At 58.8% G+C, this 103,303-nt stretch carries 107 protein-coding genes, 1 tRNA gene, 1 pseudogene and 2 riboswitches (1 of these 111 running past the window's edge); of the genes and pseudogenes, 68 read left to right on the plus strand and 41 right to left on the minus strand.

The genetic code is table 11. The features are described from left to right. The 4 genes from ACR0B0_RS07470 to ACR0B0_RS07485 all read left to right on the plus strand — a co-directional run. Positions 1-72: the end of a BufA1 family periplasmic bufferin-type metallophore gene (locus ACR0B0_RS07470; RefSeq protein ID WP_170349161.1), read on the plus strand. Its footprint begins 231 nt before the window's first position; 72 of the gene's 303 nt are visible here — the last part of the coding sequence; the start codon falls outside the window, past its left edge; its stop codon occupies positions 70-72. A gap of 70 nt (positions 73-142) precedes the next feature. Further along, complete coding sequence (bufB, locus tag ACR0B0_RS07475; protein WP_480647123.1) at positions 143-1,000, plus strand: MNIO family bufferin maturase; 858 nt, start codon at positions 143-145, stop codon at positions 998-1,000. Continuing rightward, positions 997-1,758: an HvfC/BufC N-terminal domain-containing protein gene (locus ACR0B0_RS07480; RefSeq protein ID WP_170349163.1), complete on the plus strand. Its 762-nt coding sequence runs from the start codon at positions 997-999 to the stop codon at positions 1,756-1,758. Before bufB ends, ACR0B0_RS07480 begins: the two co-directional genes overlap by 4 nt. Further along, positions 1,755-2,282 carry a DoxX family protein gene (locus tag ACR0B0_RS07485; protein ID WP_170349164.1) on the plus strand — a complete coding sequence of 176 codons (528 nt, stop codon included), beginning with the start codon at positions 1,755-1,757 and terminating at the stop codon, positions 2,280-2,282. The genes ACR0B0_RS07480 and ACR0B0_RS07485 overlap by 4 nt, the downstream gene beginning before the upstream one ends. A gap of 1 nt (position 2,283) precedes the next feature. On the opposite strand, the gene ACR0B0_RS07490 is transcribed toward ACR0B0_RS07485, so the two are convergent. From ACR0B0_RS07490 to ACR0B0_RS07500, 3 genes are read right to left on the minus strand one after another with little or no spacing between them, the layout of a single operon-like run. Continuing rightward, positions 2,284-2,652, minus strand: a complete 369-nt coding sequence (locus tag ACR0B0_RS07490; RefSeq protein WP_170349165.1) for a hypothetical protein — start codon at positions 2,650-2,652, stop codon at positions 2,284-2,286. 41 nt (positions 2,653-2,693) lie between these two features. Further along, entirely contained in the window at positions 2,694-3,011 is a 318-nt protein-coding gene (locus ACR0B0_RS07495) for an ArsC/Spx/MgsR family protein (protein ID WP_170410399.1), read from the minus strand. A gap of 23 nt (positions 3,012-3,034) precedes the next feature. Next, on the minus strand, positions 3,035-3,175 hold the full coding sequence (locus ACR0B0_RS07500; RefSeq protein ID WP_170410402.1) for a hypothetical protein: 141 nt from the start codon (positions 3,173-3,175) through the stop codon (positions 3,035-3,037). A 51-nt stretch (positions 3,176-3,226) separates the two neighbouring features. Here ACR0B0_RS07500 and ACR0B0_RS07505 point away from each other — a divergent pair, with 51 nt between their 5' ends. Beyond that, the gene (locus tag ACR0B0_RS07505) at positions 3,227-3,433 is read left to right on the plus strand and encodes a cold-shock protein (protein ID WP_010439113.1); all 207 of its coding nucleotides are present in this window, start codon (positions 3,227-3,229) and stop codon (positions 3,431-3,433) included. 156 nt (positions 3,434-3,589) lie between these two features. Here the strand turns inward: ACR0B0_RS07505 and thyX are convergent, their stop codons facing one another. Then, a complete protein-coding gene (thyX, locus tag ACR0B0_RS07510; RefSeq protein WP_170349168.1) occupies positions 3,590-4,501 on the minus strand; it encodes an FAD-dependent thymidylate synthase in 912 nt (303 codons plus the stop codon). Between the two features lie 175 nt (positions 4,502-4,676). On the opposite strand from thyX, the gene ACR0B0_RS07515 reads away from it, so the two are divergent. Genes ACR0B0_RS07515 through ACR0B0_RS07525 form a run of 3 tightly spaced genes read left to right on the plus strand, consistent with a single transcriptional unit; the run spans position 4,677 to position 6,513 of the window. After that, on the plus strand, positions 4,677-5,105 hold the full coding sequence (locus tag ACR0B0_RS07515; RefSeq protein WP_170349169.1) for a VOC family protein: 429 nt from the start codon (positions 4,677-4,679) through the stop codon (positions 5,103-5,105). After that, positions 5,102-5,806, plus strand: coding sequence for a DUF1194 domain-containing protein (locus ACR0B0_RS07520; protein WP_480647124.1), 705 nt, complete (start codon positions 5,102-5,104; stop codon positions 5,804-5,806). Before ACR0B0_RS07515 ends, ACR0B0_RS07520 begins: the two co-directional genes overlap by 4 nt. Further along, positions 5,803-6,513: a DUF1194 domain-containing protein gene (locus tag ACR0B0_RS07525; RefSeq protein WP_480647125.1), complete on the plus strand. Its 711-nt coding sequence runs from the start codon at positions 5,803-5,805 to the stop codon at positions 6,511-6,513. Before ACR0B0_RS07520 ends, ACR0B0_RS07525 begins: the two co-directional genes overlap by 4 nt. On the opposite strand, the gene ACR0B0_RS07530 is transcribed toward ACR0B0_RS07525, so the two are convergent. The 3 genes from ACR0B0_RS07530 to ACR0B0_RS07540 all read right to left on the minus strand — a co-directional run bounded on the left by ACR0B0_RS07530 (position 6,514) and on the right by ACR0B0_RS07540 (position 7,735). After that, positions 6,514-7,011 carry a MarR family winged helix-turn-helix transcriptional regulator gene (locus ACR0B0_RS07530; protein WP_480647126.1) on the minus strand — a complete coding sequence of 166 codons (498 nt, stop codon included), beginning with the start codon at positions 7,009-7,011 and terminating at the stop codon, positions 6,514-6,516. A gap of 77 nt (positions 7,012-7,088) precedes the next feature. Beyond that, on the minus strand, positions 7,089-7,313 hold the full coding sequence (locus ACR0B0_RS07535; protein WP_170359163.1) for a succinate dehydrogenase assembly factor 2: 225 nt from the start codon (positions 7,311-7,313) through the stop codon (positions 7,089-7,091). A gap of 29 nt (positions 7,314-7,342) precedes the next feature. Further along, on the minus strand, positions 7,343-7,735 hold the full coding sequence (locus ACR0B0_RS07540; RefSeq protein WP_170359165.1) for a helix-turn-helix domain-containing protein: 393 nt from the start codon (positions 7,733-7,735) through the stop codon (positions 7,343-7,345). Between the two features lie 90 nt (positions 7,736-7,825). Here ACR0B0_RS07540 and ACR0B0_RS07545 point away from each other — a divergent pair, with 90 nt between their 5' ends. After that, positions 7,826-9,028: a pyridoxal phosphate-dependent aminotransferase gene (locus tag ACR0B0_RS07545; protein WP_170577614.1), complete on the plus strand. Its 1,203-nt coding sequence runs from the start codon at positions 7,826-7,828 to the stop codon at positions 9,026-9,028. Between the two features lie 14 nt (positions 9,029-9,042). Beyond that, positions 9,043-9,444, plus strand: coding sequence for a hypothetical protein (locus ACR0B0_RS07550; protein ID WP_170349175.1), 402 nt, complete (start codon positions 9,043-9,045; stop codon positions 9,442-9,444). A gap of 8 nt (positions 9,445-9,452) precedes the next feature. Here ACR0B0_RS07550 and ACR0B0_RS07555 read toward each other — a convergent pair whose 3' ends face one another. The 3 genes from ACR0B0_RS07555 to ACR0B0_RS07565 form a co-directional block, all read right to left on the minus strand. After that, positions 9,453-10,805, minus strand: coding sequence for an MATE family efflux transporter (locus tag ACR0B0_RS07555; RefSeq protein ID WP_480647128.1), 1,353 nt, complete (start codon positions 10,803-10,805; stop codon positions 9,453-9,455). Positions 10,806-10,911: 106 nt separating this feature from the next. Continuing rightward, complete coding sequence (gene ppk2 / locus ACR0B0_RS07560; protein ID WP_480647130.1) at positions 10,912-11,835, minus strand: polyphosphate kinase 2; 924 nt, start codon at positions 11,833-11,835, stop codon at positions 10,912-10,914. Between the two features lie 135 nt (positions 11,836-11,970). After that, the gene (locus tag ACR0B0_RS07565) at positions 11,971-12,579 is read right to left on the minus strand and encodes a carboxymuconolactone decarboxylase family protein (protein WP_425080393.1); all 609 of its coding nucleotides are present in this window, start codon (positions 12,577-12,579) and stop codon (positions 11,971-11,973) included. A 134-nt stretch (positions 12,580-12,713) separates the two neighbouring features. On the opposite strand from ACR0B0_RS07565, the gene ACR0B0_RS07570 reads away from it, so the two are divergent. The 3 genes from ACR0B0_RS07570 (at position 12,714) to ACR0B0_RS07580 (ending at position 16,732) form a co-directional block, all read left to right on the plus strand. Next, a complete protein-coding gene (locus ACR0B0_RS07570; RefSeq protein WP_170349179.1) occupies positions 12,714-13,544 on the plus strand; it encodes a class I SAM-dependent methyltransferase in 831 nt (276 codons plus the stop codon). A 132-nt stretch (positions 13,545-13,676) separates the two neighbouring features. After that, complete coding sequence (gene parE, locus ACR0B0_RS07575; protein WP_480647132.1) at positions 13,677-15,635, plus strand: DNA topoisomerase IV subunit B; 1,959 nt, start codon at positions 13,677-13,679, stop codon at positions 15,633-15,635. Positions 15,636-15,676: 41 nt separating this feature from the next. Next, positions 15,677-16,732 (plus strand): serine hydrolase domain-containing protein, encoded by a 1,056-nt coding sequence (locus ACR0B0_RS07580; RefSeq protein WP_425080391.1) that lies wholly within the window; start codon positions 15,677-15,679, stop codon positions 16,730-16,732. A gap of 172 nt (positions 16,733-16,904) precedes the next feature. Here ACR0B0_RS07580 and ACR0B0_RS07585 read toward each other — a convergent pair whose 3' ends face one another. After that, positions 16,905-17,555: a hypothetical protein gene (locus ACR0B0_RS07585; protein WP_170349182.1), complete on the minus strand. Its 651-nt coding sequence runs from the start codon at positions 17,553-17,555 to the stop codon at positions 16,905-16,907. 386 nt (positions 17,556-17,941) lie between these two features. Between ACR0B0_RS07585 and ACR0B0_RS07590 the strand changes: the two genes are divergently transcribed. After that, entirely contained in the window at positions 17,942-18,223 is a 282-nt protein-coding gene (locus ACR0B0_RS07590) for a hypothetical protein (protein WP_170505424.1), read from the plus strand. Positions 18,224-18,241: 18 nt separating this feature from the next. Here the strand turns inward: ACR0B0_RS07590 and ACR0B0_RS07595 are convergent, their stop codons facing one another. The 3 genes from ACR0B0_RS07595 to ACR0B0_RS07605 form a co-directional block, all read right to left on the minus strand. After that, positions 18,242-19,012, minus strand: coding sequence for an alpha/beta hydrolase (locus tag ACR0B0_RS07595; RefSeq protein WP_480647134.1), 771 nt, complete (start codon positions 19,010-19,012; stop codon positions 18,242-18,244). 72 nt (positions 19,013-19,084) lie between these two features. After that, entirely contained in the window at positions 19,085-19,924 is an 840-nt protein-coding gene (locus ACR0B0_RS07600) for an EamA family transporter (RefSeq protein ID WP_480647135.1), read from the minus strand. 1,037 nt (positions 19,925-20,961) lie between these two features. Beyond that, the gene (locus ACR0B0_RS07605; protein ID WP_480647137.1) at positions 20,962-21,636 is read right to left on the minus strand and encodes a TIGR04283 family arsenosugar biosynthesis glycosyltransferase; all 675 of its coding nucleotides are present in this window, start codon (positions 21,634-21,636) and stop codon (positions 20,962-20,964) included. Between the two features lie 73 nt (positions 21,637-21,709). Here ACR0B0_RS07605 and ygfZ point away from each other — a divergent pair, with 73 nt between their 5' ends. Next, complete coding sequence (gene ygfZ, locus ACR0B0_RS07610) at positions 21,710-22,447, plus strand: CAF17-like 4Fe-4S cluster assembly/insertion protein YgfZ (RefSeq protein ID WP_170349187.1); 738 nt, start codon at positions 21,710-21,712, stop codon at positions 22,445-22,447. Positions 22,448-22,551: 104 nt separating this feature from the next. Beyond that, positions 22,552-23,496, plus strand: coding sequence for an ABC transporter transmembrane domain-containing protein (locus ACR0B0_RS07615; RefSeq protein ID WP_170349188.1), 945 nt, complete (start codon positions 22,552-22,554; stop codon positions 23,494-23,496). 58 nt (positions 23,497-23,554) lie between these two features. Here the strand turns inward: ACR0B0_RS07615 and efp are convergent, their stop codons facing one another. After that, positions 23,555-24,118 carry an elongation factor P gene (gene efp, locus ACR0B0_RS07620; RefSeq protein WP_170349189.1) on the minus strand — a complete coding sequence of 188 codons (564 nt, stop codon included), beginning with the start codon at positions 24,116-24,118 and terminating at the stop codon, positions 23,555-23,557. Positions 24,119-24,336: 218 nt separating this feature from the next. Between efp and ACR0B0_RS07625 the strand changes: the two genes are divergently transcribed. Then, on the plus strand, positions 24,337-24,657 hold the full coding sequence (locus tag ACR0B0_RS07625) for a DUF6280 family protein (protein WP_008757056.1): 321 nt from the start codon (positions 24,337-24,339) through the stop codon (positions 24,655-24,657). Between the two features lie 63 nt (positions 24,658-24,720). Here ACR0B0_RS07625 and ACR0B0_RS07630 read toward each other — a convergent pair whose 3' ends face one another. Continuing rightward, positions 24,721-25,290 carry a cobalamin biosynthesis protein CobQ gene (locus ACR0B0_RS07630; protein ID WP_480637137.1) on the minus strand — a complete coding sequence of 190 codons (570 nt, stop codon included), beginning with the start codon at positions 25,288-25,290 and terminating at the stop codon, positions 24,721-24,723. Between the two features lie 61 nt (positions 25,291-25,351). On the opposite strand from ACR0B0_RS07630, the gene ACR0B0_RS07635 reads away from it, so the two are divergent. Further along, on the plus strand, positions 25,352-26,809 hold the full coding sequence (locus ACR0B0_RS07635; protein WP_480647139.1) for a cobyric acid synthase: 1,458 nt from the start codon (positions 25,352-25,354) through the stop codon (positions 26,807-26,809). 3 nt (positions 26,810-26,812) lie between these two features. Here ACR0B0_RS07635 and ACR0B0_RS07640 read toward each other — a convergent pair whose 3' ends face one another. The 3 genes from ACR0B0_RS07640 to ACR0B0_RS07650 form a co-directional block, all read right to left on the minus strand. Further along, a complete protein-coding gene (locus ACR0B0_RS07640) occupies positions 26,813-27,691 on the minus strand; it encodes a hypothetical protein (RefSeq protein ID WP_480647141.1) in 879 nt (292 codons plus the stop codon). A 74-nt stretch (positions 27,692-27,765) separates the two neighbouring features. Beyond that, the gene (locus tag ACR0B0_RS07645) at positions 27,766-29,184 is read right to left on the minus strand and encodes a TolC family outer membrane protein (protein ID WP_480647143.1); all 1,419 of its coding nucleotides are present in this window, start codon (positions 29,182-29,184) and stop codon (positions 27,766-27,768) included. 96 nt (positions 29,185-29,280) lie between these two features. Next, a complete protein-coding gene (locus ACR0B0_RS07650) occupies positions 29,281-29,934 on the minus strand; it encodes a protein-L-isoaspartate O-methyltransferase family protein (protein ID WP_170349438.1) in 654 nt (217 codons plus the stop codon). A 228-nt stretch (positions 29,935-30,162) separates the two neighbouring features. On the opposite strand from ACR0B0_RS07650, the gene ACR0B0_RS07655 reads away from it, so the two are divergent. Then, positions 30,163-30,236 (plus strand) — tRNA-Cys (locus ACR0B0_RS07655). A 44-nt stretch (positions 30,237-30,280) separates the two neighbouring features. Here ACR0B0_RS07655 and ACR0B0_RS07660 read toward each other — a convergent pair. Further along, positions 30,281-31,237: an NAD(P)-dependent oxidoreductase gene (locus tag ACR0B0_RS07660; protein ID WP_480647145.1), complete on the minus strand. Its 957-nt coding sequence runs from the start codon at positions 31,235-31,237 to the stop codon at positions 30,281-30,283. Positions 31,238-31,339: 102 nt separating this feature from the next. Here ACR0B0_RS07660 and ACR0B0_RS07665 point away from each other — a divergent pair, with 102 nt between their 5' ends. From ACR0B0_RS07665 to cobJ, 8 genes are all read left to right on the plus strand, one after another. Then, the gene (locus ACR0B0_RS07665; protein WP_170349243.1) at positions 31,340-32,224 is read left to right on the plus strand and encodes a LysR substrate-binding domain-containing protein; all 885 of its coding nucleotides are present in this window, start codon (positions 31,340-31,342) and stop codon (positions 32,222-32,224) included. 72 nt (positions 32,225-32,296) lie between these two features. Further along, positions 32,297-32,505, plus strand: a riboswitch (cobalamin riboswitch). An 83-nt stretch (positions 32,506-32,588) separates the two neighbouring features. Then, positions 32,589-32,978, plus strand: coding sequence for a DUF1636 family protein (locus tag ACR0B0_RS07670; protein WP_170349244.1), 390 nt, complete (start codon positions 32,589-32,591; stop codon positions 32,976-32,978). Further along, complete coding sequence (cobW, locus tag ACR0B0_RS07675; RefSeq protein ID WP_480647147.1) at positions 32,975-34,030, plus strand: cobalamin biosynthesis protein CobW; 1,056 nt, start codon at positions 32,975-32,977, stop codon at positions 34,028-34,030. The genes ACR0B0_RS07670 and cobW overlap by 4 nt, the downstream gene beginning before the upstream one ends. 3 nt (positions 34,031-34,033) lie before the next feature. After that, complete coding sequence (gene cobN, locus ACR0B0_RS07680; protein WP_480647150.1) at positions 34,034-37,327, plus strand: cobaltochelatase subunit CobN; 3,294 nt, start codon at positions 34,034-34,036, stop codon at positions 37,325-37,327. Further along, entirely contained in the window at positions 37,324-38,463 is a 1,140-nt protein-coding gene (gene cobG / locus ACR0B0_RS07685) for a precorrin-3B synthase (protein ID WP_480647152.1), read from the plus strand. Before cobN ends, cobG begins: the two co-directional genes overlap by 4 nt. Further along, positions 38,463-39,092: a precorrin-8X methylmutase gene (locus ACR0B0_RS07690; protein ID WP_170349248.1), complete on the plus strand. Its 630-nt coding sequence runs from the start codon at positions 38,463-38,465 to the stop codon at positions 39,090-39,092. The genes cobG and ACR0B0_RS07690 overlap by 1 nt, the downstream gene beginning before the upstream one ends. Next, the gene (locus ACR0B0_RS07695) at positions 39,089-39,817 is read left to right on the plus strand and encodes a precorrin-2 C(20)-methyltransferase (RefSeq protein ID WP_480647155.1); all 729 of its coding nucleotides are present in this window, start codon (positions 39,089-39,091) and stop codon (positions 39,815-39,817) included. The genes ACR0B0_RS07690 and ACR0B0_RS07695 overlap by 4 nt, the downstream gene beginning before the upstream one ends. Next, entirely contained in the window at positions 39,814-40,566 is a 753-nt protein-coding gene (gene cobJ / locus ACR0B0_RS07700; RefSeq protein ID WP_480647157.1) for a precorrin-3B C(17)-methyltransferase, read from the plus strand. Before ACR0B0_RS07695 ends, cobJ begins: the two co-directional genes overlap by 4 nt. Here the strand turns inward: cobJ and ACR0B0_RS07705 are convergent. Then, positions 40,539-41,288: a cobalt-precorrin-6A reductase gene (locus ACR0B0_RS07705; protein WP_480647159.1), complete on the minus strand. Its 750-nt coding sequence runs from the start codon at positions 41,286-41,288 to the stop codon at positions 40,539-40,541. The genes cobJ and ACR0B0_RS07705 overlap by 28 nt on opposite strands. Here ACR0B0_RS07705 and cbiE point away from each other — a divergent pair. The 9 genes from cbiE to ACR0B0_RS07750 all read left to right on the plus strand — a co-directional run bounded on the left by cbiE (position 41,287) and on the right by ACR0B0_RS07750 (position 48,133). Beyond that, the gene (gene cbiE / locus ACR0B0_RS07710) at positions 41,287-42,486 is read left to right on the plus strand and encodes a precorrin-6y C5,15-methyltransferase (decarboxylating) subunit CbiE (RefSeq protein WP_480647161.1); all 1,200 of its coding nucleotides are present in this window, start codon (positions 41,287-41,289) and stop codon (positions 42,484-42,486) included. The genes ACR0B0_RS07705 and cbiE overlap by 2 nt on opposite strands. Next, positions 42,483-42,851, plus strand: coding sequence for a cobalamin biosynthesis protein (locus ACR0B0_RS07715; protein ID WP_170349253.1), 369 nt, complete (start codon positions 42,483-42,485; stop codon positions 42,849-42,851). Before cbiE ends, ACR0B0_RS07715 begins: the two co-directional genes overlap by 4 nt. Beyond that, positions 42,848-43,642, plus strand: a complete 795-nt coding sequence (gene cobM / locus ACR0B0_RS07720) for a precorrin-4 C(11)-methyltransferase (RefSeq protein ID WP_170349254.1) — start codon at positions 42,848-42,850, stop codon at positions 43,640-43,642. Before ACR0B0_RS07715 ends, cobM begins: the two co-directional genes overlap by 4 nt. Then, positions 43,635-44,951, plus strand: a complete 1,317-nt coding sequence (locus tag ACR0B0_RS07725; RefSeq protein WP_170349255.1) for a cobyrinic acid a,c-diamide synthase CobB — start codon at positions 43,635-43,637, stop codon at positions 44,949-44,951. Before cobM ends, ACR0B0_RS07725 begins: the two co-directional genes overlap by 8 nt. Beyond that, positions 44,948-45,676: a uroporphyrinogen-III C-methyltransferase gene (gene cobA / locus ACR0B0_RS07730; protein ID WP_170349256.1), complete on the plus strand. Its 729-nt coding sequence runs from the start codon at positions 44,948-44,950 to the stop codon at positions 45,674-45,676. Before ACR0B0_RS07725 ends, cobA begins: the two co-directional genes overlap by 4 nt. Next, the gene (gene cobF / locus ACR0B0_RS07735; RefSeq protein ID WP_170349257.1) at positions 45,669-46,412 is read left to right on the plus strand and encodes a precorrin-6A synthase (deacetylating); all 744 of its coding nucleotides are present in this window, start codon (positions 45,669-45,671) and stop codon (positions 46,410-46,412) included. Before cobA ends, cobF begins: the two co-directional genes overlap by 8 nt. Positions 46,413-46,455: 43 nt before the next feature. Beyond that, positions 46,456-46,662: riboswitch (cobalamin riboswitch) on the plus strand. 36 nt (positions 46,663-46,698) lie between these two features. Next, a complete protein-coding gene (locus ACR0B0_RS07740; RefSeq protein WP_170349258.1) occupies positions 46,699-46,869 on the plus strand; it encodes a CbtB domain-containing protein in 171 nt (56 codons plus the stop codon). A gap of 4 nt (positions 46,870-46,873) precedes the next feature. Next, positions 46,874-47,572 carry a CbtA family protein gene (locus tag ACR0B0_RS07745; RefSeq protein ID WP_170349259.1) on the plus strand — a complete coding sequence of 233 codons (699 nt, stop codon included), beginning with the start codon at positions 46,874-46,876 and terminating at the stop codon, positions 47,570-47,572. A 66-nt stretch (positions 47,573-47,638) separates the two neighbouring features. After that, the gene (locus tag ACR0B0_RS07750) at positions 47,639-48,133 is read left to right on the plus strand and encodes a hypothetical protein (RefSeq protein WP_480644024.1); all 495 of its coding nucleotides are present in this window, start codon (positions 47,639-47,641) and stop codon (positions 48,131-48,133) included. Here the strand turns inward: ACR0B0_RS07750 and ACR0B0_RS07755 are convergent. Beyond that, positions 48,130-48,474: a DUF1636 family protein gene (locus tag ACR0B0_RS07755; RefSeq protein WP_480647163.1), complete on the minus strand. Its 345-nt coding sequence runs from the start codon at positions 48,472-48,474 to the stop codon at positions 48,130-48,132. The genes ACR0B0_RS07750 and ACR0B0_RS07755 overlap by 4 nt on opposite strands. Before the next feature lie 141 nt (positions 48,475-48,615). On the opposite strand from ACR0B0_RS07755, the gene ACR0B0_RS07760 reads away from it, so the two are divergent. From ACR0B0_RS07760 to mdoH, 7 genes are all read left to right on the plus strand, one after another. Next, positions 48,616-49,074 carry a DUF302 domain-containing protein gene (locus ACR0B0_RS07760; protein WP_170349262.1) on the plus strand — a complete coding sequence of 153 codons (459 nt, stop codon included), beginning with the start codon at positions 48,616-48,618 and terminating at the stop codon, positions 49,072-49,074. A gap of 79 nt (positions 49,075-49,153) precedes the next feature. Continuing rightward, positions 49,154-50,773 carry a thiamine pyrophosphate-binding protein gene (locus ACR0B0_RS07765; protein ID WP_480647165.1) on the plus strand — a complete coding sequence of 540 codons (1,620 nt, stop codon included), beginning with the start codon at positions 49,154-49,156 and terminating at the stop codon, positions 50,771-50,773. Next, entirely contained in the window at positions 50,760-51,944 is a 1,185-nt protein-coding gene (locus tag ACR0B0_RS07770; protein WP_480647167.1) for a CaiB/BaiF CoA transferase family protein, read from the plus strand. Before ACR0B0_RS07765 ends, ACR0B0_RS07770 begins: the two co-directional genes overlap by 14 nt. 181 nt (positions 51,945-52,125) lie before the next feature. Continuing rightward, positions 52,126-53,496 (plus strand): tetratricopeptide repeat protein, encoded by a 1,371-nt coding sequence (locus ACR0B0_RS07775; protein ID WP_170349265.1) that lies wholly within the window; start codon positions 52,126-52,128, stop codon positions 53,494-53,496. 32 nt (positions 53,497-53,528) lie between these two features. Further along, on the plus strand, positions 53,529-54,746 hold the full coding sequence (locus ACR0B0_RS07780; RefSeq protein WP_170376005.1) for an OpgC family protein: 1,218 nt from the start codon (positions 53,529-53,531) through the stop codon (positions 54,744-54,746). Next, entirely contained in the window at positions 54,743-56,242 is a 1,500-nt protein-coding gene (locus ACR0B0_RS07785; protein WP_226688252.1) for an OpgD/OpgG family glucan biosynthesis protein, read from the plus strand. Before ACR0B0_RS07780 ends, ACR0B0_RS07785 begins: the two co-directional genes overlap by 4 nt. After that, positions 56,239-58,107, plus strand: a complete 1,869-nt coding sequence (gene mdoH / locus ACR0B0_RS07790) for a glucans biosynthesis glucosyltransferase MdoH (RefSeq protein ID WP_480647169.1) — start codon at positions 56,239-56,241, stop codon at positions 58,105-58,107. The genes ACR0B0_RS07785 and mdoH overlap by 4 nt, the downstream gene beginning before the upstream one ends. On the opposite strand, the gene ACR0B0_RS07795 is transcribed toward mdoH, so the two are convergent. Then, a complete protein-coding gene (locus tag ACR0B0_RS07795; protein WP_170349269.1) occupies positions 58,108-58,923 on the minus strand; it encodes a CE1 family esterase in 816 nt (271 codons plus the stop codon). It lies immediately after the preceding gene. Further along, positions 58,920-59,393 carry a rhodanese-like domain-containing protein gene (locus ACR0B0_RS07800; RefSeq protein ID WP_170359236.1) on the minus strand — a complete coding sequence of 158 codons (474 nt, stop codon included), beginning with the start codon at positions 59,391-59,393 and terminating at the stop codon, positions 58,920-58,922. The genes ACR0B0_RS07795 and ACR0B0_RS07800 overlap by 4 nt, the downstream gene beginning before the upstream one ends. Positions 59,394-59,605: 212 nt before the next feature. On the opposite strand from ACR0B0_RS07800, the gene ACR0B0_RS07805 reads away from it, so the two are divergent. The 7 genes from ACR0B0_RS07805 to selD are packed head-to-tail and all read left to right on the plus strand — an operon-like array spanning position 59,606 to position 67,695. Then, a complete protein-coding gene (locus ACR0B0_RS07805) occupies positions 59,606-62,473 on the plus strand; it encodes a monovalent cation/H+ antiporter subunit A (RefSeq protein WP_480647171.1) in 2,868 nt (955 codons plus the stop codon). Continuing rightward, entirely contained in the window at positions 62,473-62,832 is a 360-nt protein-coding gene (locus ACR0B0_RS07810; protein ID WP_170517312.1) for a Na+/H+ antiporter subunit C, read from the plus strand. The genes ACR0B0_RS07805 and ACR0B0_RS07810 overlap by 1 nt, the downstream gene beginning before the upstream one ends. Next, positions 62,829-64,373: a monovalent cation/H+ antiporter subunit D gene (locus ACR0B0_RS07815; RefSeq protein WP_170549680.1), complete on the plus strand. Its 1,545-nt coding sequence runs from the start codon at positions 62,829-62,831 to the stop codon at positions 64,371-64,373. The genes ACR0B0_RS07810 and ACR0B0_RS07815 overlap by 4 nt, the downstream gene beginning before the upstream one ends. Then, positions 64,373-64,870 (plus strand): Na+/H+ antiporter subunit E, encoded by a 498-nt coding sequence (locus ACR0B0_RS07820; RefSeq protein WP_170349274.1) that lies wholly within the window; start codon positions 64,373-64,375, stop codon positions 64,868-64,870. Before ACR0B0_RS07815 ends, ACR0B0_RS07820 begins: the two co-directional genes overlap by 1 nt. Then, entirely contained in the window at positions 64,867-65,136 is a 270-nt protein-coding gene (locus tag ACR0B0_RS07825) for a K+/H+ antiporter subunit F (RefSeq protein WP_058282485.1), read from the plus strand. Before ACR0B0_RS07820 ends, ACR0B0_RS07825 begins: the two co-directional genes overlap by 4 nt. A gap of 10 nt (positions 65,137-65,146) precedes the next feature. Next, complete coding sequence (locus tag ACR0B0_RS07830; protein WP_170549683.1) at positions 65,147-65,530, plus strand: Na+/H+ antiporter subunit G; 384 nt, start codon at positions 65,147-65,149, stop codon at positions 65,528-65,530. A gap of 5 nt (positions 65,531-65,535) precedes the next feature. Continuing rightward, entirely contained in the window at positions 65,536-67,695 is a 2,160-nt protein-coding gene (gene selD, locus ACR0B0_RS07835) for a selenide, water dikinase SelD (RefSeq protein WP_480647174.1), read from the plus strand. On the opposite strand, the gene mnmH is transcribed toward selD, so the two are convergent. Continuing rightward, positions 67,686-68,738 carry a tRNA 2-selenouridine(34) synthase MnmH gene (gene mnmH / locus ACR0B0_RS07840; RefSeq protein WP_480647176.1) on the minus strand — a complete coding sequence of 351 codons (1,053 nt, stop codon included), beginning with the start codon at positions 68,736-68,738 and terminating at the stop codon, positions 67,686-67,688. The genes selD and mnmH overlap by 10 nt on opposite strands. A 44-nt stretch (positions 68,739-68,782) precedes the next feature. Continuing rightward, on the minus strand, positions 68,783-69,448 hold the full coding sequence (locus ACR0B0_RS07845; protein ID WP_480647178.1) for an SOS response-associated peptidase: 666 nt from the start codon (positions 69,446-69,448) through the stop codon (positions 68,783-68,785). A 55-nt stretch (positions 69,449-69,503) separates the two neighbouring features. Here ACR0B0_RS07845 and ACR0B0_RS07850 point away from each other — a divergent pair, with 55 nt between their 5' ends. Beyond that, positions 69,504-71,156, plus strand: coding sequence for a tetratricopeptide repeat-containing sulfotransferase family protein (locus ACR0B0_RS07850; protein ID WP_170410505.1), 1,653 nt, complete (start codon positions 69,504-69,506; stop codon positions 71,154-71,156). A gap of 63 nt (positions 71,157-71,219) precedes the next feature. On the opposite strand, the gene ACR0B0_RS07855 is transcribed toward ACR0B0_RS07850, so the two are convergent. After that, complete coding sequence (locus ACR0B0_RS07855) at positions 71,220-72,797, minus strand: bifunctional metallophosphatase/5'-nucleotidase (protein ID WP_170349281.1); 1,578 nt, start codon at positions 72,795-72,797, stop codon at positions 71,220-71,222. 109 nt (positions 72,798-72,906) lie between these two features. Here ACR0B0_RS07855 and ACR0B0_RS07860 point away from each other — a divergent pair, with 109 nt between their 5' ends. From ACR0B0_RS07860 to arsC, 4 genes are read left to right on the plus strand one after another with little or no spacing between them, the layout of a single operon-like run. Then, the gene (locus ACR0B0_RS07860; protein ID WP_170349283.1) at positions 72,907-73,245 is read left to right on the plus strand and encodes a DUF952 domain-containing protein; all 339 of its coding nucleotides are present in this window, start codon (positions 72,907-72,909) and stop codon (positions 73,243-73,245) included. Then, positions 73,242-73,673, plus strand: a complete 432-nt coding sequence (locus tag ACR0B0_RS07865) for a DUF1330 domain-containing protein (RefSeq protein WP_170349285.1) — start codon at positions 73,242-73,244, stop codon at positions 73,671-73,673. The genes ACR0B0_RS07860 and ACR0B0_RS07865 overlap by 4 nt, the downstream gene beginning before the upstream one ends. Next, positions 73,670-74,728 (plus strand): quinone-dependent dihydroorotate dehydrogenase, encoded by a 1,059-nt coding sequence (locus ACR0B0_RS07870; protein ID WP_480647180.1) that lies wholly within the window; start codon positions 73,670-73,672, stop codon positions 74,726-74,728. The genes ACR0B0_RS07865 and ACR0B0_RS07870 overlap by 4 nt, the downstream gene beginning before the upstream one ends. Next, positions 74,725-75,093, plus strand: a complete 369-nt coding sequence (gene arsC / locus ACR0B0_RS07875; protein ID WP_170349289.1) for an arsenate reductase (glutaredoxin) — start codon at positions 74,725-74,727, stop codon at positions 75,091-75,093. Before ACR0B0_RS07870 ends, arsC begins: the two co-directional genes overlap by 4 nt. Here the strand turns inward: arsC and ACR0B0_RS07880 are convergent. From ACR0B0_RS07880 to ACR0B0_RS07890, 3 genes are read right to left on the minus strand one after another with little or no spacing between them, the layout of a single operon-like run. After that, the gene (locus ACR0B0_RS07880) at positions 75,063-76,382 is read right to left on the minus strand and encodes an MATE family efflux transporter (protein WP_170349291.1); all 1,320 of its coding nucleotides are present in this window, start codon (positions 76,380-76,382) and stop codon (positions 75,063-75,065) included. The two genes, arsC and ACR0B0_RS07880, sit on opposite strands and share 31 nt — an antisense overlap. Positions 76,383-76,385: 3 nt before the next feature. After that, the gene (locus ACR0B0_RS07885; RefSeq protein WP_170349293.1) at positions 76,386-76,904 is read right to left on the minus strand and encodes a PaaI family thioesterase; all 519 of its coding nucleotides are present in this window, start codon (positions 76,902-76,904) and stop codon (positions 76,386-76,388) included. Further along, positions 76,904-77,323 (minus strand): PaaI family thioesterase, encoded by a 420-nt coding sequence (locus ACR0B0_RS07890; RefSeq protein ID WP_170349295.1) that lies wholly within the window; start codon positions 77,321-77,323, stop codon positions 76,904-76,906. Before ACR0B0_RS07890 ends, ACR0B0_RS07885 begins: the two co-directional genes overlap by 1 nt. Positions 77,324-77,436: 113 nt before the next feature. Between ACR0B0_RS07890 and ACR0B0_RS07895 the strand changes: the two genes are divergently transcribed. The 8 genes from ACR0B0_RS07895 to ACR0B0_RS07930 all read left to right on the plus strand — a co-directional run bounded on the left by ACR0B0_RS07895 (position 77,437) and on the right by ACR0B0_RS07930 (position 85,413). Then, positions 77,437-77,805, plus strand: coding sequence for a MerR family transcriptional regulator (locus tag ACR0B0_RS07895; protein WP_170349296.1), 369 nt, complete (start codon positions 77,437-77,439; stop codon positions 77,803-77,805). A gap of 289 nt (positions 77,806-78,094) precedes the next feature. Beyond that, positions 78,095-78,496: a MerR family transcriptional regulator gene (locus ACR0B0_RS07900; RefSeq protein WP_170349298.1), complete on the plus strand. Its 402-nt coding sequence runs from the start codon at positions 78,095-78,097 to the stop codon at positions 78,494-78,496. 46 nt (positions 78,497-78,542) lie between these two features. Then, complete coding sequence (locus tag ACR0B0_RS07905; RefSeq protein ID WP_480647182.1) at positions 78,543-80,324, plus strand: acyl-CoA dehydrogenase C-terminal domain-containing protein; 1,782 nt, start codon at positions 78,543-78,545, stop codon at positions 80,322-80,324. Positions 80,325-80,379: 55 nt separating this feature from the next. Then, a complete protein-coding gene (locus tag ACR0B0_RS07910) occupies positions 80,380-80,592 on the plus strand; it encodes a hypothetical protein (protein WP_170349301.1) in 213 nt (70 codons plus the stop codon). Between the two features lie 277 nt (positions 80,593-80,869). Further along, positions 80,870-81,508: a glutathione S-transferase family protein gene (locus tag ACR0B0_RS07915; RefSeq protein WP_170410522.1), complete on the plus strand. Its 639-nt coding sequence runs from the start codon at positions 80,870-80,872 to the stop codon at positions 81,506-81,508. Positions 81,509-81,519: 11 nt separating this feature from the next. Further along, positions 81,520-82,731 (plus strand): acetyl-CoA C-acetyltransferase, encoded by a 1,212-nt coding sequence (locus ACR0B0_RS07920; RefSeq protein ID WP_170549710.1) that lies wholly within the window; start codon positions 81,520-81,522, stop codon positions 82,729-82,731. Further along, on the plus strand, positions 82,731-83,219 hold the full coding sequence (locus ACR0B0_RS07925; RefSeq protein WP_480647185.1) for a cupin domain-containing protein: 489 nt from the start codon (positions 82,731-82,733) through the stop codon (positions 83,217-83,219). Before ACR0B0_RS07920 ends, ACR0B0_RS07925 begins: the two co-directional genes overlap by 1 nt. Further along, positions 83,212-85,413, plus strand: a complete 2,202-nt coding sequence (locus ACR0B0_RS07930) for a 3-hydroxyacyl-CoA dehydrogenase NAD-binding domain-containing protein (RefSeq protein ID WP_480647187.1) — start codon at positions 83,212-83,214, stop codon at positions 85,411-85,413. Before ACR0B0_RS07925 ends, ACR0B0_RS07930 begins: the two co-directional genes overlap by 8 nt. A gap of 66 nt (positions 85,414-85,479) precedes the next feature. Here the strand turns inward: ACR0B0_RS07930 and ACR0B0_RS07935 are convergent, their stop codons facing one another. The 3 genes from ACR0B0_RS07935 to ACR0B0_RS07945 all read right to left on the minus strand — a co-directional run bounded on the left by ACR0B0_RS07935 (position 85,480) and on the right by ACR0B0_RS07945 (position 87,997). After that, positions 85,480-86,238 (minus strand): Hint domain-containing protein, encoded by a 759-nt coding sequence (locus tag ACR0B0_RS07935; RefSeq protein WP_254437403.1) that lies wholly within the window; start codon positions 86,236-86,238, stop codon positions 85,480-85,482. Positions 86,239-86,411: 173 nt separating this feature from the next. Then, positions 86,412-87,074 carry a sulfotransferase family 2 domain-containing protein gene (locus ACR0B0_RS07940; protein WP_480647189.1) on the minus strand — a complete coding sequence of 221 codons (663 nt, stop codon included), beginning with the start codon at positions 87,072-87,074 and terminating at the stop codon, positions 86,412-86,414. Next, on the minus strand, positions 87,071-87,997 hold the full coding sequence (locus ACR0B0_RS07945; RefSeq protein ID WP_480647191.1) for a DMT family transporter: 927 nt from the start codon (positions 87,995-87,997) through the stop codon (positions 87,071-87,073). The genes ACR0B0_RS07940 and ACR0B0_RS07945 overlap by 4 nt, the downstream gene beginning before the upstream one ends. Positions 87,998-88,147: 150 nt before the next feature. On the opposite strand from ACR0B0_RS07945, the gene ACR0B0_RS07950 reads away from it, so the two are divergent. After that, on the plus strand, positions 88,148-89,164 hold the full coding sequence (locus tag ACR0B0_RS07950; protein WP_170349313.1) for a hypothetical protein: 1,017 nt from the start codon (positions 88,148-88,150) through the stop codon (positions 89,162-89,164). A gap of 1 nt (position 89,165) precedes the next feature. Here the strand turns inward: ACR0B0_RS07950 and upp are convergent, their stop codons facing one another. The 7 genes from upp to ACR0B0_RS07985 all read right to left on the minus strand — a co-directional run bounded on the left by upp (position 89,166) and on the right by ACR0B0_RS07985 (position 95,559). Beyond that, complete coding sequence (upp, locus tag ACR0B0_RS07955; protein WP_170349314.1) at positions 89,166-89,798, minus strand: uracil phosphoribosyltransferase; 633 nt, start codon at positions 89,796-89,798, stop codon at positions 89,166-89,168. After that, positions 89,795-90,781 (minus strand): adenosine deaminase, encoded by a 987-nt coding sequence (locus tag ACR0B0_RS07960; RefSeq protein WP_480647193.1) that lies wholly within the window; start codon positions 90,779-90,781, stop codon positions 89,795-89,797. Before ACR0B0_RS07960 ends, upp begins: the two co-directional genes overlap by 4 nt. Beyond that, a complete protein-coding gene (locus ACR0B0_RS07965; protein ID WP_480647195.1) occupies positions 90,778-91,989 on the minus strand; it encodes a phosphopentomutase in 1,212 nt (403 codons plus the stop codon). Before ACR0B0_RS07965 ends, ACR0B0_RS07960 begins: the two co-directional genes overlap by 4 nt. After that, on the minus strand, positions 91,986-93,293 hold the full coding sequence (locus ACR0B0_RS07970) for a thymidine phosphorylase (RefSeq protein ID WP_480647209.1): 1,308 nt from the start codon (positions 93,291-93,293) through the stop codon (positions 91,986-91,988). The genes ACR0B0_RS07965 and ACR0B0_RS07970 overlap by 4 nt, the downstream gene beginning before the upstream one ends. A 4-nt stretch (positions 93,294-93,297) precedes the next feature. After that, positions 93,298-93,690, minus strand: a complete 393-nt coding sequence (locus ACR0B0_RS07975) for a cytidine deaminase (RefSeq protein WP_425080329.1) — start codon at positions 93,688-93,690, stop codon at positions 93,298-93,300. A gap of 104 nt (positions 93,691-93,794) precedes the next feature. Beyond that, positions 93,795-94,892 carry a cupin domain-containing protein gene (locus ACR0B0_RS07980; RefSeq protein WP_480647198.1) on the minus strand — a complete coding sequence of 366 codons (1,098 nt, stop codon included), beginning with the start codon at positions 94,890-94,892 and terminating at the stop codon, positions 93,795-93,797. Beyond that, entirely contained in the window at positions 94,861-95,559 is a 699-nt protein-coding gene (locus ACR0B0_RS07985; RefSeq protein ID WP_170349320.1) for a hypothetical protein, read from the minus strand. The genes ACR0B0_RS07980 and ACR0B0_RS07985 overlap by 32 nt, the downstream gene beginning before the upstream one ends. Positions 95,560-95,739: 180 nt before the next feature. Between ACR0B0_RS07985 and ACR0B0_RS07990 the strand changes: the two genes are divergently transcribed. The 3 genes from ACR0B0_RS07990 to ACR0B0_RS08000 all read left to right on the plus strand — a co-directional run bounded on the left by ACR0B0_RS07990 (position 95,740) and on the right by ACR0B0_RS08000 (position 101,868). Continuing rightward, positions 95,740-98,013 (plus strand): NADP-dependent malic enzyme, encoded by a 2,274-nt coding sequence (locus ACR0B0_RS07990; RefSeq protein ID WP_480647200.1) that lies wholly within the window; start codon positions 95,740-95,742, stop codon positions 98,011-98,013. 431 nt (positions 98,014-98,444) lie between these two features. Then, positions 98,445-100,334 (plus strand): propionate-CoA ligase PrpE, encoded by a 1,890-nt coding sequence (gene prpE / locus ACR0B0_RS07995; protein ID WP_480647202.1) that lies wholly within the window; start codon positions 98,445-98,447, stop codon positions 100,332-100,334. Positions 100,335-100,428: 94 nt separating this feature from the next. Continuing rightward, positions 100,429-101,868 (plus strand): amidase family protein, encoded by a 1,440-nt coding sequence (locus ACR0B0_RS08000; RefSeq protein WP_480647204.1) that lies wholly within the window; start codon positions 100,429-100,431, stop codon positions 101,866-101,868. A gap of 258 nt (positions 101,869-102,126) precedes the next feature. Here ACR0B0_RS08000 and ACR0B0_RS08005 read toward each other — a convergent pair whose 3' ends face one another. Beyond that, positions 102,127-102,888, minus strand: coding sequence for an NAD kinase (locus tag ACR0B0_RS08005; RefSeq protein WP_254438711.1), 762 nt, complete (start codon positions 102,886-102,888; stop codon positions 102,127-102,129). Between the two features lie 168 nt (positions 102,889-103,056). Between ACR0B0_RS08005 and glyA the strand changes: the two are divergent. Continuing rightward, a pseudogene (gene glyA, locus ACR0B0_RS08010) lies at positions 103,057-103,303 on the plus strand (serine hydroxymethyltransferase); the annotation flags it as partial.

Here is a 103,303-nt window from a genome sequence, read left to right on the forward strand (position 1 = left end):
CTGCCGGCCGAGGCTGACGGCACACCGCGCAAAGGCTCGCTGGAAGCTCAGGACCGCGATCTGCCGGCATAAGTCTGGCCTAAGCTAGTCAGGGGGCGGGCGACTTCGCCCGCCCCTTACTTCTAGAACAAGGAGCTGCCAAATGTTGGATGACACACTCCGTTCGAACCGCCTGCCTCTGGCACCGGGCGTCGGGTACAAGCCGCAGCATTTCGCACAGATCCTTGAACACGCACAGCCAGTTGCCTGGCTGGAAATTCACGCCGAGAACTACATGGGTGACGGTGGTCGTCCGCTGGCGCAATTGCGCCATCTCTCGGAAAAGTTTCCGATCTCGGTCCATGGGGTTGGCCTGTCCATCGGCAGCGAAGGCCCATTGGATGCCGACCATCTGGCACGATTGAAACACCTGGTTGGCTGGCTGAAACCGGCCAGTTTCTCGGAACATCTGGCATGGTCGACCCATGACAGCCATTTTCTGAACGACCTACTGCCCCTGCCCTATACCAATGCCTCGCTTGCACGCATTTGCGAGCATATCGATCAGGTACAGGAAACCGTCGGTCGCCAAATGCTGTTGGAGAATCCGTCCAGCTATCTGGCGTTCGAAGAAAGCACCTGGTCCGAACCCGATTTTCTGCGCGAAGTTGCACGTCGCACTGGGTGCGGCCTGCTGCTGGATGTGAACAACGTCTTTGTCTCAGCCACCAATCTGGAATTCTCACCGCAGGGCTATATCGATGCCTACCCTCTTGAGAAGGTGGGGGAAATCCATCTAGGCGGGCATGATGAGGATGAGGATGACCATGGTCGCCCCCTACTGATTGACAGCCATGGGCGCAAAGTCGTTGATCCGGTTTGGGCGCTGCTGGACTACGTGCTAGAGCGATCTGGTCCCAAACCCGTGTTGGTCGAGTGGGACACGGACGTTCCAGAATGGCCCGTGCTGCGGGCCGAAGCAGACCGTGCGCAAGCGGCCCTGGACCGCGTCCCGGCATGAGCGTTTCGCAAGAAAGTTTTCACGCCGCGCTGATGAACCCGTCAGCCGCCATCCCTAAAGGACTGCTGGACGCGGTCGCACAACCTGCCGGGCGGCGGTTCAGTGTGTATCGCAACAACGTGGCGGTGTCGCTGACCGAAGCGATGCATCAGGCATTTCCGGTCATCACCAAATTGCTGGGGGCTCAGAACATGGATGGGCTGTCGGGTATTTTCCTGCGCAAACATCCCCCCTCATCGCCGTTGATGATGTTTTACGGTGAAGAATTCCCCGAATTTCTTGCCGGAATGGAGCAGCTCTCGCATATTGGATACCTGCCTGACGTGGCGCAATTGGAGCTTGCCTTGCGCCGTTCCTACCACGCCGCTGACAGCGAACCAGCCCCGGCGGACGCACTGGCTGTTCCGCCCGAAGACATCATGCGGGCACAGCTGGGATTTGCCCCGTCGATGCGGGTTCTGCACTCGGACTGGCCGATTTATTCGATCTGGCGTTTCAACACCGAAGTCGACGCCCCCAAACCCGATCCCACCGCCCAAGACGTTCTGATCACCCGGGCCGAGTATGACCCGGTTCCACATCTGCTGCCCGAAGGCGGCGCGCACTGGATTGCGGGCCTTCAGGCCGGGCAAACCATTGGTGGCGCGTTTGAAGATACTGTAAACCATTTCCCCGAATTTGACCTTGGGGCCACTCTGGCGCTGCTTTTACAAGGCGGCGCAATAACCTCTGTGACTATCGAAAGGCTGGCAACATGACTGCCCTGATCTCATTGCACAACAACACCCTGGGACGGTTAGAGATGACCTCTGGCTGGTTGACACCGACCTTGGCCAGGCTGGTCTTTGCGGCAACATTGCTGGTGTATTATTGGAATTCGGCGACCACCAAACTGGGTAGCGGATTCTTTGGGTTCCTGTTCCCGTCCGACGGTGCCTATGTGCAGATTTTCCCCAAAGCCATGGAAGCCGTCAGCTATGACAGCTCGCAATTGGGGATCATGCATTGGGCCATTGCTGTTGCGGGGACCTGGGCTGAGTTTCTTCTACCTACGCTGATCGTGATCGGCCTTCTGTCGCGGTTCGCAGCATTGGGTATGCTGGCATTTGTCTGGGTTCAGACGATCGTAGATGTCACGGGCCACGGTACGGAATTGGGCAGCTACTTCACCAACGCCGTAAGCCTGCTGGATGATCGGACACTCTGGTCCTTCCTGCTGGCAGTGATCGTGATCAACGGCGCAGGGCCGCTGTCCGTTGATCGCATCCTGCACATCAAGTGATCTAGAAATGCGCCTTGGGCTCGTCCGGTTTACCCGCGGCCAGTCCAAGGAGGCCCGCAACACCCGCAAATGCCACCGGGAACATAGTGAACACGTTAAAGCCAAAGGCGTAATACATCCCGGCCGCTGAGATCAGCAACAAGACCCCTCCGATCAGGGCCCGTGCATGGGCCATTGCACCTCCAGCAATCGCCAATAGCGGCGCAATGATCGACGCGAACTGTATGAGTTGCGCGTTGTCCACCTGCTCGGCCAGCCCGTCGATCTCACCAAACCGATCAATCAGTTCGACATAGCCATAGCCGAAAAAGCCAACAATCATCCCGATCAAACCGGCGATGACACCCAAAATCATAGCAGCGTTACGCATTCAAAATCCTCTAACTTGCGTCAATTCAGATAGTCATCCGGTCACGCAACGCCAAGCCCTGCCTTCGTTTCCGCCGTCCATCCCAGATACAGGGTTCCGTCTTGCTCGATCAGGGGGCGCTTCATCAGGGTCGGGTGATCTGTCAGCAGTTCCAGCGGAGGCCGCGCGCGTTGTGCATCGTCTAATCCACGCCAGGTTGTCGAACGGGTATTGAGCAAAGCCTCGCCGAAGCGATCCAGCGCCTGCGTCAGCATCGCTTTGGGTACGCCATCGGTCCGAACGTCGACAAACTCAGTATCTGGAAGTGATTTCAAAGCCTTGCGGCACGTGTCACAGTTTTTCAGACCATAAAGGCGCATTTCGGGTGTCTCCTGTATCTGGTTCAATTTTCAGCAAATTTGCCTGCACGTTTCAGAAATTCTTGATTTTTTACTTCACCATGCAATGTTGAAAAAGACGAAACTCGCAATTCGCGCTGTATCGTTACGGCGATACGGTAATCAATTGCGGCGACGTCAATCACTGCCCCCACCAATTATGTGGGACAACGCGTAAGTAGAAGGAGACACGGGAAATGCCAACTGGCACCGTGAAATGGTTTAATACCACGAAAGGCTACGGGTTTATTGCCCCTGATGAGGGCGGCAAGGACGTATTTGTTCATATCTCGGCCGTTGAACGGTCCGGTCTGACCGGGCTCGCTGACAATCAGAAAGTCTCGTATGAGTTGGAAGACGGACGCGACGGCCGACAAATGGCATCTGATTTAAAGCCACTGTAAAACAGTCCCGCATGCTGCGGGTGATCAAAACAGGCCAACGGCCAATTTCCGGCCGTTGACCAATATTCAAAGGTTAGAAACCTTACCCTCGCGCCGGGTCGGCTTAGGCGCGAGAGGATTAGCTTTTTCCATCACTATAATGCGCAATGCGCGAGATCAGCTTTTGCGAATGACCGCTTCGAACTCGCGCCATTCCCGAGCGGTCATGCCCGAGTTTTCCTGCGTGACATTTTCCCCGACCAGCATTCGGCGCAGGCTGTCGACCATCTGAGCCGAAAGGTTCACCGCACCCAGCCGATAATCCTCGAACGCTTTGTAGGCGAAGGGCACCCAGTCGGCGACGATCTTGCACATGGTATCCGCATAGACCCGGATCTCGTACTGCGCATGCGGGTCGGCACGCAGGCGCAAGAAGTGGAACAGGTTGTGCAGATCAACCTTCCAATACCACTGCGTATAGATATTCGCGGGCAGGTTCATCCGCGCCAGTTCACGCGCCAGACCCTGTTGGCCGTCTTGGTTGATCATCGATTCATAGTTGTCATAGCACCGGGCGCTATCGGCCTTGAGGATATCCAGAACTCGCGCGGCCTCTTCCCCTTGCAGCGCATCACCCCGGCCTTGGTTGTTTACCTCGGACTGCGCGGCAACGTGATCGGGTGCGGGGATATAGAACTCGCGGTCCAGAATCGAATAGCGCGCGGAATACTCGTTCACATTTGCCGTGCGGTGACGAATCCACTGCCGGGCGACAAAGACAGGTAGCTTGACGTGCAGCTTGATCTCGCACATCTCGAACGGGGTCGAGTGCCAGTGACGCATCAGATAGCGGATCAGACCCTCATCGTTCTGCACCGATTTTGTGCCTTTGCCATACGACACCCGCGCCGCCTGACAGATCGCCGCATCGTCACCCATATAGTCGATCACGCGCACAAAGCCGTGGTCCAGCACCTGATGAGCGGTATAAAGGTGATCTTCCATACCCGCAGCCACAACGCGGCGTGTTGGATGCGATTGCGCCCGTTGCGCTTCGATCTCGGCCAGTTGGTCAGAGGACAGCGGCATAAAAGTTCCTTTCCAGCAATGAGTCGCCCACCACTATATATCGGCAATTCCCCGACCGGAACCGCGACATGTACACCCAGCGGCGCATTTTCAAAATTGTGTCCGCCCTGCCCCTCGACACGCATTTTCCGCGCGCTAAGCTGCAGCCCATCACCTGAACGGAAAGGAAGCCACAATGGGGCTGAGATATCTTCACACCATGATCCGCGTGAAGGATCTGGAAAAGTCGATGGCGTTTTTTGAGTTGCTGGGCCTGAAGGAAACCCGCCGCTATGACAGCGAGGCGGGGCGGTTTTCGCTGATCTTCATGGCGCCCCCGGGGCAAGAGGATCGCCCAATTGAGCTGACCCACAATTGGGATGGTGACGATGCGCTGCCCAGCGACAGTCGGCATTTCGGGCATTTGGCCTATGGCGTCGACAATATTTACGAGGTCTGCCAGCACTTGCAGGACAATGGTGTGGTGATCAACCGCCCGCCCCGCGACGGCCGTATGGCGTTTGTACGGTCGCCCGACAATATCTCGGTCGAGTTGCTACAGAACGGTGACGCGCTGGAAGCCGCCGAACCCTGGGTCAGCATGGAAAGCACCGGACACTGGTGATCCGCTGGCTGACAGCACTGGGACTGGCCGGACTGGCCAGCCCGCTTCGGGCCGAAACCTGTCGCCTGGCCCTGGCGTTGGCTATGGATATCTCAAGCTCAGTGGATGCAACCGAGGATACCCTGCAGCGGCAGGGCCTGGCCGCTGCCCTGATCGCCCCTGAGGTGACCGAGGCGTTCTTTTCCTCTCCTTTGCCCGTGGCATTGGCTGTGTATGAGTGGGGCAGCCGCTCGACCCAGCGCATGATCCTGAACTGGACGATGATCAACACGCAAGCTGATTTGCTAACGGCGGCAGAGACCATACAACGTTCAGTCCGATCTGACGGTGACTCGGCCACTGCCATGGGGCAAGCTTTGGCTTTTGGTGCGACCCTGATGCAGCAAGCACCACCATGTTTGTTTCAGACCATCGACCTGTCTGGGGACGGCGCAAATAATGACGGTTTCCAACCTGCATCCGCTTATCGCCACTTTCCGTTCGAGGGCATTGTGGTCAACGGGCTGGTTATCAATGCTGCCGATTTCGAGGGCGAAGTTCATCTGATTCCCTACTTCGAAAACAATGTTCTGTACGGGCCTGGCGCATTTCTAGAAGTCGCACAGGGGTTCGAGGATTTCGAACGCGCCATGCGGCGGAAGCTGGAACGTGAACTGACAAGCTTGCAAATCGGCGTGCTGCAGGACATCGCGCCCAGATGACGCGGCTATTGGCATTTGTCATTAGTTTGATCGCTGGTTCGGCCACGGCAGAGTGCCGACAAGCTCTGGCGCTGGGGCTGGATGTTTCTGGTTCGGTGGACAGTCACGAATACCGGCTGCAACTTGACGGTGTGGCAGCTGCTTTGCAGCGTCCTGAAGTGGTGCAGCTATTGCTGTCAAACCCTGCTGCCCCTGTGCGGCTGGCGATTTTCGAGTGGAGCGAGCCGGGCCATCAACGTCTGTTGCAAGACTGGATCGCCATACGTTCTGTCAGCGATCTTGAACAGATCGCCTTTCTACTGAACCGAACCAAGCGCAGTGCCGCCCCGCAAGGTACGGCTGTTGGCTCAGCGATGCTGTTCGGGGCTGACCTGCTGTCCGACCAAACAAGTTGCTGGAAACGAACACTCGATCTGTCCGGCGACGGCAAACACAATCTGGGCACTCACCCGCGCGAAGCCAAAAGCACGCTTGAAGCTTCGGGCATCACCATCAACGGCCTGGTCATCGGCGCGGATGATCCCAGCCACGGCGACAAACGCTATGTGCAGGTTGGAGAGCTGTCTGCCTATTACACCGCTTGGGTCATCCTGGGGCCAGATGCCTTTGTCGAGGTTGCCCTTGGGTTTGACGCCTACGAGGACGCCATGACCCGAAAGCTGATCCGAGAACTCGAAGGGTTGATCCTGTCAGACCTGCACCCCTGATCAGTAGATATAGCGGATCTGATCCGTCCAGTACCGCTCAACCCGGCGCAGAGAGGTTGTGATGTCGTCTATCCCCTCCAGTCCAAGCACGCCACGGGTCTGCAGCCCTTCGGCATGGCGCAAGAATAGTTCGGTCACGATATCCCGAATCTCGCGTCCTCGTGGCGTTAACCGAACCCGGACCGAGCGTCTGTCGATCTCACACCTTTGGTGGTGCATATAGCCCATTTCGACCAACTTCTTGAGGTTGTAGCTGACGTTGCTGCCCTGATAATAGCCACGGCTTTTCAACTCGCCCGCCGTCACCTCATGATCGCCGATATTGAACAGAAGCAGGGCCTGAACGGCGTTGATTTCCAACACGCCCACGCGCTCGAACTCATCCTTGATAACGTCCAGTAGCAGACGGTGCAGCCGCTCGACCAAAGCGAGCGCTTCAAGATAGCTGGTCATGAAACCCTTGGTTTCCGGCGCGGAGACCTGCATTTCCATACTCATCCGATCCTCCGATTCAGTCGCGCTGTTTCAGGCAGCATGAATCGAAATCCCCAAGAATCGGTTAAGCTGGATTTTCTTTATTTTTGAAAGGTCTGCGCGATATCCGAAACCAGATGGACAAACCCCTCGGGCGGCTGGGCCTGCCCGGTGACCCACTGATACAGATCCTGATCATTTTCGTGTAGCAGCGCGTCGAACTGATCCAGACCCGCTGTATCCATCGCGTCGAGATTACGTTCGGCATAGGCCGAAAGGATCAAATCCATCTCTTTGATCCCGCGTCGCATGGACCGCATTTTCATGCGTTTGATCCTGACTTCCCGTGTTTCGGTCACTTTCCCTGCTCCGACATCAAGCGCAGCTTCTTTTCAAGCCGCGCGGCCCGTTCGGCGCTGGCGCGCATCTCGCCCCGGATTGCGCGTAGCTCGGCCACCGCATCTGCCAGCTCGATATTGGCCTCGCCGTCTTCGACGGGGGCGTCCATACCTTCGCCTTCGCCGGTCAGCAACCACATGATCGAAACGTTGATCATACCCGCCATCATCGACAAACGGTTGGCACGCGGTTCGGACAGATCGTTTTCCCAGGCCACAATAGTCGCTTTTTTGACACCCAGCCGACGCGCCAGTTGGGTCTGAGTCATACCAGCGGCCTCGCGCGCGCCTGCCAGCCGGTCCCCGAATGTCGCTGCCTCTGGGCTATACCAGTCATTTTCGTCGGTCATCAGGGTCTCCATGTCTCGGCCTCATATCGCTTGATCGTCATTCGGGCGCACCCTATGACAGACAGGTTGAACATACAAACTGAGGCCATCATGACTTTCCTGTCTGCGACACTGTCACGCGTAAAACCATCACCAACCATCGCGATGACCGCCAAAGCAGCCGAGTTGAAGGCGGCGGGACGTGATGTGATCGGCCTGAGCGCGGGTGAACCCGATTTCGACACCCCCCAGAACATCAAGGACGCCGCCGTTGCAGCCATTGCTGCCGGCAAGACCAAATACACCGCGCCCGACGGCATCCCCGAACTGAAGCAGGCCGCCTGCGCCAAGATGAAGCGTGATCACGGGCTGGACTACACGCCCGCACAGATCTCGGTCGGGACAGGCGGTAAGCAGACGCTGTATAACGCGTTGATGGCGACAATGAACGACGGGGACGAGGTTGTTATCCCCGCGCCATACTGGGTCAGCTACCCGGACATGGTTCTGCTGGCCGGAGGTACGCCAGTCGTGGTCGAGACGACGCTGGAAAACAGCTTCAAACTGACCGCCGAACAGCTTGAGGCGGCGATCACGCCCAAGACCAAGTGGTTCATCTTCAACTCGCCGTCAAACCCTACGGGGGCGGGCTATAGCCGTTCGGAATTGAAGGCCCTGACAGATGTACTGATGCGCCACCCACATGTGTGGATCATGTCCGACGACATGTACGAGCATCTGGCCTATGACGGGTTCGAATTCTGCACTCCGGCCGAGATCGAACCGGGCCTCTATGACCGTACCTTGACCTGCAACGGCGTATCGAAAGCCTATGCTATGACCGGCTGGCGCATTGGCTATGCGGCGGGACCGGTCGAGATCATCGCCGCCATGCGCAAGATTCAATCACAGTCGACCTCGAACCCCTGCTCGGTCAGCCAATGGGCGGCGGTCGAGGCGCTGAACGGAACGCAAGCGTTCCTGGCCCCGAACAACGAGACGTTCAAACGTCGCCGCAATCTGGTGGTTGACATGCTGAACCAGATCGACGGTATCACCTGCCCCACGCCCGAGGGCGCGTTCTATGTCTACCCGTCGATCGCAGGACTGATCGGCAAGTCCACTCCGGCCGGCACCAGAATTGACTCGGATGAGGCCTTCGCCACCGCTCTGCTGGAAGAGGCCGACGTGGCCGTTGTATTTGGCGCGGCCTTTGGCCTGTCACCGAATTTCCGGGTCAGCTATGCGACCTCGGACGAGGCGCTGACCGAGGCCTGCACCCGCATCCAGCGCTTTTGCGCGTCCCTGACCTGATCCGGAGGCCTCTGATGACCGCAGAACTGCCTGAATACTACTTTCGTGTCCGCGAGAATGGCGCGGCGGTTTTTCGGATCGATACCGAAAACCGTCAACGGCGGATCGAGATGGATCAGATCGCGGTCATCAACATCCGTAATGGCGAGGTCAAGCCACAGGGCCAGCGCACCCTGACAGCGGCGGATCAGGCGGAAATCGCACGATGGATGGACGCGCGCAAAGCCCTGCTGGCGCAACGGGATATCGACGACATACACCGCGCGGTCGACTATCTGAATCTGACCACGCAATGGGCACAATCCAAGGCGTCGGACGAACAGCTTGAGGATGTCACCGACCGGTTGTTGCTGGCGATGCACGACCTGCGTAGCGTTCTGGTGCGCAAAAAGGCAGATCGCCTAAGCAAAGGCTGAAGCCGCGGCTATTCCGCAGGCACCCCTACGGTCTGAACCGAGCGCATCCAGAAACGGGCCATCAGCAAGACGGCCGCGCAGGCAAGCCCAAGTACAAGACCCATCCAGATGCCGATCCCGTCCATCCCCTGCACAAAGCCAAAGTAGTACGACGCCGGTATCCCAATCACCCAATAGCTGAGCCCGGCCATTACCATCGGCACCTTGGCATCTTGCAATCCGCGCAACAGGCCCAGTGCAATCACCTGTGCCCCGTCGACCAACTGGAACAAAGCGGCCATGGCCAGCAGGCCCGTTCCGATGGCCAGGATTTGCGGGCGCTGCGGATCGTCGGGTTCGACAAACACAGAAATCAGCGGCTCGGCGCAGGTCACAAACAAGATAATCGTCAGAACAGACACCAGCAGAGACATCACGGTCACCGCCTTCGCACCTTTTTCCAGATGTGGTCGATCCTTGCGCCCAAGGGCGTTCCCCGCACGGATCGTGGCCGCGTTAGACAGCCCCAGATGCACCATGAACGTGGCCGAGGCCAGATTCAGCGCAATCCCATGCGCCGCCAGCGGCACCGGCCCGATCCAACCCATCATGAAGGCGGACATGGCGAACAGCGACACCTCGGCAAGCAATGTAAATCCAATGGGAATGCCAAGACGCAGCACGCTGTACAGCATCTCCCAATCCGGGCGCCAGAACCGTTGGAACAGGTTATGTTCGGGCAATACGCGCACGGCGTAGACCACAACCGCGACCAGCGACACCATCTGCGTCACCACCGAGGCAATTGCCGCCCCCATAACGCCCAGTTCGGGCGCACCCCAATTGCCGAAGATCAGCGCATAGTTGGTTAGTGCGTTGACGACAGCGGCCGTAACAGTGATCCACAAAACGATCTGAGTGCGCTCCAAAGCGGCCAGATAAGATTTCAGCACCATAACCACCAGCGCCGGGAACAGGCCCCATCCTGCGACACGTAGATATTGCGACGCGGTCTCGGCCACTTGCGGGTCCTGCCCTGCAGCAATCAAAATCGGGTGGGACCACCACAGCAAAGGCATAACCAGCACCGCGTATAACAAGGACAGCCACACCCCCATACGGGTCGAGCGGCGAATGCTGGTCTCATCCTCTTCGGCGGCCGCAGTCGCCACCATGGGCATCACCGCCAGTCCGAAACCGCCGCCAAACAGGAACAGCACGAAATAAAAGCTACTGGCCAGCGTCACTGCGGCCAATGCTTCCACCCCGTACCAGCCCAGCATGATCGTGTCGGTCAAACCAATGGCAAACTGCGCCAGATGCCCGCCGACCAGCGGCAGGCCCAGAACTGCAATGGCCCGGAAGTGGGCGCGATATGTCATTACCTTATTCATTTCACCAGCCTTATGCCCGGCCAGAGGCCGGGACAAGAGGTGATCAGTGAAATTTCAAGGTGAGACTAGTTCTGCCGGCAATTGGTCGCTTGATTCATCGCGCGTCAGGATGCAGGGAAGTGCCCAGAATATGCTCGGACTGATGAATGACGTGATGCGCCTGCCCTACGATCATGGGATCGGGCTGGCCCACGAAATTGTGGTCCTTGTCCGGGTAATCCAGCGTCGACAAAAAGTGGCGCATACAGTTCAGACGGGCACGTTTCTTGTCGTTCGACTTGACGATGGTCCAAGGCGCGTCGGCGGTGTCGGTATAAAAGAACATCGCCTCTTTCGCTTCGGTATAGTCGTCCCATTTATCCAGGCTCGCCTTGTCGATGGGCGACAGCTTCCATTGCTTCAACGGGTCGGTTTCCCGGCTTTTGAAGCGGCGCTGTTGTTCCGGCTGCGTGACCGAGAACCAATATTTGTAGAGCTGAATACCCGAGCGGACCAACATCCGCTCCAACTCGGGCGTCTGTCGCATGAACTCAAGGTACTCGTTGGGCGAACAAAAGCCCATGACCCTCTCAACGCCCGCACGGTTGTACCAAGAGCGGTCGTAGAACACCATTTCACCGACCGTAGGTAGTTCCTGAACATAGCGCTGATAATACCACTGGCCTTTCTCTTCCCAGGTCGGCTTGTTCAAGGCCACGACGCGGGCTTGCCTTGGGTTCAGGTGTTCCATAAACCGCTTGATCGTACCGCCTTTGCCTGCTGCATCACGCCCTTCGAACAGCAGAACAAAGCGTTGCCCCGTCTCTTGCGCCCAAAGCTGCACCTTAAGCAATTCGGCCTGCAATTGCGCCTTTTGCGCCTCGTACTTGCCCCGCGCCATCTTGCGATCATAGGGATACTTGCCGCTTTCGAACGCCTGCCGAATTCGCTCGGGGCTGGGTTGCGATGGCTCAGGATTGGGTGTTGGGACAATTTTGACAGAGGATTGTTTTTGTTCAATTTGCGCCGCTGCTTCCATTCAATTTTTCCTTTTTCACTATCCGCAGGAACGTCTAGCAAAAGGCGCAGATTTTCGCTTTGACACGGGTCAAATTTTTGAGCCGTAGCGTAGGAAATTTTCCACTAATGAAGTTCAACACGCTGCGGCAGATTTCTAGCTATGCCCCCAATCCGCCGGATCATCCGAGTTGTTGGGTGAAAGACCCAGAACGTCGCCTGTGGTAGAACATCCAAGCCCAAGAACCGTTCTGTTCGCGTATGAGAAATACGCGCAGACCTGATTGATCTCGAGGATCTCGCCATCGTCCCACCCGGCGTCCCGCAGGGCGCGAACATCAGCCTGAACCATCTGCGCAGGTGCTTCGGTTAGCTTGCGCGCATAGCACATAGCAGCGATCTGGGCGTTGTCCAGCGGTGCGGAATCCGGCGTTCCGGCCTCAATCGCGGCGCGGATGGCATCGCCCCGCTCCGCGTCTGCCAACAACCGCTGCAACCCGCTAAAGTGATGCTCGACGCAATAGCTGCACTGGTTCAGGGAACTGACCCAAACCCCCAGCACCTCAAGAAACCACTTCGGGACTTTATTGGCCGAGTGATGCAGGACGTTCTTGTACAGCGCCATGTGACCTTCCATCGAATGCGGCCGCAAAGAATGCACCATCATTATGTTGTCCACGTTGTTGTCAGGCCCGGTTACCCGCTCGTAAAGCTTTCTCAGCTTGCCGGTGGCTTCGTCAAATGGAACAGTCTTAATCCAGCTCATATGGTCCTCGCCCTGTTGTCGTGTCGCGTCTTCGCCTCCCAGTTTCGCACTCGTATCCTTCTGAGACAAAACTGGATCGCCCCACCATGTCAGGCTAAGCTGACGAAACGCAAGTAAGGGAGTATCTCATGGAAATGGCGGAGAAAACTGTCACTGAGTTCTATGCCAACCACCCAATTTCTGCGCCGCATATTCTGACCAAGCTGACAAGCCTTCGCGGATCGCTTGAGGATGTGACCCCGCAAGAGCTCTACCCTTATGATCAGGATCACTATGACGGCCTGAATGCCAACGCCCGACTGGCGGACAAGGTCCGGATGAAATCTGGTGATCGCGTTCTGGATGTTTGTGCCGGGCTTTGTGGACCTGCGCGATGGTACGCCTCTGAGCATGACGTTGACGTCACTGGCCTCGATATCAGCCCCAACCGCGTCGACGGTGCCAAGGAACTGAACGCGCTTGTCGGACTACAGGATCAGGTGCATCCAATTCTGGGCAGTGCGATGGATATACCCTTTGACGATGCGCATTTCGATGCGGCGGTCAGTCAGGAATCCTTCTTGCATATCCCCGACAAGCTCAAAGCCCTATCCGAAGTGTTCCGCGTTCTGCGCACTGGCGGACGGTTCGCCTTTACCGATTGGGTGATGCATGAGCCCCTGCCCGATGATGAGATGGAATTGTACCACCAACGTTTTGCCTGCCAGTCCCTGCTGAGCATTCCCGAGTACGAAACTGTGTTGAAAAAAACTGGATTTTCGGTTGCCTCAGCCAACGATGTAACGGCGTCCTGGGGCGAAATTCTGGCGCGTCGGCTTAGCATGTATCAAACCTTGGATGCCGAGGCCGAACGCGCTGGCAACCCGTCCAAGGGGGATACTTTCCTAAAAATGTACGCGCAATTTGTCAGCGACGTGAAACAAAGAAGGATCGGCGGGGTACGATTGACAGCGGAAAAACCTTAATAACTTCGGCTTCGTGCAGGGGTGTCACTCATCAAGATCACAGCCAATCGCCCACAACACCTCGCGCCCCTCTTCCCCCGGACCACATCACCTGCCATAATGGGTCTCAACCTAAAAACAAGAGCAGCCCCGATGCCCGACGATCTGTTGACGCCAAGCGCGACCACCACTTACGACGCCTCTTCGATTGAGGTACTGGAAGGTCTTGAGCCGGTCCGAAAACGCCCCGGTATGTATATCGGCGGCACTGATGAGCGCGCTTTGCACCATATGGTGGCCGAAATCCTCGACAACTCGATGGACGAAGCCGTCGCGGGCCATGCCAACCGGATCGAAGTTGAACTGCACGCCGACTACGCCCTGACCGTACGCGACAACGGGCGTGGCATTCCGATCGACCCGCATCCGAAATTTCCCGACAAATCAGCGTTGGAGGTGATCCTCTGCACCCTGCACGCGGGCGGCAAATTCTCGGGCAAGGCGTACCAGACCTCGGGCGGTCTGCATGGCGTGGGCGCATCTGTGGTAAACGCATTGTCGGATTCGATGGTCGTGCAGGTGGCGCGAGATAAAACGCTGTTCGAACAACGGTTCTCACGCGGCATTCCTTTAGGCCCGGTGGAAAAGGTCGGCGCGGCCCCGAACCGACGCGGCACCACAGTCACTTTCCACGCCGATGCCGAGATCTTTGGCCATCACAAATTCAAACCGGCGCGGCTGTTCAAATCCATCCGCTCCAAGGCCTATCTGTTCTCGGGCGTCGAAATCCGTTGGAAGTCCGCCATCGACGATGGCGAGACCCCGACCGAAGCGACCTTCCACTTCCCCGGTGGCCTGTCCGATTACCTGAAAGAGACGATGAATGGCTCGTCCACCTATGCTGAGCAACCCTTTGCCGGTACCGTGGACTTTAACGAGAAATTCGGCACTCCCGGCAAGGTCGAATGGGCGATCAACTGGACGCCTTCACGCGACGGGTTCATCCAGTCCTACTGTAACACCGTCCCTACGCCCGAAGGCGGCACCCATGTGGCGGGGTTCTGGTCCGCGGTCCTCAAGGGGATCAAAGCCTATGGCGAGTTGATCAACAACAAGAAAGCCGGTCAGATCACCCGCGACGACCTGATTACCGGCGGCTGTGCGCTGGTGTCGTGTTTCATCAGTGAACCGGAATTCGTCGGCCAGACCAAGGACCGTCTGGCTACGGTCGAGGCGCAGCGGCTGGTCGAGAATTCGGTCCGCGACCATTTCGATAACTGGCTGGCCGCGGACACGAAATCCGCCGGCGCTATCTTGGACTTCCTCATCCTGCGGGCTGAGGAACGCCTGCGCCGACGGGCCGAGAAGGAAACACAACGCAAATCCGCCACTAAGAAACTTCGTCTTCCCGGCAAGCTGGTGGACTGCTCTAGTTCAACACGTGACGGCACGGAATTATTCATCGTCGAGGGGGACTCGGCGGGCGGGTCCGCCAAAATGGGCCGGGACCGCAAAACACAGGCCCTGCTGCCCCTGCGCGGCAAAATCCTGAACGTGTTGGGCGCGGCCAGTTCGAAACTGGGCACCAATGCCGAGATCAACGATTTGACGCAGGCTTTGGGAGTGGGGCTTGGCACCAAATTCAACGTCGACGACCTGCGCTATGACAAGGTCATCATAATGACCGACGCAGATGTGGACGGGGCGCATATCGCCTCGCTGCTGATGACGTTCTTCTTCACCCAGATGCGTCCGATGATCGACGCGGGACACCTGTATCTGGCCTGCCCGCCCCTCTACCGCCTGACCCAAGGCGCAAAACGCGTCTATTGTCTGGACGAGGCCGAGCGCGACGAATGGCTTGAGAAAGGTCTGGGCGGCAAGGGCAAGATCGACGTGTCACGCTTCAAGGGTCTGGGCGAAATGGACGCCAAGGACCTGAAAGAAACTACGATGGACCCGGCCTCGCGCAAGCTAATCCGCGTCACCATCGACGAGGACGAACCCGGCGAGACCGGCGATCTGGTCGAGCGCCTGATGGGCAAAAAACCCGAACTGCGGTTCCAGTACATTCAGGAAAACGCGCGGTTTGTGGAGGAGTTGGACGTCTAAGACGATCGAACGCGAAAGACATCAATCAGTGCAGAGGCCAAATGTTCAAATCACGTAAGGCAAGACTGTGCTGGTCAACTGGTATTCTTGTTCTCGCTGGTGTGATTGTGATGTTCGCGGGTCGCTACCGCGAACCGGCCACTGTTGAAGACATCGTCGAGTCCTTTCTTCAGACACATAATATTCCGGGGGCTGTGCTGGCCTACGGCCCCTCGGATGCAGAGCCCAAAGTCGTGGCGTTTGGCGTGTCAGACCCGATTGAGAACACGCCCATGTCGACCGACCAGCCATTTCGCCTGGCCTCGGTCACAAAACCCATCGCAGCCAGAGCACTGATCAAAGCCGAGGAACGTGACCAAATCGACCTGGATCGTCCCATAGCCGAGCTTGCCGACCTGCCCCCGCCGCATGACCCGCGGGCCGCACAAGTATCGGCGCGGCAGCTTTTGGCGCATACGGGTGGGTTCGATAGAACTATCAGTTTTGATCCGATCTTCGCGCCCGATCGGCTTGGCCTTGACTGGTCGGCCAGTTGCGCCAAAGTGGCCCGGACCGTGTGGCAAACCATGCCGTTGGATCACACGCCGGGCAGCAAGACGGCGTACTCGAATGTTGGCTTCTGCCTTCTGACCGATCTGCTGGGGGCGGAAGCTGAAGACGCCCTGCAGCAGGTTGCCGACATCCATCTGGAGGGGCCCGCCGGGGCCAATTGGGAACTTCGCAGCGACGGTTGGACCCGTGTGCTGAGTTCTAAGGACGATCAAGGCTGGCTTTCAGGCTTGGGTATCGCTGGTGGGGCAATCGGCACGGCCGAGGCGGTCTGGACCATGGCCTCAGCGCCCCAACCGTTTTTCGAGGCGACGGCATCACAGGACGACAAAAGTGATTTCTACGCGTCGGGCTGGCATGTCTGGCCGGAAGAGAACGGCCAGCACCTGACCCATTGGGGCGGGGTCCGAGGCATCTTCACAACCGTCTTTCGATTTTCGGACGGAGAGACTGTTGTCGTGTTGTTCAACGCCTCACCTGTTGAGCCCAATAGTGCATTTGTGTCGCTGCATAACGCGTTGTATGAGTTCAATAAATCGAATAGGTGAGATCAAAATTGACCACACTGAAGAGCAAGCGCCTGATGAGCGAAAAGCCCGAAATGCGGTCCAGTACATTCAGGAGAACGCGCGGTTTGTGGAGGAGCTGGATGTTTGACCTAAAGAGCCTCCAACACTCCACGTTTTGGACGACAATTTGGCTTAGGCCTATTGCGTGAGTCTATTTTGTTGGCGTGATGACATGAGTTCCCACTACTTTGAACTCATCTGATATGCCCAAAACAATTTCGTAGCTATATATCAGGTCAAACTCAAATAAACGCCAAAATAGCGTAGGATTTCTTTCCCTATACTGTTCTACGGTCCAATAGCCTGCGACATTCCCGACAGGTTGGTTTATTCTAGTAGGAACAAAGTTCTCACTTCTGTATCTGCTGTATCCCACCACTCGGAAGTCGTGATAACTCATCCAGCTTTGAATTCTATCTAGAGTACCCAGACTTCGCGAAATACGGAAAATGCAAACCTCTACGCCACTCCCGTAACCTACTCTTTTCCAATCCAGCTTCAGCAAGTTTGGGCTTTCTTTCTTCTGTTCCTCTTTGATCAAACAGCTTTGTACATCTGGATAGTTACGAATAGCTTTTCGGAACTGTTTCCATCGCGCCTGTTCACTATCCATAACGTAACCCAAGAATAAAAATGGCTCGGCGGATTGGTTGGAAAGATGATCATATTCGATCTCACACGTATCCGTCGGTCTGCAGTCCGTCCATACATCAGCCTCAGGCCCTTCCGCCGCCAAAGGCATAGAAGCGGCAAAAATTGCAACTGCAAGAATCAAAAATTTGGTAATTGAACTATCTTTCATTTCACGCAAAAACTTTGGGTGCGCATTTGTTCTCTAAGAAGTTGAGCTTAGCTAACAGGCTTCGCCAAGTAGGGTTTCCCTGACCTCCAGCGGGCCTGTTTAAGAGAAATCAAAAAAAACAACCGGACGGTCGTAAATCTGATAGTAACCTGACGAGCCTCGTGCCCCTCCTATGGGGGCGAGTCGGGCGCGTGCTTGATGCGTCGCATCAAGCATTGGGTGGATGGCGTGAGATCCTCCTCAAACAGCTCCCAAACACTCCCCTTGCCTAACCTGTTGATCTCGTTCACACTTACCCTCAAACCGTCATTCAAGAACGACATTTGAGGTTCCGAGCGTCCAAGACGCAATGAAACCAACTGCAGATTTTCGAACGGGAGGACGACATGAAAACACTAACCCTTGGGCTGGCCGTTGCACTGCTGGCCAGTCAAGCGACCGCGCAGCAGACATTGACCACCGCATCCCCCATTCCGGACGGGGCCGAGACCAAGTTCTGCTACTACAACGGCATGGCCTATTCGCAGGACGCCTTTGTCCTGCTGGTCGGTGACAACACCGTTACTCAGACGGTCAGCACGATCCAGGAACGCCTGCTGCGTTGTCACCGTGAGGACGACGGCACGATGAAGTGGAAACCGCAGAGCACGTTCTCGACCAATAACTGAACGCTTAAGGTGGGCGGGCTAGCCCACCTTCTGCTCCAGCCATTTCGCGATCTGCGCGGCAGGCTTTTCCCAGCCGGGCTCCATGAACAGGAAATGCGCGTGGTTCTCGACGGGCATGAAAGTCGCTCGGTCGCCATACAAATCGGCCAGGGCGCGGCAGGTGTTGGGGTTCACCGCCCTGTCCTCGGTCCCTGATACGACCAGCACCGGGCAGTCGACCTTGTCGATATCGACCTTCATCGCGTGGTGATCGTCGAACATCCAAAAAAACATCTCGAACATCACCCGCCCGCTTTCGGCGCCCAAACGGTCGAACACCGCGTGCTGTTGCGCCTCGGGCATTTTGTTCAGCGCGAAGGGGGCCATCAGGTCGAACTCGACCCGCATGGGCTGTTTCCAGAACGCCCCGCCCTCCATCAACGCACGCGGGATGGCACGTTCGTCATCGGTTTCGGGCAAGGTGCCCCAAGGCGCGTTCGGGTTGATCAGGACAATCGCACTGGCCAACCCACGTGAGGCCAACTGCTGCGCCACAACCCCGGCGATGGCATGGCCCAACAGAACCGGTTTGCTGTCCAACCCCTGCACGAACTCCACGATATCGTTGGCATAGTCCATTACGCTGATATCGGTCAGGCGCGGGTCAGGATCTGCCTTGGGATCCCCGCCGTGATAGCGCAGCGCGGGGGTGTGAACGGTCCAGCCCCGGTCGCGGAAAAACCCGGCATAATCCTGCATACACCATGGCCCTGCAAAGGCACCGTGGATCAGAACAATCTCTTTGGTCATGAAAACGCTCCCTTTTCTCTCGCTACTATGAGAGATCGGGGGCGACTTCAGCAAGGCTGTGTCGCAGGCCTATCAGACGGACAGGCCTATCAGCGCCACTCCGACAGCCATAAGAACCGCTGCACCAAGCCGCCGCATCCAGTTCCCCTCTTTCAGGAAAACAAACCCGATCAGCGCCGCGAAAATAACAGAGGTTTCCCGTAGCGCCGAAACTGCACCAAGCGGTGCGAAGTTCTTGGCATAAAGCACAAGACCATAGGCTGTCATCGAAACAAGCCCGCCCAGAATGCCGATCATCCAGACTTTGGCAGGCAATTCAGCCAGGGTCTTCCGTCGACGGATACCAACAAACCCCGCGATAAACAGATGCAGAAACGCACCCCAGGCCCAGTAGCTAAGCGTATTGCCGGACAAGCGCACGCCAATACCGTCCACGACCGAATATATCGAGATGCAAAAGCCCGTACCCAGCGCAAACCCAAGGGCCCAACGGCCCACACCAGAGCGCAATGCCTTCCAACTGCTGAGCTGGATACCAACAGCGATCAGCGCGATCCCACCCCACGCTTGCAGCGGCAGCACCTCGCCCACCAACAGCATCGCCCACAGCGATACAAGCGCCGGAACGATACCGCGGGCAATTGGATATACGACACTTAAGTCTCCGTGTTGATAGGCTTTGCCGAGCATGAAATAATAGCCGAAATGCACCACGGTTGAGATCAGGATGTATGGAAAGCTTTCGGTACTGGGCAGTGGCAGCAACAGGATCATTACCGTTGCTGGAATGACATGCCCCAACGCCACCAGACCCAGAGTGGTGGTCCGATCAGCCGCGGTTTTCACAATCGCATTCCAAACCGCGTGCAACACCGCCGCCGTCAAAATGATGGCAATGACAAACAGGGTCACATCCGAACCTTTCGTAAAGGAAGAAACTGTCCTGCAAATCGGACCGGCTAAGTTATTTGCACAGGTTGAGGCCGATCACAACGCAGCTTCGATCAGTGTTTTGAGAATGTTTTCGGTGAGTCTGTTTGGGTTTCCACCGCAGGAGGAAGCGGTGATTGTGCCGTTGACCAGCGCAAGATAGCTGCCCTGCAGGCAAAGCCCTATTGATGCGGAATCTCTACAACTGAACGTGAGGAGTGTTGCCAGCGCGCTGGCGCGCGGTCACTTTGATGTCATGACATTTGTGACCGAAAATCAACTGCCCTTGCTGATCTTGTTCTTTATTATTGGCTCGGTTGGCACCGCGTTTCTATTTCGCAAACCGGCCGGGCACCGGGCATGGAAGCTGGCCGACCTTGTCTGGGTCGTTCTGGGCGGGATCGGCGCACTGGTGGCGGTTCTGGCCGGGCTCTACACCTCGGACAGTTCGCGGTTGGACCGGCAAATCGATGTGGCTTATGCCGCGACGCTTGCTTTTGACCGCGACGCCGCGCGCTTCCGACTGCGGTTCTGCGATCCGGCCTATGACCCGGACACCGCCGTTTTGTGCGATAAGGTTGAATTCCTTTCGGCCTCAACCGCCAGTAATGCTGACCTGCCCTTGTTCATCGCTGTGACCAATGAGGTGGCACCGCTACAGGGGTTGCATTTCCTGCTTGGCGGGCAAGCGAAAGATGAACAGCAGGAAATTCGCGCTATGGCCGCCAAGGCCGATGCGTTCAGCATCGATCAGTTCCTTGTTTTCACAACGTTGGACGATGCAACACAGGTTGCGATCGACAACATGCGCCGGAAAGTGCCCGCCATTGCCGGGGATTATCTGATCCTTGCCCAAAGCTATGATGACCTGGTTGAACAGGTCGGAAAGCTAAAAGACGAATGGGAATACCTGCAGGAAAACGCGCATATACTGGTGTTGCAAATCGTCGCCCTGTGTCTGGTCAGCTTTGCCGCGCCCTTCCGGTTGGGCAAATCCATTGTCGAACTGCGCACAACGCTCAGCGTCGGTACGCCTGCGCCAAGCGTTCCGGATCAGCCCCAAGAAAATAACGTGTCAGGGTCCACAGATTCCGTGCCCCCCGACGCACCCACCCCGCCCGTGCATAGCGGTCCGCGCTCGTAACCGCGCGGGTGCTCAGCAGGGTGATGTGGGGCAAGGCGCGCACCAGCGCCACGTCCTCCATCAACGGCTGGTCCGGGTAGCCTGCGGCTTTGTCATAGGCGCGACGTGACACCAGAAGCCCCTGATCACCATAAGGTAAGCTAAACACCCGGCTGCGCATGTTGGCCCAGCCCGCAACCCAGGCTGGCCAGAACCCGCTGGCCTGAAAGGTCAGACGAAAAGCCGCGGGGTTGCCCGTGGGCAGATGCTCTCCCACGTCCTTGCTCCACCCTTCTTGCAGGACGGTATCGGCGTGCAGGACCAAAAGCCATTCACCTTTGGCTACCGCGCAGCCCCGCAGCAACTGCCCCCCGCGTGAGGGCGGCCCGGTCACGATCTCAGCCCCTGCCTCTTCCGCAATTTCAAGGGTCTGGTCGGTTGAACCGCCATCGGTAACGATCAGCTCTCGGACCAACCCCGTGTGCAAACCCTCCATCAAAGCCGGTAAGGACTCCAACAAAGCCTCTGCCGCGTTCAGGGTCGGGATGACGATGCTGATTGGTGCTGGCAAGGCGGATATCCTCTGGTCATGGCGACGCGATCTCCTATATCACGGGGCCAAGGGAAAAGACGAGGACCACCCCATGCCCAATCGCCGTATTCTGCGCCTTAGCGGGTCGGACACTGACAGCTTTCTTCAAGGGCTGGTCACCAATGATATTTCCGGGCTGGATCAGGGACTGGTTTATGCCGCACTGCTGACCCCGCAGGGCAAGTATCTGGCGGATTTCTTTCTGAAACGTGACGGCGATACGGTGCTACTGGATGTCGCCGAGGATATCGCCGACGGGTTCGTCAAGCGGCTGGGCATGTACAAGCTGCGCGCCGATGTTTCGATCGAAGATAGCGGCCTGAATCTGCAACGCGGCACCGGCCCGGCACCCGCAGGCGCCCTGCCCGACCCGCGCCATCCAGATATGGGGTGGCGGGCGTATACGGTCGAGGCCGAAGGCGACGATGGTACGGATTGGGACGCCATCCGCGTGCGACACTGCATACCGGAAACCGGTATCGAGCTGACCCCCGACAGCTATATCCTTGAATCTGGATTCGAGGGCCTGAACGGCGTCGATTTTAGAAAAGGGTGCTATGTCGGGCAGGAAGTCACCGCCCGGATGAAGCATAAGACCGAGTTGCGCAAAGGGCTGCGTAGCGTTCGGGTTAATGGCACCGCGCCCGTTGGGACCGAAATTACATCTGGCGGCAAACCGGCCGGTACCTTGTTCACCCAATCGAACGGTCAGGGGATCGCCTATCTGAGGTTTGACCGCGCCAACGACGATATGCATGCCGCCGAGGCCACCGTCACGCTTGACGCCTAACATGTTGCTATTCCGGCACGGCTGAACCGTTGCGCGGCCCGGTACCCTTTGAACCCTTTCGGGGCGCTGCCACACTGCGGTCAGTCCACTGAACGGATGCGCATATGCTTAAGTTATACGCTGCGATCTGGCGTGCCAGCGCCGGACGGCAAATCATTCTTATTGTCCTGTCCATCGCCATCGCAGGCCTTGCTGCGGTGCCATTAGAGTTTCAGCGCGATATCGTTAACCATCTGACCTCGAACGATATCAGCACCGAGCGATTGCTATATCTGGGTGCAGGCATGATGTCGGTCATCCTGCTGAGCCTCGCCTTAAAGTGGCTGCTGGGCTATCGCGCCGGGACGCTGGGCGAGGATCTGATCCGCATGATCCGCCAGCGGCTTTTGTTGCGCTCATCGGACCTGAGTGAAACCGGTGAGAAAATGCGCTCGGGAACCATGACCACGGCTATTTCCGCCGAGGCCGAGGAGTTGGGAAAGTTCGCCGGTGGCGCCTTTTCAGATCCAGTGGTGCAGATCGGCACGCTGATCAGCGTCATCGGCTATATCTCATCCACGCAACCCGGGTTGGGCATGATCGCCTTTTCGATGATCGTACCGCAGATCGTGATTGTGCTGGTCTCGCAGCGAAAGGTGAACGTCTTCGTGGCGGAGAGGGTCCGCATATTGCGCAGCTCTACCGACAGGCTGACGACCGAAGACATTGACGCTGTGGCGCGCGATATCGAAGCTCAGTTCGACGACATCTACAACACCCGCCGCCGCATGTTTTTGTGGAAGCTGTCGGCCAAATTTCTGCTGAGCGTAATTAATGGCGCAGGCACGGTCGGTGTTCTGATGCTGGGCGGGTACCTGGTTCTGAATGGCAAAACGGATGTGGGCACCGTGGTCGCCGCCACCAGCGGTCTTGGCCGCATTCAGGGCCCCACGGCCTTTTTGATCGCCTTTTACCGACAAGTCAGTGCCAACCGCATCAAATACGACCTGATGCTGGAATTGTTCGGTCCGAACCCAGAACGATATCGTCGGCCTAGAAAGCTAAACTAAAAAAAGACCGCGCGGCCCCTGCCGTCGCGGTCTTTTCGTGTTTTGCCAAAGCACCGATTTACGCGCGTTCGGAATATTCCATGCTTTCGGTGTTCACCACGATCATCTCATCCTGACCGATGAAGGGCGGTACCATGACCTTGACGCCGTTATCCAGAATGGCTGGCTTGAACGAGTTTGCAGCAGTTTGACCTTTGACCACCGGCTCGGTCTCGACGATCTTGCAGGTCACTTTTTGCGGCAATGTGGCGTTCAGTGCTTCGCTTTCATAGAATTCGACCACGATGGTCATGCCGTCCTGCAGAAACGGGCGACGTTCACCCAACAGTTCAGCGGGCAGTTCGATCTGCTCATAGGTCTCAGAATCCATGAACACCAGCATGCCGTCAGATTCGTACAGGAACTGCTGATCTTTCTGTTCAAGACGCACGCGCTCGACCTTATCCGCCGAACGGAAACGTTCGTTCAATTTCGAACCATTGCGCAGGTTGCGCAGTTCGACTTGCGCAAAAGCACCGCCTTTACCGGGCTTTACATGGTCGACCTTAACAGCAGCCCACAGCCCGTCGTTATGCTCAAGCACGTTGCCGGGGCGAATTTCGTTCCCATTTATCTTGGGCATCACATAAATCCTTCACAAACGGTTGATGCGTCAGTTCCCGTCCCTATATCTGGCGTAACCACACCTGACAAGACAACGAGACCTAGTGCTGCACTTGCAGCAAGCTATGCAAATGACGCAACGCAACTATGCATTTTAGCTGTATCCGAATCACATCTAATAGGTCATAAGGACCGTCACGCCGAAAATGCAAGAGCAAGAACAACAAGGAAGACGAGATGAGAGATTTCGTTGACGGCACTGCCTTTAACAATGAGCAAGGCAATCGTGCACGCAAACTTTTCGCAGCCGTTGTGCTGGCTGCACTGGACGACGCTATTGCCGATGACAAGAAATACGGCAACGGCCCGGAACAGATCGCCCGTTGGGCCCGCTCGCGCGATGGCCGCGAGGTGCTGTCCTGCGCAGGTATCGACCCCAACGAGCGGGTTGTCGGCGGGTTGATGGAGTTCGTTGGTCGTGGCGTGCGTACCTCGGTCGCGCTGTCGCGTGAAGAAAGCGAGCGTCGTAATGCCGCTCAGCAGGCAGAAGCCGCTTAAACCAAGGCAACATCTGCAGGAAAAAGCGCGCCCACTTTCCGGGCGCGTTTTTCTATTTCCGGGTCAGAAAAACAGCAGCCATTGGCGGGCAACCCAAATCTCGGCCCCTAGCAATGCGGCAAAGAATAGCTTGGCGGGCGCTGACAGCCCCCTGTTCCATAGCACCACATAAGAACCAGCACATATAACGACAGAAACAGGCGTTACCAAAAGCGCGTGATACGCACTGTCCCAATAGCTGACCGGGCTGTGAAAGACCCAATCGCTCAGCGGCCAGAATTGCGGCCGACCGTCACCGGCATGCAGTAGGAAATCCATCGACAGATGCAGCAGCCCTGCGGATGCGGTGACCGTCAAAAACCGCCATCCCCGCCAGTACCCAAGCATCAACGCCAACCCCCACAGGATGAATGAGTTGTCGATGGCAAACACCGTCTGCCAGGCTGGTGAGAAGTATAGTTCGTCAAAGACGACCTGTGGCGGGATGCTCAAGACGTGCAAGGACACCCCAGCCATGACGTACAGCGACAGATCGGGCAGAACCGAGCCCAGCACCGCAGCCCACAGAATGGCCCCCCGCGCAGGCCGCGCAAAAGCGGCAGCGCCGATCAAAAGATGCGCGGGCGTGTTCATCCGGGGCTTTCCCTTTGGTGTCAAATCAGATCATCTGCGCCCTAACGTATAGGAGACGACCATGGTTCGCGCCATCATGATTCAGGGCACCGGCAGCAATGTCGGAAAATCAGTTTTGGTGGCCGGGCTTGCGCGCGCCTATACGCGGCGCGGGCTGAAAGTGGCGCCGTTCAAGCCGCAGAACATGTCCAACAACGCCGCCGTGACCGAGAATGGTGGCGAGATAGGCCGCGCCCAGGCCCTGCAGGCACGTGCAGCCAAGCGTCCGCCCCATACGGATATGAACCCGATTCTGTTGAAACCGGAAACGGACACTGGCGCTCAGATCATCGTTCAGGGTCAGCGTGCAGGCACGATGAAGGCGGGCGACTATCGCAAGGACAAGTCCAAACTGTTGGATGCCGCGCTTGAAAGTTTTGACCGGCTTTGCAGCGATGCCGATCTGGTGCTGATCGAAGGTGCCGGCAGCCCGGCTGAAACCAACCTGCGCAAGGGCGACATTGCTAATATGGGCTTTGCCTGTGCCGCTGACGTACCGGTCGTTCTGGTGGGCGATATCCACCGAGGCGGAGTCATTGCGCAAATCGTCGGCACGCAGGCGGTTTTGGATGCCGGTGATCTTGAGATGATCACAGGTTTCGCCGTCAACCGGTTCAAGGGCGACGTCTCCCTGTTTGACGAAGGGCGCGACGACATTGCCGCGCGCACAGGATGGCCATGCATGGGCGTAGTTCCGTGGTTTCATGACGCCTGGAAATTACCCGCTGAGGATATGATGGACATTCGCTCGCACAGAGGCGGGGCCTGCAAAGTGGTTGTCCCGCAATTGGAACGCATGGCGAATTTCGACGATCTTGATCCGCTGTCCGCCGAACCGGGGGTCAGCGTTGAAATCATCCCAGCCGGGCGTCCTTTGCCGGGTGATGCCGATCTGGTGCTGTTACCTGGCAGCAAATCCACCATCGGCGATCTGGCCTATTTCCGGGCGCAGGGCTGGGATATCGACCTATATGCCCATGTTCGCCGGGGTGGCCATGTGCTAGGCCTGTGCGGTGGCTATCAGATGCTGGGCAAAACCATCGCCGATCCCGATGGCGTCGATGGCCGACCCGGCACTGTTGACGGGCTGGGCTTGTTGGACGTGACCACCCTCATGGCAGGTCAAAAGCAGGTCACCCTGCGCACGGCACGCACCATTCCGGGACATGAGCCAGTCACCGGGTATGAAATTCACATGGGCCGAACCGAAGGTCCCGATTGCGACCGCGCCTGGCTTGAGATCGAAGAGCGGCCGGAAGGTGCCGCTGACAGCACAGGCCGCATTCGTGGCAGTTATCTGCACGGTATCTTTTCATCCGACGCTTTCCGCGCCCGTTACCTGGAGCAGTTGGGCACAGAATCGGACCTGTCATATGAGGATGGGGTCGAAGATACGCTGGACGCGCTGGCGGACCATCTGGAACAGCATATGGACCTGGATCGCCTGCTGGGTATGGCCCGGCCGCCGAAGCGGCCTTAAGGGTTAATCGACCTCGCGCTCGGCCAGTGCGCGGTAAATCTCACGCCGCACCATCTTGCGAACGTTGCGAGTGATACGCTGGCCTAGAACGCCCTGCAGCTCTTCCCGAACGACCTGTGCGATCAGACCGCGCATTGCGTCTTCGTCCAAGGTCAGCGCGCCTTGTCCGGTAGCCAGAGGAGCTGTGTTCATCACTGGCAAGTCTTTGCCTGCAGTCTGCGCATTTTTGCCCGTTGGCTGCACGTGCAGTTCTTTTGCTTCTGACTTCACCGCCTGCGCAGACGCCACGACCGCAGGGTCCCGGACGAAGGTTGCCTTTGTGGCTGAGTCAACGTCTTCGTGTATCGTTTCAGCTTGGCTGATCTTTGCCGAGTAGGTGATGTTGAACTCATCTTCTGCGGCCCACTCCAGCGGTTTTGCCGGTGTCTCGACCTCCGCCGCCCACTCCAGCGGCTTCGTCGGCGTGCCGGAATAAGCATCTTCGCTGTCGCCGTCCGGCTCCCACTGATCTTCGGTTCGGGCAATTGCGGTTTCCAGCGCTTCGATCTTGGCGCTCAGACTGCCGGTCAGGCCGTCCTCTCGCTCAGTCGTGGTTTGCTGTTCGACCGCGGGTTCGGCATGTTTCACGATATCACAAGCCCGCAGAAGCATCGGTTTGACAGAATCTTCGGCCTTGTAAACCGGTTCCGCTTTTTCTGGCTGAGGCTTCTCTTTCACGGCCACTTCACCGACTCGCAATGCGTCGGTCAGAACCAGCCTGCCGGGCTTTCGCGTGTTGGATGACGCCATAACACCCGGAATTTTACGATCTTCTTCGGTGACCAGACGCTTAATCGAGGACAAGACGTCCTCGATTCCCGCTTTTACGACTTTATCCGTCATTGTTCTCTACCGCTCTATCCTCGGGATCGAGTGTAGCTAAACAAACCGGTCCTAACAACAGGTAGTATTGGCCCTTAGTCGCGACGCAACGCTTTGAGGACGCGATCCAGGTCTCGACTTTGTCTGCTGATCTGCGCCGGAGCCTTTTTAACCAAGTTGTAATACAGGGTTGGATCATAAATCTGGACAGCCAGACCCAGACGTTCAGCCGTCAGCAAACCCTGCGCATCCAGCAGTTGATAAGCGGCACGCGATCGTTCGGTGCGCGATGCAACCTCGGCCAGTTGCGCGTCCAATAGATCCTGCTGCGCGTTCAGCACGTCCAGCGTGGTCCGCGCACCCAAGGTTGCTTCTTCGCGGATACCGTCAAACGCCACTTGCGAGGCCCGAACCCGTTCCGTAGACGCCCTTAGGCTGGCGCTGGCGGCCTGGTAAGCTGCATAGGCGTCCGCGACCCCCTGGGTGATATCCTTTTGCACGTTCAGCAAATTGGCGCGCGACGCATCGCGTGTTGCCATTGCCCGACGGACCGTGGCGGCCAGACGGCCACCGGCATAGATCGGCTGGGTGAACCTCAGCGCAATAGTCGCATCTTCAAGACTGTCATCATTGTCATAGCTTTCGCGCAGGCCCGCGTCAGCATTCAGCCTGACATCCGGACCAAGGCTGGCACGCTGCTGTTGAACGAACAAATCCAGCGCCCGCACTTGGTGCTGTGCTGACTGAATGGCTGGATGGTTGCGCTGTGCAAGGCTAACGGCCTCACCTTCGGATCGCGGCAAGCTCGGTAGACTTGGTTGACCGGCAGTACGGCCTGGCGCCTTGCCCACGGCGTTCACATATTCCGCCTGCGCAATGCTCAGGTTACCGCGCGCAACCGCCAGATCTGCTTGCGAACTTGCCAACTGCGCTTCGGACAACGCGACGTCCGTCCGGGTCACCTCACCCACGTCAAAGCGGTCCTGAGAGGCGCGCAGTTCTTCAGCGGACACATCCACGTTGTTCAGGCGGATCTGCACGGTTTCTTCCTGCAAAAGAACACCCAGATATGCGTTCAAACCGCGAAACAAGACATCCTGTTCAACATCCAGCAAGGTCTGACGTGTTGCCAGCACCGTTTCCTGCGCTGATTGCTTGCCAAGAACCGAGAATCCGCCGTCATAAATCAACTGGCTCAGGGTAAGCCCGGTGAAAAAATTGGCTGGTTCATCACGAACAACACCAGCGCTCGTGCTGCTGCGACTGTAATTCTGACTGACTTCAACCGCCCAGTCGATGATCGGGCGCAGCGCCGACAGCGCGATTGCGACGTCTTCATCAGCCGCGCGCAACAAGGCGCGGTTCTGTTCCAGTAGGCCACTTGTATTGTAAGCCCCGATAAATGCGTCGGTCAGGTTATCAGCCCAGACCGCACGCCCCGGCACAGCACTAAGCGCGAGTCCCGCCGTCAGTGCCATCGCCTTAATTAGCTTTCCCCCTGTCCTTGAACGCATGTCGAAATCCTTCTCAAATCAAAATTACGCTGCCCTGAGCGTAGTTTGCGCCGATGTTTTCAACTAATCAAGGTCACAGAAAAATAAGCGATGAAATTATAGCGAAAATGCACACTCGGCGGAAAATGCCTGCAAAACCGGGGCATTGGCGTTGAATGCATGACGCCACGTCACCCGACCGCCGGATTTATGCCCGATCCGAACGGTTCCAAGCTCTCCTTCGACGAACAGGCAGGCAATGCGTCCGTGATCCTTCAACTGGGCGATCAATGCCTCGGGAACCTGCTCAACCCCGCCTTGTATCATGATGACGTCATAGGGGCCGTGTTCGGTCGCGCCCTGCGCCAGCGGCCCAACATGTACAATCGCGTTGTCGGCGTCTGCTTCCATCAAGATCGTTTGCGCTTCGGCGGCCATATCTTCATCTTCTTCCACGGCAACCACCAACTGCGCCATACGCGCAGCAACCGCAGTGGAATAGCCCAGAGCCGGGGCGATATCCAAAACAGCCTCGTCATTCGAGATATTCAGCGCATCCAGCATTTTGGCCAATGTCCGCGGTTCGGGCAAGCAACGGTCGCCACCAAGGTCGATCACGCCTTCGGCGTAAGCCGCTTCACGCTGAGCGTCAGGTACAAAATTCTCTCTCTGAACGGTCAGCATGGCGTCAATGATGGGGAATTTCGTTACATCCGAAGGTCGGATCTGCGTATCGACCATCGTGCGGCGCCGGGTTGCGAAATCTGTCATTGGATCGCCCATGTTTTTCCCTAGTGTTCCCGGCTTTTGCCACATCCAGAAGAAACCGGCAACGGCTGCAACGTCGAAAGTTTCACCAGATCGCAGAGACTTGGTGTCGCGCCGCGCCATGCCGCAACACATGGAGGTGGATTTTTGCAATCAACCCACTGGACGCCCCTGACGAAAGGTGTTAAAACGCCTGCCACACCACAGCAAGTATTTGATTTTACTTGAAAAGGCGAGTTGGCGGAGTGGTGACGCAGCGGATTGCAAATCCGTGTACACCGGTTCGATTCCGGTACTCGCCTCCACTTCTTTGATTATCTAACCGGTATTCAACTGCGCTCGGTGTGCGCTATTCGGCCTGACCTCTCTGTGGGATAACTTCATAACCCGGCTCTTCCGGTTCATCATCGTGCATCTCGGTCGGGAAACCGGGCGCCGTGATATCCAGCCCGGTCGCGTCCTCCAACCGCTTGATAATATTCGGGGACAGTTCGCGTTCACCATAGCGGGCGATACCGTCGTCGAAGATGCGGATCATTACCGGGTTGATTTCCAAGGGTACTCCGGCGCGGTCGGCGACGTCTTGGAACAGTCCGATGTCCTTTTTGACAAGGTCCATGGTGAAAGAGATATCGCGGGACCCGTTCAGAATGACCTGGCTTTCTGTTTCATGCACGAACGAAGTACCCGACGAAATCTTTATCGCCTCATAAGTGGTGTTCAAATCCATCCCGGCCGCTTTGGCCGTTACCAGCGCTTCGGCACAGGTGATCAGGTTGGCGGTCGCCAGATAGTTGGTCAGAACTTTTAGGACCGAGGCTGAGCCCAACTCCCCCGTGTGCAGCACGCGCCGCCCCATCGTGGTTAAAAACGGCAGAATCCGCTCAAAGGTTTCGCGATCACATCCGGCGAAAATCGAGATATTGCCAGTAGCCGCCCGGTGGCACCCGCCTGAAACCGGGCAATCCACCGCCGCTCCTCCTCGCTTGATCACCATGGCGCCCAGTCGTTTAACCTCGGCTTCGTCGGTGGTCGACATCTCCATCCAGATCTTGCCCGGCCCGACCGCGGGCAGCATATCTTGCATCACTGCGTCCGAGGCCGCCGGGGACGGCAGGCAGGTTATAACGGCATCGCAGTCCCGCATCATCTGCGCCGGGCTTTCCGCGGCTTCGGCCCCCTTGGCCACAAACTCGGCCACCAGGTCTGGGTTAAGGTCGTGAACCGTCAGGTCAATCCCGTTGCGCAGAAGCGAGCCGGACAGTTTGCCGCCCACATTTCCTAAACCGATAAATCCGACTTTCATGTTTCCCTCCTGACGGTCGTATTCGGGCCGAGTATCTGTGTTGTCTGTTAGAAACGAAAATGATTAATAATGCCAATTATGGTCAAAATAATTTGGTGATATATGGATCGCCTTCCAAACCCCACATGGTTGCGCAGCTTTGAAACCGCCGCGCGGCATCTGAATTTTACCACCACAGCAAAAGAGCTGGGCCTGACGCAGACGGCGGTCTCATTGCATATCCGGTCGCTTGAAGCCGAGCTTGGGCAAAAGCTGTTCACCCGGAATGCCCGCCGGTTGGAACTGACTGAGCTGGGGCAGTCTTATTCGTTGACTGTGCGGCGTGCGCTTGGCGACATCGCCCTGTCCACCAACAGCCTGTTCGGCCCTGCCTCGCGCCAGACCCTGACGATCCGTGCGGCGATATCGACAGCCACCTATTGGGTCGCGGCGGAACTGCCCGACTTTACCGCTCGCCACCCCGAGATCCCAGTACGCCTTGTCTCGCACATCTGGAATGACAGCGTGGCCCCCGGCGATTTGGATGTGGAAATCCGGCTGGGTTATGGCGATTGGCCCGGCGTTCAGTCCGAAAAGCTGACAGATGAAAAGCTGGTACCGGTATGCCGGGCCGGGGACTCGCCCGCGACCCTGAACGTACTGCGGCAAGGCCCTCTGATTCATATCCTTGGATACGAAGACAACTGGGCGCGGTACTTTCAGGCCAACGGGCTCGCGCTTCCGGACCAGCCGCCCCGACATTCGGTGGACACCTCGGTCGCAGCACTGCAGCTTGTGATGGCAGGGGCGGGCTATGCAACGGTTCTGGAACGGTTCGCCCGGAATGCGATCCGGCAGGCTGTGCCGATTGCAATTGCGGGACCTGCGATTCCTTTTGCCCAGTCGCATTACCTGATCAGTACACGAGGCGCTACGCAATCGACCGCTGCGGCAGGGTTGTTTTGCGCTTGGCTGCGCGAGAGGCTGGCCGCGCATGCCGCGGATTGACACAGGCTGGTCGCTTTTTTGGTTTGAACGATTTCACCATGCGCCTCGTGCTTGACAAGCCCCCTGCCCGTGCCGCATGTCGCATGCGTTGGTGTCCATCTTCGGATGGATGAAAAGGGAATGCGTCAGCGGGCAACCGTCAAACGCAGCCGCCCCCGCGACCGTGACCGGAGAGGGTGCCCAATGCCACTGGCCCGCAAGGCCGGGAAGGCGGGACATCTGCCGGGGCAAGCGCCCCGACATCCGCAAGCCGGGAGACCTGCCAGCGCCCGAAGTTGAAACCGGACGGGGTGATCCGGTGTCGGGTCCATGTGCAGACGTGGCCCGCATGAAACCCCGTCCCCTGCAAAGAGGATTTGGGGGGATGAGAGACGTGACCGAGACTGCACCAGTCGAGCTGCTGGTCTGCACGACCTGTCGGCGTGGCCTGCCGATTGAAGACGATGCGCAACGTCCAGGTGCCCTGCTGCACAAGGCACTGGAAGACGCCGATTTGCCCGAAGGTATCGTGCTGAAGCCGGTCGAGTGCCTGTCAAATTGCGATCAGGGTTGTTCCATAGTGCTGCGCGGCGGACCGACCCGCTGGACCTTTGTGTACGAAAACCTGAACGAAACCGACCATGTCGACACCATCGTCGAAGGCGTCACCAAGTACCTCGCCGCTGAAGACGGTCTGGTCAAATGGCGCGAACGTCCCGAACATTTCCGCAAAAACTGTGCGGCCCGCATTCCCCCGATTGGAGCCCTGAAATGAGCAACCTCGAAAAACTCCCTGTCACTGTGATCACCGGCTTTCTGGGTTCGGGCAAGACCACTCTGGTCAAGCACCTAATGCAGAACCCGCAGGGCAAACGCTTGGCCATTGTCGTCAACGAGTTTGGCGATGTTGGTGTCGATGGCGATATCCTGAAGTCTTGCGCCATTCCCGATTGCCCCGCAGAAAACATCATGGAATTGGCCAATGGTTGCATCTGTTGCACCGTGGCCGATGATTTCATCCCGACCATCGAGGCGCTGATGGCGCTGGAGCCGCGCCCTGACCACATCCTGATCGAAACCTCGGGCCTGGCCCTACCCAAGCCGCTGTTGAAAGCGTTTGACTGGCCCGATATCCGCTCGAAAATCACCGTGGATGGCGTGATCGCTCTGGCCGATGCCGAGGCTGTCGCCGCCGGTCGCTTCGCCCCGAATGTCGAGGCTGTGGACGCCCAGCGCCTGGCCGATGACTCGATCGACCACGAAACACCCCTGTCCGAGGTTTTCGAGGATCAAATTTCCTGCGCCGACATCATCCTGCTGACCAAGCCTGACCTGGCTGGCCCGGAAGGTGTGGCAAAGGCCAAAGAGGTCATCGCAGCCGAGGCTCCGCGCCCCCTGCCCGTCGTCGAAGTTGCCGAAGGCGCTGTGGACGTGCGCGTCGTACTGGGGCTTGAGGCTGCCGCCGAGGATGACATGGATGCACGCCCGTCGCACCACGATGGCCACCACGATCATGAACATGACGATTTCGAAAGCATTATCGTCGAGTTGCCGGAACAGACCGATCCGGCAGCACTGGTTGCCAATATCGAACGCTTGGCAAATGAGCTGAACATCCTGCGGGTCAAAGGTTACGCCGCTGTCCAGGGCAAACCGATGCGCTTGTTGGTCCAGGCGGTTGGCGCACGCGTGCGACATCAGTACGACCGCCCATGGGAACCCGGCGAAAAGCGCCGCTCGCGTCTGGTGGTGATTGCCGAACATGACGACATCAAAGAGGCCGCGATCCGCGAGATCCTCGTGGGTGTGACCGAGGCCGCCGAGTAAGCCATGCACGTCGTCTTCCGCGAAAGCCACGGGCTCGAAGAAACCGAGACCCCGACCGATCTGGGCCAAAGCCCGGCGGATCTGGTGGTGCTGTCCTTTTCGGACAGCGACCTCGGAGCTTTCGCGGCAGGTTGGCATCGCGGTGGCGGGGCTGAGGGGCGGATGCCCACGATGCGGTTGGCCAATCTGACGGCGCTGAAACACCCTCTGTCCGTCGATACCTACGTCGAACAAACTCTGGAAGGTGCGAAAGGCATTCTGATCCGCCTGATCGGCGGCGTGCCTTATTGGTCCTATGGCCTGCAGCAGGTTCTGGCGCTGGCGCAGGACAAGGGCATCGCGCTGGCTGTCCTGCCAGCGGATGGGCGCGAAGATACGCGGTTGGACGACTTTTCCACCCTACCCGTTTCAACCCTGCGGCGGCTGGCGCATCTGTGCGATACCGGCGGCGAAGTTGCAGCGCAGGCCGCGCTGGCACAGATGGCGCTGGCGGCGGGGCTTTATGCAGGCCCTGTGATGGGGGCCAAAACCATCCCCGAGTGCGGCGCCTGGTGCCCTGACCGTGGCGTGATCCCAGTGGAAAAGGCGTTCACGGGCGATGCAAAACGCATTCTCGTGAGTTTCTACCGCGCTTACCTGACCTCTGCGGACACCGCCCCGGTCGCAGCCCTGATCCGTAACCTACGCGCGCGCGGGTTCGAAGCCGTGGGCCTGTTCGCGCCGTCGCTGAAAGCCCCAACCGCCGCCGAGTGGTTGCGCGGAAATATCGTAGCAATGCAGCCGTCGGCCATCATCAACGCCACTTCATTCTCGGGCAAGGGCGCGTCTGGCACATCTCCGCTGGACGCGGCTAATGTCCCTGTGTTTCAGGTCGCTTTGTCAACTGCACGCCGCAAGGCCTGGGCCGAGGCGGAACGTGGCCTCTCGCCCGCCGACCTTGCCATGCATGTGGTGTTGCCCGAGGTAGACGGGCGGATTTCGGCGGGCATCGCCTCATTCAAAGAACCCGGGAAACGTGACCCACATCTGGAATACTCGCGATTTGCCCACCGGGCCGAAGATGAACGGATCGAGGCCATCATCGACCGGGTGACCGGGTGGCTAGCTTTGCATGACAAGCCCAAGGTCGATCAAACCCCGGTGCTGGTGCTGTCCACTTACCCTGGTAAGGACTGGCAGATGGCCCATGCTGTGGGGTTGGACGCGCTGGCCTCAGCCGAGGCGATGTTGGCCGATCTGCAGGGCGAAGGGTACGACACCGCCCCCGCCCAACCCATTACCGAAACCCTTATGGATGCAAGGGTATCGTGGCCGCTTGCGGATTATCTGGCGGCGCTGGCCGATCTGCCGGATGAATTGCGCAGGGACCTCGAAACCGTTTGGGGACGGCCCGAGGATGATCCAGCATTAGCAGACGGCGCTTTCAATTTCACCGCTTTGCGTCGTGGCAAGGCCCTGATCGCGCTGCAACCCGAACGCGGCACGCCCGAGTTGCGCGAGGATGATTACCACGACCTCTCACGCACCCCACGCCACGGCTATGTGGCCTTTTATCTGTGGCTGCGCAGAGGGTTGGGCGCGGATGCGCTGATCCATATCGGCGCGCATGGCACGCTGGAATGGCTGCCCGGCAAATCGGTCGCCCTGTCGGCGAATTGCTGGCCCGAGGCGCTGATCCGCGATCTGCCGGTGATCTACCCCTTCATCGTCAATGACCCCGGCGAGGCCGCGCAGGCCAAGCGCCGGATCGGGGCGGTCACGTTGGGTCATATCCCACCCCCGATGAAGGAAAGCGGCACGCCCGACAGGATGGTGCGGCTGGAATCCCTGCTGGACGAGTTTTCGAACGCTGACGGGCTGGACCCCAAGCGCCGGGACCGCCTGCAAGAAGATATCCGGGATGAGGCGCAGGCCATCGGGTTGGAAAGCGATCTGGGTCTGGATCAGGCCACCTGCACTGCCGAGGCAATCACTCGCATCGACCGCTTTGTCTGCGATATCAAGGAAAGCCAGTTCGGTGACGGGTTGCACATCTTTGGTCGCACGCCTGAGGTCACCGGTAATTTCGACCCCGCTCCTTCCGCCCGTGCGGAACGCAGGGCTCTGCTTAACGCGCTGGCGGGTAAACGGATCGAGGCCGGACCGTCCGGCTCACCCTATCGTGGGCGGTCGGATGTGCTGCCTACCGGTCGGAACCTCTATACCACCGATCCGCGTTCGGTTCCTACCCGCGCCGCCTATACCCAAGGCGTGAAGCTGGCCGAAGAGCTGGTGCGGCGGCATTTGCAAGAGGAAGGTGATTATCCCAAGGGCCTGATCGTCGACCTATGGGGCTCGGCCACCATGCGCACGGCAGGCGAAGAATTCGCCATGGCGCTGCACCTGTTGGGCGTCAAGCCACTCTGGGACAAGGGGTCCGAGCGAGTGTCAGGCATCGAAGTGCTGCCGATCACCGATCTCAGCCGCCCCCGCCTTGATGTGACCCTGCGCGTATCGGGCCTGTTCCGCGACGTGTTCCCGACGCTTTCGGCACTGTTCGGTCAGGCCGTCCGTGCCTTGTCTGACCGTGATGAAGCCCCGGATTGGAACCCCTATGCCGGGCAAGCCCCTGCCGCGCGAGTCTTTGGTCCAGCGCCCGGCAGCTATGGCGTGAATATGACGCAACTGTCTGAAATCTATACCGATGAAGCCCGCGCGCAGGCGGGTGAAGCATGGCTGCAGGCAAGCTCTTTTGCGTTGGAGGGCGACCATATCGCGCAGGATGTCACCGGCATCACCGAACGCGTCGCCAATGCCGACAGCTTTGTCCACCTGCAGGACCTGACCGAGACCGACCTGCTGCTGGCCAACGACTATGCCACGCACGAGGCCGGGTTTGCCGCTGCCAAGACCGTCACCGGCGGCAGCGCGCAATTGTACCACCTCGACAATACCAACCCCGACACTCCCCGCGCTCGTACCCTGTCCGAAGAAATCAGCCGCGTGGTTCATGCCCGCGCTGCCAATCCCGGCTGGATTGCAGGGATGCAACGGCACGGGTTCCGCGGGGCCGCAGAGATCGCGGCGACGCTGGACCATATGGCGTCTTTTGCCCACCTGTCCGGCACAGTCGCTCCGCACCTGTTCGATCTGTACCACGATGCCACGCTGGGTGACGCCGAGGTTGACGCCTTCCTGCAAGAGGCCAATCCGCAAGCACATCAAGCCATGCAGGACCGGTTCCGCGCATTGCTTGACGCGGGGTTGTGGAACACACGCCGGAACTCGATCCGCGCGGATCTGGAGGGGTTGGGATGAGCGCCCCCGCCTCAAAACCTGTTGTTCAAGGCTGGTGCCCCGGCGCCCATCGTCCGATGATGTCGGGCGACGGGCTGGTGGTGCGGGTGCGCCCCCGGTTGGCACGTCTGAATGCGACGCAGGCTTTGGGCTTGTGCGAGTTGGCCGAGCGGTTTGGCAATGGCACCATCGACCTGACCAACCGAGCCAACCTGCAATTACGTGGCGTGAAAGAGGCCGATCATCAATCGTTGCTTTCTGAGCTTTCCGCGCTGGATCTTTTGGACGCCGAGTCGGGCATCGAAGTACGCCGCAACATTCTGGTTTCACCGCTTTACGAAACGGGCGATCTGACCGCGCGGCTGACGCAATCTTTGATCCATCGACTGGCAGACCTGCCCGCCGTGCCTGCGAAATTCGGTTTTGCCATCGACACTGGCCCGGCCCGTCTGATGGCCGCGGATTCTGCGGATATCCGGCTGGAGACCGGCGCGGAGGGCCTGATCCTTCGCGCCGATGGATGCGAGACGGGGCGCGCCGTCTCAGAAGTCGAAGCCATAGACCAGCTTATCGCGTTGGCTGAATGGTTTGCCGAAAACCAAACCTCGGACAATCGCCGCATGGCCCGCGTGGTCGCAGCACAAGCTTTGCCTCTGGAATGGCAAGGCAGCCCAGCCAACGCTGTTGGCTCACCGCTACAACCTGGCATTTGTGAACTGGGCACACTTTATGGTGCAGCATTCGGGCAACTGCCTGCGCGGCGTCTGTTCAGCTTGATCGAGGACACAGGCGCTTCCGCCCTGCGGGTGACCCCCTGGCGGCTGTTCCTGCTGGAAGGCGGGGCGGCGATCCCGGCCCCGGCCTTTGTCACAGATGGCACCGATCCGCTGATGACCACCGACGCCTGCACCGGTGCACCGTTCTGCCCGCAGGCGCAGGTAGAAACCCGTGCTGTCGCCCGAGCGCTGGCACCGCATGTGGAAGGCAGCCTGCATGTCTCGGGCTGCTCAAAAGGATGCGCCCGAATGGGAACAGCGGATGTCACTTTGGTCGGTCGCGATGGGCGATTTGACCTTGTCAAACACGGCCGCGCAGGGGATGAGCCCTGCCAACGCGGGCTGACCCCCGAAACACTTATGACCATGGACCTGACCTGATGCCCTATGAATATGAAACCGATGGCGCAGCGATCTATAAGGAAAGCTTTGCCACCATTCGGTCCGAGGCCGATCTGGCCCGGTTCGACGCCGACGAAGAGCAGGTTGCCGTCCGCATGATCCATGCCGCCGGGATGGTCGGGCTGGAAGAGTTCGTGCATTTCTCGCCCGGATTCGTCTCTGCTGCCCGCACCGCTTTGGAAAACGGCGCGCCGATCCTGTGTGACGCGCGTATGGTCAGCGAGGGCGTGACCCGGTTCCGCCTGCCCGCCGACAATGAGGTAATCTGCACCCTGCATGACGAACGCGTACGTCCGCTGGCCGCTGAGATGAGCAACACGCGCTCGGCCGCAGCGCTGGAGTTGTGGCGCCCGCATCTTGAAGGTGCTGTTGTGGCCATCGGCAATGCTCCGACTGCCCTGTTCCACCTATTGAACATGCTGGAAGACCCCGATTGCCCGCGCCCTGCCGCCATCATCGGCTGCCCGGTGGGATTTGTCGGCGCGGTCGAATCCAAGGACGCTTTGTGGGCGGCGCAACCGGTGCCATCCTGTATCGTCAAAGGTCGTCTGGGCGGCAGCGCCATCACCGTCGCCGCCGTCAACGCCATCGCGAGCCGCGCGGAATGAGCGCGGGCAAGATATACGGCGTCGGCCTTGGCCCCGGCGACCCGGACCTGATGAGCGTTCGGGCCGACCGTCTACTGCGCAATGCGCGCCACGTGGCGTTTTTCCGCAAGCCCGGCCGCAGCGGTCAGGCACGCAAGATCGTCAATGGCATGATTCCCGGCGATGCTGTGGAATTTCCGATGGAATATCCCGTCACCACGGAAATCCCCCTAACCGATCCGCGCTATAACGAGCTGCTGTCTGCTTTCTACAAAGACTGCGCCGCGCATTTAAAAAACCTGTCGGATGAAGGTGAGGATGTGGTGGTTTTGTGTGAAGGTGACCCATTTTTCTATGGGTCTTTCATGCATCTTTACAGCCGCTTGCGTGACGAAGCTGACGTCGAGGTTGTTCCCGCCATCACCGGTATGTCCGGTGCGTGGACAGCAACCGGTGACCCGATCACGTGGGGCGATGATGTCCTGACCGTTCTGGTCGGTACACTCCCCGAAAATACTCTGGCAGAACGCATGGCGCAGACCGATGCTTTGGTGGTGATGAAGATCGGGCGCAACATCGAAAAGGTGAAACGGGCCCTGAAAACGGCTGGCCTGTACGATCGAGCATGGATCGTCGAATACGCTCAGATGCCGAACCAGACCGTGACGAAACTGTCCGAGGCCTGTGACAAGGTCACCCCCTACTTCTCGATCATCATCGTGCATGGTCAGGGGCGGCGGCCATGAGCGGTTGGGTCAGGATCGCGGGTCTCGGACCCGGAAACAAGGACCTTGTAACGCCCGAGGTTTCCGCCGCATTGGCCGAGGCCACGGATATCGTCGGCTATATCCCTTACGTCGCGCGCGTGGCCGAACGTCCCGGCCTGACGCTGCACGCCAGCGACAACCGGGTCGAGATTGACAGGTCGCAGCACGCGTTGCAGATGGCGGCCGAGGGGAAACGTGTGGTCGTTGTGTCCTCGGGCGATCCAGGCGTGTTTGCCATGGCGGCCGCCGTGTTTGAGGCGCTGGAAAATGGCCCTGTTGAATGGCGCGAAATTCCCATCGACGTGTTGCCGGGCATCACCGCGATGCTGGCCGCATCGGCGCGTGCGGGGGCACCTTTGGGGCATGATTTCTGTGCCATCAACCTCAGCGACAATCTGAAACCCTGGTCGCTGATCGAGAAACGCCTCCGATTGGCGGCGCAGGGTGATTTCGCGATGGCGTTTTACAACCCGCGCTCAAAATCCCGCCCCGAAGGCTTTGTTAAGACGCTGGAAATCCTGCGCGAGGAATGTGAGCCCGAACGTCTGATCCTGTTCGCCCGCGCCGTATCCCGCGCGGATGAGGCGATCCGGGTTTCGACACTGGCCGAGGCAACGCCGGATATGGCGGACATGCAGACGGTGGTTATCGTGGGATCATCCCTGACTCGTGTGATTGATCGCAACAGCGCCCCGATCGTCTACACCCCGAGGTTCACACCAGAATGAGCCAGCCAGTCCAAAACCTGCGTTACGCTCGTCAGTTCGTGTCGTTGTGGCAGGATCGGACGGTCGATCATCAGTACGGGCAGGCCCAACGCCCGCGCTGCATCAATCTTGGCGCGTGCGCCGCTGCCGCCTGCGTTCTTGGACACGACCAATTCGATGTCATGGCGTTGCATCAGCGCCCGGTCATCCGCTTCGGTAAACGGCCCGCGCGACACAACCACATCGCAATTCGGCAAGGGCAATTCACCGGGTTCATCCACCAGCCGCAGCAGATAGCGGTGTTGGGGCTGGGCGGCGAAGTCCTCAAGGTGCATCCGCCCCACGGCCAGAAAAACACGTTGCGCCAGGCCGGACAGGGCAGCCACTGCGCCGCCGATATCGGGAACGTGCTGCCAGCGGTCCCCTTCTTGCGCCGTCCAGGCCGGACGGGTCAGCGCAGCCAGCGGCAGCCCGGTATCGCGGCAGGCGGCAATGGCGTTCCGGCTCATTTGTGTGGCAAAGGGATGAGTGGCATCGATCACGTGGGTGATCGCGTGATCGCAAAGGTACTGCGCCAGCCCGTGCGCGCCGCCAAAACCACCGACACGCACAGGCAAGGGTTGCGGGCGGGGGTTATCGACCCGTCCGGCATAGGAATAGGTTGCCGGAACGCCCTGCTCGGCCACGACCTTAGCCAGCGCGTTGGCCTCAGTTGTACCGCCAAGGATCAGGAGATGTGTCATGCTTAAAGCTCCGTGGCTGACCGTTCTGGGCTTGGGCGAAGATGGACTGGATGGCCTGCCACCGGCAAGCCGTCAAGTGCTGGAACGCGCCGAAATCGTCATGGGCCCGCCGCGGCACCTGTCGCTGATTCCAGAAACCGGCGCGCAGAGGGTTGAGTGGCCTGTGCCTTTCTCCGATGGCCTTCCGATGCTGGCCGGCATTCGGGGCCGTCCGACTGTGGTTCTCGCCTCGGGCGATCCCTTCTGGTTTGGTGCAGGTTCAGTTATCGCGCGCAATTTCGAGGCTGGCGAATGGACTGCCCTGCCCGGCCAATCGACCTTTTCACTGGCCGCTGCGCGATTGGGCTGGCCGCTAGAAACCACGCTGACCTTCGGCCTGCACGCAGCCCCGCTGACCCGGTTACGGCCTGATCTGGCACCGGGGGTACGCGCCATCCTGCTGTTGCGGGACGGCAAGGCAGTGGCGGAACTGGCGACCTACCTAACCGAAACTGGATTTCCTGACACCCGCCTGCATGTGATGGAAGCTCTGGGCGGCCCTCGCGAACGGGCGCGCAGTGTATCGCTGACCGAAGCGCTGCTGGGCGGATTCGACCACCCGGTCTGCGTCGGGCTTGAGGTTGCAGGCGAAGGCCGCGCCTTTCCAAAGGCGTCGGGCAAGCCGGACGAGATTTTTGAAACCGATGGCCAAATTACTAAGCGCCCCGTGCGGGCGTTAACTCTGTCGGCACTGGCGCCGCAGCGGGGCGAACACCTTTGGGATATCGGCGGCGGCACGGGTTCGATCAGCATCGAATGGCTGATGTGTGACCCGACCCTGACGGCCACAACCATCGAACCCCGCGCAGATCGCGCCGAACGCATTCGGCGCAACGCTGATACGCTGGGCCAGGACCGATTGAATGTTGTGCACGGCACTGCTCCGGGCTCACTGGGTGGTCTGACCTTGCCGGACGTGGTTTTCATCGGCGGTGGTCTCAGCACCGAACTGATGGAGTGGCTGCACGCGGCACTGCCCGCAGGCACAAGGCTGGTCGCCAACGCGGTGACTTTGGAAAGCGAGGCTTTGCTGGGGCACTGGCAGAACAAGCTGGGTGGAGACCTATTGCGCATCGAACTAGCGCAAGCCTCGGCGCTTGGCCCTCGGCGCGGCTGGAAATCCGCTTATCCGGTGGTCCAATGGAGCGTCACCCTATGATCGTCGCGGGATTGGGATTCTCATCTACGGCCACGTTGGACAGCCTGCGCGCGGCCTTTGACCGGGCCAGCGACGGGCAGCGCGTGGATGCGCTGGCCACGGTGGCGGACAAAGACGGACATCCTGCGTTGATCGAATTCGCCTCGGCCATCGCACTGCCCTTGCATTTCGTCGCCCCTGCCGATCTGGCCGGGCAGCGCACGCTCACCTGCTCGAACCGCAGCCGCGCCACGTATGGCACCGGCAGCGTGGCCGAAGCATCCGCCCTTGCCGCTGCTGGATCCGGCGCGCGGCTGACCTCACCCAGACAAATCTCAGACGACCGGCTGGCCACCTGCGCCATAGCCATCGGAGGACAAACATGACTGTTCATTTCATTGGCGCCGGACCGGGCGCTGCCGACCTGCTGACTCTGCGCGGACGTGATATCATCGCGTCTTGCCCGGTATGCCTTTACGCCGGGTCGCTGGTGCCCGAGGAAATCCTTGGTCACTGTCCCGAGGACGCAAAGATCATAAACACCGCGTCGATGGATCTGGATCAGATCATGGCCGAGATCGAGACCGCACATCAGGCTGGTCAGGATGTGGCGCGCCTGCATTCCGGCGACCTGTCGGTCTGGTCAGCGATGGGTGAACAAATCAGACGGCTGAAAGAGATGGGCATCCCGGTCAGCGTGACGCCGGGCGTGCCGTCCTTTGCTGCTGCGGCGGCTTCACTGGGAACCGAGCTGACCCTGCCTGGACTGGCACAATCCGTGGTGCTGACCCGGACGCCGGGCCGTGCATCCTCGATGCCCGAAGGTGAGACGCTTGAGAATTTTGCCCGCACCGGTGCGACTTTGGCCATTCACCTGTCGATCGGCAATCTGGACAAGGTGATTGCCGATCTGACCCCCGCCTATGGCGCGGACTGCCCGGTGGCCGTGGTGTATCGCGCCAGTTGGCCGGATGAGAGGATCATCCGCGCCACGCTGGACACCTTGAAAGAGGCGCTGGATGAAAGCATCTCGCGCACCGCACTGATCATGGTGGGCCCGGCGCTGGCAGGCGAAGGGTTCGATGAAAGTTGCCTGTATTCAAAGGATTACGATCGCCGCTATCGTCCGCAAAGTGCCGATAGCCCGTGGTCAAGCTGGAGCCACGGTGATGACTAACCCCCCGGGTCTTCTGATTTCTGCCCCGTCCTCGGGAACAGGTAAGACAACGGTCATGCTGGGCCTATTGCGGGCATTGGCCGAGGATGGGCTGACCGTGCAACCGTTCAAAAGCGGCCCGGACTATATCGACCCTGCCTTTCATAATGCTGCTGCCGGGCGCTCCTCGTTCAATTTGGACAGTTGGGCTATGGGTGACCCGTTGCTGAGTGCGATTTCGGCGCAGGCTGAGGGTGCGGATATCGTGGTCGCCGAGGGATCGATGGGGCTGTTTGACGGCGTCGCCAAGCCGGGCGAGTTGGGGCACGGGTCCAGCGCCGAAACCGCCCAGCGCATGGGCTGGCCTGTGGTGCTGGTGCTGGATGTGGGCGGTCAGGCGCAATCAGCGGCGGCAACTGCACTGGGGTTTCGGATGTACAACCCCGACCTGCCGTTTGCCGGTGTGATCCTGAACCGTTGCGCAAGCCCCCGGCACGAGCGTCTGACCCGTCTGGGTATGGAGCGCGCCGGTCTGCCGGTTCTGGGCGTTTTGCCCCGGCGCGGTGATCTGACCCTGCCGGAACGCCATCTGGGCCTGATACAGGCGGTCGAGCATCCTGATCTGGAAAGCGCAATTGTCGGCTATGCCGCGTTTCTGCGCGAACATGTGGATCTTGAGGCGATCAAGGTGGCGGCTTCCTCAGGCCCCAATGGGCCATCGTCAGCCGCGCTACCGCGCCCTCCGGCGCAACGGATTGCGCTGGCCCGCGATGCCGCGTTTTCCTTTACCTATCCGCATTTGCTGGAAGGTTGGCGCGCGGCGGGTGCAGAAATTCTGCCGTTTTCACCTCTGGCGAACGAGGCACCTGCTGCCGATGCCGATCTGGTCTGGCTGCCCGGTGGCTATCCGGAACTGCATGCGGGCACACTGGCTGCCGCCGACACGTTCCAGACCGGACTGCGCAAACACGCTGAATCCAAACCCGTGCATGGAGAATGCGGTGGATACATGGCGCTGGGTCAGGCCTTGATCGACAAAGAGGGCGAGCGACATCAGATGGCAGGCCTGCTGCGGCTGGTGACCTCGTATGAAAAGCGCAAGTTCAATCTGGGGTATCGGCGCGCAGAATTGCTGGCCCCGATGCCCGGTTTTGCAGCCGACACGGCTCTGCGGGGGCATGAATTCCATTATTCTTCGATCGTAGAACAGCCGGACGCACCGCTGGCGCGGGTGTTTGATGCTGAAGGTGCTGAAGGGCCGCAAACAGGTTCGGTGCGCGGGAACGTCACCGGTACGTTCTTTCACCTGATCGCCGAGGCCTCGGCATGAGCGGTTTCGTATCCTTCATAGGTTCCGGCCCCGGCGATCCTGATCTTTTGACCCTGAAAGCAGTCGACCGGATGCAAAAAGCAGATGCGGTGCTGTTTGATGACCTCAGCAGCGGCCCGATCCTAAGTCATGCGCATGGCGATGCAGATCTGGTGGGCGTGGGCAAACGGGCCGGGCGACCCTCACCCAGGCAGGATCACGTGAGCCGCCTGTTGGTGGATTACGCCAAAACCGGTGCTCGCGTAGTGCGGTTGAAATCCGGTGATGGCGGGTTGTTCGGCAGGCTGGAGGAAGAACTGGTTGCCCTGCGTGCGGCCGGGATCGAATATGAAATCATCCCTGGCATCCCCTCGGCGGTTGCGGCGGCGGCGGCAGCAGGAATACCCCTGACACGACGCCTGACTGCGCGGCGGGTACAATTTGTCACTGGCCACGATGTCAGCGGCAAACTGCCCGAAGATCTGAACCTGCCCGCGCTGGCCGATCCGGACGCAACGACCGTGGTGTTCATGGGCAAACGGACCTTTCCTCTATTGGTAAATGCGCTGCATGAGCATGGTCTGCCGCTGGAGACACCTGCCCTAATGGCCGAATCCGTATCGACTCCCGACCAGAGCCTGCACCGTGCAACAATTGGCGCGCTGTCGCAAAAGCTGGAGGCCGAGATCGGCACAGCCCCGGCGCTGATCCTGTATGGCCCGCTGGCAGAGTTCGACGATGTTTGAGTTGTCTCTAATCGGAATTGGCACTGGCAACCCGGATCACGTGACCTTGCAAGGGGCAAATGCCATCCGCGATGCAGACCTGATCCTGATCCCGCACAAGGGCGAGAACAAGGCTGATCTGGCCGGGTTGCGCGAAGAGATCATTGCAGCTGTGACTGACACTCCGCCGCAGATCGCCTATTTCGACATTCCCAAGCGTCGGGCCGATGATGGTTATCTACGCGGGGTCGACGAATGGCATGATGCCATTGCCCTGCGCTGGCACGAGGCGATTGCGGCCCACCCGAATGCGCGACAAGTGGCACTGCTGATCTGGGGCGACCCGTCGCTTTATGACAGCTCGTTGCGAATCGCGTCGCGGCTGGACCCTGAGCCCACGACACGGGTGATCCCTGGCATCACCGCGCTGCAGGCATTGACGGCCGCCCACGCCATCCCGATCAATGATCTGGGCGCGCCTTATGTTGTGACCACCGGACGGCGGATCAGGGATGAAGGCTGGCCGGCAAATGCCTCGAAAGTAGCGGTAATGCTGGATGGCGAGTGTTCGTTTCAATCCCTGGACATGGCCGATTATGACATCTGGTGGGGTGCCTATGTCGGCATGAAAGAGGAAATCCTGATCAAAGGCGCTTTGACCGATGTGGCGCAGGAGATTCTGGACACCCGTGCCAAGGCACGTGCCGATCATGGCTGGATCATGGATATCTATTTGCTGAAAAAGCGCGTGATCTGACCTAAAAGGTCGCAAATGACGATTGCACCAGCGGCATCATAGAGGCTAAATGAACGCGTCTGGTCCTGCCGGAGACATCCGGATGCTAAGAGGGAATGTGGTGCGACTGCCATGGCAGCCAAATCCACAGCCGCCCCCGCGACTGTAAGCGGAGAGCCCCTGTTCAACCAGCCACTCCTGTTCTCAGGGGGAAGGCGAACAGAGGCATCGACCCGCAAGCCAGGAGACCTGCCAGGCGACAATTGAAACACCGGTCGTCGGGTGCGGCGGCAAAGGAGAATAAAAGATGGCAACACAAACGCAAACAGCATCCGCCTCGCGCGCTGGTATCCTTCCGGTCATGTTCGCGGTGGTACTGGGTCTGGGTATCATCACCCTGACCGGTCACGTACAGGCCGCGGCGCTGCATGACGCAGCACACGACGTGCGCCACGCGACCGGCTTCCCCTGCCACTAAGACCATGTTCAGTCGTATACTGACCAGCGCGTTGTTCGCTGGTGCTGCAGCGGGGCTGATAGCCGCCTTGCTGCAGTTGGTCTTTGTGCAACCTGTTTTGTTGCACGCAGAGCTGTACGAATCCGGTGAGTTGGTGCACTTCGGAGCCGAATCCGTTTCGGCGCATCCCGAATTGCCGGGCATGTTCTCGGAACTGACCCGTGACGCGCTGAGCGTCATTTTCACCATGCTGACCTATACCGGTTACGCGCTGCTGATGGTTGCTCTGATGTCCGTGGCCGAAGGCCAGGGCCACACGATTGATGGCCGCACCGGCGTGCTTTGGGGTCTGGCTGGGTTCATCGCCTTTCATCTGGCGCCTGGCTTTACCCTGGCACCAGAGGTGCCTGGTGTAGCGGCAGCTGACGTCTATGCCCGACAGGTCTGGTGGTTTGCCACTGTTGGTGCTGCGCTTGTTGCGCTGTGGTTGATTGCGTTTGGCGGCAACCTGATCAGCTATGTGATCGCAGCAGCCCTGTTGCTGGCACCCCATCTGATCGGAGCGCCCGAACCGGATGTGTTCACCGGCCCCGTCCCGACCGAGATCGGCGCTCTGTTCGCCGCTCGCGCCTTTGGCATCGGTCTGGTCGCCTGGGTTCTGGTCGGTGCCTTTGCCGGGTATTTCTGGCAAAGCGAAGGCAAACGCGTCGAAGCAGCGGCCTGATCCTCTCATATAATGACGCGCCGGGTTCTGCCCGGCGCGTTTCTTTTTGCCTAAAGGAAAGAAAAAATGGCACGCTCACTTGCCCTTTTTGCAATCGGCCTTGTGTTCGGTGGTGGTGCTGGTTTTGTGCTGGCGGCAGCCAATGGCGTCACGTTTGACGGCCACGATCATGGCGATCCGTCCCATCACGGCGGCGCGCATGCCGAAGCGATGGCCCATGACCATTCGACCACGGTAAACCTGCCCGCAGGGGCGGACGCCCCCAGCGTTGCAATCGCGCTGACCCGGGACCCGATGGCCGGGTGGAACCTGCACGTCATGCCGCAGAATTTCCGGTTTGCCCCGGAAAACGCGTCAACAGCCGACGTAGACGGCGAAGGCCACGCGCATGTTTACATCAATGGCGAGAAACTGGCCCGGCTCTACGGCAACTGGATACACATCCCAGACCTTCCGAAGGGAGAGGTCGAGGTTTCGGTTTCGCTGAACGCAAACAGCCACAGTGCACTGACGGTCGACAACGTACCGGTCAGCGCTGCCGTGACCGTTCAGGTCGATTAAAGCGCCGGTATCCGCGCGCGCAAACACATCCGAAGTCGCCCGCAGGGTCGGGCGTCTTCGATCCAACCTGCGGGACTGTCCAAATAGGCTTTGCAGGTCGCGACGATGTCTTCGGCATCGGTAACGATATCGACCCCCGAAAACACGTAAGACGCCCGTCCTGCGGCCTGCAATGCCAATGCGGTCGGCTCAGCGCAGCCACTGAAACAGGCGTGATCCGAGATGACGACTTGACCATTCAGCCCTGCACGCACCAGCGCGTCATCCACGGCCTGCCTCTCGGCCACTCGGTCACGCGTTCCCGCACAACTGCTGCAAATCAATAGGCGTATCGGGTCCACGTGTGGCCTCGTGTTTGATGGTTTGCATGTTTCTGCGGCTTTCTGGACGTCGGCGCAATCCTGAATACGCACGGAAATGTGCGTGCGCGGAACTCGGATTTCTGGCATCACTCAGACAGTCACATTGAACGAGGCACCGTCATGCGCACGCTTTTGGGTTTGCTCTGTCTTCTCGCCCTGCCTGTCCGGGCCGAGGAACCATTGTCGGGTTGGGCAGTGTATCCAACCGTCAAAAGCTATGAAGAACTGGTCGCGGATACGAAGGCTGCGGTGAAGGAAAACGGGTTGATCGTGGTCACGCAGGCTGGTCCGACCAAGGCGGCTGCGGCCCGTGGCATCACTATACCCGGCAATCTGGTGATCGGTGCCTTCAACAACGACTATGCCGTGCGCGTTCTGGAAACCTCTGTCAGTGCAATGATCGAAGCGCCGATTCGCTTTTACGTGACTGAGAACGACGACGGCACCGCCACCCTGTCCTACAAAACGCCCAGCTTTGTCTTTGCCCCCTATGTGTACGAAGGCGGAGAGCCTTTGCGCGATATTGCCCAAGAACTTGACACAAAGTTTCAGTCAGTGGCGGAATCCGCAGCCAAATAGTCACACTGACGTGAACCTGCTTGCGTCTGGCTACGTCCTCCGCAATCTGCTGAGCAACGAAAACTTCGGAGCATAACGAATGCAGGACCTCTCCCCCCGCGCGGCTGACCTTTTGGCCCAAAGACTATACGAGGCCGGATGCCGCCACGCTTTTGGCATGCCAGGCGGAGAGGTTCTGACGCTGGTGGATGCTCTGGAACAGGTTGGGATCACCTTTCACCTGACCAAACACGAAAACGCCGCCGGCTTCATGGCAGAGGCTGTCCACCACCGTGATGGCGCACCTGCCATTCTGGTGGCCACTCTGGGCCCCGGCGCGATGAATGGGATCAACGTTGTTGCCAACGCGCTGCAGGACCGGGTGCCGATGATCGTTCTGACCGGCTGTGTCGATGCGGATGAGGCACTGACCTATACTCATCAGGTGATGGATCACGCGCAGGTTTACCGCTCGATCACCAAGGGCACGTTCACGCTGACGGCCCAGGGCGCAGACGTGGTTGCTGACAGAGCGGTTTCGCTGGCCACACAGCCCCGCCCCGGTCCGGTTCATATCGACGTGCCGATCTCGGTCGCGGACACGCGCGTATCCGGGAGCAAACGCCGCCGTCTGGTCAAACCCGCTGCGGTCGCGCCCGAAGGGAACTGTGTTGAGAAAGCCCGCCGCTGGGTGACCGAGGCCGAACGCCCCATCGCGATCGTGGGTCTGGACGTGCTTTATGACGACTCGCGCAATGTGGTGCAGGCGTTTCTGGAACATTTCAACATCCCCTTCGTGACCACCTACAAAGCTAAGGGCGTCGTGCCCGAGGATCATCCATTGTGCCTGGGCGGCGCAGGTTTGTCGCCCTTGGCCGACAAGCATCTGGTGCCGTTGGTCAAACAATCCGATCTGGTGTTGTGTCTGGGGTATGACCCGATCGAAATGCGCCCTGGCTGGCGCGAGATCTGGGACCCCGAGGAAAAGCGCGTCATCGATATCTCGGCCGTCGTCAACGATCATTACATGCATCAAGCCGGGTTGAATCTGGTCGCCCACACGGGCGCCACGCTAGAAGCCATCGCCAAGGGGAACCCCGCCCGCGCGACGTGGCCGGGTGGTGAACCCGCGCAGGTTAAAGCCGCACTGGCGCAGGCCTTCCCCGCGGATGATGACTGGGGCCCAGCGGCCGTGATCGCCGAATCTCGCGCCGCCCTGCCCGCTGATACGCTGGCCACCGCCGACAGCGGCGCGCATCGTATCCTGCTGAGCCAGATGTGGGAGTGCCATGAAGAACGCGGGCTGATCCAATCCTCGGCCCTGTGTACCATGGGCTGCGCCGTACCGATGGCCATTGGCCTGAAACTGGCTGAGCCTGACCGCCCGGTCATCAGTTTCTCGGGCGATGCTGGTTTTCTGATGGTTGCCGGAGAGCTGTCGACCGCAGCCGAGATGGGCTGCAATCCGATTTTTCTGGTCTTTGTCGACGCCAGTCTTGCGCTGATCGAGTTGAAACAGCGTCAGCGTCAGATGGGCAATATGGGCGTGGATTTCGACAGCCACGACTTTGCCGCCATGGGGCAAGCCTTTGGTGGCTATGGACATACCATCCGCAACCGCGCAGAACTGCGGTCGGCGCTGGAGCAGGCGGTCAAAGCCGACCGCTTTACCGTCATCGCTGCAGAAATCGAGCGTGGAGGATATGATGGCCGGATCTGAGGGACCGCTGAAAGGCGTCAAGGTGCTGGATCTCAGCCGCATTCTGGCTGGGCCAACCTGTACGCAGCTGCTGGGTGATTTGGGCGCCAACGTCATCAAGATCGAAAACCCGGCCAGTGGCGGCGATGATACCCGGCAATGGGGCCCTCCTTACGTTGAAGACGCTCAGGGCAACCGCTCGGACCTGAGTGCGTATTTCATGTCGGCCAACCGCAACAAGAAATCCGTCGCCATCGACATCACTACGCCCGAAGGCCAGGCTGAAATCAAACGGCTGGCATCGCATGCCGATATCCTGATCGAGAATTTCAAACCCGGCGGGCTGGCGAAATACGGGCTGGATTACGCCACGCTATCGCCGGAGTTCCCGAGCCTCGTCTATTGCTCGATCTCGGGCTATGGCCAGACCGGGCCGAATGCGTCCAAGCCCGGCTATGACCTGATGGCGCAAGGTTATGGCGGGATCATGTCGCTGACCGGCGACCCCGAAGGCGCACCGATGAAGGTGGGTGTTGGCATCGCTGATGTGATGTGCGGAATGTATGCCTGCGTTGGCATTCTAGCCGCTCTGCACCACCGGGATCAAACCGGCGAAGGCCAGCAGATCGACCTGGCATTGGTCGACTCACAAGTTGCCTGGTTGATCAACGAGGGCGTCAATTACCTGACCTCGGGCAATATTCCGCAACGGCGGGGCAACGGGCATCCCAACATTGTGCCTTATGACGTTTACGAAACTTCGGATGGCCATGTGATTCTGGCCGTGGGCAATGACGGACAGTTCCGCCGTTTCTGCGACTTTATCGGGCGGCCCGAGCTGGCCGATGATCCGCGCTTTGCCACCAACCCGGCGCGCCTGGAAAATCGCGACGCTTTGAACGCAGTTCTGCGCCCGGCGGTTCAAGCCCATGACACTGCCACCGTCATCGCCGAGCTGGAAGACCGCAAAGTACCCGTCGGCCCGGTGCGGACTTTGGATCAGGTTTTTGCCTCGGATCAGGTCGCGGCTCGACAAATGCAGATCGCCATGCAGGCAGCACCAGGGCCGGTGCAGCTGATCGGGAATCCGCTGAAATTGTCACGCACTCCGGTCACCTATCGCGCTGCCCCGCCCGAATTCGGGGCGGACACTCAGGCCGTTTTGAACGCCAAAAATCCATTCGAAGATTGAAACACTGTGTCCGTTTCGGCGGCATGTTGCTGAAACATGCCGTTGAATCGGCGGTTTTTTTCACGTTTTACACACACGGCTTTTCACCAATTCGAGAGCAGAGGCGATACTGATACGACGCCGTCAGAGTCTCTGCTACATCGAATAGTGTAGAAAATTAAAATTGGATCGGACCAATCGCATGAAACAGGATGTTTTCGGACAGATGAACACCCTCAGCCATTCGGCAAGCGTCGAGGCGTGGAACGGTGTTCTGCTTGGGTTCATGGCGCATGCGGCCATTACTCCGCAACATCTGGGCAAGGTGCTGGAGCTTGAGCCCGACTTTGCCCTGGGTCACGCCATCAAGGGGCTGTTCATGGTTCTGCTGGGCCGGCGTGAGATGACGGCGGTCGCGGTCGAGGCCCTGTCAGAGGCCAAAGCCGCGATGGAACGGCAACCGATCTCTGAACGTGAGCGCATGTATGTCGAGGCGCTTGGCCTGTATCTGGAAGATCTGCCCTCGCAGGCGATTCAAAAATTTGAGCAGATTCTGCGCTCCCATCCGCAGGATACTCTGGCGATGAAACTCAGCCACGCAACCCGGTTCGTTCTAGGTGACCCGACCGGTATGCGCCGGTCAATCGAGCGGGTCTTGGCCGCTTATGAACCGGATCACCCAGGACGTGGCTATCTTCTGGGCTGTCACGCTTTCGCGTTGGAGGAAACGGGCGAATACCAAAAGGCCGAGATTGCCGGACGCCAAGCCCTTTGGATGGTTTCGGATGATGCCTGGGGTCTGCATGCGGTGGCCCACGTGCACGAGATGCAGGGCAATGCGCAATTGGGTCTGGACTGGTTGGCCGGACGCGAGGACGCTTGGACCCATTGCAACAACTTCCGCTATCACGTCTGGTGGCACAAGGCACTGATGCATCTGGACCTGGGTCAGGTCGACCAGGTGATGGAGCTGTACGATACCCACGTTCGCCAGGACAAAACGGACGATTACCGCGATATCTCGAACGCGACCTCACTGCTGTCGCGCCTAGAGCTGGAAGGCGTCGACGTAGGCAATCGCTGGGAAGAGCTGGCCGATCTCAGCGCGGCCCGGACCGAGGATGGCTGCGTGGTCTTCGCCGACCTTCACTATCTGCTGGCTTTGACTGGTGATAACCGCAACGAAGCGACCAGCAAAATGTTGCAGCGCATCCAGAAAGACGCGCAACGCAATCAAGGCGATACTCCGGTCCGCATGTCCGACCCGGGTATTGCAGCCTCCAAAGGGCTTGAGGCTTTTGGTGAGGGGCAGTACGCCGCCGCATTCGACTTTTTGTCGAGCGCGCGCAATGGCATGCAACTGGTAGGTGGCAGCCACGCCCAACGTGATGTATTCGAGCGCATCACCATTGATTCGGGCCTGCGCGCGGGTCGTCTGGATGCTGTCGAGCGCATCTTGGACGATCGCCGCGCCAAACGGGCCGGAGGCGAGGACAATTACGCACTTGCGCGCCGCGCATTGATCGACGCGGCCCGCGACAACGGAGACGCACAAAGCGTCCCGGCTGAATAACAAAAACAAAGACCAAGAAGGACAGAACACGTATGGCGACTGCATCGCCCGCTTCTGATTTTGCGCCTGTGGCCGCCTCGGCGGCCGCCCCTGCCCGTGTGCGTGATCCGCGCCTGGATTTTTACCGTGGCATCGCGATGTTCATCATCCTGATCGCACATATCCCCAATGACCCCTGGGCCAAATGGATTCCCGCGCGGTTCGGCTTTTCCGACGCGACCGAAATTTTCGTGTTCTGTTCCGGCATGGCCTCGGCCATCGCTTTTGGCGGGGCATTCCTGCGCAAGGGCTGGTGGTTGGGCACCGCCCGCGTGGCGTTCCGCATCTGGCAGGTCTACTGGGCACATATCGCACTGTTCTTCTTTGTCGCCATGTCCATGGCCGCGCTGAATGAAAGCGGATTGTTCGAGAAAAACTATATCTCTTCGCTGAATCTGCAGCATTTCTTTAATGATCCTGCACCGCAGATCGTAGGGCTGTTCACCCTGACCTACGTGCCTAATTACTTCGATATCCTGCCGATGTATCTGGTGGTTCTGGCGATGATGCCGCTGGTCATGGGCCTGTCGCGGATTGGGTTCTGGGCGGTTGCCTTGGCCTCAGTCACGCTGTGGCTCGTGGCGCAGACCGACGTTCTGGACTTGCCGGCCGAGCCGTGGTCGGATCGACAGTGGTTTTTCAACCCCTTCGGTTGGCAATTGCTGTTCTTTACCGGCTTTGCATTCATGCGCGGCTGGATTCCCGCCCCCCCGGTTTCGAAAACGCTGATCTGGGCAGCGGCGCTGTTCCTGATCTTCTCGATGCCGTTTGGCTCATGGAAAGTGTTCACCTGGATCAACGCAGCAGCCCCCGATCTGGCCGACGAAATCCGAAAAGTTTGGCCCGTTACGAAAGAGTTCCGCGACAAGACCGATTTTGGCCTGTTCCGGTATCTGCACTTCCTGTCGCTGGCCTATCTGGGCTGGGTCGTTGCGGGAGAACACGGCCATCGCTTGATCGCCACCGGTCATGGCGCGGCGGCCAAAATTTGGCAATTCCTGCTGACCGTGATCACCAAAGTCGGGCAGCAATCGCTGGCGGTATTCGTTTTTTCCATGGCAGCAGCACGGCTTATCGGCGTCGGACTGGATCTGAGTGGGCGGGATGTTGCCAGTGTGTTCATCGCTAACATGATTGGCTTTGCGATGATCATCGGGGTGGCATACATGGCCGCTTGGTTCAAATCACAACCTTGGAAGTCAAAGAAATGAATTTTACACGTCGTGCATTTCTGGCCTCGACTTCGGCGCTTGCCTTTGCGCCTGCCACATTTGCCACCGGCGGGGAAACCCCCTTTGACCGCAATGACGTCATCGCGATGGCCCGGGATCTTGCCAGCCGCCCCTATGCGGAACGCGAAATGGTGCCCCAGGAATGGCAGGACCTGACCTATCAGCAATACCGCTCGATCCGGTTCCGCCTGGACCGGGCGCTATGGTTTGAAACCGAGACGCCCTTTAACGTCGATTTCTTCACACCCGGCTTATACTTCCCGCGCACCGTCAAGGTGTCGACGGTCGAGGATGGTTTCGCAACGCCGGTCGCGTTTGATCTGAGCATGTTCGACAAATCCGAGGATGTGCCTGAACTTCCGATCGACGACACGCTGGGCTTTTCCGGTTTGCGCCTACGCACCGAGATGCATCGCCCCGGCAAAACCGACGAGTTCTGCGTCTGGCAGGGTGCCAGCTATTTCCGCGCCATCGGCCTGCACGAGGTTTACGGCCTCTCCGCCCGTGGTCTGGCACTGAAAACCGGCGATCCGGATGGTGAGGAATTCCCCGAATTCATCCGCTTCTGGCTGGAGCGCCCAAAACCTGGCCAGCGTGACATGGTGGTTCACGCGCTGATGGACAGCCCCAGCGTGACAGGTGCCTATCGGTTCAACGTCACCGCAGGCGCAGACTGCGTCATGGATATCGAGGCCACCCTGTTCCCGCGCGAAGAGCTAACACATGTCGGAATCGCGCCGGGCACTTCGATGTTCTTGTTCGACCAGACCAATCACAGCCGGTTCGACGATTTCCGCCCCGCCGTCCACGACAGCGACGGTCTGCTGATCCGCAACGGTGCCGGAGAAGTTTTGTGGCGACCGTTGGCAAACCCGACGCGTCTGCAGATTTCGTCCTTCGTTGACATGAACCCGCGCGGGTTCGGCCTGATGCAGCGGAAACGCGAGTTCTCGGACTACGCGGATCTTGAGGCGAATTACCACAAACGCCCCGGCCTTTGGGTCGAACCGAAGGGCGACTGGGGCAAAGGTACTGTAACGCTGGTTGAGATTCCGGCAGATCAGGAGATCTATGACAACATCGTCGCCTATTGGCGTCCGATGGAGCCATACGCAGCGGGCAGCCAGGTCGACCTGTCCTACCGTCTGATCTGGGGGGACGAGCCGCAGCGTACGCCGATGCCGCGCGTGATCAACACCGCCATGGGTGAAAACACCTTTGGCGAAGGGCGCCTAGCCGTCATCGACTTTGAACCCTCTGAGCTGTTCGAAGACCCCGAGGCGATGACGATCTTCGTCAACTCACCCCACGCCGAAACGTCCGAGGGCGTGCTGCAAAGCAACCCCGATACCGGCGGGCTGCGACTGGCCTTTTCCTTCCAGCCGGGTGACAGGAACCACGTGGAACTGCGCGCGCAGTTGCTGAAAGACAAACAGCCTGCCTCTGAGGTCTGGCTCTACCGTTGGACCGTATGACCGAAGATTTGCATATCATGCCGCCCGAGGCACCGCTGGCCATGCCCGCGCAAGATTTCAGCGCGGGCTTCCGTGACGCGCAAGTGCCCGAGGGTCAGCGCCCCTCGGTCGGGTTTTGGCGCGCCTTGGCGTTTTCGCCTGCGATGGCCGCGACTTTAGGCCTGCTGTGGGTAATGAGCGACTGGTTTGGGGCCGAAGGGATCAACCTGATCGAAGCCATCCTGCTGTCGCTGATCTCGTTCAACTTCTTCTGGATTTCCTTCACCGTCTGCACCGTGCTGCTAGGTATGGTTTCCCTGTCGCGGCAGGAACAGCCCAAACGCGAGGGCCGTCCACAGCCCTTGCGCGTGGCGCTGTTGATGCCGGTTTATAACGAGGTGCCTTGGAACGTGCTGGGCAATGCCCGCACGATGCTCGAGGATTTGCGCGCTCGTGGTGGTCAACACTACTATGCCATGTTCATCCTGTCAGACACCCGCGACCCCGAGATCGCAGCACAGGAACAGGCCAGTATCGAGGCGCTGCGAACGACGCTGGCCCCGGGTCTGGAACTGTATTACCGCCGCCGCGAAGAAAACACGGACCGCAAGGTCGGTAACATCGCCGACTGGGTCAGCCGTTGGGGCGCGGATTGGGATGCGATGTTGGTGCTGGATGCCGACAGTCTGATGACGGGCCGTGCCATCCTGCGCCTGACGGATTCACTGGCGCGCGATTTTGGCGCGGGCCTGATCCAAAGTTATCCGCAACTGATCGGCGCGCAATCGGTCTTTGCCCGGATGCAGCAGTTTGCCAACGGCGTGTATGGCATTGCATTCGCCGAAGGTCTGGCGCGCTGGTGTGGACAAGAGGGCAACTATTGGGGTCACAACGCGATTATCCGCACCAAGGCCTTCGCCAATTGCGCTGGTCTACCGAAACTGCTCAGCCTGAATGGTCAGGAAAAACTGATCATGAGCCACGATTTCGTCGAGGCCGGTCTGATGCGTCGCGCCGGTTGGGGCGTGCGGTTCCTGCCGCGCATCCGCGGCTCGTACGAGGAAACACCGCCCACACTGATCGACCATGCGCTACGCGACCGTCGCTGGTGCCAGGGCAACCTGCAGCACCTGAAGCTGCTGGGGTCTGCCGGGTTCCGGGCAGTGTCGCGGTTCCACATGTTCCACGGGGCGGTGGGCTATCTAATGTCGCCGCTGTGGTTCGCCTTGCTGGTGATGTGGGCGCTGATCGGTCAGGGCGAGGATGCCTCGGTCCTGCATTATTTCAGCCCCGACAACCCGCTGTTCCCGCAATGGCCCGAGATGTCGGAAACCCGCCATGTGCTGATCATTCTGGTGATGTATGCGATGTTGCTGGCCCCCAAGGTGCTGGGCGTTCTGGCGCTGCCCCTCAGCGGAGTGCGCTATGCGGATTTCGGCGGCGGTTCCAAATTCCTGACGTCGTTTCTGGCCGAGGTCATCCTGTCGATCCTTTACGCTCCGATCCTGATGGTGCAACAGATGATCGCAGTATTCCGCACGGCGCTTGGTCTGCAAAAAGGTTGGTCCCCGCAGGCGCGGGATGGTGGCAGCTATAGCCTGCAAACGCTGGTCCTGTGCCACATGCTGGAAACCATTAGCGGCATCGCATTGAGTGTGGGTATCCTGTCCGGTCTGGTGTCGATCTGGCTAGCCCCGATTGCCGTCAGCCTTGCGCTGGCGATCCCCCTGTCCGCACTCAGCGGTGTGTCGGCTGGTACCGCGCGGCGCATGGTCGGGATGAAAGAGGATTTTCACGAACCCGCCATCACGCGATCCGCCCGGCGTCATCGGAACGAACTGAAGCGCCTGATCGAGGGTAAGACGGTCATGACCCCTGCCGAGTGATTAGCCGCCCGGCAGGCCTTCGTACCAGTCCACCATCATGTCCGCCCAACCCTTGGGCACTGAGTGGCCACCGGGAAACAGCGCGAATTCCAGCATGCCGCCTTCGGCACACCCGCTCCATCTGCGTCGCATGAACTGACCGGTGGTTGAAAAACCGCTGGGCTTGGTATCGACGCATTCATTGGCAACCCGCCAGATTTCCAGCCCGGCAAAGATATCGCCTTGATGGAACCGGCCACCGCCCAGAATGCGTCCTTCTAACGGCACCACATTGTCGGTCCAGCCGTGGGTGTGGAACATCCGTACCGGACCTTCGCAGCTTTCGGGATGCGGTCGCCAGAAACCGCCAGACACCGGTACATAGGCCGAAAACGTATCGGGTGCCGCGCAGGCCAGGTAATACACCATGAACGCCCCGGCCGAGAAACCGCCCAGAACCACCCGATCCGCGTCCACACCGAAACGGTCCGAGGCATCCTGTACCGCTTCGGTCAGAAAGGCGGCTTCATCCCGCCCCTCCCAACCTGGAAAGAAGTTCCAGCTTTGGCGGCCATTTCGTTCTGACCCTTCGGGGGCCATGACCGCATAACCGCGCGCCAGCAAAGGCTCGACCATGCTGCGGTTTTTCAAAGTACCGGTTGCCGAACCCCCATAGCCATGCAGAAAGACAACCAACGGTGGGTTATCCGCTACGGGCAATTCGATGTGGTACCCACCCGAAGCCGTCTCACACATGCCTTCCTGATCGGCACAAGCCGCCAACCCCGCCTGCCCGGCGAATGTCAAACCCGCTGCCAAGGAAAATGCCCGGATCATCCTGTCTCTCCTGTATTGTGTTCAACCGGCAAACCGGCCCGTACCCATCCCGGCCCTGCGGCGGACCCCAGCATACCCTCTGGGACGTCAATGATGTTTGTGAACCCTGCCTCGGTCAATCTGTTGCTCAGCCGAGCCGACCTGACCCCACGCGCGCAAATCAATGCAACAGGCGCGTTCCGATCACCGCCGGTCAGCTGTGCCAGCGCCTGTTCGAAATCATCGCGGCGCATATCCAACGGATGCGCTCCCTGGCCAACGCCCGTAGTCTGCCATTCCCGCGGCGTGCGAATGTCGACCAACAACACATCCCCAGACACCGCTTGCTGATACGCGTCCTGAACACTCAGCCTGTCACCCGCGTAATCTTGCGGGATCAAACGATATTCCCGAACAGCAAAGCCAGCAACGATGACGGCGCCACCGCCCAACAGAACCCATCGGCGTGTTCGGTTTGCTTTGTCTGCCACGCAGCTCTCTCCTGATCCGATGGGATGTGCTTATCACAGCCCGAATTTCGAATCCGCGTTGAATTTCAACCGGCAGATCAAGATCGCGTCATTGTTTCGCACCCCAATCGATGGCGATAGGACTGCGGGTAAAACTTGCAATAGCTGGACAGTTAGAAAATTATCCTTAAAAACCAGTACTACATTTGACCGCCCAGATCGGAGTATCGCACTTGTCCCTATTCCTCATCGCGGCCCTTCCCTTCCTCGGAGCTGTATTCCCAGCCCTTCTGATCCGGGCAGGACGAAACGCAGCAGCATCAGCCGCCGGGCTGACCACCTTTCTGGCGCTTATGGGGCTGTTGATTCACATTCCGTCGGTCATGCGCGGAGAGGTTGTCACGGCGCGGTTCGACTGGATACCGGCGCTGGGGCTGAACGCGAATTTCATGCTGGACGGTCTTGGGTTTCTGTTTGCCCTGCTGATCCTGGGGATCGGATTGCTGATCATCCTGTATGCGCGGTTTTACCTGTCACGCGAAGATCCGATGGGGCAGTTCTATACCTATCTGCTGCTGTTTCAGGGCGCGATGGTCGGGATCGTTCTCTCAGACAATATCCTTCTTTTGCTTATTTTCTGGGAGCTTACTTCGCTAAGCTCATTCTTGCTGATCGGGTATTGGAAACATCTGCCCGAGGGACGTCAGGGCGCACGGATGGCGCTTGCCGTCACCGGTGGCGGCGGACTGGCGATGATCGCGGGGATGCTGATTCTGGGCAATATCGTGGGCTCATATGACCTAAGCGTCATCCTGCAAAACAAAGAGCTGATCCAAGCCTCACCGTATTACATGCCCGCGCTGGTCCTGATCCTGTTGGGCTGTTTTACCAAGTCGGCGCAGTTTCCGTTCCATTTCTGGCTGCCACATGCGATGGCGGCACCGACGCCGGTTTCTGCCTATCTGCACTCAGCCACAATGGTGAAGGCCGGACTGTTCCTGATGGCCCGGATGTGGCCGGTTCTGGCGGGGACGGATGCGTGGTTCTATATCGTGGCGACCACAGGTCTGGTGACCATGTTGATCGGGGCCTGCATTGCCTTGTTCAAAGACGATCTTAAGGCACTGTTGGCGTTTTCGACCGTGTCGCATCTGGGTTTGGTGACGATGCTGCTGGGCTTTGGCACCAAGATTGCAGTTGTGGCGGCGATATTCCACATTATCAATCACGCCACCTTCAAATGTGCTCTGTTCATGACCGCCGGGATCGTGGACCACGAAACCGGAACCCGAGACATCAAACGTCTGGGCGGGTTGCGTCAGTTGATGCCGATCACATTTACCATCGGAACGATTGCCGCGCTGTCCATGGCCGGTCTGCCTCCGCTGAATGGCTTCCTGTCCAAAGAAATGATGCTTGAGGAGACAGTCCACACCACCTGGCTGCACTCGCACTATCTGGTACCGGGTCTGGCGTTGCTGGCGGCACTGTTCTCGGCTGCCTATTCCTTCCGCTTTGTCGGGCATGTCTTCCTTGGCCCGCAGCGCAACGATTATCCGCACCACCCGCATGATCCGCCTGTCGGTATGTGGCTGGCTCCAGCCTTCCTGGTGGTGCTGGTTGTGCTGATCGGGCTGTATTCGGCCGCGCTCGTTGGGCCTCTGGTCGCGGTAGTATCCAGCGCCGTAATCGGTGGAGAGAAGCTGCCCTACTACTCACTGAAGCTCTGGCATGGCTTTACGCCCGCGCTTTACATGTCGGCCGTAGCCACATTAGGCGGTCTGTTCCTGCTGGCGCTACACCGTCGTGGCGAACAGCTGTGGAACGCCCTGCCCCGCCCCGAAGCGAAGGTCATCTTCGAGGCTGTCATCGGCGCGTTTACCACGCTCAGCCGCTGGATCACCGACACGCTGCATAACGGAGTGATTAGCCGCTATGCCATCATCCTTGTCGCGTTCACCGTCGGGCTTGGCTACTACGCCTATACAACCGGTACGATCGGACCCGAAACACGCGATCCTCTGCCTATCCAGATCATCCCATTCATCGGCTGGATTTGTCTGGTGGGTGCAACACTGGCGATCATGTGGTTCCACCGCAACCGCCTGCTCTCGCTGGTGCTGATCGGCGTCGTCGGTCTGATCGTCTCGATGGCGTTCAACTACCTCTCGGCCCCGGATCTGGCGTTGACACAGATATCGGTCGAGGTGGTGACGATGATCCTGTTGCTGCTGTCGCTAAATTTCCTGCCCACGGATACCCCGTGGGACAGTAGCGCAGCGCGGCGTTGGCGGGACGCGGCGATCTCAGTGGTGGCTGGCCTTGGCGCGGGCGGGCTGATCTATGCGCTGATGCTGCGGGACTTCGCATTTCCGACGATTTCCGAGTTCCACCTGGCCAATTCCTACAAAGGTGGCGGCGGCACCAATGTGGTCAACGTGATCCTGGTGGACTTCCGGGGCTTTGATACCTTTGGCGAGATCATCGTTCTTGGCATCGCCGCCCTGATCATCTTTGCCCTGACCGAGGCCGTTCTGGGCACCAATGTCCGCAGCTATCTGTTGAATCGTAAGCCGCACTGGCCGCAATCGGGGGATTCACATCCGCTGATGATGGTTGTGGCCACCCGCGTGATGATGCCAATTGCCCTGATGGTTGGTGCCTACATCTTTTTCCGCGGTCACAACCAGCCGGGGGGCGGGTTCATCGCCGGTCTGATCGTCGCGATTGCCTTCCTGATGCAATACATGGCGAGTGGCTACACATGGGCCATCGAACGGCAACGGTTCTACTATCACGGCACCATCGGCTGGGGTGTTCTGATCGCTGCCGCCACCGGGATTGGAGCATGGTTCAACGAACGCCCGTTCCTGACCAGTGACTTCGGCTATCTCCATTGGCCACCCCTGGAAGAGTTCGAATGGGCCACCGCCATCCTGTTTGACACCGGCGTGTTTCTGGCCGTGCTGGGTGCGGTGATGCTGGCGCTGGACAGCCTGTCGCGGTTCGCGTGGCAGCCGGGCATGGCGCAAGAGTTCCCGATGGATATCAACCCGCTACGGGACGACTCGAAAGACGAAGATAAGAAGGAGCAGGCCTGATGGAAGCGCTCGTAGCCTCAGCCGTAGGCATCATGACCGCCGCCGGGATTTTCCTGATCCTGCGCCGCCGCACATTCCCTGTCATTCTGGGGCTGTCGCTGATCACCTACGCGGTGAACGTGTTCCTGTTCGCCACCGGGCGTCTGGCGCTGAATGCGCCTGCGGTTCTGAACAAATACGAAGAGGTTCCTTATACCGACCCGTTGCCACAAGCGCTGGTGCTGACGGCCATCGTGATTTCTTTCGGGATGACTGCGGTGATCGTTATGATCGCGCTTTCTGCTTACTTGTCGTCGAAAGATGACCATATCGACATGACCGCACAAGACAGCGTCGACGGCGCGGGAGAAGACGCATGAACCACTGGATCGTAGCGCCGATCGTCCTGCCCGCGATCCTGGCCCCGTTCATCATCATGGTCCTGCGATATCACCTGGACCTGCAGCGCATCTTCTCGGTCGCCGGTGTAGTGGCGTTGCTAGGGATTGCCCTGACCATCACCGCGCAGGCCGCAGGTGGCGATATTCTGGTCTATGAGCTGGGCGATTGGCCTGCGCCCTTCGGCATCGTGCTGGTGCTAGACCGCCTGTCTGCGATGATGGTCTTGCTGACCGCCCTGCTCGCCTTGCCCATTGTGCTATACGCTATTGCGTCCGGGTGGGACGACAGGGGCAAACACTTTCACGCGCTGTTCCACTTTCAGCTCATGGGCGTCTGTGGTGCCTTCCTGACGGGCGATGCCTTCAACCTGTTCGTTTTCTTCGAGGTGTTGCTGATCGCTTCCTACGGCTTGATGACGCATGGGGGCGGGTCGGTCCGGCTGAAGGCCGGGGTGCAATATGTGGCCTATAACCTGTTGGGCTCGACCTTGTTCCTGTTTGCGCTCGGCACGCTTTATGCCGTGACCGGAACGCTTAACATGGCCGATCTGGCTGTTCGAGTCGCCGAAATTCCGCCCGAGGATACCGCCCTATTGCGGGTTGGAGCGGTTTTGTTGCTGTTGGTCTTTTGTATCAAGGCGGCCGTCTTGCCACTGCATTTCTGGTTGCCTGCCAGTTACGCCAATGCACCTTTGCCCGTCGCCGCACTGTTTGCGATCATGACCAAGGTGGGTGCCTATTCAATCCTGCGCGTCGATACGCTGGTCTTTGGGCCCGATGTGGCTGTAACGCAAGGATTGCTGGGCGACTGGCTGCAACCTGCCGCGCTTCTGACGCTGGCCGTGGGTGCCATTGGTATTCTGGGCTCGCAGCACATCGCACGGATGACGGCCTTTTGTGCCATCGCATCAATGGGCACATTGTTGATCGCAATTTCACTGTTTACCGAAACGGCCACAACTGCCGCGCTGTACTACATCTTTCATTCGACCCTTGCCACGGCGCTCATGTTCTTGGTGGCTGACCTAGTGATGGAACGCCGGGGCGGGGCCATCGCGCCAACGGCCCCGATGGCGCAAAGCGGGCTGGTCTCGGCCCTGTTCTTTGTTGGGGCAATCGCGATGGCGGGAATGCCCCCACTGTCGGGTTTCATCGGCAAGCTCCTAGTGCTGGATACGGCGCGCGACGCACCGGATGCAAACGCAATCTGGGCCGTGATCCTGATCGGGTCGTTCGTCACGATCGTCGGGTTGGCGCGCGCAGGCACGCTGATCTTCTGGAAAAGCCATGACGCACAACACAACCCGGCGCCCGAGGTGGAAGATGACGAGGAAGCACCAGCCCTGCCCGCACCCGAACCAAACCCCGGACTGGCCTTCACCGCCATTTTTGGCATGGTCATGGGGCTTGTGATGCTGACCTTGTTCGCGGGCCCTGCCCTGACTTACGCTGGCAAAACAGCCGAACAGTTGTTCACACCCGAAAACTACATCTCAGCCGTTCTGGGGGGAGAGGAATAATGAGACTTCTGCATCGAATTTTCCCCCACCCGCATCTGACGATCCTGCTAACGCTGGTGTGGATGCTTCTGGCGAATTCGCCTTCGCTGAACTCTCTGGTGTTCGGATTGCTGCTTGGGATTATCATTCCCTTCATTACTCAGCCCTACTGGCCCGACAGACCCAAACTACGCAACTGGCCGATGATCATCGAGTATATGCTGGTGGTGCTGTGGGATATCGTGATGGCCAATATCACCGTGGCCCGTATCATCCTGTTCAAACGCGATGCCGACCGACAGCCCAACTGGGTCTGTATCCCACTTGAACTGCGCACCCCCGAAGCGATCACTGTATTGGCCGGAACCATCACCATGACCCCAGGAACAGTCAGTTGCGATCTGTCGGCACAAGGCCACAACCTGCTGGTTCACTGCCTGGATGCGCCCAACGTGGATGAGGTGCGCGACCAGATCAAACAGCGCTATGAGCGCCGTCTGAAGGAGATTTTCGAATGATCGAGATTGCGATCTGGTTTGCCTTCGCCTGTTTCGGGGCGGCCATCATGCTGTGCCTGTATCGTATCATCTCGGCCGAGGGTGTGGGCACACGTGTTCTGGCGCTGGACACGATGGTCATTAACACAATTGCGCTAATGATTCTTTACGGGCTGGCTCTGGGGACCGAGATCTTTTTCGAGGCCGCCATGATCATCGCCATGCTGGGTTTTGTCTCAACCGTAGCCTATGCGCGCTTTATGCTGCGCGGCAATATCATCGAGTGAGGGCGCCCCAATGTTCATAATCGAGTTTCTAGTCGCCTTCTTTCTGATCGTATCCGGCATATTCGGTTTTGTCGGCTCGTATGGGATGATAAAGTTGAAGGACCCGATGTCGCGTCTTCATGCCCCAACCAAAGCGACGACGTTAGGTGTGGGTGGTGTGCTGCTGGCGTCGATCTTTCATTCGGCAGTGATCGAGCAGCATATTTCCCTGCACGAGCTGCTGATCACCCTTTTCCTGTTCCTGACTGCGCCGATCACGGCCCTGTTCATTGCCAAATGGCATATTCATCGCCATGAAAAGCCCGATAATCTGCCTGACGCAGGTGAGGATGAGCTTTGGGCCACTCACGCGGTTGAGCAGGTCGAAGACGTTCCAGACCACACAAAGACCTGAATTCCATGCATCACCCTCCGCTGCCCCTGACCCGTGATCTGGTTCTGATAGGCGGCGGGCATACCCACGCGCTTGTACTGCGGAAATGGGGCATGAACCCTTTGCCCGGTGCGCGGGTGACGGTGATCAACCCCGGTGCCAATGCCCCCTATTCCGGTATGCTACCAGGCTTCGTCGCCGGACATTACCAGCGTTGGGAGCTGGACATTGATTTGGTGCGCCTTGCCCGATTTGCCGGTGCGCGCGTGATCCTGAGCCCGGTTGATGGTATCGACATCGACCGGCGTCAGATACATGTGCCTGGCCGACCACCCGTGGCCTTCGATGTGGCGTCGGTCAATGTGGGGATCACCTCGGACATGCCAGCCCTACCCGGATTTGCTGACCATGCAGTTCCCGCCAAGCCGCTGGGTCCGTTTGCCTCCAGGTGGGCGGAGTATCTGGACGGCAGCGGCCCCGCCTCAGTCGCCGTGATCGGCGGTGGGGTCGCGGGGGTAGAACTGGTTATGGCCATGGCTCATGCCCTTCGCGCCAAAACACGCACAGCGCAGGTGACACTGATCGACAATGCCCGGGCCCTAGCGGCGACGGGGACCAAGGCGGGCGCGACCATTCGTAAGGCGATGGCCGATCTGGGGATTGAACTGATCGAGCATGCCGCGATTTCACGCATCGAACAGGATCATGTTCTGCTAGAGGATGGCCGCAAGATTCCCGCCGAATTTATAACCGGGGCTGCCGGTGCCCGCCCCTATGACTGGATCACCCAGACGGGCCTTGATCTGCATGACGGCTACATCCGCGTGGACGCCCATCTGCAATCCAGCGATCCGGCGATCTTTGCCGCCGGAGATTGCGCCCATCTTGCCGATAACCCTCGTCCCAAGGCCGGTGTCTATGCGGTCCGAGAGGCTCCGGTCCTGTTCAACAATCTGCGGGTCGCTCTGGGGGCCGGGAAGATGTGGCGATATCAGCCGCAGAAAGACTACCTAAAACTGATCTCTTTGGGTGGTAAATCGGCACTGGCCGAACGTCTTAGAACCTCGTTCAGCGGGCCAGTGATGTGGCGATGGAAGAACCATATCGACCAGAGCTTCATGAATAAATTCCGCAACCTGCCCCAGATGGCACGCCCCGCCCTACCGCGCCACCATGCAGCGGGCATGCAAGAAGCCCTGGGGGAAAAACCCATGTGCGGCGGCTGTGGGGCCAAGGTTGGACGCGGCGCGTTGCAAACAGTTCTGAGTGGCCTGCCAAAGCCGAACCGGGACGACATCACCCCCTTGCCCGGGGACGACGCTGCCCTGCTGACAACCGGCGGAGCGCGGCAAGTGATGACCTCGGACCACCTGCGCGGCTTCACGGATGACCCAGTGCTGATGGCGCGCATCGCCGCTGTTCACGCACTGGGGGATATCTGGGCCATGGGGGCCAACCCACAGGCGGCGACGGCAACGATCATCCTGCCGCGTATGTCCCCGCAATTGCAGCACCGCACCTTGTCCGAGATCATGACGACGGCCACCGAGGTCATCCGCGACGCCGGGGCAGAAATCGTGGGCGGTCACAGCTCGCTCGGGGATGAGATGACCATCGGCTTCACTCTGACCGGACTGTGCGACAAAGACCCGGTCACTTTGTCCGGGGCACGTCCTGGGGATGCATTAATCCTGACAAAACCACTGGGCAGCGGGGTGTTGATGGCCGCAGAAATGGCGGGGCAAGCTGATGGCAGTTGGGTGGCCGATGCCTTGCGGCAAATGGTTCAGCCGCAAGGCGCAGCATCGCGCATTCTGGCCGGGGCACATGCGATGACGGATGTAACCGGATTTGGACTGGCCGGGCATCTGATGGGCATGTGCGAAGCCTCGGATTGTGGTGTAGTTTTGGATCTGGACACGATCCCTCTGATGACTGGCGCGCTCGAATTGGCCGCTCAAGGTGTCCGGTCGACAATCTTCGAGGACAACCGCGCAATCGTTCCGGGCATTCCATCCTCGGACAAGGTCGACCTGCTGTTTGACCCGCAAACTGCTGGGGGATTACTGGCCGCCGTCGCATCCGATCAGGCGCACGAATTGTGCGAACAGCTAAGGCACGCGTGCTATCCGGCGGTCATCATCGGGCATCTGACTGACACTCTGGGTTTGCGGCTTCAGAGCTGACCCAGAATTTCTTCAACCCGAGCGGCTGCGGCGTTCAGGCCCGCATCGTCCAGCGCAGCCACGTCGATTTGCGCGATAATCTTGACGGCGCGTGTTTTGGATGATTTGGCATAGGCCGGGTCATAATGCTGTTCCATCAACGCCCGCGTCAGCGCCCGTTTTTCCCCCGCATCGATCAGCGCTAGCCATCCATCCACCACATCGTGTCCTCGATGGAACCGTAGCGGAGACAGGCGATCGCGCAAGCGCTCGGCATCCGAGAGGATATCGTCGTAAGCCTTGACCAGATACGCGGTACGCGCCTCAAGGGAAGCGGACACCTGAATCCGCGGTGCCGTCCGCAACGCAGTCCACAAGCTTGGCGGCAGGATCAGCGACCCGATCTTGGAGGATTCAGCCTCGACAACCACCAGGCGCGCTGGGTCCAAGCCGCACAATGCGGCGGATAGAGCGGACTCGAAGGCTTTCTGGCTGGGCTGCCCGCCCGGCATTTCACCTAGCAAAGATCCCCGGTGGTTGGCTAGGTCTTCGAGGTCCAGAACCTGAACGCCGCGCGCCTTCAAATGCAGCAGCAGGTCAGTCTTGGCTGTGCCCGTATATCCATCGAGGGCCACCAACCGGTGCGGCAATGGATTGTCATAGAGGTAGCGATTCACCAATCGGCGATAGGTTCGGTATCCGCCATCGACCACTTCGGCCCGCCAACCGATCTGTTGCAACATCCAAGTGAACGACCCTGATCTCTGTCCGCCACGCCAGCAATAGACCAATGGTTTCCAGCCGCCCTCGTGGTGCGACAGGCTGTGTTCGATGTGATTTGCCGCGTTCCGAAACACCAGCGCTGCGCCAAGCTTGCGGGCCAGAAACGGACTTTCCTGCACATAGATCGTACCCACCTGCGCGCGTTCTTCATTGTTAAGCACCGGCAGGTTGATGGCGCCGGGTAGGTGATCTTCGGCAAATTCAGCAGGGCTGCGCACGTCGATCACAGTGTCAAAATCATGCGCATAAAGGCCGGGCAGATCAGTAAATTTCAGAGCCATGCCAACGGTCTATCCTGCGAACTTTGAAATGAAAAGGCGCCCAGTCACGCCGGGACAGGTTCAATCAGGTCCGGCCCGTTCGCCCGGTTCGAATTTACTGCTGGATCAACGCGGTAGAACTCCAAGACACCCTCGGCCCCGGGTTGCATCAAACGTGCCGCGCCTTTCCCCGCCTCCCCTAACCACAAAGGCCAATCGTCAGGCTCAAGGATCAGTGGCATCCGATGATGAACGGCGCTGAGGTTGCGATTTGCCGGTGTTGTTACGATGGCGCAAGTGCCCTGCTGCGTACCCTCAAAGCCCCAATCCTGCCAGACCCCGGCAAATGCAATCGGTGCGCCATCTTTGCGGTGGATGTACCATGGCAGACGTGTTCCCTGTTCAGTTTTGGTCCATTCATAGAACCCTGTTGCCACGATCAGGCAGCGTCGTTCGCGGCAGGCGGCGCGAAATGCAGGCTTTTCGGCCAGAGTTTCGGCACGCGCATTGATCAGCAAAGGACCGGCGGTTTCAGTCTTGTACCAATGCGGCAGGAACCCCCAGCGCAGCGAATCCAACTGGCGACCACCTTCGCCAACGCGCACCACATGCACTTGATTTGTCGGGCAAACATTGAAGTTCGGCACAGCAGGCAACGTGTTTGCGGGCCGTGCTGAAAACAGCTGCGCCATTGCGTCATTTGGAAGGGTTATTGCAAACCGTCCGCACATGGGTAATGAACCATCAATAATCGTTTCATACAGGCACAGGGTGTCACGGGGTCACATGCAAAATCAAACAGCGAATACCCTCAAAGGCAAGGCGGTGGCTGCTTTGGAAGCAGGCAAGCTGCAACAGGCGCTGAAAAAGGCACAGTTGGGCGTTAAGAAATTCCCCAAGGATTCTGATTTCCACGCCATCTCGGGCTTTGTGCTGACCGAAATGAAGCAATACAAGAAATCTATTCCGCATTTCGTCGAAGCGTCACGAATGAAGCCAGACGACCCTCAATTCGTGGAAAACCTGGCAAATGCGCTTATGCAGACCGGACAGATCCCCAGGGCGCTGGAATATACTGAACAAAAGCTGGAACAGTTCCCAAACAACAAAGAACTGAACCGCGTCCTGGATGAGATTCACCTGAAAGGCAGCAACTGGCGCCTGGTCATTGAACATGCGAGCAAGAAGCTGCAAGCCGAGCCTGACGATGTGAACCTTTTGGGCAAACGGGCCCGTGCCTATTCGAAAATTGGATTTGTCGAGGACCACTCGCGCGATGTTTCTCGCGCCTTTGAGTTGGAACCGGAAAACATAAAGATTGCTTTCGCAAAGGCCGTGAACCTGCACCAAAGCGGTGACAAAAACGGGTCAAAGGAAATCTTGCAGCGTATTCTGGATACAGATCCCGAAAACATGAGCGCTTTGCTGCAGTTGTCCCTTGTAACCTCCAAGGATGACGGCCCGAAACTGATGGAGGCGGTCGAGACCGCAATCGCCAACAAGGACGAAGACTATCAAGAGTTGGAGTTCGCCAAGGCACACCTGATCTCGGTAATTGACGATCTAAATGCCGCCATGCCTCAATTTGTGCGAGCCAACAAGGTACAACACGATAGCAACCCGTACGACGCCGCTGAGGAAGAGAAAAAGCTGAACCAGATCACCGGTCTGTTCCCCATTGGAACCGATTTACCCGCAGCCGGATCAAGCGATGGGCCGGTTCCGATCTTCGTTCTGGGTCAGCCCCGTTCGGGCACCACGTTGATGGAGATGATGCTAAGTTCGGCGCCCGATATCGCCGGGTGTGGTGAGTTGACGTTGGCGTCTGACCTGTCGCATGAATTCCAATTGGGCAATCAGCGTTTTGACGCTGAAAAAGCCACTGAATTTGCGCAGCAATTCCGCGAACTGATGCCACCGATTCCTGACGGATCGGTCGCGTTCGTTGACAAGATGCCACACAACTATCAGCTTGTTGGTTTCTTGTTGGCCGCCTTCCCCAATGCAAAGATCATCAACATGCTACGTGACCCCCGTGATGTGGGGTTGTCGAAATGGATCCGGCGGTTCCCGGCTGGTGGGATGCGTTATGCGTCGAACCTGACAGCCATTGCTCATTCGGCGAATATGTACCGCCGCTATATGGCACATTGGGATACCGTGTTCGGTGACCGCATACTGACCGTTCCTTATGAAAAATTAGTGGCCGATCCGAAAACCTACAGCCAACAGGTTGCTGCGTTCTGCGATATCGAATGGAACGAAACCATGATGCATCCCGAGAAAAACACCAAGCAGGTCAGAACGGCCAGTATCGATCAGGTCCGCAATAAGATCTCGACCAAATCCATTGGTGGATGGCAGAGCGTGTCCGAACATCTACGCCCCATGCTTGACGGGTTCGATCCCGCGCTCTGGCCCGAATACGATTTGGGCTGAGTGCGCCCGAAACACGAAAGGCCGCATCAGGGATGCGACCTTTTTCTTTGCTATGTCGCAGAGTTACTTCTGCTTGATACGGCCGTCCAGATAAGGCTGATAGGGCGCATTTTCAGCCAAGTACTCAGCCGTGACATCTGCCAGGTCCGGACCAAAGTCATAGGCATTCTTGTCGTCGCCTTCGAACATGTTGTACCCGTCGCCGCCGTTGCGGACATAATTGTTGGTCACAACCAGATATGTCGCTGCCGGGTCAATTGGCGCAAAACCATCACCCTCGGCAACCATGACCTCGGACACGCGCCCTTCGTTCGGCGCAACCATTGGATCCCAGATGAATGTCAGACCCGCAACCTGCGGAAAGCGGCCCTTTACATCTTCGACCTGGCTTACGCCGTTCTCCAGCGCATCGATCACCCCCTGACCACTGATCTCGAAGGTAGACAGGGTATTCTGGAATGGTAGCACCGTCAGCACCTCGCCCATGGTTACTTCGCCCGGGTCGATTGAGGCCCGCAGCCCGCCTGAGTTGGCAATCGCAATCTGCACGCCTTGATCGGCCACACGCGCCAGCATGGCGTCGGCGACCAGGTTGCCCATCTCACATTCCTGCACACGACAGACAGAACGGTCCCCCTCGATGGCGTCTGCTGCATTCGCCACCACCTTGTTGCGGATTTCATCCAGCGGCACGGCCAGTTCGGCGATACGGTCCAACGCGGACTGATCCTCGGTCACGGTATTGTCCATGATCAACGGCTCGCCCACCGCCTCAAGCACATTGCCCTCATCGTCGAAGGTTACGTTCAACTCACCCAGAAACTTGCCATAAGCATAGGCCTGCACGATCTGAACACCGTTGACCACGGTCGGGTACGGACCCGCTGCCTTGTCGGACACGTTCGACAAGTAAGTGTTCGAATGACCGCCGACAATTACGTCCACCCCGCTGGTTTCCTGCGCTACGCGTTGATCAACACCATAGCCGGAATGGCTGAGAACGATGATTTTATCAACGCCTTCGCCGGTCAACTTGTCCACTTCGGCCTGCACTGCGGGGGCCGGATCAGAAAAGCTGATATTTGGACCAGGAGAGGCAAGATCATGCGTGTCTTCCGGTGTCAGGCCAATCAGGCCGATCTTTTCCCCGCCCACTTCGATGACAGTCGATTTCTTGATCTTGTCGATCAGCAACTCTTCGTCGGCAATATCCGCGTTCGACATCAATACCGGAAATTCCACCGAGTCGATGAAGCCGCGCAGCACTTCGGGGCCATCGTCGAATTCGTGGTTGCCCACGGTCATCGCGTCATACCCCAGCTTGTTCATGAACTCGGCTGCGACCTTACCCTTGTAATAGGTATAGAATAACGAACCCTGAAACTGATCCCCACCATCGACCAGGATCGAGTTTTCGGCCCGCGCGCGCGCGTCATTCACCGCAGTAACCAACCGGGCCGAACCGCCGAAACACTTACCTTCTGCTTGGTCTTCCTCATCGCAAGCGCTGTCGTATTTGTTGATCGGCTCAAAACGCGCGTGGAAATCGTTGGTATGCAGAATCGTCAATTTATAATCGGCTGCGGCCATACCTGCGGTTAGGCCCAGAACTGCAGCAGACGCCAAAAAGCGGGTGAACATCTTCATACTCCTTGTTTTTTGTTTGGCGTGATGGTGCGCCCGCCAACAAGAAGAGTCAAAGGGGGAAATCCGTCTTGATTCTGCCCGTCGCGCGGGGCATCACCACCTCATGCTGATTTACAAGATATTCAGGGCCGAGGAATGGGCCGCACTGCAGGATCAGGGTGCCTCGGATGGCGCACCGATTGATGTGTCTGACGGATATGTCCATTTCTCGACCGCCCAACAGGCGGCTGAGACCGCAGCCAAACACTTTGCCGGTGTCGAAGGTTTGACCTTGTTGGCCTGCGATGCCGATGCCATGGACGATGATCTGAAATGGGAGATCTCGCGCGGTGACGCCTTGTTCCCGCATCTTTACCGGCAGATCCGCATGACAGATGTCGTCTGGTCGCGCCCCCTGCCTTTTGACGGGCAAGCCCACCAATTCCCCGAGGGGATGGAATGAGGTCTTTTGTCGACCCTGACCGCACCCAGTTTGAAGCGTTCAAGGCGCTGGACCGTGATCATCCGATCGAAATGTTGAATCTGGTCAAGTTTCGCGACATGGCCGAATACCCGACGGGCCACGAACTGGCGGATGCCGGGCTGACCGGCGCGCAGGCTTATCGAAATTACGGCGCGGAAACCGCCCCGATTATCGCGCGCCTTGGGGCGTCGATCCTGTGGCGCGGCGCGTTTCAGACCACTCTGATCGGCCCGCAGGACGAAGATTGGGATGAGGTATTTATCGCCCGCTATCCGACTGCACATGCGTTTTTGGAAATGGTGACCGACCCGGATTATCAGGCTGCGGTTATTCACAGGCAGGCTGCGGTTGCAACTTCGCGCCTGATCCGCTGCGCCCCGGCCAAAGGTGGAGAGACTTTCGGATGAAACTGACCGAGAAACTGGGGCTGGCGGTCCTGCACAAGATGGACCCTGAAGCCGCCCATGGCATGTCGATCAAGGCGTTGAAGGCCGGGCTTGCCCCGATGCCCGGGCCGGTCACATCGCCGCGGCTGAAAACTCACGTAGCTGGACTGGACCTGCCCAATCCGGTCGGTCTGGCTGCGGGGTTTGACAAGAATGGAGAGGTTTTGACCCCCCTCTCACGCACAGGCTTTGGCTTTATCGAAGTGGGCGCTGTTACACCACGCCCGCAGCCCGGCAACCCCAAACCTCGCTTGTTCCGCCTGACCGAGGATAAGGCCGCAATCAACCGCTTTGGCTTCAACAACGAAGGCATGGAGGTCATGGCGCGCCGTCTGGCCGACCGCCCCAAGAATGCGATCATCGGGCTGAACCTGGGCGCGAACAAGGACAGTGACGACCGCCCCGGCGATTTTGCCAAAGTGTTGGCCCATTGCGCCGAGCATCTGGATTTCGCCACGGTCAATGTCTCATCCCCCAACACCGAGAAACTGCGGGACCTGCAGGGCAAGGCCGCGCTTGGCGCATTGCTGGGCGGCGTGATCGAAACTCGCAACGGTCTGTCCCGGCCTTTACCCATTTTCCTGAAAATTGCCCCTGACCTGACCGAGGCCGAATTGCAGGACATCGCCGATGTGGCGAAGGAAACAGGCGTTGACGCGTTGATTGCAACCAACACTACATTGTCCCGCGATGGGCTGCGCAGTGGGCATAAGGGTCAAACCGGCGGCCTGTCCGGCGCGCCCTTATTCGAAAAATCGACACGTGTTCTGGCACAGCTGAGCCAGCTGATCGAGGGCAAAATCCCGCTGATTGGCGTGGGTGGTATCAGCAGCGCGGAACAGGCGTATGCCAAGATCTGCGCCGGGGCATCTGCCGTGCAACTTTATACCGCGTTGGTGTATGGCGGTATTTCTCTGGTCGCAGATATCGCGCAAGGTCTCGATAAATTGCTGGAACGAGATGGATTCAACAACGTCGCGCAAGCAGTTGGAAGTAAACGAAAGGATTGGCTTTGATTTCATATTGGCACAACCCGCGCTGTTCGAAATCCCGCGCCGGGCTGGCTCTGCTGGAAGAGAATGGCGCGCAGATCGAGGTTCGGAAATACCTGGAAGACGCACCCTCGACCGATGAGCTGCGTACGGTGCTGGGCAAACTCGGCGTCAACGCCATAGACATGATGCGCACGGGTGAGAAAAAGTTCAAAGAACTGGGTCTGACCAAAGCAACCCCTGCTAATGAATTGATCACCGCAATGGCAGAGAACCCCATCTTGATCGAGCGCCCTCTGGCAATCGCAGGTGACAAGGCTGCCATCGGACGCCCACCCGAAAACCTACTTACGCTGATTCAGGCCACTTGCGCCTCAAGCCTAGGATAGCGCCAGCCCATGGTGACGCCGCGCGCGATGTTCAGTACCATCAGCGCGGCCCACAAGCCGTGGTTACCAAAGGCCGGCACCAGTAGGAACAGGGCCGCCACATAGATCGCAACTGATTGAACCATCGCGTTGCGCATCGCACGCGTCCAGGTGGCCCCGATATAGATGCCGTCGAACATCCAGCTTGCCACCCCGATTGCCGGGGCCAGCGCGGCCCAGATAAGATAGTCTCGCGCCGCCGCGCGCACCTCGGCCGAAGTTGACATCAGATCGATCAGCGCAGGCCCAGCCAAATAGAACACAGCCCCCAGCAGGAACGCCCCACCTACGCCCCATTGGGACGCCATGATTGACGCCCGCCGGACCTGAGACCGGTTCCGCGCGCCCACGGCACTGCCGACCAGAGCCTCGGCGGAAAAGGCGAAGCCGTCCAAGGCAAATGCGGTGATCTCAAGAAACTGCAGCAAGACCTGATTGGCAGCCAGGTTAACGTCTCCCAGATCGGACCCAACGAACAGAAATGTCGTGAACGCGCCCGTCAGCAGAACAGATCGGATCATGATGTCAGCATTAACCTGCATCATCCGGCGCAATCGCGCTGCGTCGAATATACGTGGCCAGTCGCGCCATTGATTCCCTGTGAACGCTTCGCGGCACAGATACAGGCCCAGCGCCAGCCCGGTCCATTCCGCGATCAGGGTAGCAATGGCCACACCTTCGACGCCCCAGCCCAACCCAAGCACGAACCACAAGTCCAGCAAGATGTTCAACCCGTTCATCCAGACCTGCAGGAGAAACACGCCCCTTGTCTGCTCTATCGCGATCAGCCAACCCGTAACGGCAAAAAGCGCGATGGTTGCCGGGGCACCCCAAATGCGGATTTGCAGGTAATCCTGCGTCAACGCCTCAACCTCGGGGCTGGCGGGTGACAGGGCAAACGCCCCCCAGAACAGCCCGACTTGCGTGAGAATAAAGAACAGCCCCGCCGCGCCGCCCAACAGCAGCCCGCGCATCAATAGCGCACCGGTTTCCGCCGTATCCCCTGCCCCGCGCGCCTGCGCCGCCAGACCGGTCGTGCCCATGCGCAGAAAGCCAAAGATCCAATAGATCGCAGACAGGATAACCGCGCCCATACCGACGGCCCCGATGGGCGCAGCCAACCCCATCTGACCGACTACACCGGTATCCACAGCGCCAAGTATCGGAACCGTGGCATTCGACAGCACAATCGGAACGGCGATTTTCAACACCCGCGTATGTGTCAGGGGTGCCGAGGCGTGCTGCGTCACGGGTTACTCTCTTTCCGCTTTCGGCTGCGGCATCAGGAAATGCCCCGTGGCCTGCGCGATGGGTCGTGCGTGATTGTCCTGCCAGGCCTCGACCCGGACCGAGGCATAGCGCCTGCCGGACCGGCTGACAAAGGCGCGCGCATAAGCATCCCGCGGCAAGCCAGAGCGTAAGTAGTCAACCGTGAAATCAACGGTTTTTGGAAATCTCACCGCATCGGCTTTGAACAAATCTTCGGCCTCGATCTCACCGCTTTCGATGCGGGGAAAGAAGTGTTCCCAACTCAGCGTGATGACGGCCGTCACCTCAAGAAATGCGGCTGTAACCCCGCCATGCAGCGCGGGCAGCAATGGATTTCCGATCAGCTTGTCGTCAAAGTTCAGCACCCCAGTCAGCTCATCGCCGCGTCGGTCGAAGGTGATATTGAGAAAGCGGATGTAAGGAACTCCGTCGACAATCGCCTTCAGGGCCGCGTCGCGACGTTGCTTGACCACCTGCATGGGTTCGGGTCGGGGACGCACCATTACAATCCCTCCACCGTAAAGGCGCCTGCCGCTGTTGCGACCGGGCGTTCTTGATCGTCGTCCATCGCGGTTGCCCGAACAAAAGCAACATTGCGCGTAATGTGGTAGCAGGTCGCACGCGCCGTAATGCTCTGCCCCGGCGTCGCTGCGCGCATATAGTCAATTCTCAGGTCAATTGTGGCCGTCCCGCCCGGAGCGGACGGATGGGACATAACGGCCGCCCCACAGCATGTGTCCAGGGCGGCAAACACAGCGCCGCCATGGATAACGCCAGTTCTGGGGTCTCCGATCAGATCCGCATTATACGGCATTGAAATTTCAGCCTCCCCATCGCTGATGGTCGTCAGTTTCAGACCAAGCGCTTTGGCATGCGGAATCGCCTCAATGAACTGGCGGGCAATCTCTACTTTGTCGACCATGTATACGTGTCCTTTGAATTCCGTCCTTTATGAGCCTGCGCTTTGCAAAAGAGCAAGACCGCCTGTTGCGCTTGCCGCCACGACGCCCTAGTTTGCTGCTGAGGAGACAACAAATGACTGACAACCGTTTGTCATTAAACGAGATGTGCGAAGAGTTCGACGTAACCAAGCGCACTTTGCGTTATTACGAATATATCGAACTGCTGCAGCCCGAACGCGAAGGCCGCTCGCGTTATTATGGGCCGCGGGAATGCGCGCGGATGAAACTGATCATGCGTGGGCGCCTGTTTGGATTCTCGCTGGAAGAGATTCGCCAGTGGCTGCTGATCTATGAAGATCAGGGGGATCAGGCGCAAATGGCCGAGTTTATAAAACTGGCCGACCGGCAGATGCCTGAACTGCAAAAACAGCGTCAGCAACTGGACGAGGCGATGGAAGAACTGCAGCGCCTACGCGACCAGACCGCTAAATCTCTGGGTTGATATTCGACAGGATCAACTGGCCTCTCTTGACCTTTAGAACATTCTGCAAGCGCAGCGCTGCGTCAGAATTACTGTCTGACCGTTAGGCGTCAGCCCCCGCCCCACAGCTAAATTCCGTTACGTAACGATTTCAATTGGGCGTTATCCGCACCTTGACGCGAGAGGATGCTACGTCAACTTTCATAGTGACGTAGCGTTTGCATTACGTGAACGTCATCTACGTGTTGTAACGTGCGCATCAACTGCGCAACTGACTTTGATAGACGCCAGTGACAAGAGTGCTGAAACCATGACCGAAGATCTGATGACCATCCGTGAAATGTGCGAGACATATGATGTCACGCCGCGCACTTTGCGATTTTACGAGGCCAAGGAACTTTTGTTTCCGATCCGCGAGGGCCAGAAACGTCTGTTCACCAAACGTGACCGGGCGCGCCTGAAACTGATCCTGCGCGGCAAGCGCTTTGGCTTTAGCCTGGAAGAGATCCGGCAGCTACTGGACCTGTACCATGTGGGCGACCAGCAAATGACCCAGATGACCCGTACGTTTGAAATCGCACGGGAACGTCTGGCAGATATGGAAGCCCGCCGCGAAGAGCTGACGCAAGCCATTGACGATCTGAAAGAACAGCTGCGCTGGGGCGAAAAAGTCATCGCCTCGATGAAGAACGAGAACAAAGCCGCCGAGTAACTCTGGCGGCCCAATCCCCGGACATCTGAATTTAAGGGAGCTTCAAATGCCCGTCTATAACGCGCCTACAAAAGACACTCAGTTCATTCTGCACGATGTTCTGAAAATCTCAGACTCGGATATTCCGGGGTACAGTGAACTGGAATCCGAATTCACCGGTGCCGTTCTGGAAGAGGCCGGCAAGGTCGCGGCCAATGTTTTACATCCCCTGAATGTGGTGGGTGACACCGAAGGGTGCCGGTTGGAAAATGGCATCGTGTACACGCCCACAGGCTTCAAGGACGCGTTCGAGCAGATGAAAGAAGGCGGCTGGACCGGCCTCGACATGCCCGAAGAGTATGGCGGTCAGAACATGCCCTACGTCATCGGCACGGCTGTGGGCGAGATGTTCTCGGGCGCAAACCAGGCCTTTACAATGTATCAGGGCCTGACCCATGGCGCGGCCTCGGCCATTCTGGCGCATGGCTCGGACGAGCAGAAGAACAAGTACCTGCCCAACATGGTCAGTTGCGAATGGACTGGCACCATGAACCTGACCGAACCGCATTGCGGCACCGATCTGGGCCTGATGCGCACCAAAGCGGAACCGCAGAGTGACGGCAGCTATAAGATTTCCGGCCAGAAAATCTTTATCTCGGCCGGCGATCACGACATGGCCGACAACATCATCCATCTGGTGCTGGCCAAGATTCCCGGCGGTCCCGAGGGTATCAAGGGCGTGTCGCTGTTCATCGTGCCCAAGTTCATCGTGAACGAAGACGGGTCACTGGGTGAGCGCAACGGCGTCTCAGTCGGTAAGATCGAAGAGAAGATGGGTATCCACGGCAACTCGACCTGCGTCATGAACTATGACGAGGCCACTGGCTGGTTGCTGGGCGAAGAACACAAGGGCATGCGCGCCATGTTCACCATGATGAACGAGGCGCGTTTGGGTGTCGGCATGCAGGGTCTGTCTCAGGCCGAGGCTGCGTTCCAGAACGCCTTGGAATACGCCAAGGACCGCCTGCAGGGTCGCGATGTCACCGGGGTGAAGAACCCGGACGGTCCCGCCGATCCGCTGATCGTTCATCCCGATATTCGCCGCAATCTGATGGATCAGAAAAGCTTCACCGAAGGGGCCCGCGCTTTCATCCTGTGGGGCGCGACGATGATCGACAAGGCGCACCGGTCGGGTGACAAGGACGCGGACGGTCTGATCTCGCTGCTGACGCCGGTTATCAAGGGCTTTTTGACGGATGAAGGCTACGACATGACCGTTCAGGCGCAGCAGGTCTATGGCGGCCACGGATACATCGAAGAATGGGGTATGTCGCAATACACCCGCGACGCCCGCATCGCGATGATCTACGAAGGTGCCAATGGCGTTCAGGCGCTGGACCTGGTCGGTCGTAAGCTGGCGCAGGACGGCGGCAAGCACGTCATGGCGTTTTTCGAGATGGTGAAAACCTTCTGTAAGGAAAACGGCGGCAAGGATGAGGCTTATGATAAGGCGTTCATCGAACCGCTGAAGGCCGCGTCCAAGGATCTGCAAGCTGCCGGCATGTATTTTATGCAGGAAGGGATGAAGAACCCCAATAACGCTTTGTCAGGTTCGTACGACTTCATGCACATGTTCGGCCATGTCTGCCTGGGCCTGATGTGGGCGCAGATGGCCAAGGCAGCGCAGGACGCGCTGGATGGTGGTGCGTCGGACAAAGAGTTCTACGAGACCAAGCTCAACACTGGTCGATTCTACATGGCGCGCCGCCTGCCCGCCACGGGCATGCATCTGGCGCGCATCCAGACCGGCGCGGAAACGGTCATGGCGCTGGAGGCTGCCAACTTCTGAACATAACCCGGCCTTGGGGTCCTACCCCCGAGGCCGGACTTTCGAAAGAGAGACAATGCCAAAACGTTTTCGCCTGACCCGCCGCTTTCCGGTCGCTATGACCGAGGACAGCTATCGCAAACTGCGCGGCTTTGCGCGCGAGGCCGGGTTGGACGAAGGTGAGGCGTTGTCCTTTCTGTTCGAGAATTTCAACAGTGTGATCAATGAGGACAAGCTGACCCGAAGGCTGCGCGAATTCAATTCTGAGCTTGAGGCGCGCAAGCGATGATCAAGGCGCAACAGATATTTGCTCGCGCTCAACTCGAGGTTGAGCGCCTCCGGCGGGAGTATTTTTGAAAAGATGAAAATGTGATGCGTCCCTGCCACCGGGCGCACTCACCTTCAGGACAGGGACGACTTCACCTTTTACGGTCATCGGCTCTCCAGCCTGTACCGCTCGGCCATATCAAAGGAACAAGGTTGATAAACAGTGAACGCGAAGTCTTCATCTTTTCAAAAATACTCGAATCCAACCTGACCACGCACACCACGGGAGGGGTGATCGCATGACTATCAAACTGCACTGTTTCGGCGAAAGCGGAAATTCCTACAAGGCCGCGCTGGCGCTTGAGATGTCGGGACTGGACTGGGAGCCTGTCTTTGTCGATTTCTTCAACGGCCAGACCCGCACATCCGAATACCGTGCCGACGTCAACGAGATGGGCGAAGCACCCGTTCTGATCGATGGCGATTTCCGCACCACGCAATCCGGTGCCATTCAGGCCTATGTGACCGAGAAATCTGGCAAGTTCGGCGGCAAGGATCGCGACGAGAATTACGAGATTTTCCGTTGGGTTCTGTGGGACAATCACAAGCTCAGTTCGATGGCCGGGCTAACCCGCTTTCTGATCAACTTCTTGCCTGAACAGCACCGCAACCCGGATGTTATCGCCTTTAACCAAGGGCGGTTGAAGGCGGCCTATCAAATCCTGAACGACCATTTGGACGACCGTGACTGGATCGTCGGTGATGGCGTGACCAACGCCGACATCAGCTGCTGCGGCTACCTCTATTACCCCGAACCATTCGGCTTTGACCGCGCCGATTGGCCCCATATCGATGCCTGGCTGACGCGCCTTAGCGAGCAGCCCGGTTGGAAACACCCCTATGACCTGATGCCCGGCAAACCGTCGGATCGAGCTTGAGGAGAAGACCCATGACCGAAGCTTACATTTATGATGCCCTGCGCACCCCGCGCGGCAAAGGCCGCAAGGATGGCAGCCTGCACGAGGTAACCTCAGTGCGCCTGTCCGCCCTGACCCTGAACGCGATGAAAGAGCGTAACAACCTGGAAGGTCACGCCGTCGAGGACGTGATCTGGGGCAACGTCACGCAGGTGATGGAACAGGGCGGCTGTTTAGCGCGATCGGCCGTGCTGGCCTCCGATCTGGATCAATCGATTCCCGGCTTGGCGATCAACCGTTTCTGTGCCTCGGGGATGGAAGCCGTAAATTTGGCGGCAAACCAGGTCAAAGGCGGCGCCGGCCAAGCCTATATCGCAGGCGGCGTAGAAATGATGGGCCGTGTGGCAATGGGCAGCGATGGTGCCGCGATTGCCGTTGATCCAACGTTGGCGATGGATACCTATTTTGTGCCGCAGGGTATCTCGGCCGATATTATCGCAACCGAGTATGGGTTCAGCCGTGATGACGCCGATGCGCTGGCCGTTGAATCTCAGAAACGCGCTGCGGCCGCTTGGGAAGACAACCGGTTCGAGAAATCGGTCATCACCATCAAGGATCAGAACGGCCTGACCATTCTGGACCGCGACGAGTACATGCGCCCCGGTACCGACATGCAGAGCCTTGGCGCGCTGAACCCCTCGTTCGCGATGATGGGTGAGCAGATGCCGGGCTTCGACAAGGTCGCGATGATCAAATACCCGCATCTTGAGCGGATCAATCATATCCACCACGCGGGCAACAGCTCGGGCATCGTGGATGGTGCTGCCGCCGTACTGATCGGCAACAAGGAGTTTGGTGAGAAATACGGCCTCAAGCCGCGTGCCCGCATTAAGGCAACTGCCAAGATCGGTACCGATCCGACCATCATGCTGACCGGCCCGGTTCCGGTGACCGAGAAGATTTTGGCCGACAATGGCATGCAGATTAGCGATCTGGACCTGTTCGAAGTGAACGAAGCCTTCGCTTCGGTCGTGTTGAGGTTCCAGCAGGCATTTGACGTTGACCCTGCTCTGGTTAATCCAAACGGCGGCTCAATCGCGATGGGTCACCCGCTGGGCGCGACCGGTGCAATGATCATCGGCACGTTGCTGGATGAGTTGGAGCGTCAGGACAAAGAAACCGGTCTGGCCACGCTCTGCATTGCATCCGGCATGGGTGCGGCAACCATTATCGAGCGGGTCTAATGCCCAAGCTGGACCTCTCACAGATCCCGTTCAAGGGGGGCTCGTCTTATCCCGGCAAACTGGCGCAGGCGACCGCCGGTCGTTTTGTGCAGCGTGTGGGCGATGCGGGCGGGCTGACCCAATACGGCGTTAACATAGTGCGGCTGGAACCGCAGGGCATGTCCTCACTGCGCCATTACCATATGGAGCAGGACGAGTTTGCCATCATCCTCAGTGGCAGTTGCACACTGATCGACGACGATGGCGAGCATGACTTGCAGCCAGGCGATTGCGCCGCTTGGCCTGCAGGTGAGGCCAATGGCCACCACCTTGTGAACAAAACCGATGCGCCCATGACCTTTCTGGTCGTGGGCACACGGACCCCGACCGAGACCGGCTATTACAGCGACATAGACATGATGGTGAAGGATGACGAAAACGGCTTCGCCTTCACCCGCAAGGATGGCAGCCCGCTGACGGCTGACCAGATTGGAGATGACAATGACTGATTTCACTCTGACCAAAGACGCGGACGGCGTCGCCTTCATTACCTGGGACGCTCAGGGCAAATCCATGAACGTCATGACCCGCGAGGCATTCGAACTGGTCAGCGCACTGGTCGATCAGGCGCTGGAAGATGATGAGGTCAAAGGCGTCGTTATCACAAGCGGCAAGGAAGGCTCATTTGCTGGCGGCATGGACCTGAGCACGTTGGCCACCATCCGTGAGGAAGCAGGCGATGAACCGGCGCAAGCCCTGTTCGACTTTGTCATGGGCGGCCACCACATCCTGCGCAAGCTGGAACTGGCGGGCATGGACCCCAAGACGAAAAAGGGCGGCAAACCGGTGGTCTGCGCCATCAACGGCACCTGCGCCGGGATCGGGACCGAGATCGCACTGGCCTGTCACCACCGCGTTATGACCAGCAACCCCAAGGCCAAGATCGGCCTGCCCGAGATTCTGCTGGGCATCTTCCCCGGCGGCGGCGGCACCACGCGCTTTAGCCGCATGGTTGGCGCGATGGCGTCGGCCCCTGTCCTGCTGGAAGGCAAGATGATGGACCCGGCCAAAGCCAAGGGCGCGCAGTTGATCGACGCCGTGGCTGACGATCCGGTAGCTGCCGCAAAAGAGTGGGTTCTGAACGCAAAAGACGCCGATCTGGTAAAGCCGTGGGATGCCAAGGGTTACAAGATGCCCGGCGGTGCGCCCTATCACCCTGCCGGGTTCATGACCTTCGTCGGTGCCAACGCCATGGTGAACGGCAAGACTCAGGGTGCTTTCCCGGCAGCCAAAGCATTGCTGAGTTCGATCTACGAAGGTGCACTGGTCGATTTCGACACCGCCCTGCGGATCGAGGCGCGGTGGTTCACTTCGATCCTGATGAACCCGTCATCGTCGGCAATGATCCGGTCGCTGTTCCTGAACAAAGAGGCATTGGAGAAAGGCGCGGTGCGTCCCAAGGATGTGCCCGATCAGCGCGTCAAAAAGGTCGGTGTTCTGGGCGCTGGTATGATGGGGGCTGGTATCGCACTGGTCAGCGCTCAGGCAGGTATGAAAGTGGTTCTGGTCGACCGCGATCAGGAAGCCGCTGACAAGGGCAAGGCCTATACCGAGAGCTATCTGGACAAGGGTATGAAGCGCGGCAAGGTCACGGTTGAAAAGAAAGAGGCCATGCTGGATCGCATCACCGCGACCCCGGATCTTGATCACCTGAAGGGCTGCGATCTGATCATCGAAGCTGTCTTCGAAGACCCGGGCGTGAAGGCCGAGATGACCCAGAAGGTCGAGGCGATCATCCCCGAGGATTGCATCTTTGCCTCGAACACCTCGACTCTGCCGATCACCGATCTGGCCAAAGCATCCTCGCGGCCTGAACAGTTCATCGGTATCCACTTCTTCTCACCGGTCGAGAAGATGTTCCTGGTCGAAATCATCAAGGGCAAGGAATCCGGGGATCGCGCGGTGGCCAAGGCGCTGGATTATGTGCGCCAGATCAGGAAGACACCGATCGTGGTCAACGATGCGCGCTTCTTCTATGCCAACCGGTGCATCATTCCCTACATCAACGAAGGGGTTCGGATGATCGCTGAGGGTGTAAACCCTGTGCTGATCGACAATGCCGCACGTCAGTTGGGCTTCCCGGTGGGGCCAATCCAGCTGACCGACGAGACCTCGATCGATCTGGGGGCCAAGATTGCCCGCGCGACCAGGGCGGCGATGGGCGATGCCTACCCGGAAAGCCCCTCGGACGATCTGATCTTCTGGATGGAAGAACAGGGCCGTCTGGGCCGCAAGGCAAATGCAGGCTTCTTCGACTATGACGACAAGGGTAAGCGCGTCGAATACTGGAAAGGTTTGCAGGAGAAATACCCGCATGCGGAAGACCAGCCTGACCTGATCGAAGTGCAGGAACGTCTGATGTTCGCACAAGTTCTGGAAGCGGTCCGCGCGCTGGAAGAAGGTGTTCTGGAAGACATTCGCGAAGGTGACGTGGGTGCGATTCTTGGTTGGGGCTTTGCGCCTTGGTCGGGTGGTCCGCTCAGCTGGTTGGACATCATCGGCACCCCGTACGCGGCCGAGCGCTGTGATCAGTTGGCCGAGGCCTATGGCGAACGTTTCACCTGCCCACCGCTGCTGCGTGAGATGGCTGAGAAAGGCCAATCCTTCTACGGCCGCTTCAACCCCGAAGCAAAAGCCGCCTAAAGAAAAACGCTGGCGCATGCCCCCATGCGCCAGCGTTACTTTGCAGTCTCAGATACAGCTTCCCAGTCAGATCATCATGACGGGCCGTCCCGGGCGCCCAGGACGACGTGCGCCTCTGGCCGGTCTGGTCGGTACAATCGGGTGATCAAAGATCGGTGCAGGCAGCGAGCCCAGTGAATTGGCCAAAACGGCAATATCGCGACGTCTTCCGGTCAGATAGATCAAATCCGCAGCGGCCTCGGCCGAGACAACCTTATATGACGCCCTACCAGGGACATTACGTGATCCAAAACGCCCCGAGGGGCAGAAGGCCCGGAAGCCGCCCTCGATATAGATCACCTCATCCTGATCGAAGAACAGGGTGCTGATATCGAAACAGGACGCAGGCACATTCGAAGTGATGCGAAACATGCCGCTCAGCAACCTTGCCGAAACAACAGGCAGGCTGACCGGCAGCGCGATCGGATCATGGTCCAGCTTGGTGTTATCCAACGCCACGCCCTGTTCCGGCATCAGCCAGACCGGCCGACCATTATAGGCCGCATGTGAAGGTATGCGCACCGGCATGCTATCGGCATTGGTTTCATCGGGCGGCACCGTGATGCAATCCGTCGCAATGCGATTTATCGCCTTGAAACCATTGTCCAATGTACGAATGAGGTCGCCAACCTGAAGCTCTTCTACCAGCTTCCATCCACCTTTGGTTGCAACCTTGGTTCCATGTACCAGACCGCCCCGGCGTGCGTTCAACGCGGCCTGCGGTTCAGCGGTGCCCTGGTACTCAGAACGCTCTGCAAAATCAATGACACTCTCTACTTTCAACAAGAACCGAACCCACTCTTTACTCACTACAACTACGTTCGATGATTAACACAGGATTAAGTGGGATGACTTATTTTTGACATATTACGGCCAGATTTGGGCCATTTCGGGGTCGATAAACGACCTACATCCAAACAACACCGCGAAAACTAATAAAATTGGGCTCGAATTGGAAACTATGCGCGGTCAATCGCATCAAATGCATAGCCGAATCTAGCGATGTCTTCAGCACAGGCTTCGGCCACAGCATTGGCGGTCTGATCCGAATAATACTCGCGGTAATCTTCCAATCGCTCGGATTGATTGAGCCTGGGTAAGCTTAGGTGAAAACCCAAATGGTCGAACAATGGGGCCGCGTCCTGATCGAAGTATTCCAGCCGAATGTAGAACCGGCATTGTTCGACTCCATCCGCACGGGTCATATAGTGCCGCGCCGGGCTCTGTCGGAATGGCTGCGTCGTATCGGGGTGCAAGACAAACTGGTCAAAAGTCAGAGCCTTTGCCAGCGAAACCGCTGGGTGGTCAAAACCTTGCACGCGCAGCCAGTGATAATAGCTGACGATCCGGTCCCACGGGTTGCGCACCATGGTGAATGTGGTCAGCGACTGCAACTCCTGGACCGACAGAACTCCGTCAATATCGGTCAGGGTCGAATGTTTCCATAACCGTCCCCTGCCCTTCAGCGCCTTGGCCCGTTTGCGGCGCTTCACAGCTTTGGGCGTATCCCCGATCAGGATGTCATCCTTCATTGCCCGTGCTTCCAGCGCCTGTGCCAAAGACGTGCCGCCAGTTTTGGGAATATGGACGAACACATAGCCGCGCCCGCGCGAGATGATCACGCTGCCTCTCCCACCGCGGCCGCGCGCTTTGAGCGCCAGCCCAGCAACGCTCCCGCTGCCGCGATCAAGCCAATCCCCAAAATTTGCATGACACCAATCGTCTGATTCAGTGCCACCCAGGCGAATAGCGGGCCGAAAATCATCACCGAATATTCGAACACAGCTACATAAGAGGTCTCACCGATCTGATAGGATTTGATCAACATGAAGACTGCAATGGTTGAGCCGACCGCCTGTATGACGACCCAGATCAACGCGGGTTGCATCTGCCAGACCATACCGCGCGTCACGAACCCGTCGGGGAAGGAATGTGGCACGAACGAGAACACAGCCAACCCAATCGCCCCAGCAAGCCCAAGCGTGATAATCATGGCCGCCAACAGGGCGACCGTGCTTTCCTGTGCGCAGTGGCTGCGTGTGACGAGGGAACAGAGGGCATAAAATAACCCTCCGGCCACTGGTAGCAGCGTCTTGGCGTCAAACTCATAAGGGTTGAGTTGCAATACGCACAAGGTCCCCGAGAACCCGATCACAACTGCCAGAATGCGCCAGGGGCCGATCCTCTGCCCCATTGCCAGTGCCGAGATCAACATCACAAAAATCGGGGATGTGAACAGGCCCGCCAGTGCCTGCGCAATCGGCATCAACGCCAGTGAGGCGAAGTAGAACAGCATCGCCAGTGTGATCAGTACACTGCGCAGAATAACTGGCCCCAACCGCCGCGGGCGCAAGCTGCCCATTCCCAACAAAGACAGGACGACGATCAGAGGCAGCATCATCAGGGCGCGGATCAGGTGGAACTGCCACAGGCCGATCGTTTCGGCCAACAAGATCACCACGTTGTCGATGACCCCAAGGATCGCCATGGCGCTGACCATCAGGACCGAGGCCAATATCGGTGAGGTCTGAGTATCTGCCTGCATTTTGCACCCCAGTAGCAAAGTGGTGCGTGACACTCTGATCTGCCGCGCGTCGCGATATACAGCACAATTACAAATCGGCGCGCAACAGGTTTGCGCCTTTGGATTTTACCATGCTAAGCTGAAACAAAATAAGTACGAGCATTCCTCACCTTGAAGACAGCACTTAAACAGTACCAGCGGATCGAAGCGACCGGTCTGTGGCGTCCCTCGCCCGATGTGCAGCGGCGCGAGGTGGTGGTGTCGATTGGTGAGGCCACGCTGACGATCTCGGACTTCAACGAACAGGCGCTGACTCATTGGTCCCTGGCCGCGTTGGTGCGCCAGAACCCCGGCGATTTTCCGGCCCTGTTCAACCCCGACGGTGACCCGGACGAAACGCTGGAGCTGGAGGAAGCCGAGACCACGATGATCGAGGCCATCGACCGCCTGCAGCGCGCCATCGACCGGGCGCGACCGCATCCCGGCCGGTTGCGTTGGCTCAGTGTTGCAGGTGTGGTGGCCGCCGTTGCCGCGCTGTTGCTGCTTTGGATGCCGGCTGCGCTGCAAAACCATGTCGTCTCGGTTGTGCCTGACATCAAACGCGCGGATATCGGGAATACCATCCTGCAGCGGATCGAGCGGGTCTCGGGTCGGGCCTGTACTTCCGAAGATGCGCAGGCAGCGCTTGATCAGTTGGCCGCGCGCACCGGCGTTCGGAAAATCGTCATTCTGCCCGCAGGCGTGCAGACAAGCCTTAGCCTGCCGGGTGGGATCGTTTTGCTGAACCGGGCGCTGGTCGAAGATCACGAGGACCCATCGGTCGCAGCTGGCTACGTCATCGCCGAACGTGCCCGCACGCAGGCGCAGGACCCGTTGGATGATCTGCTGGACCGCACCGGCGCCACAACGGCTTTCCGCTTGTTGACGACCGGAGAGCTGACGCCGGCGAATATCGACGCTTACACCGAACAGGTTCTGTCCGAACCCCGCCCGTCCCTGCCCGAGGATGATCTGTTAGAAGTGTTCGCCCAGGCCGCGCTACCGTCGACACCATACGCCTATGCCGTGGATGTCACGGGTGAGACGGTTCTGGGCCTGATCGAGGCCGACCCGATGGCGGGCCGCCCCTTGCAACAGGTACTGCCGGACCGCGATTGGGTCCGGCTACAAAATATCTGCGGCGAATAGCTTACTTGGTGCCAAACATCCGGTCACCCGCATCGCCGAGACCAGGCATGATATAGCCTTTTGAATTCAATTCCCGATCCAATGCCGCGGTGACAATTTTGACATCCGGGTGGGCTTCTTTCATGCGCTCCACGCCTTCTGGTGCGGCCAGCAGGCACAGGAACCGGATATCGGTGGCCCCGGCCTCTTTCAGCAGATCAATCGCTGCGGCCGAGCTGTTGCCGGTAGCCAGCATCGGGTCAACGGCGATGACCAGACGGTCCTTCAGCCCTTCGGGGGCTTTGAAGTAGTACTGTACCGGTTTCAGCGTTTCCTCATCCCGGTAGAGACCAACAAACCCAACGCGGGCCGAGGGTATCAATTCCAACACCCCGTCCAGCATCCCGTTCCCGGCGCGCAGGATCGACACCAGCGCCAGTTTCTTGCCGGCCAAAATGGGGGCGTCCATCTCCTCCATCGGGGTTTCGATGTGGCGTGTGGTCAGCTTCAGCTCGCGCGTGACCTCATAGGCCAGCAGCAATGTGATCTCACGCAGCAATTGGCGGAACACGGCAGTGGACGTGCCCTTGTCCCGCATGAGCGTCAGTTTGTGCTGCACCAGCGGGTGGTCAACGACGGTCAGGTGTTCGCTCATGATCTCTCCAGTCTTTTCTTGACCCGCGCGCGGGTGTCATCATCGCAAAAGGCAGCCGCAAGGGCCGTGTCGTTCAGGGCGGCAAAGTCCTCGGCCTCCCAACCGAAGGCTTTGCCCAGCATCTCATATTCACGCCGCATGGTGGTATGGAAAAACGGCGGGTCATCGGTGGAAACGGTGACTTTGACGCCTGCATCGCGCAGTTTCGCAATCGGGTGGACGTCGAAATTGGGAAACAAGCCCAGAACCACATTTGATCCGGGGCAAACCTCGAGCGTGATTTCACGGTCGACCAGTTCGCGGATCAGGTCCGGGTCTTCGATGGCACGGACACCGTGACCGATCCGTTCCACCCCCAGATCGCGGACCGCATCGCGCACGCTTTTGGGGCCGCCGAACTCTCCGGCGTGGGTGGTCAGGCGCAACCCGGCCTCGCGCGCGCAGTCAAAGGCCCATTTGTAATCGCTCTGCGTGCCAACAGACTCATTACCACCCATGCCGAAACCCGTAATCCAATCTCCGGCGGTTTCTGCAGCGCAATGGGCGCTGATCTTGGCCTGCTCCGGCCCAAAATGGCGGACACAGGTGACGACACCACGCAAGGTGATGTCGAACTTGCGCTCAGCCTCGTCCGCCGCGTCCTGAATAGCACTCAGGTAATCGCGCCAAGCATCCAAATCCCCGCCACCGCAGAAATCAGGACTTAGGAAGGTTTCGGAATACACTACACCATTCGCCGCACTTTCTTCGAGGATCGCGAGGGTGAGACGGCGGAAATCCTCGGGGGTTTTCAATACTTCGCAAGCGGCCTCATAGACGCTGAGAAAATGGGCGAAATCGCGGAAGTCATAGCTACCGTCCGGTTTGAAAATTCCGCTCAGGTCAATGCGCTTTTCATGCGCCAACTGGCGGATAAAGGCGGGCGGGGCCGCGCCTTCGTGATGCAGGTGTAGCTCGATCTTTGGCAAGTCTGCGACGGTCATAGAAAACTCTTCCCTGGCCCCTGTGCCGGAATATTCAGGTGGTGTGCGATGCTGGCGGCGACGTCGGCGAAATTGATCGCACCAATCTGGCCTGCACCTTGCTCTGCGATCAGAACAGGCACTTGTTCGCGTGTGTGGTTCGTGCCGATCCAACTGGGATCGTTACCGTGGTCAGCGGTTAGCAGCATTAGATCGCCCGGGCGCAGCTTTTGCAGGATCACACCAATCTCACGGTCGAACCATTCAAGCGCGCGGGCATACCCGCTGATGTCGCGACGGTGGCCATAGAGGCTGTCGAACTCGACGAAATTGGCGAAAGTCAGGCTGCCCTCTTCGGCGTCATCAACCAGATCGGACAAATGCCCCATCAACTCGGCATCCGAGCCCTTATGTAAAGTGTCGATCCCCTGCATCGAGAAAATATCACCTATCTTACCCACCGCATGCACGCGCCGACCGGCATCTTGTGCCCAGTTGGTCAGAACCGGCGCGGGTGGTAGGATGGCGAAATCCTTGCGGTTAGTGGTGCGGGTGAACCCGTCTTCTGGCGATCCGACGAAGGGTCGCGCGATAACGCGCCCAACTTTCATTTCGTGCAGACGGGGTGCCAGCGCCTTGCACATCTCCAGCAAACGGTCGAGGCCAAAGCTTTCCTCGTGCGCCGCGATTTGAAACACGCTGTCGGCCGAGGTGTAGCAGATCGGCCAACCGGTCCGCATATGCTCGGCCCCCAGTTCGGCGATAATCGCCGTGCCAGATGCATGACAATCACCCAGAATGCCGCCGGTTCCGGCGGCCTCGGCGGCGGCACGCGCTAAATCAGGCGGGAAGGACGGCGTTTTATCCGGGAAATAGTACCAATCCCACGGCACCGGCAGCCCGGCCAGTTCCCAATGTCCCGAAGGCGTATCCTTGCCCGGTGAATGCTCGCGCGCGCAGCCCCATAGACCTGCGGGAGTGACCTGCAATCCGGGCGTTTCTGCGCCCGATGCCAGGCGTGTCGCGGCCCCCAAGCCCAGCGCATCCAGATTGGGCAGGTGCAATGGCCCTGTGCGACCGTCTTCTGCCCGTCCGTCAGCGCAGGCCTGAGCTATATGGGCCAGCGTGTTGGCCCCGGTATCGGGGGTTTCTCCGTTAAAAAAGCGGTCCGCATCCGGTGCACCGCCGATGCCCACCGAGTCCATCACCACCAGAAAGGCACGGGTCACGGCCTGATCCTTTCATGCACAAGCATTGGGGTCATGGCTGTGTCTTTGCCTATCGTGATGGCCCGCAGGACCGTGTCGGCCGCCTGTCGTGCCGCGTCTTCGCGGGCTGCGTGGACCACGGCCAAGGGAGTGCCTTTGTCGACCTTGTCCCCCAGACGAACAATGCCCGACAAACCAACCGCGGGGTCGATGACGTCGTCTTCGACCTGCCGCCCACCACCCAAGGCGACCACGGCGAGGCCCAGCGCCTCACCGTCGATTGCCGCAATGTAGCCCGCATCCGTTGCCGGAACTTCAAGGATCACGCTTGCTTCGGGCAGGTAGCGTGACCAGTTGTCTACCAACTGTAGCGGCCCGCCCACGGCGGCCATCATACGGCCGAACCGTTCCGCCGCACGGCCATCGCGGATCACACCAGTGATCTTGTCGCGCCCCTCATCGGCGGTTGCGAACATACCGGCATCGGCCAGCAAAACCCCGCCCAGTTCCGCCGAAATTTCAGCCAATGGAGCGTAATGGTCGTGGGTCAGGACATTCATCACCTCGACCACCTCCAACGCATTGCCCAGCGCCGGAGCCAAAGGTTGGTGCATGTCCGTAATCACCGCCGACGTCCGGCACCCTGCTGCATTTGCAGTTTCCGTCAGGGCCTTTGCCAGCTTGCGGGCGTCTTCCAGCGTTTTCATGAACGCGCCGCTGCCCACCTTGACGTCCAACACCAAAGCTTCGGGGCTCGCCGCCAGTTTCTTGGACAAGATCGACGCGGTGATCAGGTCCAGGCTTTCCACCGTCGCCGTTACGTCGCGGATCGCATAAAGCCGCTTGTCCGCAGGCGCGATCTGCCCGGTCGCGCCGACAATGGCCGCACCGGTATCGCGCAGGATCTGGGTCAGACGATCCTGCCCGATCTGGGTACTGACGCCCGGAATGGCCTCAAGCTTGTCCAGCGTACCGCCGGTATGACCCAACCCACGGCCTGAGATCATCGGGACATAAGCCCCCAATTCGGCCAGCGCTGGGGCCAGCACCAAACTGACGCTGTCGCCGACCCCTCCGGTCGAGTGTTTGTCGATTACCGGGCCATCGAAATCCCAGCTTAGAACGTCTCCGCTGTCCCGCATCGCCACCGTCAGATCGGCGCGGCCCTGCGCGCCCAGCCCACCCATGCAGACGGCCATGGCAAAGGCCCCGGCCTGGGCGTCGCTGACACCACCGTCGGCAAGGCCCTGCGCGAACCAGGTCAGTTCCTCCGCGCTGGGCACTTGTTCGCGGCGCAACTTGGCAATGATCGAACGGGCGTCCATAGCCTCAGACATCCGCCATGTGCGAGGCGTCAAATGCACCCGGCAGAAGGTCACCGATGGTGGTTTCCAGTTCGGCGCCATCGACGCTGGCCAAGGTCACCTTGACGTCACGCTTGCCGAACTCGGCCAGTTTCTGTCGGCACCCCCCACAGGGCGGTACCGGCTGCGGCGAGGAGGCAACCACGTAGACTTCGGTCAATTCCTGTTCGCCTGCCGCGACCATAGCAGCGATGGCGCCAGCCTCGGCGCAGGTGCCTTCGGGATAGGCTACGTTTTCGACGTTACAGCCTGCAAATACCTGGCCCGACGTTGCTCGGATCGCTGCCCCAACCTTGAAATTGGAATAGGGCGCATAGGCTTTTTCCCGGACAGACAGTGCTGCATCTTTCAAAGTCATGGCGATTCCCCAATTTTTGATCATCTGGTCAGAAAGTCATACCCTAAATGAAACCGACCGGGGAGTTGAAGCCCCGGACAGCAGATTCCTGGGCCAAAATACTCTTAGTCCAGCGTTGTGTTGAACGTACCGGGCAAGGTGACCTCAAGCAGTTCAATATCCTCGGACGGGTCGGACAGACGTGTGCGCATGCCGGGTGGGATGACAAAGGCGTCGCCCTGCTCCAGCCGATAGGGATTACGGCCTTCGCCCTCCAACGTGACCTCGCCCCCCATGACAAAGGTAAAATGGATATCGGTGTTGTGTGCAGCCCAAACCGGATCACCCTGCCCCTTGCGCACGACCTGCACCCCGGCAACGCCTTTGGTGTTCTCGGCAATCGTTGTGTCGCGGCAGATAAAACCCGGCAGGCGGAACGGGGCCCATTCGGCCCCTTCGGCCTGATTGAAGACAAACCGTTGACCCTGCCATTCCCGGTCAGGGCGGTAATGGGGCGTGGGCAGGTCCATTTCATGATCAATTTCGGTGACGTGTTCTGCGGGGACACCAATTTCGATCACCTGCACATTGTCCGAGGCCTCAAGCACGCGGTGGCGGATTTCAGGCGGCTGGATAAAGCAATCGCCCGCGGTCAGGCGCATCTTGTCGCCTTGATCCTCATAAACCACATCCACCCATCCGTGGATGCAGAAAATCAGCTGAAAACCGACCTTGTGAAAATGCACCATGTCCGGCACTGGCCCGCCGTCAGGAATGCGGATATGGCTGGCGATGATCGATCCGCCCAACCGGTCTGGCACCAAATCACGGTAGTGCATTCCGGCCCGCCCGATGATCCACGGGGCCTGATCCTTGAGCCTGCGCACCACGAAAGAATGCACCGTTTCCGGCATGACCATTGGCGGGTTCAACTCATCAATCTCGATCCGTGTGCCGTTCGGGGCCACCAGATTGCGCTGGCCACCTGCAAATTCATCCGGGTTGTCTGTCAGGATGCGCAACGTGCCGGGGGACTCGGGCGCGTCTTTTTCGATCCGCACACGCAGGCCGTGGCCGGAAAACACGGCGGTGCGCGGATCGTCGGCGGGATAGATCATGTCCATCCGCATCCCCAGAACCTTTGTATAAAACGGGATGTCATTGCGCAGTTCCTGCGTGGGCAGGCGGATTTCAGCGCATGTCCGAGTTTGGGATTTGCTCATCTGATGTTCCATCGGGTTTGGATTTTGGCCATCCGATCAGAACGGCGGCCAAAATGCCAATCGAAAAGAACATCTCCAGCGTTTCTTCCAGCACGAATAGGCGAGTTGCCATGATGGTCGTCATCTGGTCACCCAAGGCGCTGCTGACCTCTTCCAGACCCTGCGCCACGACGGCACACATACCCGCCAGAAAGAACACCAGCAGAAATGGCGCCCGTTCTTTTAGTGCCCGCCACCCATTTGGCACTCCATGCCAGACGACCCCGCCCAGCACGATAACCGCCAGAATTACACGCACAATCGTCATATCCAGAAGAACATCCATCCCGTGCAGAATGAAGTACGGAACACTGTCTACGGCATAAATATCAGCCTCAAGCTCTCGTTCCGCCAACAGCAGCAGAACCACGCCGATGTATAACCGGCTGATCCCGCGATACCGTACCAATGCGGCGATACCAGCCACCAGCAATGCCGCGGCCGAACCCGTTTCGATCAGACCGCCTTCCTGGTTGAATGCCTCGGCCTGCCTCGGCCAAACTGAAATCGCACACAATACCAACACGGCCAGAACAAGGGCCGCGCGAAACGCGAAATGTTCAGTTCCAAACTTGCCGGTATTCAGCGATAAAGTCTTATCAACCTCGCCGTTTTCTTTAGAGCGCATGCTGTTATTCTCGGTCCAGAAGGGGGTGTGTTCGAAAGTCGCGGGAGTTTAAGTCTTTTGCCACGGAAAGCAACCACAGCGACAAAACGGCCTTGTTTGCCGAATTAAGTCGCACAACGTAGCCAAGCAGAAAAAAATAGTTTAAGGCTAAATCAAATTTGAAAACGGAGCTGAGACGCCATGTCCGACACACCCAGCCTGCGGCAGGCCGCGCTTGATTACCATGCCTATCCAAAGCCCGGAAAGTTGGAGATCAAGGCGACAAAACCCATGGCAAACGGCCGTGATCTGGCCCGCGCGTATTCCCCTGGCGTGGCCGAGGCCTGCCTTGAGATTAAGGCTGACGCGGCTGAGGCCGAACACTATACGGCACGCGGCAATCTGGTGGCGGTCGTCTCGAACGGGACAGCGGTTCTGGGGTTGGGCAATATCGGCGCGCTGGCATCCAAGCCGGTGATGGAAGGCAAGGCCGTTCTGTTCAAGAAATTCGCCGGGATCGACTGTTTTGATATTGAGGTCGATCAGCCCGACCCTGAAAAGCTGGCCGATATCGTTTGCGCACTGGAACCGACCTTTGGCGCCATCAATCTGGAAGACATCAAGGCACCCGATTGCTTTACCGTCGAGAAGCTGTGCCGTGAGCGGATGAACATTCCGGTCTTTCACGACGATCAGCACGGCACCGCCATCGTGGTAGGCGCCGCTGCCAGAAACGCACTGCACGTTTCAGGGAAGAAATTCGAGGACATCAAGGTTGTCTCGACCGGCGGCGGAGCAGCAGGGATCGCATGCCTTAGCATGCTGGTCAAACTGGGCGTAAAGCGCGAGAACATCTGGCTGTGTGACATTCATGGGCTGGTCTATGAGGGCCGCGCCGAAGATATGAATCCGCATAAGGATCAATTCGCCCAGAAATCCGACCTGCGCACTCTGGATGATGTGATTGGTGACGCCGACCTGTTCCTTGGCCTTAGCGGCCCTAACGTCCTTAAACCTGAAATGGTCGAAAAAATGGCCAAGCGCCCGATCATTTTCGCATTGGCGAACCCGACACCGGAAATCTTGCCACAAGCCGCGCGCGAGGTGGCCCCGGATGCCATCATCGCCACCGGGCGCAGTGACTTTCCCAATCAGGTCAACAATGTTCTGTGTTTCCCATTCATCTTCCGCGGTGCCTTGGATGTAGGCGCGACCGAGATCAATGACGAGATGCAAATTGCCTGCGTAGAGGGTATCGCGGAAATGGCCCGCGCTACCACCAGCGCCGAAGCCGCCGCAGCTTACAAGGGTGAGCAACTAACATTCGGGCCTGACTACCTGATCCCGAAGCCCTTTGACCCCCGCCTTGTTGGTGTGGTCTCTTCGGCCGTTGCCAAAGCTGCGATGAAAAGTGGCGTGGCCAAGCGCCCGATCGCCGATCTCGAGGCGTACAAAGAGCGCCTGAACCAATCCGTGTTCAAATCCGCCTTGCTGATGCGCCCGGTTTTTGAGGCCGCATCGGTCGCCTCGCGCCGGATCGTCTTTGCCGAGGGCGAGGACGAGCGGGTGCTGCGCGCGGCCCAGGCCATTCTTGAGGAAACCACCGAAACCCCGATCCTGATTGGCCGCCCCGAAGTGATCGAGACTCGTTGTGAACGGCTGGGGCTGGCGGTACGTCCGGGTCAAGACTTTCAGATCGTCAACCCACATGACGACCCGCGCTATTACGACTATTGGTCTTCGTACCACCAGATCATGCAACGCCGCGGCGTCACCCCAGACCAGGCCAAGGCGATCATGCGCACCAACAACACGGCCATCGGTGCCATCATGGTGCATCGCGACGAAGCCGACAGCATGATCTGCGGCACGTTCGGCGAATTCCGCTGGCATTTGAACTACGTGGAGCAGGTTCTCAACGATGGCGACTTGCGCCCCCATGGCGCCCTGTCGCTGATGATCCTGGAAGATGGCCCCCTGTTCATCGCAGACACCCATGTGCGGCAACTGCCCACCCCTGAAGAACTGGCCGAGACCACAATAGGCGCGGCCCGCCATGTGCGCCGTTTCGGAATCGAGCCCAAGATCGCCTTCTGCTCACAATCGCAATTCGGCAATCAGGCCGAAGGGTCCGGCAGGCGACTGCGCGATGCCATTGCGATCCTGGACAGCGAACCCCGCGATTTCATCTATGAGGGCGAGATGAACCTGGACACCGCTTTGGATCCGGAACTGCGCGACCGGATCTTCCCGAACTCACGTCTGGAAGGTGCCGCAAACGTGTTGATATTTGCTCATGCGGATGCGGCCAGTGGCGTGCGCAATATTTTGAAGATGAAAGCCGACGGGCTTGAGGTCGGGCCGATTCTGATGGGCATGGGGAACAAGGCACATATCGTGACCCCGTCCATCACCGCGCGTGGATTGCTGAACATGGCCGCGATTGGCGGCACTCCGGTCACGCATTACGGCTAGTTCGCCCCCGTCGAACCGGAGGTCAGTATAAAAGAGCCCTGTCATTGCTATGCGGTGCACAGGAAACGTTATGGTATTGCGACCAGTGTTGCAGATGCCATCGCGTCGCTTGATGCTGTGTCGCCGTGTCTTTCATACTAGGTACTTGCCAGAGACGGTCCAAGGGGCACGACCCTACGCCCCGTCAAAACGCCAGCCAAGTTGATTCCTGCGTAGCGCATGATTTGCATGGTAGAGTTTGCACATTTGCAAAACCGCTGAACGACTGCCAACAAACCTTTCAAAAGCACGTATTTTGCAAAAATTTGCATAGCAATGTGACCGAAGTTGCAAATATTTTGCGATAAACTGACGCGCCATCTGCTGCACGGCTTGCCCGGTTTGCTAAGGATGCCTAACACATTCCAAAAGCTGTGTTGGAGGAGGGCGCCATGGCCTATCAGGACGTATATGAAAGCTGGAAGAACGACCCAGAAGGGTTCTGGATGGAGGCCGCCAAAGGGATCGATTGGGTTCAATCTCCGACCAAGGCTCTGTTTGACGAGAACGCTCCGCTTTATGAATGGTTCTGCGATGCCAAGGTCAACACATGCTGGAATGCGGTGGACCGCCATGTCGAAAGTGGCCGAGGCGAGCAAACGGCCATCATCTATGACAGTCCCATCACCCACACCAAGCGCGAGATTTCATATGTCGAGCTGCGCAACCGCGTGGCCACGTTGGCAGGGGCATTGCGGGCGAAGGGTATCGAAAAAGGCGACCGGGTCATCATCTACATGCCGATGATCCCCGAAGCGCTTGAGGCGATGCTGGCCTGCGCCCGTTTGGGGGCCGTGCATTCAGTGGTGTTCGGCGGCTTTGCCAGCAACGAGCTGGCGGTTCGGATCGATGACTCCAGGCCCAAGGCAATCATCGCCGCGTCCTGCGGGATGGAGCCGGGCCGCGTGGTTCACTACAAACCGTTGCTGGACGGTGCTATCGACATGGCCAGCCACAAACCCGATTTCTGCGTGATCTTCCAGCGTGAGCAGGAAGTAGCGCAACTGATCGAGGGGCGTGACTTTAACTGGCATGGCTTCCAATACGGGGTCGAACCTGCGGAATGTGTGCCTGTGGATGGCAACGATCCGGCCTATATCCTCTATACCTCGGGCACTACCGGCGCACCCAAGGGTGTGGTGCGCCCCACCGCCGGTCATTTGGTGGCACTGAACTGGACGATGAAGAACATCTATGACGTCGACCCCGGAGACGTCTTTTGGGCGGCGTCGGATGTGGGTTGGGTCGTGGGGCACTCCTATATCTGCTATGCCCCGCTGATCCATGGCAACACCACGATTGTATTCGAAGGCAAACCTGTCGGCACCCCCGATGCGGGCACCTTCTGGCGGGTGATTTCCGAACACAAGGTCAAAAGCTTCTTCACCGCCCCTACCGCCATTCGCGCTGTCAAGCGCGAGGATCCCTCGGGTGAGTTGATCGCAAAATACGACCTGTCCAACCTGCGCGCCTTGTTTCTGGCCGGTGAACGCGCCGACCCCGATACGATCGAGTGGGCACAGGACGCGCTGAAAGTGCCGGTGATCGACCACTGGTGGCAAACCGAAACTGGCTGGACTATTGCCGGAAACCCGCTGGGGATCGAAGAATTGCCGGTCAAGCTAGGGTCTCCCGCCAAGCCGATGCCGGGTTATGACGTGCAGATTCTGGACGAAGGTGGCCATCCGATGAAGCCCGGCGAACTGGGTGCGATTGCTGTGAAGCTGCCGCTACCCCCGGGTACGCTACCAACCCTGTGGAATGCGAAAGAGCGGTTCAAAAGCTCGTACCTCAACCAATTCCCCGGCTACTATGAAACCGGCGATGCGGGCATGATTGATGAGGAAGGATACCTCTACATCATGGCGCGCACCGATGACGTGATTAACGTGGCCGGTCACCGCCTGTCTACTGGCGGGATGGAAGAGGTTCTGGCCGCCCACCCTGACGTCGCCGAATGCGCAGTGATCGGTGTTTCAGATCAACTCAAGGGTCAGATGCCAGTAGGCTTCTTGTGTCTCAACGCGGGTTGCGATCGCGACCACGGCGAGGTGGTGCAGGATGTGGTCAAGCTGGTGCGCGAAAAGATCGGCCCGGTGGCTGCATTTAAACAAGCCGTTGTGGTGGATCGCCTGCCCAAGACCCGATCCGGAAAAATTCTGCGCGGGACTATGGTGTCGATTGCCGACAGCAAGGAATTCAAAATGCCCGCAACTATCGATGATCCGGCCATTCTGGACGAAATCACCGTGGCTTTGAAATCCATCGGCTTTGCGCAGTAGACAAGCCTCGGGCGGCCTTTGGTCGCCCGCTGCACGGCTTTCCCTTGCAACCGGACACAAGGCCCCTACTGTCTGCTCAAGACAGTGAGGCCCCATGACACATACAGACATCTGGCGTCTGACCGCCACCGACCTGACCGCCCTGACCCGCAGTGGGGATCTGAGCGCCGAGGACGCGGTGCAAAGCTCAGTTGACAGAATGCATCAGGCCAACCCCGGCCTGAACGCAGTGGTCGAGGACTTGAGCGCCGAGGCGTTGGAGCGCGCACGCGCCCTTGATCAGAAGCGGACACAGGGCGCACAAACCGGTCCGCTGCACGGGGTGCCAGTCACAATAAAAATCAATGTCGATCAAAAAGGCCATGCCACCTCAAATGGCGTTGTGGCCTTGAAAGACGTGATTGCGCCTGATGATGCGCCGATTGTCCGTAACCTGCAAAACGCCGGGGCGGTGGTGATCGGGCGCACCAACACGCCCGAGTTCTCGTTTCGCGCTGACACAGACAACCCGCTGCATGGGCGCACGCAGAACCCCTGGGGTCGGCACATCTCGCCCGGCGGCTCGTCAGGGGGCGCAGGGGCTGCCGTAATGGCCGGGATCGGGGCGTTGGCGCATGGCAACGACATTGGCGGCAGCTTGCGGTTTCCAGCCGCCGCCAACGGTGCAGTTACCGTAAAGCCCGGCCTGGGCCGCGTGCCTGCCTGGAACCCAAGCCAACAAACCGAGCGCGGATTATTGGCGCAATCCATGTCAGTACAAGGGCTGATCACTCGCTCTGCTGCCGACCTTCACCTGTCGATGCCCAGCCTGATTGCAGCAGACCCGCGTGATCCGTTTCACGTCCCGATGCCTTGGCGCGGTGCGCCGATGGATGGCCCTATCAAGGTAGCCTTCACCAAAGACACCTTTGGCTATGCGCTGCATCCCGAGGTCGACAGGGCCCTTGACACCGCGCGCGATGCGCTGAATGACGCGGGCTATCAGGTGGAAGAGGTCTCGCCGCCGGACGTATTCGACTGTGGCCGAACCGGGTACCGTGCGCTGATGGGCGAAGTTTTGACCCTTTTGAAAAGCGATATCGAGGCCGCCGGATCTGAAACCATACGTAATATCTTTGACGTTTATTTTCAGGAGTTTCCGCCCATTCTCGGCACCGAACTGCTGCAAGTAATGGCAAAACGCAGCCACTATGCGCGGGAATGGTCGTTGTTCATGCAGGATTACCCTTTGGTCCTGTCACCCTTCCTGCCGCAGCCCTTCTTCAAACCTGACCGGGACACCGAAGGGCCAGAAGGCGTGCATGAGGTTCTGGGTTGTGCGGTCTATTCCTACGCAATGAACTTCCTGGGGCTTCCTGCCGCTAGTGTGCCCGCGCGTCTGGCCGAATTGCCGCAAGGGCCGCAACCGATCAATATCCAGATCGCTGCGCGTCAGTGGCGCGAGGACATGGCAGTTGACGCCGCCGCCGCGATCGAAGCGCGCGTGGGTCATATGTGCCTGCCGCTATGGCAAAATATGGAAGAGCGCACTTGAATACGCTCAATCACAAAAATAGACCCCGGGTTCTTGTACCCGAGGTCCGCTTGCTTAAATAAGCCCGGAAATCTGACAACGAGCGTAGCACCACCTACCCTCGCCGGCGCGAAAACTGCGCAATCATTCGAAAACGCCGTCTGGTGGCCACTCACTCCCACCTTGGCGTGTTCTCCGGGCAAGTTAAGATTACCAAAGGGTGAGTCAAACGCCTGTGAACTGGATCACACAAGTTCGAAAAAGTTCACTTTTGAGAGATCAGGTGAACTGCTCCGAGATCAAACGCTCTTCTAATCCGTGCCCGGGATCGAAAAGAATACGGTGTTGGATCGTGGGTTCCGAGCGAATCTCAACCCAGTCTATATCCGGAAAGGAAACAGAATCCGCGTCAGCCATGACTGGACGTTTATCCGCGTCCAGCACGTCGAAACGAACCTTCGCGATCTTGGGCAACAGGGCCCCACGCCAACGGCGTGGACGGAACGCGGCAATCGCCGTCAAGGCCAGAACATCCGACCCAATAGGCAATATCGGCCCGTGCGCCGAATAGTTGTAAGCCGTTGATCCGGCGGGCGTAGATAGCAAGGCCCCATCGCAGACCAACTCATCCATCCGCACCCGACCATCGACACTGATCTTCAACCGCGCGGCCTGCGGACCGGCCCGCAGCAGCGATACCTCGTTGATCGCAAGCGCTTCGTGCATTTTGCCGGATTGATCCATGGCCTTCATCGCCAGCGGATTGATCACCTCTTCTTCAGCCGCGGCCAAACGGTCCAACAAGTCGTCCTTGTGGAATTCATTCATCAAGAACCCGATGGTGCCGCGATTCATGCCATAAACGGGCGTGTCCAGATGCTGCATGTTGTGCAGCGTGTGCAACATGAATCCATCGCCCCCCAACGCGACCACTACATCCGCATCTCGGGGCGCTGCATTGCCATACCGTTTCACAAGGCTTTCCCGTGCAGATTGCGCCACTTTGACGTCGCTTGCGAGAAAGGCGATTCTCTTTGTCATCTTTTCCGGTTTCCGGTGTTGTACATTTGGTTCCGAAACAAACATACCTTTCCCCAATAGGCCAGACTTGACGCCGTAGCGGGCCAAATCGTCGCTTTACAGCTTTTGCATATGAATCGTTTCCGATAGGAAATCCGCAAGATTCTTACCCAGCCCTGTGGAGCCCCAATGAACGCTAATCTTCGTGATACCGGTTTTTTCACCCAATCCCTATCCGACCGTGACCCTGAGCTTTTTGGTTCGATCACATCTGAGCTGGGCCGCCAGCGCGACGAGATCGAGCTGATCGCGTCCGAGAACATCGTCTCTGCCGCCGTGATGGAAGCGCAGGGCTCGGTGATGACCAACAAATACGCCGAAGGCTATCCTGGTCGGCGGTATTACGGCGGCTGCCAATTCGTTGATATCGCTGAAA

This window comes from Ruegeria sp. BA12 (assembly GCF_056539625.1).

Bases quoted from the DNA above. Each gene is read 5' to 3' on its own strand.
- bufB (WP_480647123.1), top strand. From the start codon at position 143: ATGTTGGATGACACACTCCGTTCGAACCGCCTGCCTCTGGCACCGGGC.
- ACR0B0_RS07480 (WP_170349163.1), top strand. From the start codon at position 997: ATGAGCGTTTCGCAAGAAAGTTTTCACGCCGCGCTGATGAACCCGTCA.
- ACR0B0_RS07485 (WP_170349164.1), top strand. From the start codon at position 1,755: ATGACTGCCCTGATCTCATTGCACAACAACACCCTGGGACGGTTAGAG.
- ACR0B0_RS07490 (WP_170349165.1), bottom strand. From the start codon at position 2,652: ATGCGTAACGCTGCTATGATTTTGGGTGTCATCGCCGGTTTGATCGGG.
- ACR0B0_RS07495 (WP_170410399.1), bottom strand. From the start codon at position 3,011: ATGCGCCTTTATGGTCTGAAAAACTGTGACACGTGCCGCAAGGCTTTG.
- ACR0B0_RS07505 (WP_010439113.1), top strand. From the start codon at position 3,227: ATGCCAACTGGCACCGTGAAATGGTTTAATACCACGAAAGGCTACGGG.
- thyX (WP_170349168.1), bottom strand. From the start codon at position 4,501: ATGCCGCTGTCCTCTGACCAACTGGCCGAGATCGAAGCGCAACGGGCG.
- ACR0B0_RS07515 (WP_170349169.1), top strand. From the start codon at position 4,677: ATGGGGCTGAGATATCTTCACACCATGATCCGCGTGAAGGATCTGGAA.
- ACR0B0_RS07525 (WP_480647125.1), top strand. From the start codon at position 5,803: ATGACGCGGCTATTGGCATTTGTCATTAGTTTGATCGCTGGTTCGGCC.
- ACR0B0_RS07530 (WP_480647126.1), bottom strand. From the start codon at position 7,011: ATGAGTATGGAAATGCAGGTCTCCGCGCCGGAAACCAAGGGTTTCATG.
- ACR0B0_RS07535 (WP_170359163.1), bottom strand. From the start codon at position 7,313: ATGAAAATGCGGTCCATGCGACGCGGGATCAAAGAGATGGATTTGATC.
- ACR0B0_RS07540 (WP_170359165.1), bottom strand. From the start codon at position 7,735: ATGACCGACGAAAATGACTGGTATAGCCCAGAGGCAGCGACATTCGGG.
- ACR0B0_RS07545 (WP_170577614.1), top strand. From the start codon at position 7,826: ATGACTTTCCTGTCTGCGACACTGTCACGCGTAAAACCATCACCAACC.
- ACR0B0_RS07550 (WP_170349175.1), top strand. From the start codon at position 9,043: ATGACCGCAGAACTGCCTGAATACTACTTTCGTGTCCGCGAGAATGGC.
- ACR0B0_RS07555 (WP_480647128.1), bottom strand. From the start codon at position 10,805: ATGACATATCGCGCCCACTTCCGGGCCATTGCAGTTCTGGGCCTGCCG.
- ppk2 (WP_480647130.1), bottom strand. From the start codon at position 11,835: ATGGAAGCAGCGGCGCAAATTGAACAAAAACAATCCTCTGTCAAAATT.
- ACR0B0_RS07565 (WP_425080393.1), bottom strand. From the start codon at position 12,579: ATGAGCTGGATTAAGACTGTTCCATTTGACGAAGCCACCGGCAAGCTG.
- ACR0B0_RS07570 (WP_170349179.1), top strand. From the start codon at position 12,714: ATGGCGGAGAAAACTGTCACTGAGTTCTATGCCAACCACCCAATTTCT.
- parE (WP_480647132.1), top strand. From the start codon at position 13,677: ATGCCCGACGATCTGTTGACGCCAAGCGCGACCACCACTTACGACGCC.
- ACR0B0_RS07580 (WP_425080391.1), top strand. From the start codon at position 15,677: ATGTTCAAATCACGTAAGGCAAGACTGTGCTGGTCAACTGGTATTCTT.
- ACR0B0_RS07585 (WP_170349182.1), bottom strand. From the start codon at position 17,555: ATGAAAGATAGTTCAATTACCAAATTTTTGATTCTTGCAGTTGCAATT.
- ACR0B0_RS07590 (WP_170505424.1), top strand. From the start codon at position 17,942: ATGAAAACACTAACCCTTGGGCTGGCCGTTGCACTGCTGGCCAGTCAA.
- ACR0B0_RS07595 (WP_480647134.1), bottom strand. From the start codon at position 19,012: ATGACCAAAGAGATTGTTCTGATCCACGGTGCCTTTGCAGGGCCATGG.
- ygfZ (WP_170349187.1), top strand. From the start codon at position 21,710: ATGCCCAATCGCCGTATTCTGCGCCTTAGCGGGTCGGACACTGACAGC.
- ACR0B0_RS07615 (WP_170349188.1), top strand. From the start codon at position 22,552: ATGCTTAAGTTATACGCTGCGATCTGGCGTGCCAGCGCCGGACGGCAA.
- efp (WP_170349189.1), bottom strand. From the start codon at position 24,118: ATGCCCAAGATAAATGGGAACGAAATTCGCCCCGGCAACGTGCTTGAG.
- ACR0B0_RS07625 (WP_008757056.1), top strand. From the start codon at position 24,337: ATGAGAGATTTCGTTGACGGCACTGCCTTTAACAATGAGCAAGGCAAT.
- ACR0B0_RS07630 (WP_480637137.1), bottom strand. From the start codon at position 25,290: ATGAACACGCCCGCGCATCTTTTGATCGGCGCTGCCGCTTTTGCGCGG.
- ACR0B0_RS07635 (WP_480647139.1), top strand. From the start codon at position 25,352: ATGGTTCGCGCCATCATGATTCAGGGCACCGGCAGCAATGTCGGAAAA.
- ACR0B0_RS07640 (WP_480647141.1), bottom strand. From the start codon at position 27,691: ATGACGGATAAAGTCGTAAAAGCGGGAATCGAGGACGTCTTGTCCTCG.
- ACR0B0_RS07645 (WP_480647143.1), bottom strand. From the start codon at position 29,184: ATGCGTTCAAGGACAGGGGGAAAGCTAATTAAGGCGATGGCACTGACG.
- ACR0B0_RS07650 (WP_170349438.1), bottom strand. From the start codon at position 29,934: ATGACAGATTTCGCAACCCGGCGCCGCACGATGGTCGATACGCAGATC.
- ACR0B0_RS07660 (WP_480647145.1), bottom strand. From the start codon at position 31,237: ATGAAAGTCGGATTTATCGGTTTAGGAAATGTGGGCGGCAAACTGTCC.
- ACR0B0_RS07665 (WP_170349243.1), top strand. From the start codon at position 31,340: ATGGATCGCCTTCCAAACCCCACATGGTTGCGCAGCTTTGAAACCGCC.
- ACR0B0_RS07670 (WP_170349244.1), top strand. From the start codon at position 32,589: ATGAGAGACGTGACCGAGACTGCACCAGTCGAGCTGCTGGTCTGCACG.
- cobW (WP_480647147.1), top strand. From the start codon at position 32,975: ATGAGCAACCTCGAAAAACTCCCTGTCACTGTGATCACCGGCTTTCTG.
- cobN (WP_480647150.1), top strand. From the start codon at position 34,034: ATGCACGTCGTCTTCCGCGAAAGCCACGGGCTCGAAGAAACCGAGACC.
- cobG (WP_480647152.1), top strand. From the start codon at position 37,324: ATGAGCGCCCCCGCCTCAAAACCTGTTGTTCAAGGCTGGTGCCCCGGC.
- ACR0B0_RS07690 (WP_170349248.1), top strand. From the start codon at position 38,463: ATGCCCTATGAATATGAAACCGATGGCGCAGCGATCTATAAGGAAAGC.
- ACR0B0_RS07695 (WP_480647155.1), top strand. From the start codon at position 39,089: ATGAGCGCGGGCAAGATATACGGCGTCGGCCTTGGCCCCGGCGACCCG.
- cobJ (WP_480647157.1), top strand. From the start codon at position 39,814: ATGAGCGGTTGGGTCAGGATCGCGGGTCTCGGACCCGGAAACAAGGAC.
- cbiE (WP_480647161.1), top strand. From the start codon at position 41,287: ATGCTTAAAGCTCCGTGGCTGACCGTTCTGGGCTTGGGCGAAGATGGA.
- ACR0B0_RS07705 (WP_480647159.1), bottom strand. From the start codon at position 41,288: ATGACACATCTCCTGATCCTTGGCGGTACAACTGAGGCCAACGCGCTG.
- ACR0B0_RS07715 (WP_170349253.1), top strand. From the start codon at position 42,483: ATGATCGTCGCGGGATTGGGATTCTCATCTACGGCCACGTTGGACAGC.
- cobM (WP_170349254.1), top strand. From the start codon at position 42,848: ATGACTGTTCATTTCATTGGCGCCGGACCGGGCGCTGCCGACCTGCTG.
- ACR0B0_RS07725 (WP_170349255.1), top strand. From the start codon at position 43,635: ATGACTAACCCCCCGGGTCTTCTGATTTCTGCCCCGTCCTCGGGAACA.
- cobA (WP_170349256.1), top strand. From the start codon at position 44,948: ATGAGCGGTTTCGTATCCTTCATAGGTTCCGGCCCCGGCGATCCTGAT.
- cobF (WP_170349257.1), top strand. From the start codon at position 45,669: ATGTTTGAGTTGTCTCTAATCGGAATTGGCACTGGCAACCCGGATCAC.
- ACR0B0_RS07740 (WP_170349258.1), top strand. From the start codon at position 46,699: ATGGCAACACAAACGCAAACAGCATCCGCCTCGCGCGCTGGTATCCTT.
- ACR0B0_RS07745 (WP_170349259.1), top strand. From the start codon at position 46,874: ATGTTCAGTCGTATACTGACCAGCGCGTTGTTCGCTGGTGCTGCAGCG.
- ACR0B0_RS07750 (WP_480644024.1), top strand. From the start codon at position 47,639: ATGGCACGCTCACTTGCCCTTTTTGCAATCGGCCTTGTGTTCGGTGGT.
- ACR0B0_RS07760 (WP_170349262.1), top strand. From the start codon at position 48,616: ATGCGCACGCTTTTGGGTTTGCTCTGTCTTCTCGCCCTGCCTGTCCGG.
- ACR0B0_RS07765 (WP_480647165.1), top strand. From the start codon at position 49,154: ATGCAGGACCTCTCCCCCCGCGCGGCTGACCTTTTGGCCCAAAGACTA.
- ACR0B0_RS07770 (WP_480647167.1), top strand. From the start codon at position 50,760: ATGGCCGGATCTGAGGGACCGCTGAAAGGCGTCAAGGTGCTGGATCTC.
- ACR0B0_RS07775 (WP_170349265.1), top strand. From the start codon at position 52,126: ATGAAACAGGATGTTTTCGGACAGATGAACACCCTCAGCCATTCGGCA.
- ACR0B0_RS07780 (WP_170376005.1), top strand. From the start codon at position 53,529: ATGGCGACTGCATCGCCCGCTTCTGATTTTGCGCCTGTGGCCGCCTCG.
- ACR0B0_RS07785 (WP_226688252.1), top strand. From the start codon at position 54,743: ATGAATTTTACACGTCGTGCATTTCTGGCCTCGACTTCGGCGCTTGCC.
- mdoH (WP_480647169.1), top strand. From the start codon at position 56,239: ATGACCGAAGATTTGCATATCATGCCGCCCGAGGCACCGCTGGCCATG.
- ACR0B0_RS07795 (WP_170349269.1), bottom strand. From the start codon at position 58,923: ATGATCCGGGCATTTTCCTTGGCAGCGGGTTTGACATTCGCCGGGCAG.
- ACR0B0_RS07810 (WP_170517312.1), top strand. From the start codon at position 62,473: ATGGAAGCGCTCGTAGCCTCAGCCGTAGGCATCATGACCGCCGCCGGG.
- ACR0B0_RS07815 (WP_170549680.1), top strand. From the start codon at position 62,829: ATGAACCACTGGATCGTAGCGCCGATCGTCCTGCCCGCGATCCTGGCC.
- ACR0B0_RS07820 (WP_170349274.1), top strand. From the start codon at position 64,373: ATGAGACTTCTGCATCGAATTTTCCCCCACCCGCATCTGACGATCCTG.
- ACR0B0_RS07825 (WP_058282485.1), top strand. From the start codon at position 64,867: ATGATCGAGATTGCGATCTGGTTTGCCTTCGCCTGTTTCGGGGCGGCC.
- ACR0B0_RS07830 (WP_170549683.1), top strand. From the start codon at position 65,147: ATGTTCATAATCGAGTTTCTAGTCGCCTTCTTTCTGATCGTATCCGGC.
- selD (WP_480647174.1), top strand. From the start codon at position 65,536: ATGCATCACCCTCCGCTGCCCCTGACCCGTGATCTGGTTCTGATAGGC.
- mnmH (WP_480647176.1), bottom strand. From the start codon at position 68,738: ATGGCTCTGAAATTTACTGATCTGCCCGGCCTTTATGCGCATGATTTT.
- ACR0B0_RS07845 (WP_480647178.1), bottom strand. From the start codon at position 69,448: ATGTGCGGACGGTTTGCAATAACCCTTCCAAATGACGCAATGGCGCAG.
- ACR0B0_RS07850 (WP_170410505.1), top strand. From the start codon at position 69,504: ATGCAAAATCAAACAGCGAATACCCTCAAAGGCAAGGCGGTGGCTGCT.
- ACR0B0_RS07855 (WP_170349281.1), bottom strand. From the start codon at position 72,797: ATGTTCACCCGCTTTTTGGCGTCTGCTGCAGTTCTGGGCCTAACCGCA.
- ACR0B0_RS07860 (WP_170349283.1), top strand. From the start codon at position 72,907: ATGCTGATTTACAAGATATTCAGGGCCGAGGAATGGGCCGCACTGCAG.
- ACR0B0_RS07865 (WP_170349285.1), top strand. From the start codon at position 73,242: ATGAGGTCTTTTGTCGACCCTGACCGCACCCAGTTTGAAGCGTTCAAG.
- ACR0B0_RS07870 (WP_480647180.1), top strand. From the start codon at position 73,670: ATGAAACTGACCGAGAAACTGGGGCTGGCGGTCCTGCACAAGATGGAC.
- ACR0B0_RS07885 (WP_170349293.1), bottom strand. From the start codon at position 76,904: ATGGTGCGTCCCCGACCCGAACCCATGCAGGTGGTCAAGCAACGTCGC.
- ACR0B0_RS07890 (WP_170349295.1), bottom strand. From the start codon at position 77,323: ATGGTCGACAAAGTAGAGATTGCCCGCCAGTTCATTGAGGCGATTCCG.
- ACR0B0_RS07895 (WP_170349296.1), top strand. From the start codon at position 77,437: ATGACTGACAACCGTTTGTCATTAAACGAGATGTGCGAAGAGTTCGAC.
- ACR0B0_RS07900 (WP_170349298.1), top strand. From the start codon at position 78,095: ATGACCGAAGATCTGATGACCATCCGTGAAATGTGCGAGACATATGAT.
- ACR0B0_RS07905 (WP_480647182.1), top strand. From the start codon at position 78,543: ATGCCCGTCTATAACGCGCCTACAAAAGACACTCAGTTCATTCTGCAC.
- ACR0B0_RS07910 (WP_170349301.1), top strand. From the start codon at position 80,380: ATGCCAAAACGTTTTCGCCTGACCCGCCGCTTTCCGGTCGCTATGACC.
- ACR0B0_RS07915 (WP_170410522.1), top strand. From the start codon at position 80,870: ATGACTATCAAACTGCACTGTTTCGGCGAAAGCGGAAATTCCTACAAG.
- ACR0B0_RS07920 (WP_170549710.1), top strand. From the start codon at position 81,520: ATGACCGAAGCTTACATTTATGATGCCCTGCGCACCCCGCGCGGCAAA.
- ACR0B0_RS07925 (WP_480647185.1), top strand. From the start codon at position 82,731: ATGCCCAAGCTGGACCTCTCACAGATCCCGTTCAAGGGGGGCTCGTCT.
- ACR0B0_RS07930 (WP_480647187.1), top strand. From the start codon at position 83,212: ATGACTGATTTCACTCTGACCAAAGACGCGGACGGCGTCGCCTTCATT.
- ACR0B0_RS07945 (WP_480647191.1), bottom strand. From the start codon at position 87,997: ATGCAGGCAGATACTCAGACCTCACCGATATTGGCCTCGGTCCTGATG.
- upp (WP_170349314.1), bottom strand. From the start codon at position 89,798: ATGAGCGAACACCTGACCGTCGTTGACCACCCGCTGGTGCAGCACAAA.
- ACR0B0_RS07960 (WP_480647193.1), bottom strand. From the start codon at position 90,781: ATGACCGTCGCAGACTTGCCAAAGATCGAGCTACACCTGCATCACGAA.
- ACR0B0_RS07970 (WP_480647209.1), bottom strand. From the start codon at position 93,293: ATGGACGCCCGTTCGATCATTGCCAAGTTGCGCCGCGAACAAGTGCCC.
- ACR0B0_RS07975 (WP_425080329.1), bottom strand. From the start codon at position 93,690: ATGACTTTGAAAGATGCAGCACTGTCTGTCCGGGAAAAAGCCTATGCG.
- ACR0B0_RS07980 (WP_480647198.1), bottom strand. From the start codon at position 94,892: ATGAGCAAATCCCAAACTCGGACATGCGCTGAAATCCGCCTGCCCACG.
- ACR0B0_RS07985 (WP_170349320.1), bottom strand. From the start codon at position 95,559: ATGCGCTCTAAAGAAAACGGCGAGGTTGATAAGACTTTATCGCTGAAT.
- ACR0B0_RS07990 (WP_480647200.1), top strand. From the start codon at position 95,740: ATGTCCGACACACCCAGCCTGCGGCAGGCCGCGCTTGATTACCATGCC.
- prpE (WP_480647202.1), top strand. From the start codon at position 98,445: ATGGCCTATCAGGACGTATATGAAAGCTGGAAGAACGACCCAGAAGGG.
- ACR0B0_RS08000 (WP_480647204.1), top strand. From the start codon at position 100,429: ATGACACATACAGACATCTGGCGTCTGACCGCCACCGACCTGACCGCC.
- ACR0B0_RS08005 (WP_254438711.1), bottom strand. From the start codon at position 102,888: ATGACAAAGAGAATCGCCTTTCTCGCAAGCGACGTCAAAGTGGCGCAA.